95 protein-coding genes (2 of these 95 cut by a window edge) are annotated in these 115,343 nt (G+C 64.2%); 52 read left to right on the forward strand and 43 right to left on the reverse strand.

Annotated features, from left to right (window positions below):
• A protein-coding gene (locus tag E1H16_RS03050; protein WP_134322187.1) for a PadR family transcriptional regulator crosses the window boundary here: on the reverse strand, positions 1-408 show its 5' portion. It extends 195 nt beyond the left edge of the window; 408 of the gene's 603 nt are visible here — the first part of the coding sequence; the start codon lies at positions 406-408; its stop codon lies beyond the left edge, outside the window.
• 78 nt (positions 409-486) lie between these two features.
• Here E1H16_RS03050 and E1H16_RS03055 point away from each other — a divergent pair, with 78 nt between their 5' ends.
• Positions 487-930: an SgcJ/EcaC family oxidoreductase gene (locus tag E1H16_RS03055; protein WP_134322188.1), complete on the forward strand. Its 444-nt coding sequence runs from the start codon at positions 487-489 to the stop codon at positions 928-930.
• 236 nt (positions 931-1,166) lie between these two features.
• Here the strand turns inward: E1H16_RS03055 and E1H16_RS03060 are convergent, their stop codons facing one another.
• The 6 genes from E1H16_RS03060 to E1H16_RS03085 form a co-directional block, all read right to left on the reverse strand.
• Positions 1,167-1,874, reverse strand: coding sequence for a methyltransferase domain-containing protein (locus E1H16_RS03060; protein WP_134322189.1), 708 nt, complete (start codon positions 1,872-1,874; stop codon positions 1,167-1,169).
• A gap of 82 nt (positions 1,875-1,956) precedes the next feature.
• A complete protein-coding gene (locus E1H16_RS03065; protein ID WP_134322190.1) occupies positions 1,957-2,793 on the reverse strand; it encodes an SDR family NAD(P)-dependent oxidoreductase in 837 nt (278 codons plus the stop codon).
• 152 nt (positions 2,794-2,945) lie between these two features.
• Positions 2,946-4,406, reverse strand: coding sequence for a glutamate synthase subunit beta (locus E1H16_RS03070; protein ID WP_134322191.1), 1,461 nt, complete (start codon positions 4,404-4,406; stop codon positions 2,946-2,948).
• Positions 4,399-8,949, reverse strand: coding sequence for a glutamate synthase large subunit (gene gltB / locus E1H16_RS03075; protein ID WP_134322192.1), 4,551 nt, complete (start codon positions 8,947-8,949; stop codon positions 4,399-4,401). Before gltB ends, E1H16_RS03070 begins: the two co-directional genes overlap by 8 nt.
• 454 nt (positions 8,950-9,403) lie before the next feature.
• The gene (locus tag E1H16_RS03080; protein ID WP_134322193.1) at positions 9,404-10,600 is read right to left on the reverse strand and encodes an acetyl-CoA C-acetyltransferase; all 1,197 of its coding nucleotides are present in this window, start codon (positions 10,598-10,600) and stop codon (positions 9,404-9,406) included.
• A 54-nt stretch (positions 10,601-10,654) separates the two neighbouring features.
• Positions 10,655-12,091: an MFS transporter gene (locus tag E1H16_RS03085; RefSeq protein ID WP_134322194.1), complete on the reverse strand. Its 1,437-nt coding sequence runs from the start codon at positions 12,089-12,091 to the stop codon at positions 10,655-10,657.
• Between the two features lie 147 nt (positions 12,092-12,238).
• Between E1H16_RS03085 and E1H16_RS03090 the strand changes: the two genes are divergently transcribed.
• A complete protein-coding gene (locus E1H16_RS03090; RefSeq protein ID WP_134322195.1) occupies positions 12,239-13,147 on the forward strand; it encodes an alpha/beta hydrolase in 909 nt (302 codons plus the stop codon).
• Positions 13,148-13,467: 320 nt separating this feature from the next.
• Entirely contained in the window at positions 13,468-13,629 is a 162-nt protein-coding gene (locus E1H16_RS18335; protein ID WP_166741598.1) for a hypothetical protein, read from the forward strand.
• 186 nt (positions 13,630-13,815) lie between these two features.
• On the opposite strand, the gene E1H16_RS03100 is transcribed toward E1H16_RS18335, so the two are convergent.
• Complete coding sequence (locus E1H16_RS03100; protein WP_243837607.1) at positions 13,816-14,625, reverse strand: fumarylacetoacetate hydrolase family protein; 810 nt, start codon at positions 14,623-14,625, stop codon at positions 13,816-13,818.
• A 251-nt stretch (positions 14,626-14,876) separates the two neighbouring features.
• Between E1H16_RS03100 and E1H16_RS03105 the strand changes: the two genes are divergently transcribed.
• From E1H16_RS03105 to E1H16_RS03115, 3 genes are all read left to right on the forward strand, one after another.
• The gene (locus tag E1H16_RS03105; RefSeq protein ID WP_134322198.1) at positions 14,877-15,554 is read left to right on the forward strand and encodes a nitroreductase; all 678 of its coding nucleotides are present in this window, start codon (positions 14,877-14,879) and stop codon (positions 15,552-15,554) included.
• 200 nt (positions 15,555-15,754) lie between these two features.
• Positions 15,755-16,789 (forward strand): NAD(P)H-dependent flavin oxidoreductase, encoded by a 1,035-nt coding sequence (locus E1H16_RS03110; RefSeq protein ID WP_134322199.1) that lies wholly within the window; start codon positions 15,755-15,757, stop codon positions 16,787-16,789.
• Positions 16,786-17,994: a YhjD/YihY/BrkB family envelope integrity protein gene (locus tag E1H16_RS03115; protein ID WP_208378813.1), complete on the forward strand. Its 1,209-nt coding sequence runs from the start codon at positions 16,786-16,788 to the stop codon at positions 17,992-17,994. Before E1H16_RS03110 ends, E1H16_RS03115 begins: the two co-directional genes overlap by 4 nt.
• Positions 17,995-18,096: 102 nt before the next feature.
• Here E1H16_RS03115 and E1H16_RS03120 read toward each other — a convergent pair whose 3' ends face one another.
• The 7 genes from E1H16_RS03120 to E1H16_RS03150 form a co-directional block, all read right to left on the reverse strand.
• Positions 18,097-19,215: an Rv3169 family protein gene (locus tag E1H16_RS03120; protein WP_134322200.1), complete on the reverse strand. Its 1,119-nt coding sequence runs from the start codon at positions 19,213-19,215 to the stop codon at positions 18,097-18,099.
• 96 nt (positions 19,216-19,311) lie between these two features.
• Positions 19,312-20,421 carry a phosphotransferase gene (locus E1H16_RS03125; RefSeq protein ID WP_134322201.1) on the reverse strand — a complete coding sequence of 370 codons (1,110 nt, stop codon included), beginning with the start codon at positions 20,419-20,421 and terminating at the stop codon, positions 19,312-19,314.
• A 112-nt stretch (positions 20,422-20,533) separates the two neighbouring features.
• Positions 20,534-21,241, reverse strand: a complete 708-nt coding sequence (locus E1H16_RS03130; RefSeq protein WP_134322202.1) for an ABC transporter ATP-binding protein — start codon at positions 21,239-21,241, stop codon at positions 20,534-20,536.
• Positions 21,225-21,947: an ABC transporter ATP-binding protein gene (locus E1H16_RS03135; protein WP_134322372.1), complete on the reverse strand. Its 723-nt coding sequence runs from the start codon at positions 21,945-21,947 to the stop codon at positions 21,225-21,227. Before E1H16_RS03135 ends, E1H16_RS03130 begins: the two co-directional genes overlap by 17 nt.
• The gene (locus E1H16_RS03140; protein WP_134322203.1) at positions 21,937-23,034 is read right to left on the reverse strand and encodes a branched-chain amino acid ABC transporter permease; all 1,098 of its coding nucleotides are present in this window, start codon (positions 23,032-23,034) and stop codon (positions 21,937-21,939) included. The genes E1H16_RS03135 and E1H16_RS03140 overlap by 11 nt, the downstream gene beginning before the upstream one ends.
• Positions 23,031-23,912 (reverse strand): branched-chain amino acid ABC transporter permease, encoded by an 882-nt coding sequence (locus E1H16_RS03145; RefSeq protein ID WP_134322204.1) that lies wholly within the window; start codon positions 23,910-23,912, stop codon positions 23,031-23,033. Before E1H16_RS03145 ends, E1H16_RS03140 begins: the two co-directional genes overlap by 4 nt.
• Before the next feature lie 41 nt (positions 23,913-23,953).
• Positions 23,954-25,141: an ABC transporter substrate-binding protein gene (locus tag E1H16_RS03150; protein ID WP_134322205.1), complete on the reverse strand. Its 1,188-nt coding sequence runs from the start codon at positions 25,139-25,141 to the stop codon at positions 23,954-23,956.
• A gap of 235 nt (positions 25,142-25,376) precedes the next feature.
• On the opposite strand from E1H16_RS03150, the gene E1H16_RS03155 reads away from it, so the two are divergent.
• From E1H16_RS03155 to E1H16_RS03165, 3 genes are read left to right on the forward strand one after another with little or no spacing between them, the layout of a single operon-like run.
• Positions 25,377-26,987 (forward strand): AMP-binding protein, encoded by a 1,611-nt coding sequence (locus E1H16_RS03155; protein ID WP_134322206.1) that lies wholly within the window; start codon positions 25,377-25,379, stop codon positions 26,985-26,987.
• On the forward strand, positions 26,980-30,180 hold the full coding sequence (locus tag E1H16_RS03160) for a carboxyl transferase domain-containing protein (protein ID WP_134322207.1): 3,201 nt from the start codon (positions 26,980-26,982) through the stop codon (positions 30,178-30,180). Before E1H16_RS03155 ends, E1H16_RS03160 begins: the two co-directional genes overlap by 8 nt.
• Positions 30,174-30,731 carry a TetR/AcrR family transcriptional regulator gene (locus E1H16_RS03165; RefSeq protein ID WP_134322208.1) on the forward strand — a complete coding sequence of 186 codons (558 nt, stop codon included), beginning with the start codon at positions 30,174-30,176 and terminating at the stop codon, positions 30,729-30,731. Before E1H16_RS03160 ends, E1H16_RS03165 begins: the two co-directional genes overlap by 7 nt.
• Before the next feature lie 105 nt (positions 30,732-30,836).
• Here E1H16_RS03165 and E1H16_RS03170 read toward each other — a convergent pair whose 3' ends face one another.
• A complete protein-coding gene (locus E1H16_RS03170) occupies positions 30,837-31,448 on the reverse strand; it encodes a TetR/AcrR family transcriptional regulator (RefSeq protein ID WP_134322209.1) in 612 nt (203 codons plus the stop codon).
• A gap of 66 nt (positions 31,449-31,514) precedes the next feature.
• Between E1H16_RS03170 and E1H16_RS03175 the strand changes: the two genes are divergently transcribed.
• From E1H16_RS03175 to E1H16_RS03260, 18 genes are all read left to right on the forward strand, one after another.
• Complete coding sequence (locus tag E1H16_RS03175) at positions 31,515-33,122, forward strand: carboxyl transferase domain-containing protein (RefSeq protein WP_134322210.1); 1,608 nt, start codon at positions 31,515-31,517, stop codon at positions 33,120-33,122.
• 16 nt (positions 33,123-33,138) lie between these two features.
• Positions 33,139-35,160, forward strand: coding sequence for an ATP-binding protein (locus tag E1H16_RS03180; RefSeq protein ID WP_134322211.1), 2,022 nt, complete (start codon positions 33,139-33,141; stop codon positions 35,158-35,160).
• 64 nt (positions 35,161-35,224) lie between these two features.
• Entirely contained in the window at positions 35,225-36,373 is a 1,149-nt protein-coding gene (locus tag E1H16_RS03185) for an acyl-CoA dehydrogenase family protein (RefSeq protein ID WP_134322212.1), read from the forward strand.
• Between the two features lie 100 nt (positions 36,374-36,473).
• On the forward strand, positions 36,474-37,178 hold the full coding sequence (locus E1H16_RS03190) for a helix-turn-helix domain-containing protein (RefSeq protein ID WP_134322213.1): 705 nt from the start codon (positions 36,474-36,476) through the stop codon (positions 37,176-37,178).
• Positions 37,178-38,437: an MFS transporter gene (locus tag E1H16_RS03195; protein WP_166741599.1), complete on the forward strand. Its 1,260-nt coding sequence runs from the start codon at positions 37,178-37,180 to the stop codon at positions 38,435-38,437. The genes E1H16_RS03190 and E1H16_RS03195 overlap by 1 nt, the downstream gene beginning before the upstream one ends.
• 58 nt (positions 38,438-38,495) lie before the next feature.
• Positions 38,496-39,377 carry an AAA family ATPase gene (locus tag E1H16_RS03200; RefSeq protein WP_134322215.1) on the forward strand — a complete coding sequence of 294 codons (882 nt, stop codon included), beginning with the start codon at positions 38,496-38,498 and terminating at the stop codon, positions 39,375-39,377.
• A 3-nt stretch (positions 39,378-39,380) separates the two neighbouring features.
• Positions 39,381-40,544 carry a vWA domain-containing protein gene (locus E1H16_RS03205; RefSeq protein ID WP_243837609.1) on the forward strand — a complete coding sequence of 388 codons (1,164 nt, stop codon included), beginning with the start codon at positions 39,381-39,383 and terminating at the stop codon, positions 40,542-40,544.
• The gene (locus E1H16_RS03210; RefSeq protein WP_134322216.1) at positions 40,537-41,661 is read left to right on the forward strand and encodes an XdhC family protein; all 1,125 of its coding nucleotides are present in this window, start codon (positions 40,537-40,539) and stop codon (positions 41,659-41,661) included. The genes E1H16_RS03205 and E1H16_RS03210 overlap by 8 nt, the downstream gene beginning before the upstream one ends.
• Positions 41,662-41,742: 81 nt before the next feature.
• Positions 41,743-42,564, forward strand: a complete 822-nt coding sequence (locus tag E1H16_RS03215; protein WP_134322217.1) for a hydroxymethylpyrimidine/phosphomethylpyrimidine kinase — start codon at positions 41,743-41,745, stop codon at positions 42,562-42,564.
• A 110-nt stretch (positions 42,565-42,674) separates the two neighbouring features.
• Entirely contained in the window at positions 42,675-43,829 is a 1,155-nt protein-coding gene (locus tag E1H16_RS03220; RefSeq protein WP_243837611.1) for a carbohydrate kinase family protein, read from the forward strand.
• A gap of 169 nt (positions 43,830-43,998) precedes the next feature.
• Entirely contained in the window at positions 43,999-44,622 is a 624-nt protein-coding gene (locus tag E1H16_RS03225) for a superoxide dismutase (RefSeq protein WP_134322218.1), read from the forward strand.
• 149 nt (positions 44,623-44,771) lie between these two features.
• Positions 44,772-45,461: a hypothetical protein gene (locus E1H16_RS03230; RefSeq protein WP_134322219.1), complete on the forward strand. Its 690-nt coding sequence runs from the start codon at positions 44,772-44,774 to the stop codon at positions 45,459-45,461.
• A gap of 230 nt (positions 45,462-45,691) precedes the next feature.
• A complete protein-coding gene (locus E1H16_RS03235) occupies positions 45,692-46,354 on the forward strand; it encodes a hypothetical protein (RefSeq protein ID WP_134322220.1) in 663 nt (220 codons plus the stop codon).
• Positions 46,355-46,548: 194 nt separating this feature from the next.
• Complete coding sequence (locus E1H16_RS03240) at positions 46,549-47,031, forward strand: (2Fe-2S)-binding protein (RefSeq protein WP_134322221.1); 483 nt, start codon at positions 46,549-46,551, stop codon at positions 47,029-47,031.
• Positions 47,028-49,403 (forward strand): xanthine dehydrogenase family protein molybdopterin-binding subunit, encoded by a 2,376-nt coding sequence (locus E1H16_RS03245; RefSeq protein ID WP_134322222.1) that lies wholly within the window; start codon positions 47,028-47,030, stop codon positions 49,401-49,403. Before E1H16_RS03240 ends, E1H16_RS03245 begins: the two co-directional genes overlap by 4 nt.
• 30 nt (positions 49,404-49,433) lie before the next feature.
• Positions 49,434-50,288: an FAD binding domain-containing protein gene (locus E1H16_RS03250; RefSeq protein WP_134322223.1), complete on the forward strand. Its 855-nt coding sequence runs from the start codon at positions 49,434-49,436 to the stop codon at positions 50,286-50,288.
• Positions 50,289-50,521: 233 nt separating this feature from the next.
• Complete coding sequence (locus tag E1H16_RS03255) at positions 50,522-51,310, forward strand: SRPBCC family protein (RefSeq protein ID WP_134322224.1); 789 nt, start codon at positions 50,522-50,524, stop codon at positions 51,308-51,310.
• A gap of 489 nt (positions 51,311-51,799) precedes the next feature.
• Positions 51,800-52,384, forward strand: a complete 585-nt coding sequence (locus E1H16_RS03260) for a methylated-DNA--[protein]-cysteine S-methyltransferase (protein WP_134322225.1) — start codon at positions 51,800-51,802, stop codon at positions 52,382-52,384.
• Between the two features lie 175 nt (positions 52,385-52,559).
• Here E1H16_RS03260 and E1H16_RS03265 read toward each other — a convergent pair whose 3' ends face one another.
• Entirely contained in the window at positions 52,560-53,585 is a 1,026-nt protein-coding gene (locus tag E1H16_RS03265; protein ID WP_134322226.1) for a TIGR03617 family F420-dependent LLM class oxidoreductase, read from the reverse strand.
• 28 nt (positions 53,586-53,613) lie between these two features.
• Here E1H16_RS03265 and E1H16_RS03270 point away from each other — a divergent pair, with 28 nt between their 5' ends.
• Positions 53,614-54,360: an HpcH/HpaI aldolase family protein gene (locus E1H16_RS03270; protein ID WP_166741600.1), complete on the forward strand. Its 747-nt coding sequence runs from the start codon at positions 53,614-53,616 to the stop codon at positions 54,358-54,360.
• A gap of 312 nt (positions 54,361-54,672) precedes the next feature.
• Here E1H16_RS03270 and E1H16_RS03275 read toward each other — a convergent pair whose 3' ends face one another.
• On the reverse strand, positions 54,673-56,355 hold the full coding sequence (locus tag E1H16_RS03275; RefSeq protein WP_134322228.1) for a glutamine--tRNA ligase/YqeY domain fusion protein: 1,683 nt from the start codon (positions 56,353-56,355) through the stop codon (positions 54,673-54,675).
• A gap of 456 nt (positions 56,356-56,811) precedes the next feature.
• Between E1H16_RS03275 and E1H16_RS03280 the strand changes: the two genes are divergently transcribed.
• From E1H16_RS03280 to ilvD, 3 genes are all read left to right on the forward strand, one after another.
• Positions 56,812-58,701, forward strand: a complete 1,890-nt coding sequence (locus E1H16_RS03280; protein ID WP_134322229.1) for a BCCT family transporter — start codon at positions 56,812-56,814, stop codon at positions 58,699-58,701.
• A 192-nt stretch (positions 58,702-58,893) separates the two neighbouring features.
• Positions 58,894-60,354, forward strand: coding sequence for a glutamate--tRNA ligase (gene gltX / locus E1H16_RS03285; RefSeq protein WP_134322230.1), 1,461 nt, complete (start codon positions 58,894-58,896; stop codon positions 60,352-60,354).
• 212 nt (positions 60,355-60,566) lie between these two features.
• The gene (gene ilvD, locus E1H16_RS03290) at positions 60,567-62,417 is read left to right on the forward strand and encodes a dihydroxy-acid dehydratase (RefSeq protein ID WP_208378814.1); all 1,851 of its coding nucleotides are present in this window, start codon (positions 60,567-60,569) and stop codon (positions 62,415-62,417) included.
• 217 nt (positions 62,418-62,634) lie between these two features.
• On the opposite strand, the gene E1H16_RS03295 is transcribed toward ilvD, so the two are convergent.
• Positions 62,635-63,519 carry an SMP-30/gluconolactonase/LRE family protein gene (locus E1H16_RS03295; RefSeq protein WP_243837613.1) on the reverse strand — a complete coding sequence of 295 codons (885 nt, stop codon included), beginning with the start codon at positions 63,517-63,519 and terminating at the stop codon, positions 62,635-62,637.
• 100 nt (positions 63,520-63,619) lie between these two features.
• Positions 63,620-64,597: an LLM class flavin-dependent oxidoreductase gene (locus E1H16_RS03300; RefSeq protein WP_134322232.1), complete on the reverse strand. Its 978-nt coding sequence runs from the start codon at positions 64,595-64,597 to the stop codon at positions 63,620-63,622.
• A gap of 125 nt (positions 64,598-64,722) precedes the next feature.
• Here E1H16_RS03300 and E1H16_RS03305 point away from each other — a divergent pair, with 125 nt between their 5' ends.
• On the forward strand, positions 64,723-65,565 hold the full coding sequence (locus E1H16_RS03305) for an SGNH/GDSL hydrolase family protein (protein ID WP_134322233.1): 843 nt from the start codon (positions 64,723-64,725) through the stop codon (positions 65,563-65,565).
• A 7-nt stretch (positions 65,566-65,572) separates the two neighbouring features.
• Here E1H16_RS03305 and E1H16_RS03310 read toward each other — a convergent pair whose 3' ends face one another.
• The 10 genes from E1H16_RS03310 to E1H16_RS03355 form a co-directional block, all read right to left on the reverse strand.
• A complete protein-coding gene (locus E1H16_RS03310; RefSeq protein WP_208378815.1) occupies positions 65,573-66,667 on the reverse strand; it encodes an ABC transporter ATP-binding protein in 1,095 nt (364 codons plus the stop codon).
• Positions 66,667-67,656, reverse strand: coding sequence for an ABC transporter ATP-binding protein (locus tag E1H16_RS03315; RefSeq protein WP_134322234.1), 990 nt, complete (start codon positions 67,654-67,656; stop codon positions 66,667-66,669). The genes E1H16_RS03310 and E1H16_RS03315 overlap by 1 nt, the downstream gene beginning before the upstream one ends.
• Position 67,657: 1 nt before the next feature.
• On the reverse strand, positions 67,658-68,551 hold the full coding sequence (locus E1H16_RS03320) for an ABC transporter permease (RefSeq protein ID WP_166741601.1): 894 nt from the start codon (positions 68,549-68,551) through the stop codon (positions 67,658-67,660).
• Entirely contained in the window at positions 68,551-69,492 is a 942-nt protein-coding gene (locus E1H16_RS03325; protein ID WP_134322236.1) for an ABC transporter permease, read from the reverse strand. Before E1H16_RS03325 ends, E1H16_RS03320 begins: the two co-directional genes overlap by 1 nt.
• A gap of 3 nt (positions 69,493-69,495) precedes the next feature.
• A complete protein-coding gene (locus E1H16_RS03330; RefSeq protein ID WP_134322237.1) occupies positions 69,496-71,052 on the reverse strand; it encodes an ABC transporter substrate-binding protein in 1,557 nt (518 codons plus the stop codon).
• A gap of 154 nt (positions 71,053-71,206) precedes the next feature.
• Positions 71,207-71,863 (reverse strand): GntR family transcriptional regulator, encoded by a 657-nt coding sequence (locus E1H16_RS03335; RefSeq protein ID WP_134322238.1) that lies wholly within the window; start codon positions 71,861-71,863, stop codon positions 71,207-71,209.
• Positions 71,864-71,963: 100 nt separating this feature from the next.
• On the reverse strand, positions 71,964-72,602 hold the full coding sequence (locus E1H16_RS03340; RefSeq protein ID WP_134322239.1) for a carboxymuconolactone decarboxylase family protein: 639 nt from the start codon (positions 72,600-72,602) through the stop codon (positions 71,964-71,966).
• 52 nt (positions 72,603-72,654) lie between these two features.
• On the reverse strand, positions 72,655-73,542 hold the full coding sequence (locus E1H16_RS03345; RefSeq protein WP_134322240.1) for an isocitrate lyase/PEP mutase family protein: 888 nt from the start codon (positions 73,540-73,542) through the stop codon (positions 72,655-72,657).
• 69 nt (positions 73,543-73,611) lie between these two features.
• A complete protein-coding gene (locus tag E1H16_RS03350) occupies positions 73,612-74,130 on the reverse strand; it encodes a DoxX family membrane protein (protein ID WP_134322241.1) in 519 nt (172 codons plus the stop codon).
• A 3-nt stretch (positions 74,131-74,133) separates the two neighbouring features.
• The gene (locus E1H16_RS03355) at positions 74,134-75,717 is read right to left on the reverse strand and encodes an ABC transporter substrate-binding protein (RefSeq protein WP_134322242.1); all 1,584 of its coding nucleotides are present in this window, start codon (positions 75,715-75,717) and stop codon (positions 74,134-74,136) included.
• Positions 75,718-76,023: 306 nt separating this feature from the next.
• Here E1H16_RS03355 and E1H16_RS03360 point away from each other — a divergent pair, with 306 nt between their 5' ends.
• Entirely contained in the window at positions 76,024-76,578 is a 555-nt protein-coding gene (locus E1H16_RS03360) for a VOC family protein (RefSeq protein WP_243837614.1), read from the forward strand.
• 148 nt (positions 76,579-76,726) lie between these two features.
• Here the strand turns inward: E1H16_RS03360 and E1H16_RS03365 are convergent, their stop codons facing one another.
• Positions 76,727-77,902, reverse strand: a complete 1,176-nt coding sequence (locus tag E1H16_RS03365; protein ID WP_134322243.1) for an aminotransferase class I/II-fold pyridoxal phosphate-dependent enzyme — start codon at positions 77,900-77,902, stop codon at positions 76,727-76,729.
• A 154-nt stretch (positions 77,903-78,056) separates the two neighbouring features.
• On the opposite strand from E1H16_RS03365, the gene E1H16_RS03370 reads away from it, so the two are divergent.
• A complete protein-coding gene (locus tag E1H16_RS03370; protein WP_134322244.1) occupies positions 78,057-78,833 on the forward strand; it encodes an enoyl-CoA hydratase/isomerase family protein in 777 nt (258 codons plus the stop codon).
• A gap of 70 nt (positions 78,834-78,903) precedes the next feature.
• Here the strand turns inward: E1H16_RS03370 and E1H16_RS03375 are convergent, their stop codons facing one another.
• The 4 genes from E1H16_RS03375 to E1H16_RS03390 form a co-directional block, all read right to left on the reverse strand.
• Positions 78,904-79,692, reverse strand: coding sequence for an enoyl-CoA hydratase-related protein (locus E1H16_RS03375; RefSeq protein ID WP_134322245.1), 789 nt, complete (start codon positions 79,690-79,692; stop codon positions 78,904-78,906).
• 107 nt (positions 79,693-79,799) lie between these two features.
• Positions 79,800-80,144 carry an antitoxin gene (locus tag E1H16_RS03380; protein WP_134322246.1) on the reverse strand — a complete coding sequence of 115 codons (345 nt, stop codon included), beginning with the start codon at positions 80,142-80,144 and terminating at the stop codon, positions 79,800-79,802.
• A 150-nt stretch (positions 80,145-80,294) separates the two neighbouring features.
• Positions 80,295-81,176: a haloalkane dehalogenase gene (locus E1H16_RS03385; protein WP_134322247.1), complete on the reverse strand. Its 882-nt coding sequence runs from the start codon at positions 81,174-81,176 to the stop codon at positions 80,295-80,297.
• A gap of 58 nt (positions 81,177-81,234) precedes the next feature.
• Positions 81,235-81,969, reverse strand: coding sequence for a mycothiol-dependent nitroreductase Rv2466c family protein (locus E1H16_RS03390; RefSeq protein WP_134322248.1), 735 nt, complete (start codon positions 81,967-81,969; stop codon positions 81,235-81,237).
• 86 nt (positions 81,970-82,055) lie between these two features.
• Here E1H16_RS03390 and E1H16_RS03395 point away from each other — a divergent pair, with 86 nt between their 5' ends.
• On the forward strand, positions 82,056-82,523 hold the full coding sequence (locus E1H16_RS03395; protein WP_134322249.1) for a winged helix-turn-helix transcriptional regulator: 468 nt from the start codon (positions 82,056-82,058) through the stop codon (positions 82,521-82,523).
• Between the two features lie 132 nt (positions 82,524-82,655).
• Here E1H16_RS03395 and E1H16_RS03400 read toward each other — a convergent pair whose 3' ends face one another.
• Together E1H16_RS03400 and E1H16_RS03405 are read right to left on the reverse strand one after the other, a co-directional pair.
• On the reverse strand, positions 82,656-84,212 hold the full coding sequence (locus E1H16_RS03400) for an MFS transporter (protein WP_134322250.1): 1,557 nt from the start codon (positions 84,210-84,212) through the stop codon (positions 82,656-82,658).
• A 92-nt stretch (positions 84,213-84,304) separates the two neighbouring features.
• Positions 84,305-86,596 (reverse strand): MinD/ParA family ATP-binding protein, encoded by a 2,292-nt coding sequence (locus E1H16_RS03405; RefSeq protein WP_134322251.1) that lies wholly within the window; start codon positions 86,594-86,596, stop codon positions 84,305-84,307.
• A 355-nt stretch (positions 86,597-86,951) separates the two neighbouring features.
• On the opposite strand from E1H16_RS03405, the gene E1H16_RS03410 reads away from it, so the two are divergent.
• Genes E1H16_RS03410 through E1H16_RS03425 form a run of 4 tightly spaced genes read left to right on the forward strand, consistent with a single transcriptional unit; the run spans position 86,952 to position 94,447 of the window.
• Entirely contained in the window at positions 86,952-88,568 is a 1,617-nt protein-coding gene (locus tag E1H16_RS03410; protein WP_134322252.1) for an Hsp70 family protein, read from the forward strand.
• 22 nt (positions 88,569-88,590) lie between these two features.
• Positions 88,591-90,114 (forward strand): dynamin family protein, encoded by a 1,524-nt coding sequence (locus E1H16_RS03415; protein WP_134322253.1) that lies wholly within the window; start codon positions 88,591-88,593, stop codon positions 90,112-90,114.
• Positions 90,111-90,671, forward strand: a complete 561-nt coding sequence (gene grpE, locus E1H16_RS03420) for a nucleotide exchange factor GrpE (RefSeq protein WP_134322254.1) — start codon at positions 90,111-90,113, stop codon at positions 90,669-90,671. The genes E1H16_RS03415 and grpE overlap by 4 nt, the downstream gene beginning before the upstream one ends.
• Positions 90,668-94,447: a dynamin family protein gene (locus E1H16_RS03425; RefSeq protein ID WP_134322255.1), complete on the forward strand. Its 3,780-nt coding sequence runs from the start codon at positions 90,668-90,670 to the stop codon at positions 94,445-94,447. Before grpE ends, E1H16_RS03425 begins: the two co-directional genes overlap by 4 nt.
• A gap of 204 nt (positions 94,448-94,651) precedes the next feature.
• Here E1H16_RS03425 and E1H16_RS03430 read toward each other — a convergent pair whose 3' ends face one another.
• Positions 94,652-94,972, reverse strand: coding sequence for a hypothetical protein (locus E1H16_RS03430; protein ID WP_134322256.1), 321 nt, complete (start codon positions 94,970-94,972; stop codon positions 94,652-94,654).
• A 430-nt stretch (positions 94,973-95,402) separates the two neighbouring features.
• On the opposite strand from E1H16_RS03430, the gene E1H16_RS03435 reads away from it, so the two are divergent.
• Positions 95,403-97,232 (forward strand): phosphoenolpyruvate carboxykinase (GTP), encoded by a 1,830-nt coding sequence (locus E1H16_RS03435; RefSeq protein WP_134322257.1) that lies wholly within the window; start codon positions 95,403-95,405, stop codon positions 97,230-97,232.
• A 107-nt stretch (positions 97,233-97,339) separates the two neighbouring features.
• Here the strand turns inward: E1H16_RS03435 and E1H16_RS03440 are convergent, their stop codons facing one another.
• Positions 97,340-98,251, reverse strand: a complete 912-nt coding sequence (locus E1H16_RS03440; RefSeq protein WP_134322258.1) for a PAC2 family protein — start codon at positions 98,249-98,251, stop codon at positions 97,340-97,342.
• A gap of 226 nt (positions 98,252-98,477) precedes the next feature.
• On the opposite strand from E1H16_RS03440, the gene E1H16_RS03445 reads away from it, so the two are divergent.
• The 5 genes from E1H16_RS03445 (at position 98,478) to E1H16_RS03465 (ending at position 101,266) form a co-directional block, all read left to right on the forward strand.
• Entirely contained in the window at positions 98,478-98,831 is a 354-nt protein-coding gene (locus tag E1H16_RS03445; protein WP_134322259.1) for a PadR family transcriptional regulator, read from the forward strand.
• Between the two features lie 2 nt (positions 98,832-98,833).
• Positions 98,834-99,202: a DUF1048 domain-containing protein gene (locus tag E1H16_RS03450; RefSeq protein ID WP_134322260.1), complete on the forward strand. Its 369-nt coding sequence runs from the start codon at positions 98,834-98,836 to the stop codon at positions 99,200-99,202.
• Positions 99,199-100,035 (forward strand): ABC transporter ATP-binding protein, encoded by an 837-nt coding sequence (locus E1H16_RS03455; RefSeq protein ID WP_134322261.1) that lies wholly within the window; start codon positions 99,199-99,201, stop codon positions 100,033-100,035. The genes E1H16_RS03450 and E1H16_RS03455 overlap by 4 nt, the downstream gene beginning before the upstream one ends.
• On the forward strand, positions 100,032-100,796 hold the full coding sequence (locus tag E1H16_RS03460) for an ABC transporter permease (protein ID WP_134322262.1): 765 nt from the start codon (positions 100,032-100,034) through the stop codon (positions 100,794-100,796). The genes E1H16_RS03455 and E1H16_RS03460 overlap by 4 nt, the downstream gene beginning before the upstream one ends.
• A 77-nt stretch (positions 100,797-100,873) precedes the next feature.
• Complete coding sequence (locus E1H16_RS03465; RefSeq protein WP_279586352.1) at positions 100,874-101,266, forward strand: VOC family protein; 393 nt, start codon at positions 100,874-100,876, stop codon at positions 101,264-101,266.
• A gap of 139 nt (positions 101,267-101,405) precedes the next feature.
• On the opposite strand, the gene E1H16_RS03470 is transcribed toward E1H16_RS03465, so the two are convergent.
• The 3 genes from E1H16_RS03470 to E1H16_RS03480 form a co-directional block, all read right to left on the reverse strand.
• Entirely contained in the window at positions 101,406-101,705 is a 300-nt protein-coding gene (locus E1H16_RS03470) for a thiamine-binding protein (protein WP_134322263.1), read from the reverse strand.
• Positions 101,706-101,729: 24 nt separating this feature from the next.
• Positions 101,730-102,974, reverse strand: a complete 1,245-nt coding sequence (locus E1H16_RS03475; RefSeq protein ID WP_134322264.1) for an MFS transporter — start codon at positions 102,972-102,974, stop codon at positions 101,730-101,732.
• A gap of 455 nt (positions 102,975-103,429) precedes the next feature.
• The gene (locus E1H16_RS03480) at positions 103,430-103,801 is read right to left on the reverse strand and encodes a hypothetical protein (protein ID WP_134322265.1); all 372 of its coding nucleotides are present in this window, start codon (positions 103,799-103,801) and stop codon (positions 103,430-103,432) included.
• Positions 103,802-104,015: 214 nt separating this feature from the next.
• Between E1H16_RS03480 and E1H16_RS03485 the strand changes: the two genes are divergently transcribed.
• Complete coding sequence (locus E1H16_RS03485; RefSeq protein WP_134322266.1) at positions 104,016-104,477, forward strand: hypothetical protein; 462 nt, start codon at positions 104,016-104,018, stop codon at positions 104,475-104,477.
• Positions 104,478-104,479: 2 nt separating this feature from the next.
• Positions 104,480-105,457, forward strand: a complete 978-nt coding sequence (locus E1H16_RS03490) for an asparaginase (RefSeq protein ID WP_134322267.1) — start codon at positions 104,480-104,482, stop codon at positions 105,455-105,457.
• A 234-nt stretch (positions 105,458-105,691) separates the two neighbouring features.
• Here E1H16_RS03490 and E1H16_RS03495 read toward each other — a convergent pair whose 3' ends face one another.
• Positions 105,692-106,978, reverse strand: a complete 1,287-nt coding sequence (locus E1H16_RS03495; RefSeq protein WP_166741602.1) for an acetyl-CoA hydrolase/transferase family protein — start codon at positions 106,976-106,978, stop codon at positions 105,692-105,694.
• Positions 106,979-107,107: 129 nt separating this feature from the next.
• Here E1H16_RS03495 and E1H16_RS03500 point away from each other — a divergent pair, with 129 nt between their 5' ends.
• The 5 genes from E1H16_RS03500 to E1H16_RS03520 form a co-directional block, all read left to right on the forward strand.
• On the forward strand, positions 107,108-109,402 hold the full coding sequence (locus tag E1H16_RS03500; RefSeq protein WP_134322269.1) for a xanthine dehydrogenase family protein molybdopterin-binding subunit: 2,295 nt from the start codon (positions 107,108-107,110) through the stop codon (positions 109,400-109,402).
• Positions 109,403-109,653: 251 nt separating this feature from the next.
• A complete protein-coding gene (locus E1H16_RS03505; RefSeq protein WP_134322270.1) occupies positions 109,654-110,910 on the forward strand; it encodes an ABC transporter substrate-binding protein in 1,257 nt (418 codons plus the stop codon).
• A gap of 72 nt (positions 110,911-110,982) precedes the next feature.
• A complete protein-coding gene (locus E1H16_RS03510) occupies positions 110,983-111,735 on the forward strand; it encodes a siderophore-interacting protein (protein ID WP_134322271.1) in 753 nt (250 codons plus the stop codon).
• 228 nt (positions 111,736-111,963) lie between these two features.
• On the forward strand, positions 111,964-113,607 hold the full coding sequence (pgm, locus tag E1H16_RS03515) for a phosphoglucomutase (alpha-D-glucose-1,6-bisphosphate-dependent) (RefSeq protein WP_134322272.1): 1,644 nt from the start codon (positions 111,964-111,966) through the stop codon (positions 113,605-113,607).
• A gap of 56 nt (positions 113,608-113,663) precedes the next feature.
• Positions 113,664-115,343, forward strand: the 5' portion of a protein-coding gene (locus E1H16_RS03520) for an MMPL family transporter (protein ID WP_134322273.1). 564 nt of this gene lie beyond the right edge of the window; the window shows 1,680 of its 2,244 coding nt (coding positions 1-1,680); it begins with the start codon at positions 113,664-113,666; its stop codon lies beyond the right edge, outside the window.

The following is a 115,343-nucleotide window of genomic DNA, read 5'->3' on the forward strand; positions in this document are numbered from 1 at the left end:
TGCCGTCAGGCGCGCGCGAAGCGCCAGGAGCGTCTCATCGCGGGTCAGTACGCCGACGAAGGACAGAGCCGCGATCGTGACGGTGCGGTCGGGCTGCGGAGTCGACAGCAAGAGCGATACCCGGCGACGCACCTCGGATCGTCCGGCATCGGTGAGCGCGAAGACCGTGCGTTCGGGACGGCCGCCGGCCTGCTCCGAGCCAATCGGCTCAATCAGATGCGCGCTCTCGAGTCGCTGCACCGCGTGGTAGATGCTGCGCGGGATACCAGCCACGAACGTCTTACGTGTCTCGACGACGAACCGGTGAATGTCGTACGGGTGACGCGGCCCGACCGTCAGCAGGGCGAGAACCGTCAGCGCGGGGAGGTCGCGGTCGGCGCGGCTGAGCACGGGGAGCGATTCGATCATCGCGTCAAGTCTACGAGGTTGACAGACCTTTATGGCAAACTGCACTATAGATAGTGCAGTTTGCCATAAGGAGGCATCATGACCAATACCGCCCTATCCCCCGACATCGTCGATACGCTGGAGCGCATGCGCCGCGCGTGGGACGCCGGCGACGCAACGGCGTACGCCGAAGAGTTCACCGAGAACGCGACCTACGTCATCTACGCCGGGCTGATCAGCCACGGCCGCGCACAAATCCTCGCCGACCACATCCCCGTCTTCGAGCGTTGGCAGCGCGGTAGCCGCATGTCGATGAAGGTGCTCGACGTTCGCACGATCAACGACGACACCGCGGTCGTGCTCACCGAGGGAGGCGTCGGCAAGCGTGGTACATCCGCCGTACGGCACAACAAGGTCCAGACCTACGTCATGGTGCGCGAGGCGGGACAATGGCGCTGCGCGGCATTCCAGAACACGAAACGCAACCGCCTATTCGCCGCGATCAACGCCCGCATGACTCGACAGCACGCTGCGCAGCAGTAACGCCACGGCTGGACGACGCCTGTTGCAGTGCTCGCCCGCTTCGTCTACCGGTCAACCTAGCCAACGGCCGCACCTCCGCTAGATCTGCGTTTCAGGTGGCGAGGCTTGCGGCGGTAGTCGCTTGAGCCTGCGGTGCGCTTGAGGCGGTGGTCGGCCTTGGGGCGGCGGTGCGGTTTCAGGCGGCGAGGATTGAGACGGTAATCAGGGCGAAACGGCAAGCCGACTGCCGGTGACCGTCAGGAGATGTAGTGGTCGTGCCCCCGCGTGAACACGTCCAACACGAACTCCTCGTCGAAATGCGCCACCTGGTGCCGAAACCGGCGCGCCGCGAAGATGCCACGCAACTCTTCGTGGACGTCCTCCCCGGTCGACACCGCGCCGTCAGCACGTTCGCGCCAGTGGACCGCGACGATCTCAACTCGGTCAGCTGCGCGCTCGATCATCTCGGCAACGGCCGCCGCTCGCTCATCGCCCGACAGGTAATAGAGGAATTCGGACAACACGATCAAGTCGAACGGGCCGCGCGGCGCCGGTGATCGCTGACTGATCCGCAGAATATCGCCAGACGGCGTAATCGCCTGATAAGCCGGCTTCTGCTCCGACGACCTCCCAGTCTCACCGACCGCCGAGTCGAGCGACGACACCTCGTCGTACGGTAGGCGACGGGCGTCGAGCGTCATATTCGACGCGTCTGCGCACACATCGCGCGCAACCGCCACGGCGGCCTCGGACGCATCACACGCCACGACATCATCACACCTGTCGGCGAGCGCTCTCGCTAGATGTCCGGTGCCGCACGCGGGATCTAGGGCCCTTGTATATCGGCGTTCTGCGAGCGCCGCGAGCACGACGGCTACCTTTCGCTGCTCGTACCAACTCGACCCCACCGACCACGGGTCGGTTTCCTCGACGTACAGCCGGTCAAAGTCCGGAGACACAGTCACCCGAACATTCTCCCACTAACCACGCACAAGCGCGATTCCGCCCGGTTCGTAACGCCGCTGGACCCTCGATGCGGGTCGCAGCTCAGGACGAGATTTCCTTGTCGAAGACAAACACCGGGTTGCTTCGTTCCCCCGCGGTACGGCCGGCATCAACGGGCACGGTCACGCCCGTCGTCCACTTCGCGGCAGGGCTCAGCAGGAATACGACGGTCTCAGCTACGTCCCACGGCGTCCCTTCCGTCTGAAGCATCGAGCGCTGGCGTCGCGCCTCACGCATTTCAGTGGTCATGTTCTGCGAGGCGACCATCGCCGTGTACGCCATTCCGGGAGCTACGCAATTAACCCGGATTCCGTCCGCGCCATGCTGCGCTGCCATCGCGCGTGTCATGTTCACGATCGCGCCTTTAGTTACCGCATAGGCGATGTGCGCGTGTCCGCCCACCAGACCGGCCGCCGAACTCATGTTCACGATCGCGCCGCCACCTGCGGCGACCATCTTCGGGATGGCGTATCGCGAGGTGAGCAGCATCGAGGTGACGTTCACATCGAGCGTACGGCGCCACTTCTCGAGGTCGACGTTGACGACCGTTCCTTGCGGACCGCCGACGCCGACGTTGTTGAACAACATGTTCACCGCACCGTACTCGGCAACGGCGCGTTCGCTTATCTCACGGCAAAAGGCGTCATCGGTGACGTCGCCTACCAGCGGCAGGCATGACCCGCCGGACTCGTTGAGGTACGACGCAGTGTCCTCGACGCGAGACGCGTCGCGGTCGACGGCGACCACGTTCGCGCCGCGGCGAGCGAGCAATGTCGCGACCGCGCGCCCGTTGCCTACAACGTCCGCCGGGGCAGACCCAGCGCCCGTCACGGTCGCAGTCAGCCCGGTCAGGTCAGTGCTCATGGGAGGTTCAGTCATGCACCGACGCTACAACGCGGCCATAACCGCCACTGTCGGGTGATGCACCTTCTCCCAATTGCACTCACCGACTTGCCCGGCCAGCGACGTCTGCGCTCCGCACCGGCACCGCTTCGATGACGCCCGACAAAGGCGGCCACACTCCGCGCGGGTTAGACGACGAGCGGGCGGTCACCTGGGTTGATCGGCCGCGGCAACTGCGACGGCACGCCGGTCAAGAACTCGTCCACGCCCTTCGCAGCAGCCCGCCCTTCGGCAATGGCCCACACGATCAGCGACTGGCCACGACCGGCGTCACCGGCGACGAAGACACCCGGCACCGACGTCTGGTAGTCGTTCGCACGTACGACGTTGGTGCGTTCGTCCAACGGCACACCGAGCTGGTCCACGAGCCCTTCGCGCTCCGGACCGAGGAACCCCATCGCCAGCAGCACCATCTGCGCCGGAATTTCGCGCGCCGTACCAGGCACCTCTTCGAAGCGACCGTCGACCATCGCCACCTCGGCAACCTCGAGCGCCCGCACGTTGCCGTCGGCATCGCCGAGGATCCGCTTCGTAGACACGGCGTACAACCGCTCGCCGCCTTCTTCATGCGCCGAGGCGATCCGGAAGATTGTCGGGTACGTCGGCCACGGCTGCGAAGCCGGACGATCGTCACCCGGCTGCGGCATGATTTCGAGCGTCGTCACCGAGGCCGCACCCTGACGTAGCGCCGTACCGATGCAGTCCGCGCCGGTATCACCGCCGCCGATCACGATCACGTCCTTGCCGGTAGCCACGACCTGATCGGCGACCTCCTCGCCCAACGCGACTCGGTTGGCCTGCGGCAAGTAGTCCATCGCCTGGTACGTGCCGACGAATTCGCGTCCGTCGACCGGCAGGTCGCGACGCACCGTTGCGCCGGTCGCGAGTACGACGGCGTCGTACCTCGCGCGCAATTCGGCGCCGGTGATGTCCTTACCGACCGTGACGCCACAACGGAAACGGGTGCCTTCAGCCTTCATCTGGTCGATGCGGCGATCCAGCACGGCCTTTTCCATCTTGAACTCGGGGATGCCGTAGCGCAGCAGGCCGCCGGGCTTGTCGTCGCGCTCATACACCGCGACGGTGTGTCCCGCGCGCGTCAACTGCTGCGCGACCGCGAGCCCGGCCGGACCCGATCCGACGACGGCGACGGTCTTACCGGTGAGCCGCTCCGGCGGCATCGGCGTGACCAGGCCCTCAGCGAACGCGTTCTCGATCGTCTGCACTTCGATCTGCTTGATGGTGACCGCTGGCTGGTTGATCCCCAGCACACAAGCGGTTTCGCACGGTGCCGGGCACAACCGTCCGGTGAACTCAGGAAAGTTGTTCGTCGCGTGCAGCCGCTCGATACCGTCTGCGGTGTCACCTTTCCAGGCAAACGTGTTCCACTCCGGGATCAGGTTGCCCAGCGGGCATCCGGAGTGGCAGAACGGAATGCCGCAGTCCATGCACCGCGAGGCCTGCCGCTTGAGCTGGTCGCCGTCCTGCGCCTCGTAGACCTCTTTCCAGTCCATGATGCGCACGTCGACGGGCCGCCGCTGCGGCAACTCCCGCTCGCGGTGCTTCAGGAAACCCTGTGGGTCAGCCATTGAAAACCTCCATGATGCGGCTCCACACCTCGGCGCCGTCGAGATCGAGTCCCTGCTCCGCGGCGTCGGCGCGTACGTCGAGCACGCGCTGGTAGCCGCGCGGTAGCACGACCTTCATCCGCTTGATTCCGTTCGACCAGTCGTCTAGCAGCCCCTGTGCAACCGTCGATCCGGTCCATTTCACGTGATCGGTCAACAGTCGATGCACGATCTCGATATCCGACTCACGCAAGGAAAGTACGTCGACCAGTTCGGGATTCACGACCTGTTCGTCGAGGTCCAGGACGTAAGCGACACCGCCGGACATACCGGCACCGAGGTTACGTCCGGTTTCGCCGAGGACCATGGCGATACCGCCGGTCATGTACTCGCACGCGTGATCGCCGACGCCTTCTACAACCGCAGTCGCGCCTGAATTACGCACGCAGAAGCGCTCGCCAACCTTGCCACGCAGGAACAACTCTCCCGTCGTCGCGCCGTACCCGATCACGTTGCCGGCAATGACATTCTGTTCGGCGACAAGCGGCGCGCGCTCGTCCGGGCGGACGACGACCCGCCCGCCGGACAGGCCCTTGCCGACGTAGTCATTCGCGTCACCGCTCATCAGCAAGGTGACGCCGGCTGGCAGGAACGCGCCCAACGACTGCCCCGCGGACCCCGTCAGGGTGAACTGGATCGAGTTGTCCGGTAAACCTGCTGGATGCGCCTTCGTGACCTCGTGGCCCAGCATGGTGCCAACGGTGCGGTTCACATTGCGGATCTCGACCGTTTCGCGGACCTGCTCACCGTTATCGATCGCGGGGCGGGCCAGTGCGATCAACTGCTGGTCGAGGGCCTTGCCCAAGCCGTGGTCCTGCCCTGCCGAGTTGTACGGCGTACCGCCGGTCGGGTCCTCAACAGTGGCCAGGATCGGCGACAGGTCCATACCCGAAGCCTTCCAGTGCTCGATCGCACGATCGACCTTCAGCGACTCGGCGTGGCCGACCGCCTCCTGAATCGAGCGGAACCCGAGCGCCGCCAAGTGTTCGCGGACTTCCTCGGCGATGTATTCGAAGAAGGTCTCAACAAACTCTGGTTTGCCGCTATAGCGGGAACGCAGCTCCGGATTCTGGGTTGCGATGCCGACCGGGCAGGTGTCCTGGTGGCACACGCGCATCATCACGCAGCCGGACACGATCAGCGGGGCGGTCGCGAACCCGAACTCCTCAGCGCCGAGCAGTGCGGCGATCACGACGTCGCGACCGGTCTTCATCTGCCCGTCGGCCTGCACCACGATCCGGTCCCGCAAACCGTTCAGTCGCAGGGTCTGCTGGGTCTCCGCCAAACCGAGTTCCCACGGCGCACCCGCATGCTTGAGCGAGGTCAGCGGCGAAGCGCCGGTACCGCCGTCGTGGCCGGAAATCAGCACCACGTCCGCATGCGCCTTCGAGACACCCGCGGCGACAGTGCCGACACCGATCTCGGCGACCAGTTTCACGTGAATACGCGCCTGAGGGTTGGCGTTCTTCAGGTCGTGGATCAGCTGAGCGAGATCTTCGATCGAGTAGATGTCGTGGTGCGGGGGCGGCGAAATAAGCCCGACGCCAGGGGTGGAGTGCCGCGTCTTGGCGACCCACGGGTACACCTTCTGGCCCGGCAACTGTCCACCTTCGCCCGGCTTCGCCCCCTGCGCCATCTTGATCTGGATGTCGTCGGACTCGGTCAGGTAGTGGCTGGTGACGCCGAAGCGTCCCGACGCGACCTGCTTGATCGACGATCGGCGCGTGGGGTCCAGCAGTCGCTCGACGTCCTCGCCACCCTCTCCGGTGTTGGACTTACCACCGAGACGGTTCATCGCGATCGCGAGGGTCTCGTGCGCTTCCTGCGAAATGGATCCGTAGGACATCGCTCCGGTGGAGAACCGTTTCACGATCTCGCTGACCGGTTCCACTTCCTCGATCGGGATCGGCTGGCGGCCCGTCGAGGACGCATCGGAGAACTCGAACAGTCCGCGTAGGGTCATCAACTCCTCGGACTGGTCATCGACCAGTTTCGTGTACTGCTTGAAGATGTCGTAACGCTTCTGCCGGGTGGCGTGCTGCAACCGGAAGACAGTGTCCGGGTTGAACAGGTGCGGCGCGCCGTCGCGGCGCCACTGGTACTCGCCGCCGGTCCACAGCGGACGGTGCGGAATCTCCACGCCCTCCGGCGGATACGCCATCGCGTGCCGCTGCGCGACCTCGGCCGCGATCACATCGAGTCCGATTCCACCGAGCTGGCTGGTCGTCCCGGTGAAGTACTTGTCGACGAGGGCCTGGGACAAACCAACGGCCTCGAAGACCTGTGCGCCGCAGTACGACGGCACGGTCGAGATGCCCATCTTGGACATCACCTTCAGCACGCCCTTACCGAGCGCCTTGATCAGGTTCTTCACGGCGGTCTCGGGCGAGATGCCCTCGATCAAGCCGCGACGGACCATGTCCTCGACGGTCTCCATCGCCAGATACGGGTTGACACCCGCAGCGCCGTACCCGATCAGCAAGGCAACGTGGTGCACTTCGCGGACGTCGCCGGCCTCGACAATCAGGCCGACCTTCGTGCGGGTCTTTTCCCGAACGAGGTAGTGGTGCACTGCGGCAGTCAGCAGCAGCGACGGGATCGGCGCGTAGTCGCGTCCGGCGTCACGATCGGAGAGCACGATGAACCGGGCGCCGTGCTCGATGGCCTCTGAGATCTCACCGAAGATGACCTCGAGCCGGTCCGCAATTCCCTGACCGCCCTGCAGGTGGTCGTATAAGCCGCGGACGACGTGCGTGGCGTAGCCGGGCTGATCGCCTTCGGCGTTGATGTGCACGATCTTCGCGAGCTGATCGTTGTCGATCACCGGGAAGTCCACAGCGAGCTGGCGTGCATGCGTCGCCGAGACCGACAGCAGGTTGCGCTCTGGACCGATCGAATTGCCCAGGGAGGTGACGAGTTCTTCGCGAAGCGCGTCTAATGGCGGGTTGGTGACCTGAGCGAACAGTTGGTTGAAGTAATCGAACAGCAGGCGCGGACGCTCCGACAACACGGCGATCGGCGTATCGGTGCCCATCGAGCCGAGCGCCTCGCCGCCGGTCTTCGCCATCGGCGTCAGCAGGATCCGAGTCTCCTCGTGGGTGTACCCGAAGGTTTGCTGGCGGCGCGCGACCGAGGACGGTGTGTGCACGATGTGCTCGCGCTCAGGCAGGTCGTCGATGCGGACGATGCCGTCGTCCAGCCAGTCCTGGTACGGCTGCTGAGCGGCCAGGTTTGCCTTGATCTCGTCATCTTCGATGATCCGACCATGCTCGGTGTCGACCAGGAACATTCTGCCCGGCTGCAGGCGACCGGCGCGCACAACCGTTGACGGGTCGAGGTCGAGGACGCCGGACTCGGAGGCGAGGACGACGAGACCATCCTCGGTGACCGAGTAGCGGCCCGGACGCAGACCGTTGCGATCGAGTACGGCGCCAACCAGCGTGCCGTCGGTAAACGTGACACAGGCCGGTCCGTCCCACGGCTCCATCAGCATCGAGTGGAACTCGTAGAACGCGCGGCGCGCAGGATCCATCGTTTCGTGGTTTTCCCACGCCTCCGGGATCATCATCAGTACCGAATGCGGAAGCGAACGTCCGCCGAGGTGCAGCAACTCGAGGACCTCGTCGAAACTCGCCGAGTCCGAGGCGTCCTCCGAGCAGATCGGGAACAAGCGCTTCATATCGCCAGGGATAACGTCGGAGGTCAGCGCGGACTCGCGCGCGCGCATCCAATTGCGATTGCCCTTAACCGTGTTGATTTCACCGTTGTGCGCGATCATCCGGAACGGATGCGCCAGCGGCCACGAGGGGAAGGTGTTGGTGGAGAACCTGGAGTGCACCAGCGCCAGCTTCGTCGCCATCCGGGCGTCCGATAGGTCGCTGAAGAACGGCTCGAGCTGGCTGGTGGTGAGCATGCCCTTGTACACGATCGTGCGCGAGGACAGCGATGCGAAGTACGCGCCAGTCTCGTGCTCGGCACGCTTACGCAGACAGAAGGCGAGCCGGTCCAGGTTCACACCGGTCTGCTTGCCGTAGTTCGAGGAGACGAACAGCAGCGCGAAATGCGGCATGCAGTCGCGGGCGACCTGCCCGATGATGTCTGCGGCCACCGGAACGTCACGCCAGCCGAGCACCTTCAAGTGCTCCTCGGCCGCGATCTCTTCAATCTTCGCGATCGCTGTGGCGCGCTCGGTTTGGTCCTGCGGAAGGTAGGCCATACCGCCGGCGTACGAGTCGATCGCGGGTAGTTCGAAATCGACGACGCCGCGTAAGAACTCGTCGGGCATCTGCATCAAGATGCCGGCGCCGTCTCCAACCAACGGATCGGCGCCAGTGGCGCCGCGGTGGTCAAGGTTGCGCAATGCCGTCAGGGCGTGCTCGACTATGTCGTGCCCGGCGTGTCCGCGCATGGTTGCGACCATCGCGACACCACAGGCATCATGCTCATGGGCAGGGTTGTACAGCCCTTGAGCTACGGGGCGCGTGGAGAAACTGGCAAGCGACATGACAAGTCACCGTCCTGTTCTGCGATAGGAGTTATCGGAGTACAGCCTGGACGGCATCGGCCAGAGCGAAGACTAACTTTACCCGCTCGGCGCACCGGGTTTCAAACCAGTAGCGCGATCCCGGCAAAGATCACGCCGCCTATAACTCTTCCGCAACACAACCGTTTGATCGTTGCACCGACAACCAATCGGGTAGCTGCCGAACACGTCACACCCGCCGGTCATCGGTAGAACGCGCGGCGCCCGCCGGTCCTCGACGGAGAGGGACGACGAACGAGGCCCGAACGGGTGGAGACGGCGGGGACGGCCACGGGTCGTACGCCGCTCTGGGGCACGTGACCCACATGCCAGCGCCCACCATTGGCAGTCGCGTCCCACGCCATGCCCGCTCTGCGGCTACGTACATCTCGCCACCGCCGACAGATGTGGTCGGCGGTGGCGAGGAGATCAAGACCTACGCGCGCTCGAAGACGGCGGCCATACCCTGCCCCGAACCGACGCACATCGTCTCGAGGCCGTACTTGACATCGCGACGCTTCATCTCGTGCACCAGCGAGGTCATGATCCGTACGCCGGTCGCAGCGATGGGGTGCCCGAGCGAAATGCCGCCGCCGTTCACATTGAGCTTGTCTGCCTCGTTCCAACCCCAGCCCTTAGTAACCGCGAGGACCTGCGCAGCGAACGCCTCATTGAGCTCGACCAGGTCGATGTCGTCCCAGCTCAGACCGGTCTTTTCGAACAACTTCGCGACCGCCGGGACCGGTCCCCAACCCATTGTGCCGGGCTCACAACCGACGGCAGTCCAGCCGCGCAGGAACGCGATCGGCTCGAGGCCGAGTTCGTCCAACTTGTCCTCGGCGACGATCAGACAAGCCGCGGCGGCGTCGTTCTGCTGCGACGCATTGCCGGCGGTGACTACGCCGTCCTTGCGCAGCACGCGCAGCTTGCCGAGAGTCTCCATCGAAGTCCCGGGGCGCATACCCTCGTCCTTTGCGAACTGGATCGGATCACCCTTTCGCTGAGGCACCTCGACCGGCACAACCTCATCGTCGAACAGACCCTTGTCCCACGCATCGATCGCGCGCTGGTGGGAGCGCACGGAGTACTCGTCGGCTTCTTCGCGGGTGACGCCCTGCTGCGCGGCCAGGACATCGGCGGTTTCGATCATTCCGCTGATCTCGCCGTACCGCCACGTCGGCTGCGAACGTTCCCGACCGCGATCGAGACGGTCATGCAGCGTCATCCCGCCCGCGCGAGTGCCCCAGCGCGCGCCCGTGGTGTAGTGCTCGATGCGGCTCATCGACTCGGCGCCGCCGGCGATCACCACGTCCGCGGCGCCCGACTGGACCATCATCGATGCCGTAGCGATCGACATCAGCCCGCCCGCGCAACGGCGATCGAGCTGCATACCGGGCGTCTCGGTAGGCAGGCCCGCATGCATCGCGACCCAGCGACCCAGGCACGGCGTCTCTCCGTTCGGGTAGGACTGCGCGAAGACGACGTCCTCAATCAACTTCGGGTCGACGTCCGAACGCTTCATGACCTCCTTGACGACGGTCGCGGCCAGGTCTTCGACGGGTACGTCCTTCATCGAGCCACCGAAGGTGCCTACGGCGGTGCGGACGGGGTTCACTATGGCGGCTCTGCGCATGGGTATCTCCTTGTTCATTGCGTCTGCGATTGAGGGTACTTACCGACCGAACCGTCAGTTGGTGACGGCTTCTGCCACAGGAGTGGTGACGATCTCGCGCGGCTCCTTCGGAATGAACGCACCGAGGGTGTACGCCACGGCACAGGCGATGACCGCGAGCAGGAAGCACAACTGGAAGGGGTTGAGCGGGCCGTACGACGTCCCACCCACCACGAACGCCGAGGCCAGGATGCTGCCGTGTATGGCGGCCGCGAGCGAAGTACCCATCGACCGTGCGAGCGTGTTCACACTGTTCGCGGCGGCGGTTTGCGTTTGTGGCACGGCACTCATGATGAGGGTGGGGGCGGCGGCGTACGACAGGGCGACACCCGCCCCGACGAACATCGCGACGATGATCAGTTCCCACGCGGCGTTGACCATGAACACGCCGATCGCGAACCCGACACCGATCACCGCGATCCCCGACCTGAACGCAAACCGAGCTCCGCGTACCTTGATGAGCTTCGCCCCGGCTGGTGACAACACCATCATCAGGAAGCCCATCGGAGCGGCGCATAGGCCAGCCACGACCATCGAGGTCCCGAACCCGTAACCAGTGTCCTTCGGCGCCTGCAACAGTTCGGTGACCGCCATATTGCACGTATACATGGCGAACCCGACGAGGATTGATGCGAGATTGGTGTAGCGGACGGTCGGCTGCAGGGTGACCGGAATGTCGACCATAGGGTGCGGCGCGCGTCGTTCGACCTTCGAGAACATGAGGCCGAACAGCATCGCCACCACGAAGCACGCGTAGACGCGCCAGTTTCCCCAGCCCCAGTCAGCGGTTTTCGTCAACCCGAACAGCAGCGATATCAGCATTCCGGAGAACGTGATCGCACCGAGGATGTCGAACGATCCGCCGGAGCGCACGGCAGACTCGGGGATGAAGAGGACGACAGCGAGGCACGCGATCGCGCCGAACGCGGCGGAGCCCGCGAACAGCACGTGCCAGGACAGGTGCTGCGCGACGATAGCGGAGATCGGGAGTCCGATCGCGCCGCCGATGCCGAGGGTCGCGCTCATCAAGGCCACGGCCGAACCGAGCCGTTCTTTAGGCATGATGTCGCGCATCAGGCTGATTCCGAGCGATATCGAACCGAGCGACATTCCTTGCAGAGCGCGTCCGACGAGCATCGGAGCGAGGCTACTGGACAGCACACATACCAGCGATCCGATCACCATCATGGCCGTGGTGATCATCAGCATCCGGCGCTTGCCGATCATATCGCCAAGCCGTCCGGCAATCGGGGTGAACACCGCGCCAACCATCAGCGTCACCGTCAGCACCCACGTCGCACTCTCCCGGGATGCGCTCAAGATGCCCGGCAAATGCGGAAGTAGTGGTACGACGATCGTCTGCATGATCGAGACGGTCATACCGGTGAAGGCCAATATGGCGATCGCCAGCGAAGGGTTCGCGGCCGGTTCTTGTTCGTTCGTTGAGTTCATCGGATCCTGAGTCGCGGTGTCGTCGGGTTATCTGCCGACATTCGTTTCGTAGTGCTAACGATCGTACGCCTGCGCTTCAGCTAGGCGGAACCACCGGGTTCGCCGATGCCGGGTACGGTTCGATAGACGTCCCTAAGGAGGCCCGATATGCCCGTCGATCCCGAGGTCCAAACTGTGCTCGACGCCATCGACGCGGCCGGCAACCCACGGCTCTATATTCCGGGCGAAGAGGCGGCGGCTCGCAACTCCTATCGGGCCGCCGGGCTGGCCGCTCCCAACAGCCTGGAGGGTCTGGATGTCCGCAACATCGAGTTACCGCTCAGTGGCCGCACATTGCCGGCGCGCACCTACCAGTTAGGCGAGCCGAAGGCGACAGTGGTCTTTTTCCATGGCGGCGGCTGGGTGGTCGGCGACCTCGACACGCATGACCGGCTATGCGCGCGAATCGTGCGCGACACCGGCGCGATGGTCGTCTCGGTGGACTACCGACTCGCACCCGAGGATCCATTTCCCGCGCCGTACGAGGATTGCTGGGATGCGTTCGCCTATATCGAAGCGCGCCGAGGCGAGTTCGGTGGCCCCAAGATCGCTGTCGCCGGCGATTCAGCGGGCGGCAACCTCGCCGCGGCTGTCGCACACCAAGCGCGGGACGAAGGCGTCGCGCTGGATGCCGCGCTGCTGCTGTATCCCGCGCTGGACTGCGAGGGGCAGTATCTTTCCGCGCAACAGAACGCAAGCGGGTACCGATTGACGGCGGACGATATGAACGCCTTCATCGCAGCGTATGCCGACGGCGCCGACCGCACGGATCCACGGATGTCGCCGATGTACGGCCAACGCGAAGGGCTTTGCCCGACGGTTATCGGGGCCGCGGGCTATGACCCGCTACGGGACGAATCCACGGCGTACGCCGAGGTACTGGCAAAGTCGGGAGTGGACGTAACGCTGCGCCTCTACCCCACGCTGATCCACGGGTTCTTCGGCATGGCCGCGGTTTCGAAAGCGTGCGACCAGGCCGCCGCCGAACTCACCGCCGACCTCGCGCGCTACCTCTAACCTCCTCCCCGAGCTTTCATCTCAGATGTGAGTTCTTGTCTCCATACGGGACCAAAACCAACAACCGAGATGGGCTTGGTAGCCACAGCCGACCCGCACCCATTCAGTTCCCGCCAGCCGCGGCTCCAGGTGATTACCCAATTCATTGGGCTGACTCTCGAGCGATGCAGGGACAGGTTTGTATGCGTGCCGAATTCCCGCCAACCTCGCCACTGGGCGGAGCTTGCAGACGAATTCGGCGCGCGTGTCAGCGCAGCTCGCCGAAGCGCGGTTTAACCCAGGAGCGCCTCGGTCAGCTCGCGGGCATCAGTCGCAATCAGGTGCAGAACATCGAGCATTCGCGCAACAACACAAAGGACCTGCGTGGCCGACCTGGCGCTGGAAACCCGACGATGGATACGGTCTTCCAATTAGCGAATGCGCTGCAGGTCGACGTATCGTTTCTGATCTTCGGCAACGGCAACGGCGACATCGACGAGTAATCCCGATCGCCCGGCCATAAGCCGAGCGCGGCGCGCCATGGTCGCGGGCGCCTGTGACCACGACACCTCCGCTCCGCTCACACCTCGCCCCGGCCGATGACCGGGCGCGCGCTGCGGTCGGTGACCGGAGGGGTGACCACTGCGATAGATGAGCCGGAAGGCGCGAGCGGAGCAGAGGTGGTGCGACTACTCGGAGGCGGTGAAGACCTGGCGCATCTCACCTATGCCTTCGATGTGCGATTCGAGCACATCCCCCGCGCGCAGGAACTGCATCGGCTTGCGGCCTTGGCCGACGCCGGCAGGAGTGCCGGTAAAGATCAAATCGCCTGGGTACAACTCGACGATCTTCGACAGGTCCGCGATCGCCCGCGAAACGGGAAAGATCATATCCGCGGTCCGGCCGTCCTGCATCACCTCGCCGTTGACCTTCGAACCTAGCTTGATGTCGTCTTTGTTCGCGAACTCGTCGACGCTGACCACGACCGGGCCCATCGGGGCATAGTTGCGATACGACTTCGCGAGCGAGAACTGCCGGGTCCCGCGGCCTTGGTGACGACGCGCCGAAATGTCCTGTCCCATGGTCAATCCGGCAACGTGATCCCACGCTGCGGCCTCGGCGATATCGCGCCCACCCTTACCGATGACCGCAACGAGTTCGACCTCCCAGTCGATAAGGTCACCCTCGACCAGCGCTACTTCGGCGATCGGGCCGCAGAAGGACGACGACCATTTCGTGAAGACCTGGATCTCCTCGGGAATCGCCAAGCCCGTCTCCTCGGCGTGATCGCGGAAATTCAGCCCGAGCGCGAACGTCTGCTTCGGGAACGGCACGGGAGCCTGGAAATCTTCGGGTGCGAACTCGACAGCGTCTGCCGCATCGGCTCCTGTTGCCCACGCGGTGAACTCGTCCCAGCGGTCGTAGATCGCGCTCGGGTCAGCGCTGAACTTGCCCTCGCTCACCTGCTCGACGTCCACCCCGGTTGTCGCCGTCGTCATCAGCTGTAGTCGACCGCCCACGTTCGCAATCCGCATCTCGTCCCGTCCCGTTCATCCGTATTGAGTCGTGCCAGCACCCCGCATCGTCCTATCCCGCGGTCCAGTTTTGGGCGCGTGGTAGACAGATCAGGTGACTGGACGCACAGTCTAGAGACCACTACACGGGTTCAGTGACACCGCCAGCCGGACCAACTCGCGTCATGGTCAAGGTGAGCACTCGATGAGAACCACATGAAGGGGAGACGCACAGCGTGAAGTACGACGAGGTAGTGCACGGACGACGCAGCATCCGCGGCTACAAACCCATCCCGGTTCCACAGGACGTGATCCGCGAGGTCGTTGAGATGGCGATGCGCGCGCCATCCTCGATGAACACCCAACCGTGGCATCTGTATGTCATCACCGGCGAACCGCTGGATCGAATCCGCAAGGGCAATACCGAACGAAACCTGGCGGGCGTGCCGCACTCGCGGGAGTTCCGCACCCACGACAAGTACGAGGGTGAGCACCGCGATCGCCAGGTCGGTATCGCCAAGCAGTTGTTCGCCGCCATGGGGATCGCCCGAGAAGACAAAGACGGCCGACAGGACTGGGTCCTGCGTGGATTCCGTCAGTTCGACGCCCCGCTGTCGATCATCGTCACGTACGACCGCGAACTCGCCGGCAACGACATCGCGCCATTCGACTGTGGTGCGATCGCCAATGCGCTGGTCAACGCCGCCTGGTCGCGTGGTCTGGGGTGCGTCATCAACAGCCAGGGCATCATGCAGTCCCCAGTGGTACGCGAGCATGCCGGCATCGCTGACGACGAAGTCATTCAGATCTCCATCGCGATGGGCTACCCGGACGACGATTTCCCCGCTAACGCGGTCGTCTCCGAACGCAAATCTATCGACGACGCCGTCGTCTGGGTCGGATTCGACGACTAGCACCACATGACTGCTCATAACGCAGCCTGAGAGGCCGTTCATCGCGCTATACGAGATGAACGGCCTCCTGCTCTGCGTTTTGGGTGCGCTCGAGCGTCCACGTTGCCAAAGCCACGCAAGCACCCTTGATGAACACCGGCATAAATCGCGCCGCGGTTAAGATTTCAGGGTTCCCAACCGTTCCATGAGGGAGGCGACCCATGCACTTCGAGTTCAGCACGCTTCAGCACCCGATCGTTGGTGCACCGATGGCTGGAGCCTCCACTCCGGAACTCGCCGCGGCCATCAGCGAGGCCGGCGGGCTGGGCTTCATCGCCGCCGGCTACAAGTCCACCGACGCCATGCGCAGCGAAATCGAACGGACCCGTTCCCTCACCACCAAACCGTTTGGCATCAACCTCTTCACCCCGCAACGCCAGCGCTCGGCTGAGCTTGCCGACGATTTACAGCAATACGCCGAGGTGCTCGCCCCATTCGCCGCACGGGTCGGCGCCGAGGTCGGCGAACCGCGCTTCAACGACGATGAGTTCGAGCAGAAGATCGAGGCCCTGATCGCCGATCCAATCGCGATCGTCACCTTCACCTTCGGCGCGGTAGCAGCCGACAGCATCGCGCGGCTGCGTCGCGCCGGCTCAGCCGTCGGATTCACCGTGACCAATGCCAGCGAGGCGCGCAACGCCGAGCGCCTCGGCGCGGACTTCGTGATCGCGCAGGGCGCCAACGCCGGCGGGCACCGTGGGGTGTGGTCGGTCAGCGCCGAGCCCAACTCTAAGAACGCCGTCGACGTCGTACGACGGATCCGGCCGGTCACCGAACTGCCGATCGTCGGCGCCGGTGGCGTCGGCAGCGGGACGGACGTACGCGCGTTGTTGGAGGCCGGAGCTCAAGCCGTCGCTATCGGGACTCTGCTGGTCGCCGCAGACGAGAGCTCATCGCCGGAGGCGCACAAGGACGCGCTGACCGACGAACGTTACCCGGACGCCGCCGTGGCTCGGACATTCTCTGGGCGCTACGCTCGCGGTCTCGCGAATGAACTGATGCTGGCCGGCGAATCCGAGGCACCAGGCGCATATCCCGATGTGCATTACATGACCGCACCCATCCGCAAGGCCGCCGCACGGCGCGGCGATGCGTCACTACTCGCGTTGTGGGCCGGGTCCGGCCACCGCAACGCCGTCCGAAACCCCGCCGCGCAGATCTTCGCGAAACTCGTCGGCGAACTCGCCCAGACATGAACGTGACGGACCGAGGTTCTGACGACGTCCCTGATGAGGACGGCGTCACGCTTGGCCCAACAGCTGCAGCCCATCCGGACCGAGTCGCCGAACCCCAAGCCACCGACCCACGAGCCGCTGACCCTCGAGCCACTGGCCCCCGGGTCGCCCAGAGCCCCGCCGTGCAGGACGAATCTCCCAACAGCCCGGCGAGCGATGACGCCACCAGCGAGGGCATCGCAGCCCGGCGGCGTGACACCTGGACCCATGCTGTTCTCCCCAAGGTCAGTTCCGCCGATGACGGCAGGACCCGCTGGCACGATCCGGACCGCGGACCGGATCCCACCGCGACCGGACCCGTTACCCGCCGCTGGCGAAAAATCCTCGGGCGCACGATCTCCAAGGCTTGGGGCGACTCCCTGTTCGGGATGAGCGCGCAGGCAGCGTTCTGGTCGGCGCTGTCGACCGCACCGATGTTGCTGGCCTTGCTGGGTCTGTTAATCCCATTAGTCCGCGCGATCGACCCATCCTGGATACCGGCCGTCCGCGAGGAAATCTTCGCGCTCCTCAACAGCATCTTCACCGAGGAGGTCGCCGAGGGGCTTATCGGCAATGCGGTGGACACGATCCTTGACAGTCAGACGAGCGCGATCTCGATCGGACTTATATTGACGTTCTGGGCCGGCTCCTCGGCGATGGCGGCCTTCGTCGAATCCATCACGATCGCCTACAACCAGCACGAGGTGCGACATCCGGTCAAAGAGCGCATCTTCGCTCTCGGCCTGTACCTCGTCGCGCTCGTGTTCGGCATCGTCCTGCTACCGCTCTTGGCCATCGGACCCGACTATCTGGTCGGCTTCTTCCCTCAAGATGTCCAGGGCGACATTGACGTAGCGATCCAGGTGAGTTACTTCCCGGCCGTGGGCGTCCTGCTGATTCTGCTCCTCACGACCCTGTACAAGGTCGCGCCGAAACATCGGCATCCCTGGAAGCGCGGACTCGGCGGCGCCGTACTGGCCGCGATCGTGTTCATCGTCGCGTCGATAGGCCTACGCATCTACCTGCAGTACGTTTATTCGCACGGTCTGACCTACGGTGCGCTGGCGACGCCCATCGCCTACCTGCTGTTCTACTATTTCGCGGCGATCGCCATCATCATTGGCGCACAGTTCAACAATGCGCTGCTCGAGTACCACCCGCCGCGCAAGGTTTACGGCCGCACGTAGACCCAGGCCCCGGATCCCTCGCTCGGCATCGGGTTGCTTGATGTGCTCCGGGTTCACCGACGCTCCTGGCTCAGGATCGTCGGTGTCCACCGAGAAGATCGGCTATGGAACGGGCGGTTCGTTCAGCCCGGTAACCCCGGATGGTGCGTGTGGACCAAGCATGAACTGCTCGAACGCGCCAATGCCCACCTTGTCGCCCCAGGTGGCGCGCACGATCTGCTGTACGTGCAGATTAGGGATGTCGAGGTTGTCGAGCTGCTCAACGGCGTGCACCTCCCCATCTACGACGAGTTCGTCGCGCCACGCTCCGTGTTTGAAACGTGGGTGGCCATAGCCGGCGCCGCGCATCCGGAAGGTGAACAGCGGCTCGAGTTCGATGGCCTCCGCTGTTCCCGTTTCGGGGTGCGAGAAGCGAAGCGAGGCGTGCTGTGATCGCCGCAGCCCGGGGGCCCAGTCGATTTCGTGTCGCATGTCGCCGATGTGCCGGGCACCCGTCTCGGGACCGGTCACCGGATCATCCGCACCGATGACCGGCAGGATAGCCGCGGTCTTCGCCCACGGCTTGCCGTCGGCATCCTCATGCAGCATGTAGTGCAGGCAGACGTCGTCAAAGTTCAGCGGTGCCCAGAGGAAGAACAGTTGATGATCCGTCGGCTCGGGTGCCCGCGGAGCCGGTTCACCTACGGCTCGAATACCCCACGAGCGATCTTTGACGCCCCGTACGGTGTCGGCGGAGACCGCGATCTCACGGCCGTTGACCTCGATGGTGCCCTGCCACGACCCGAGCGATGTAGCACGGGTGACGTCCATCGCGAGCCGTACGCCGTTGTAGCGCGTGTGACGGGGTTCTTCACACGCAGCGGTGCGCGCGGTGAAGGTGAGGTCGGCTTTCAGAGATTGCTCCGGCGCATCAACAACGATGCGGTTGCGACGCAGCGGTTCAAGTATCTCGACGCGGATCGGTCCGACCTCGGTGCGACTGCGGTCCAGGGGCGCACGACCGGACGCGTACACGCTGCGCTGCTCACCATCGACCACGGTCGAGAACGCCGCATCGATGACACCGCGATTGGGGTAGAGACCCATCGCTACGGCGAAGAACATCTCCTCGTTGTAGCCGTTGAACCAGAACCGGTCGTAGAAGTCTGGATGTCCATCGCCGACCTGCGCCAGCGGCAATGCAGTCTGATGTAACGGGAAGTCGTCGTACGGCGTGAGCACGTGTCAAGCACCTTCTCTTCGTCGTCTGGGTGAACGTTCGTTACATCATGGCCGACACGCCACCAACGCGCTCACCCGGCACGCGCAGGAGTCGGCCTAGCCTCCGGCCAGTTCGACGGAACCTAGTTCGCGCGCGTGAGCTGCGTGCCGCTCGATCATCAGGGTGAACAGTGCGTCACCGCGCTCAGTCCGAATCGCCCGGATCGTCGCTGTCACCGCGACCACGAGGCCACTCAACGCTCCGAGCGCGTAGTCCTGACGCAACTGCGATTCGGTGTATCCGGTTACCCCGTAGCGATCTCGCAGGTAACCGAGGTACTCACCCAACAACTCGTCTTCGCTGCGTTGACGTTGATCGGCATCGGTTGCGCCGCCGATCAGATAGGCGATGTCATTGGGACCAGCACCCAACCCCAATGTCTGCCAGTCCACCACGATCATCGGCCGATCTGGGTTCTCCGGCGACAGCAGCAGATTGTCGGGACGGAAGTCGCCATGGGTGACCGTTGCCGGAGCCTCTGGCGTGCGGTGCACCCAGTCACCGATGACGGTGCCAAACCGTTCAACAGTGTCGATCGCGTCCGCACTGAGCCCATCGCCGAGCCGCGCGAATACCTCGGGGAGGTAGTCGCGGTAACTCTTGGCGGTGAAGTCAGCACCGTCCGGATTCCGGCCGGCGTAGAACGGGATCTTCGCCAGCTCCGGATCTCCCCATCGCGGGCCGTGGAATGCGGCAGCCTGCTCGATCGCGCGATGGATGTCGTCCATCGCGATGCCTTTGAGCTGGTCGCCGGCGCGGTATGCCGCGAGGTCCTCCATCAAGATGACGAAATTCAGCGATTCGCGATCGCTCGAGGCGTGAAAACAGGTCGGCCGTGCGACCTCGACGTACGGCGCGACGTCGTTGTAGAACGCGATCTCCGCGTCGTACATCCCGGTGTCGAACAACACCGCGGTGAGCTCCGGCTGCATACCCGGAATCTTGGCCACCACCGACGTCGGTTCACCGTTCGGCCGAGCCCATTCCAGCGTGAACCGCGCGCTACGGCCAAGTTGGCCGGTACCAATGAACTCCTCGAATCGGACCTCATCTAACTGCGCGTCGGCCGCGGCGACACCCGCCTGCACGAGCACGTCGCGCATCCAGGAGGGGTCCACTTCAGGTGTCTGTAGCGATACTCCCGGAGGGGGCATCGAGATCGTCATGTCGTCTCCCGCCAAGCTGACATCCGTATCAACTTATGTGACGGCCGACCATACGTAGCTCAGGTCACACCTGTCAACGTGTCGAGCAGCCGCTACTCAGCCAAATCCACCATTACACGCCGAGGTAGGCCTGGATAACGCGATCATCAGACAGCACCGCCTGCGGCTCGCCCTCGATGGTGAGTCTGCCGCCCTCCAGCACGACGACCCTGGTCGCACATCGGGACGGCACCAGCAGGTTTTGCTCCACGAGCAAAATCGTGGTCGTCGCCCCGATCCGAACGATCGTGTCCGCTACCTGCTCGATAACGATGGGGGCGAGTCCCTGCGACGGCTCATCGAGCATGAGCACCTGCGGCTCGGTCAGCAAAGCGCGTCCGATCGCCAGCATCTGTCGCTCTCCTCCGGAGAGGGTGCCAGCCATCTGGTTGCTGCGCTCCCCGAGCCGCGGAAACAGCTCGATGACCGAGTCCAGACGCTCCGCGAGCGTGCCCGAGCCACGGTTTACCGATCGTGCTCCGAGTTCAAGGTTCTCGCGGACCGACATCGACGGGAACGACTGCTGCCCTTCGGGCACCAGCGCCAGCCCCTTATGAACCCGCTCGTGGGCCGACAGACGCGTGATGTCGCGCCCGTCAAGTTCAACCTTTCCAGCCGATGGCCGAATCAGTCCGGCGAGCGTGCGCAGCAGCGTCGACTTACCGACGCCGTTCGCGCCCAGTACCGATACGACTTCGCCGGTGTCGACCTGCAGGTCGATTCCGTGTACGACCTCACGTTCGCCGTAGCCGGCGACCAGGCCCTCAACTCGTAGGCTCATGACTGCTCCCCAGGTAGGCTGCGCGAACGCGTTCGTTCGACTGGATCTCGGCGGGGCTTCCCTCAGCGATCAAACGTCCGCCTTCGAGCGCCACCACATGGTTGACGGTGCTCATCAGAAAGCGCATGTTGTGATCGACGAGCAGCACACTCGTGCCGTCGGCACTGATGTGCCTAATAAGTTGTCCGAGTTCGTCCAGGTCCGTTCCGGTCATCCCGGCCCCGGGCTCATCCAACAGCAAGACCGACGGCCCGGTGGACAATGCGATCGCCACGCCGAGGCGTCGCAACTGACCAAACGATAGGTTCCCCGCCTGTTCCTGAGCGAGGTGCGCCAAGCTCACCTTCTCCAGTACTTCGTGCGGATCGACCGCCCGCTTGGAATTGAGCCCGCCGGTCGCGACGTTCTCGATCACCGAGAACTCTCGAAACACCGTGGATCCCTGAAATGTTCGTGCAACGCCCAGTCGTGCTGCCCGGCTCAGGGTCCAACGATGAGCGCGGTCGTTGAACAGCACCCGGCCAGCAGTCGGCTGAATCATGCCACTGAGGACATTCACGATCGTTGTCTTGCCGGCCCCGTTGGGACCGATGAGACCGAGAATCTTCCCAGGCTCAACACTGATATCGACATCTTGAACAGCAGTCAGCCCACCGAACTGCACGGTGATCCCATCGGCGTGTAACCGTCCGCCCTCAGCCACCATCGGCAACCACCCCTGACGTCGTCGATCGCCGGCGGCTGGTCAGCCAGGTGCCGGCCGATTTGGCAAGTCCTACGATTCCGCCCGGCATAACAAGCATGACCACTAGCAGCAGCGCGCCGTACGCGAGCGCCGAGAGATCCTGTAGGTCTCTGAATATTTCTGGCATCCCGGTCACGATGACCGCACCGATGATCGGTCCGAGAACCGTACCGCTGCCACCGATCACCACCATCGCGAGCGGCCCGAACGATGCTGTCGCGAAGGTGAAGTTCTCCGGCAGGATGTACCCCATCCAGTGTCCGAAAATGACGCCCACCATCGCTACGAGCGCCGAGGCTACGACGAACGCCAGCCGCTTCTCCCGCGCTACCGAGATTCCCACGCTTGCGGCAAGTACCTCGTCCTCACGAATCGCGACCCAACTCGCACCGGTCTTCCTGCGTCGAGTCACGGACACCGCGACACACAGAGCCGCGAGCAGAATCGCTGCGAGAGCGAGGTACTCGGTGGGATCCTCGATACTGAACGGCTCAAGCATGAACGGCTTCGCCGCGCCGCCTAGTTCGATCGGCCCGGACGTCGACAAACCCGCGGTGCCACCGGTCACCGGAGTCCATACTCCCGCCACTTCGTACGCCACGAGAGCGAGGCCAGTGGTCAGCAACGCGAAATACAGGCCCTTCGCGCGGAAGATCACCGCACCCAGCAACCAGGTCAGGATCGCTGCAGCCGCACCCGCAACGAACAGCGACAGCCAACCGCTCCATCCCCACCTACCAGTACCCAGAACGCCTATATATGCCCCGACGGTGAAGAATGCGCCCTGCCCAAGAGCAAGCTGCCCAGCGAGCCCGAAGACGATGTTGAGCGTCGAAGCAACCAGCGCCCAAATCAACACCGCGGTGATCACATACTGCCCGTGGCTGTTGGCGGTACTCCCGATGAGGATCACGAGCGCGGTCGCGACGGCTGCGAACGCCAGTCGCCATCTCAGCCGGAACCCGAAATCGTCGCGCAGCCATGGCAGCCTAGGCCGCTCGATTCCCTTTTCTTCGGTGACATCCACCGAGTTCATCGTCGTCGTCATAACGTCACCTTCTGAGTGGAACGCTGTCGCACGGCACCTTCTGGCCTCAGCGTGAGGAACAGAACGAGTAGCGCGAAGACGACCGCGCCCTGGGCTGCGTGCGATACGTAACTGCCAGCGAGGACCTCAATCACCGCTAGCGCGAATCCGGCGATGACGACGGCGAGCATTCTGCCACCGCCGCCGATCATCACCACGATCATGAAACCGACCAGCGTTGGATGAAATCCCATCCGCGACTCCACCGCCACGCTCGGCGCGAGCAGCGCACCTGCGATTCCGGCGAGTCCCGCGCCGAACGCGAAGGTCAACGTGCCCAGGCGTTTCACGCTGATCCCCGTGAGTTCTGCAACCTCGCGGTTCTGGGCGAGGGCGCGCACCTGCTTGCCGTATCGGGTCCCGTAGACGATCCAGCCGACAATCGCAGATACGACCAGCACGATCAGGATGATGACGAGTCGGTAGTTAGTGATTCGCACCGGGCCGATCTCGATCATCCCGCTGATTGGAGCTGGAACGGCCAGTACGTCCTTCCCCCAGATCATCACCAGGATCTCCTGGATCACGATGGAAAGCGCCAGCGAGCCCACCAGCACCGTTACCAGGGTTCGGCGGCCCAGTCGACGAAATACGCCAATCTCCAATAGCGCGCCAACAGCGGCGACACCGAGTGCACTCAGCACGATCGACAGGAAGAAATCCATCTCCAAACCGACTACCAGCGTGTACTGAAAGAACGCGCCGAGTGCGTACATCTCACCGTGCGCGAAGTTCGGGATATGGAGCGCACTGAACACGAGAAAAAGTCCGAGTGCGACGAGTACATACGCTCCGCCCAAAACCAGCCCGTTTACGACCTGCTGCAGGAACAGCGACATCCGTTCACCTCGTCTCGCCAGCTCGGACTACGAAACACTGACTAGTCATCGGTAGGTACCCACCCCGTACCCATTTCCCAGACGGCGGTGTATGCCGGAACCTTGACTTTTCGGTCCTGGAACACCAGCCCACCGTCCTGCGGGGTGAACTGGTTGAGCGTCGTCGCGTTGAGATCCTCGGCGTTGATGCCCGACAGCGCATCCGACAACGACTCCTTGTCGAGGCCCTCCGTCGCTTCAAGCGCAGCCACAACGGTCATCATTGCGTCGTACGAGAAGGCGCTGTAGCCGCCGGCCATGTCGCCGAGCTCGTCTTGCAGTTCGATTGCGGTCTCGTTGCCCTGCGTGACAAATGGCCCGAGGTCGTACGCCGGCGCCACCCGCAGGACGTCGTTGAGCTGGTCCTCGCCGCCCATGATGTCCAACTGCTGATCGTTGGTCAGGGTCGCGCTCCACAGCAGCGTCGTGTCTCCGCCAATATCGCGCATCTGCTTGTTCAGCAGTGCCGCCTCAGTCGGATTCTGTCGCAACATGTAGAGATCCGCGTCCGCGTCGATAACTTCAGCTATCTGCGAGTTGAAGTCGGTATCACCAAGTTTCGCGCTCTGATCGGCGACGAGTTCGCGGCCGGAATCCTCGATGATCTGCACCAGCGGGTCATGCGATGCCATCAACGCGGTGTGGGTCTGATCCGTGATCATCGCGATCTTCTCGAACTCCGGATGCGCCTCGAGGAACACCTTCGTCTGTTCCAACATCTCCGGCTGCCCACCAGCAGTCTGGAAAACATTCGGGTTCGCCGTCGCGCCATCCACGGTCGCCGAATAGATTATCCACACGGCATCTGATTTGCCCATTTGCGGTTGTACCGCGCTGGTAGAGCCCGAGTTGAACGGGCCAAGAATGATCGAGTTTCCGTCATCCAGCGCCTGCCGCGTCACCGATACCGCGCCCTCGGCCTTGCCTTCGTCGTTGTAGACGTTGAGTTCGAGTTCACGCTTCTTGCCGTCTACTTCAACGCCACCGTCCTCGTTGATCTGGTCCACGACGTACTGGAACGTAGCGACGTTCGTCTCGCCGTACACCGCCGAGGGGCCGGTCATTGGTCCAATCGCGGCGATCTGAATCGGCCCGTCCCCGTCATCGCCGTCTCCGGAACAACCCGCGAGCGCGAGTGTCGCCACAGCCATTACCGCCATGAATCGCCGACGGCCACCAACTTTGAACATGTCTGTCCCCCAGAGTTTCTGGATTTTCGGGCTACGGAGGGAATCCCCGGCCCTGGGTTGCGATGACTATAGGACGCACCTTACAGTCGAGTAAAGGCACGGAATCAACTTTCTTTGACGATCCATTCACCGATCCGAGCCAGGCTGGTGGTGCTCGCACCGCTGGCCATCTTGGCGATCACGGATGGCCCTCCGAATCGTCAGACGCCACATATTCAACAGAAGTGAGGTTCCTATGACTGGGCTTCCCGCGTTCGAGAATCGAACGCTGAGCTTCGCCTTCGAGCGGGTGTTACACGAACGGCCCGAAGCGATTGCGTTCATCAATGGCGACCAGCAGCTCACGTTCGAACAGACGCACCAAAAGAGTCAGCAGGTCATCGGCGGGCTATCGAGCCTGGGCGTCGATCGTGGGCTACCGGTCGCGCTGCTGATGAACAATTCGATCGATATGCAGCACGCTCTGGCCGGAATCTGCCTCGGCGGCGGCATCCAGGTGCCGGTAAACACAGCGCACCGCGGCCAGTTCCTGACCCACGTGCTCAACGATTCCAGCGCAGACACACTCTTCGTCGAAGACGAGTATCTCGACCGCGTTGAGTTCGTCGCGGACGATCTTCCGCACTTACGCACACTGATCGTCCGCGGCGATATCCGAGCTGCCGACTCTCTCGCGGGACGTTTCCGCGTCGTCGGCTACGAGGAAATCCAGCAGTCCGATCCGACGGCGCCAGCAGCAAATCGCGCCGACGAACTGATGGCGTACATGTACACCTCCGGCACTACCGGTCCGTCGAAGGGCGTGGAAATCTGCCATGTGCACGCGTACACCTACGCCTCACGTGAGGACGCAGCCTGGCAGCCGACTCCGGACGATCGAGTGCTGGTCACCCTGCCCATGTTTCACTTGGCGGGCCAATGGGTGGGCTGCTACGGATCGATCATTCACCAGCATTCGTGCGTGATCGAACCAGGTTTTTCCGCGAGTCGCTTCTGGCCAACCGTCCGCGAGCACGGCATCACGTACACGACGCTGCTCGGAGCGATGGCCGAAATCCTGCAACAACAGCGACCGAGGTCCGACGACGCCGATAACCCGCTGACGTACGCGACCATGCATCCACTCGCCACCGATGTTCTTGGATTCGCCAAGCGGTTCGGCATCGAGATCGGAACGGGCTACGGGATGAGCGAGATCGGCGGCGTGATGTCCAATACCTGGGCCACGCTGGTTCCGGGGGAAGCCGGACTCGCCCGCGACGGCTATGACCTGAAGGTCATGCGCGAGGATCACACCGAGGCAGATGTCAACGAGGTCGGCGAACTATGGGTCCGGCCCGAGGACCCGCGAATGGTGCTCCGTGGCTACCACGGCTTGCCTGAGAAGACCGCCGAAACCGTGATCGACGGATGGGTGCATACCGGAGACGCGTTCAAGGTCGATGCCGATGGCCACTACTTCTTCATCGATCGTATGAAGGATGCACTCCGTCGCCGCGGCGAGAACATCTCGAGTTTTGAAGTGGAGAAGGCGATCAATGAGCATCCCGACGTGTATGAGAGTGCGGTCGTAGCGGTGCCGTCGGAGCTTTCTGAGGACGACATCAAGGCCGTCATCATCCCGCGCGAGGGCACACAGATTGACTTCCTCGAACTCACGGAGTTCCTCGCGGTACGCATGCCATATTTCATGGTCCCTCGGTACTTCGAGGTAGCCACAGACCTACCCCGCACACCTACCCAGAAGGTTCAGAAGCACGTGCTCCGAGGCGCCGGGACATCCGGTGACGTATGGGATCGGGAGGCTGCGGGTGTACGAGTCACTAAGGACGGACGAATTGCCTAAGTTACTAATTGCCAACCGCGGCGAGATTGCTATTCGGATCATCGACGCTGCGCAAGGTCTCGGCTACCAGACCGTGGCCATCGCGCCGGAGGATGATCAGTCTTCGCCACACGTCGCCCGCGCGGACGAGAGCGTGTTGTTGCCGGGCGCGGGACCGGCGGCATACCTGGACGTCGAGGCAGTGTGCGCCGCCGCGCGCACCAGCGGCGCGGACGCCGTACACCCCGGGTACGGCTTCTTGTCCGAGAACGCCGAATTTGCCCAGCGCCTCGCCACCGACGGTGTCACGTTCGTCGGGCCGTCCGTAGCAGCATTGACGGCGTTCGGCGATAAGGCGAAGGCGCGGGAGCTGGCGGTGCAGTGCAATGTGCCCCTGCTGCCTGCGACCGACGGACCCGTCAGCGCAGCGGAAGCTGCGCAATTCCTCTCCGGGCTCGGCGACGGGGCCGCGGTCATGCTCAAGGCTGTCTCGGGCGGTGGCGGACGCGGTATGGCACCGGTCTTCGATACCGCTGAGGTTCCGGCCGCGTTTGAGCGATGCTCGGGCGAGGCGGCGGCGTCCTTCGGTCATGGCGCGGTGTACGCCGAGCAGTTGCTCGCCGGCGCCCGGCACATCGAGATCCAAGTGCTCGGTGACGCCACCGGCGCCGCATGCGCCGTCGGCACCCGTGACTGTTCCATCCAGCGGCGCCGCCAGAAAGTCATCGAGATTGCGCCCGCGATATGGACCGACGATGATCTATTGGCCAAGATGCGCTCGGATGCCTGTCGCCTCGTCGCCGCAGTCCCGTACGCGGGTCTTGCCACCGTCGAGTTCCTCGTTAGTGGCGAGCGCTACTACTTCCTTGAGGTGAATCCTCGCCTACAGGTCGAACACACGGTGACCGAGGCGGTCACCGGCGTCGACCTGGTCGATGCCAGTTTGCGGATCGCCTCTGGGGACACGCTGACTAAGCTCGGCCTGCGCACCGCACCAGCCGAGACTGGTGTTGCGGTTCAGGCGCGGGTGAACGCCGAGACGCTCAGTGCCGACGGCACGCTAGTGCCCAGCGGGGGCGTGCTGAAGCAGTTTGGTCCGCCGACGGGCCCGCACGTGCGCGTGGATACGTATGCGCGGGTGGGCGCCGCGGTCAACCCTCGCTACGACACGTTGCTGGCCAAGGTGATCGTGACGGGCACCGACTTCGCTGTGGCCACCACGCGGCTCCGTCGCGCATTGGATGACCTCGTGGTAGATGGCCCCCGCACTAATCGGCAGCTGCTGCGCGCGATCACGGCCACAGATGACTTCCGCGACGGAGCCATGCACACCGCATATCTCGACGGGAACCTCGCCGAACTGCACGTCGAAGACGACGGGCCCGCCCCGACTGCGCCACCGGACGCGGCCGCCACCAGCGATCTGGGCGCGCCTGACGTACCGGACGACGCGTTCAGCGTTCCCCTCCAACTGAGCGGGACCGTCGTGTCGGTCTCCATCAACGAGGGCGACGTCGTCCACCCCGGTCAAGAACTACTCATCGTGGAAGCGATGAAGATGCAGCATGCCGTCATCGCCAAGGACGGCGGGCTGGTACACCGAATCAGCGCGGCTCCGGGGGAATTCCTGGAAGAAGGCAGTATCGTCGCGTGGCTGCGACCGGCCGAACTCGGTGAAACGAGCAGCCAGGTAGCCAAAGAACAGGACCTGGACGAGATCCGCGCCGACCTCGCCGAATCCATCGAGTTGCATCGCTACGGACTTGACGAGGCCCGAAGCGACGCCGTCGCACGTCGGCACGCGAAGGGACGACGTACTGCCCGGGAGAACATTGACGCACTCGTCGATGCCGGCACGTTCGTGGAGTACGGAGCGCTGGCGATCGCCGCGCAACGCGCCCGCCGCGATGAACAGGATCTGCGCGAGAACACCACGGGCGATGGCATCGTGCTCGGCACCGCTCAGGTCAACGGCACGCCCATCGCAGTGTTTGCCTACGACTACACCGTGCTCGCGGGCACCCAGGGCTATGCAAACCATCGCAAGATGGACCGCCTATTCCGGGTCGCGGAGAAGCTGCAACTGCCGATGGTGGTGTTCGCCGAAGGCGGCGGCGGCCGGCCCGGTGATACCGATAAACCCGCTGGCCCCGGGCTGATCAGCGACACGTTCCTACTTATCTCTGCGATGGCGGGCCGCGTGCCCATCGTCGGGGTCGTCGCCGGCTACAGCTTCGCGGGCAATGCCGCGCTCCTCGGCGCTTGCGATGTCATCATCGCCACCAAGGACAGCAGCATCGGTATGGGCGGGCCGGCGATGATCGAGGGCGGCGGGCTCGGGGTGCATCATCCTGCCGACGTCGGGCCAATGGACGTTCTCTACCCCAACGGTGTCGTCGACATCCTCGCTGAAGATGAACATGAGGCCGTCGAACGTTGCAAGTCGGTCCTCGGATTGCTCGCCAACCAGTCCAGCGAGGTCACGGGCGTCCCCGACCAGCGCTCACTGCGGCACATGGTTCCCGAGAACCGCCTACGCGCGTATGACATCCGCCCAATCATCGACACCCTCACCGATGAGGGAAGCCAGGTCGAACTGCGCGCAGGCTTCGGCCACGGCATTATCACCAGCATCGCTCGGATCGGTGGACAGGCCGTCGGCATCATGGCAAACAATCCGCTGCATCTAGGCGGGGCCATCGACGCGCCGGGCTCCGACAAAGCCGAGCGGTTCCTCACGATGTGCCAGGCGCGCGGGCTGCCGCTCATCAGCCTGTGCGATACGCCAGGGTTCATGGTCGGACCCGAATCCGAACGGGACGCCGCCGTACGCCGATTCGGCTCGATGTTCGTTGCCGGGGCGCGGCTGAGCACGCCACTGATCATGGTCGTGACTCGTAAGGGATACGGCCTCGGCGCGATGGCGATGGGCGGCGGTAACCTGCACAACCCGTTGCTGAACGTTTCGTGGCCCACCGGAGAGTTCGGTGGGATGGGCCTCGAGGGCGCTGTCCGGCTCGGTTACCGCAAGGAACTCGAGGCGATCGACGACCCGCAGGCCCGCCAGCAACGCTACGAGGAACTGCTACAAGCCATGTACGATGCGGGAAAGGCCGTACGAATGGCGGCGGCGTACGAAATTGACGACGTCATCGACCCGGCCGACACGCGCTCACTGATCCTGCAGACGCTGAAGGTGGCCAGCCATTGTTAGACCGGCGTCAGTCGATAGCCGAGGCGGCGAGCCATGTGTTCGCCGACCTCGGCTACGCCCAGGCGAGCATCACTGCGATCGCCAAGGCATCGGGGGTCACGCGGCCCACGGTCTACACGTATTTTGAATCCAAGTATGAGATCCTGCGGACCGTCGCCGAGCAGATGCGCGATGAACTTCTGCAGGCCCAGGAGAACGTCACCGATGATCCTGAGGAGATCCTGCGGACGACGACCCATGCCAATCTCACTCAGTGGTCGCGCAATTTCGGCGTTCTCACGGTGATCCAGCACGAGGCCCTGCACGATCCGGCCTTCGTGCGTCTGCTCGACAACATCAACTCCCGCGCCACCCGGCGGCATCGTCGGTTCATCGAGAAGTTGACCGCTGACGGTCGCGCAGAACCCATGTTGGCGCCACAGGAGATCGTGCAATTGCATCTCGGCGCCACGCAACGGATGGCAATGCTGGTGTGGCGTGACCCCAAGAAACTCGATGTACATGCCGACGCGCTTTACCGCTCGTTGAAGGTCCTCATCAATCTGAAGTAACAGCGCCACAGCGGGGTTGTCAGTGGAAGCGCGCAAACAATCGCGCTCCCCGCAGGCAACCCCGCTCTAGGCCAGCTGGGGTGGGCGGTCGACGACCCAAGAGATCTACGAGCGCAACGCCGCGAGGGTCATATGCACCAATACCGGCTTGACGGCTACCGGATCTCCGTGGCGGACGCTATGCGGGGTGGAGTTCAGCAATCCGATAGCGGCCTGTGCCTTCAATCGCGCGACGGACCGATCGGGCGTGCGTGCAGCCGCCTCGTCCAGCAACACCAGTTGGTCGACCCAAAGTTCCACGTAATCGCGCTGCGCACGGCGTACCGGGCCCGCGAATTCCTCCGGAAGAGTGGCGAGGTCGCGATTGTGCACCCGGATCCGGTCCGTTTCCTCGAGCGCGAAGTCGGCGTGGAAATCAACCAGCGCCTCCAGCGCCACGCCCGGCGATGCGGACGCTGCAACGCGAACGCGTCCGCCGTCGAGTAACCGCACGGACACGTCCTCGAGTACGGCGGTCAGGATCGCGACCTTGTTGGAAAAGTGCCGATAAAGCGCCGGCCCGCTGATCCCGACCTCGGATGCGATCTCCTCCAGCGACACGCCTCGGAAGCCCTTTCGAGCGAACAGCCGTGCCGCCTGACGCAGCAATAAATCGGTGCGTTCGGCCTTCTGACGTGAGCGAGGACCAGAAAGGTCGGTGGCGTTGGATATGGACACGCCACCAACAGTACGTTAGATTTTTGGGTTAGTGAATATTAACTAACCCAACTGACGGGAGTCGGCATGCGCTCCAGACTGTCGAGCAAACTCGATGCGAGCAGTGCGCAGTTCCAGGCCAACACCGCACACCAGCGCGACCTCAGTGCGCGACTACGCGCAACGATCGCCGCCGCGGACGGTGGACCTCAGTCCAGTAAAGACCGACATGTCTCCCGCGGCAAACTGCTCCCCCGCGACCGCGTCAACCACCTACTCGATCCCGGCTCACCGCTGTTGGAACTTTCGCCGCTTGCGGCCCACGGCATGTACGACGGTGACGCCCCCGGCGCTGGCATCATCACCGGAGTCGGTCGCGTCGAAGGGCGCGAGTGTGTGATCGTCGCCAACGACGCCACAGTCAAGGGCGGCACGTACTACCCCGTCACCGTCAAGAAACACCTGCGAGCACAAGAGGTCGCACTCGAGAACAAACTCCCCTGTATTTATCTTGTCGACTCCGGCGGCGCGTTCCTACCTAAGCAAGACGAGGTGTTCCCCGATCGCGAGCACTTCGGCCGGATCTTCTACAACCAGGCGACGATGTCGGCTGAAGGCATCCCACAACTCGCAGCCGTCATGGGGTCGTGCACTGCCGGTGGCGCGTACGTGCCGGCGATGGCCGACGAGGCCGTAATCGTGCGCAACCAAGGAACCATCTTCCTCGGCGGTCCCCCGCTGGTGAAGGCTGCGACCGGCGAAATCGTCAGCGCCGAGGACCTCGGCGGCGGCGACCTGCACTCCAAACGCTCCGGGGTCACCGATCACCTGGCCAACAACGATGAGCACGCACTGCAGATCCTCCGCTCGATCGTGTCCAATCTCGGATCGCGCTCCGCACGGCAGTGGGATCTTGCCGAACCTGAATCCCCGGCCGTCGACCCGACCACGTTGTACGGCGTAATACCGAACGATTCGCGCACGCCGTACGACGTCCGCGAGATTATTGCCCGCCTCGTGGACGGCTCCTACTTCGACGAGTTCAAGAAGGACTACGGCACGACCCTGGTCACCGGAACCGCACACATCCACGGCCATCCCGTCGGCATCATCGGCAATAACGGAATCTTGTTCAGCGAGTCCGCGCTCAAAGCCGCACACTTCATTCAGTTGTGTGATCGACGCCGGATTCCGCTGCTATTCCTGCAGAACATCACCGGATTCATGGTCGGGCGCGAGTACGAGGCCGGCGGCATCGCCAAGAACGGCGCGAAGATGGTCAACGCCGTGGCCACAGCGCGAGTCCCGAAACTCACCCTCATCGTCGGTGGCTCATTCGGCGCCGGAAACTACGGAATGTGCGGGCGGGCGTACTCCCCGCGGTTCTTATGGATGTGGCCAGGCGCCCAGATCTCCGTGATGGGCGGTGAACAGGCCGCGTCAGTGCTGTCGACCGTACGCCGAGACGGTATCGAGGCCAAGGGCGGCGAATGGTCCACGGACGACGAAGAGGCATTCAAGGCGCCGATCCGTCAGCAGTACGACGATCAGGGCAGCGCGTACTACTCGACCGCGCGCCTGTGGGACGACGGAATCATCGACCCACTCGACACTCGGATGACGCTCGGTCTCGCTCTCGGCGCGATCTCCCGCAGCCCGTTACCTGACCCCTCCTACGGCATCTTCCGGATGTAACGGAAAGCGAGACGATATGTTCAGCAAGGTTCTGATCGCCAACCGTGGCGAGATCGCCAGCCGCATCATCCGAACATTGCGCGATATGGGGATCGGCAGTGTTGCGGTGTATTCCGACGCCGACGCCGATGCCAAGCATGTCGGCGATGCCGACGAGTCCGTCCATCTCGGGCCCACGAATGCCCGCGAGTCCTACCTCGCCATCGACAAGGTAATCCAGGCCGCGAAGGACACCGGCGCCGACGCGATCCACCCCGGTTATGGATTCCTCGCCGAGAACGCTGACTTCGCCCAGGCGTGCATCGACGCGGGCATTACCTTCATCGGTCCCTCTCCCGCCGCAATCGAAACGATGGGCGACAAGGTCTCCGCCAAGAAGACCGTCGCGGCTGCCGGCGTTCCGGTCGTCCCCGGCCGAAGTGAGCCGGACATGAGCGACGACGACCTCTACGCGGCAGCGCTCGAGGTCGGATTTCCGGTGCTCATCAAGCCATCCGCCGGCGGCGGCGGTAAAGGTATGTACCTGGTCGAAGCCGAATCCGACCTGCGAGCCTCCATCGAGTCGGCCCGTCGCGAAGCAAAGAACTCGTTCGGCAATGACACGCTTTTCCTTGAGCGATACGTCAAGAACCCGCGTCACATCGAGGTCCAGGTGCTCGCCGATTCACACGGCGCCACGATCCATCTCGGCGAGCGAGAATGTTCGCTGCAGCGACGCCACCAAAAGATCATCGAGGAGGCACCCTCCGCGCTTCTCGATGAACAGACCCGCGCCAGAATCGGGAAATCCGCCGTCGACACCGCCGCCTCGGTGGGTTACAGCGGAGCCGGCACGGTCGAATTCATCGTGTCGGGCGACCGCCCCGACGAGTACTTCTTCATGGAGATGAATACGCGATTGCAGGTGGAGCACCCGGTCACCGAGATGGTGACCGGTATCGACCTCGTCGAGCGGCAGATTCTCGTCGCAGCGGGCGATGCGCTGCAGCTGACGCAGGACGACATCGAACTCGTCGGGCACGCGATCGAGGCGAGGGTGTACGCCGAGAATCCCGATCGCGACTTCCTGCCCACCGGCGGAACCGTGCTCGAACTCAACGAAAGCGACTGGTTCGAGGACCCCGACGCGGAAACCACCAGCAGCGTAAGGATCGATTCGGCACTGGTCGACGGACTAGAGGTCGCAACGACGTACGACCCCATGATCGCCAAGGTGATCGCCCACGGCGCCGATCGCGCCGAAGCTCTCGAACGACTCGATGACGCGCTCACGGACTACCAGCTGTTCGGGGTTGTCTCTAATGTGCAGTTTCTGCGCGCCTTGATCACCCACCCCAGGGTGTTATCCGGCGATCTGGACACTGGCTTGGTCGGCGAGCAGATCGAGTCCCTAGTGCGACGCGAACCCCCGATTGAGGTGTACGCCGCCCTCGCCGCAGACTTCATCGGTAGCAACCTTCCCAGCGATACCTCCGATCCGTTCTCGGATATACGAGGATGGCGCGCCGGGCGGGATCCTGTCCCGATGCGGTTCGCGATCCGCGGCTCTACCGGCGAACGGGTCACGATCGAAGCACTCGTGCGGCAGGAATGGCCGCTGCGCGCCCAGGTCACCGTCGCGGGCGACGGCGCGGAAGTCGATATCGACCTGGGCGGTGTCGGCGAGTTCCTGATCCGCCTGGACGACGGGATCGAATCGAGGGCCCGCGTGCTACCGACCGACTCCGAGACGTGGGTGTGGGTCGAAGACCACGGCACTTACGTCGCCACTCGGCTCGCTCCCGAGAACGAACTCGGTATCCATGGCGCCGCGGCGGACGGCGAAGTCCGCTCGCCCATGCCAGGCACCGTACTTGCCATACACACCAGCGAAGGCGCCGAAGTCGCCGAGGACGAGCCGCTCGCTGTCGTCGAGGCGATGAAGATGGAACATGTCCTCAGAGCCCCGATCGCCGGCACGGTCACCGAACTAGGTGTCGTCGAAGGCGGCTCAGTCGTCGTCGACGAACTCATCCTCCGCGTCGTACCCACCACCTGAGCCGCGTCGTACCCACCACCTGAGCCGCGACGAACCCACCGCCCGAGCAACTGGAGCAACACCCATGGATATGAGCCTCACCCCCGAGCAGGAAGAACTGCGCGCGACAGTCGCCCGGTTCACCCGCGAAGTGGTCGCGCCTGTCTCCGCCCACCACGACGAGACGAAAACGTTTCCGTACGAAGTCGTCCGGCAGATGGGTGAACTCGGTTTGTTCGGCCTGCCCTTCGATGAGAAGTACGGCGGGATGGGGGGCGATTACTTCACCCTCTGCCTGGCTCTGGAAGAACTCGCGAAAGTCGACCAATCGGTCGCGATCACGCTCGAAGCGGGCTGTTCGCTTGGCGCCATGCCGGTATACCTATTCGGCACCGAAGAGCAGAAGCAGGAATGGCTTCCGCGGTTGACCAGCGGGCAGATACTCGGTGGCTTCGGACTGACCGAGCCCGAGGCCGGGTCGGACGCCGGGGGCACGAAGACCACCGCGGTACTCGAGGACGGGCACTGGCGGATCAACGGCAGCAAACAGTTCATCACCAATTCCGGCACGGACATCACCGGGCTCGTGACGGTGACTGCCGTAACGGGCGTCCGCGAAGGCGGCGCCAAGGAGATCTCGGCGATCATGATCCCGACACCGACTGCGGGATTCACGGCTGAACCGGCGTACAACAAGGTTGGCTGGAACGCGTCTGACACCCATCCACTGAGCTTCGACGACGTGATTGTTCCCGAGGCGAACCTGCTCGGTGAACGCGGTCGCGGGTATGCCCAGTTCCTGCGGATCCTCGACGAGGGCAGGATCGCGATCGCCGCACTAGCCGTCGGCGCAGCCCAAGGTTGCCTCGACGAGAGCGTCAAGTACGCCAAGGAGCGCAAATCGATGGGACAGCCGATCGGCAAGTACCAGGCGATCGAGTTCAAACTCGCCCGGATGGAAGCTCGCGCCTGGACGGCTCGGCAGGCCTACTACGCGGCCGCAGCGAAAATGCTCAGCGGCCGGCCGTTCAAGAAAGAGGCCTCGATCGCCAAGATGGTGGCCTCCGAAGCGGCGATGGACAACGCCAGAGACGCCACCCAGATCCACGGCGGCTACGGCTTCATGAACGACTACGTGGTCTCCAGGCACTACCGCGATAGCAAGATCTTGGAGGTCGGCGAGGGCACGACTGAGGTGCAGCTGATGCTGATCGCTCGCCAACTGGGAATCTAGCCGCCAACCCCGAACTACCGCCGAGCCAACACCGTGAAAATGCTACTTACGTCAACGCCATCGATCGGGCAGAATTCGGATTCATGAAAAGAGCACGGCGATGAGTTACGCCAGGCCCACGGCCATCCTCGTCGATGATTCGTCGCTCACCAGGGCGTCACTGCCGGGCCTCATGCCGGAGTTGGACTTCGTCGGCTCCTTTTCGACAGCCGACGAATGTGTCGGCCGCGGCACCCGCGCCGATGTGACCATCATCGAGCTCGAACGCGCCGATAAATGCGTCAACGAAGTTCGACACGGCCTCGACGGCCTGCGCCGCGCAATCAGCGCGGGCCATCACGCATGCGTTTACACCCAGGAGGCTAGACCGTTCATTCACGCAGCGTGTCTGGCAGCAGGCGCGAAGGGCGTCGTATCCCGCGCCAAGCCGCTGGACGTCGCCGAGAAGGCGTTCCTGGAAGTAGCGCATGGCCACGCCTTCATCTCCCAGGGCCTAGTGATCGCTTTCGATCAACTGCCACGACGGCACCAGTTCGCGATGCTGACACCGCAGCAAAGCACCATCCTGAACGCTCGCGCACGGGGCCTGCCATTCCCGGCGATCGCTGGCATGCTGCATCTACCGGCGAGCCAGGTTCAATTCGAGTGGCGCCGGATCTGCTCGGCCATCAGCCACTTCCTGCAGCGAGGAGACCTCAGCGTCGCCACCGGCGTGCTCGGGTTACCCGCCGACGACCTCGCAGATCTCTGGCCCTGTCGCAATTCCGTCTCCTCTGACAGCGCGCGTATCGGCCAGCCCGCATAGTGCTCAAGTCGTACGCAGCACTGTTCCGCACTCCCGGTTCGATCAGGTTCAGTTCCGCCGGCTTCGTCGCCCGGATGCCCATCGCGCAGATGAGCATCGCCGCTGTCCTTCTTATCTCCACCGAAACCGGGAGTTACGCGCTCGCCGGGCAGGTAGCGGCGACTGCCGCGCTGGCCGGCGCCGTTGTCATGCCACAGACCGCGCGGTTGGTCGACCGCTACGGGCAGGCGCGGATCGTCCGGCCCATCATCACCATCGGTGCCACAGCGTGGCTCCTGCTCGCGAGCGCGGTCACCTTCGCGTGGCCGATGTGGACGTGGTTCGCTTTCGCCGCTCTGGGCGGCGCCATGGGGCCATCGGTCGGCGCGATGGTCCGAGCACGCTGGGTCCACGCGCTGGACGACAGCACGCTGCAGCATCGCGCGTTCAGTTGGGAGTCGTCCCTCGACGAGGTTATCTTCGTCATCGGACCACCATTGGCGACATTTCTCGCGACCGGTATTTCGACGTACGCCGCGATCGTCGTACCCGTCGCGTTATTGCTGGTCGGCGGCTGGCTGTTCACCGCCCAGCGCGCAACCGAACCACCGCCGTCCGGGCGCGACGCGGCCCGTTTCCCGTCGCGTCGCTTTCTCACCGGGACGTTCGTCTCGGTCGCGTTGGTGTATGTGTGCTGCGGTGTCGCGTTCGGCGCGATCGACGTGGTCGCCGTCGCGCTCGCCGAAGAGGCCGGCCATAAATCGGCCGCCGGGATCATCCTTGCCGCCTTCGCCGCCGGTAGCCTGCTGGCCGGTCTGACGTTCGGCGTCCTGACGTTCAAACGCTCGGTCGGCGCACAGTTCGTCACCTTCGCGTGCCTGTTCGCCGTGCTCGGCCCACTGATGCTGCTATCGGCGAATCTTCCGCTGGCGGGCATCCTGTTGTTCGTCGGCGGCGCCGCCATTGCGCCGCTGCTGATCTCCGGCATCACGCTTATTCAACGACTCGTCCCGCCGGCGGCGTTGACCGAGGCATTGACGTGGTCGACCACGTCCCTGGTTATCGGCATCACGATCGGCGCGAGCGGGGCGGGATCGATCGTCGATGCGCACGGCGCTCGGATGGGGTTCTGGCTGCCGGCCTCAGTGGCCGTCCTCGCCGGGCTGCTGGCCGTGATCTCGATTCCGCGGCTGCGTTTCACCGCCGTCACCCGAACCGCCGACGCCCTCGCCGTGGGACTCGTCGACGCCCCGGTCCCCGCGGCCTCGCACACCGAATAACCGGCGTGCTTAGACTGGGCGAGTTCGCCGAAATGCGCCGACGAGAAGGTAGCTGTGCATGGGAATGAAGCAGTACGACGCCCCGGCCGACCTAGCTGCGGCTCTGGATAAGACCGATTACATCGCCGATGACGGGCTCGCCACGGCCGCGTTTCTCGCCCTGCGGATGGGCCGTCCGCTCTTCCTCGAGGGCGATGCCGGCGTCGGCAAGACCGCTCTCGCCCAGGCGTTGGCTACGGTGCTGGACGCCACCCTGATCCGGCTGCAGTGCTACGAAGGAATCGACGCTTCCCAGGCGCTCTACGACTGGGATTTCGCACGCCAGATGCTGCACCTGCGCGCGGCCGAAGCCGACGAGAGCACCCAGCGCGAGGAGGTCGAGCAGGAGCTGTACGGACGCCGGTTCCTGATCGCCCGTCCGCTGCTTCAGGCACTGGAGACGACGCCGAGCGTGCTGCTGATCGACGAGTTGGATCGGGCGGACGACGAGTTCGAGGCGTTCCTCCTAGAGGTGCTCGCCGAGTCGTCGGTTACCATCCCCGAGCTCGGCACGATCAAGGCAACGACTCCGCCGCTGACCGTCATCACCTCCAACCGCACCCGCGAGGTGCACGATGCACTCAAACGCCGCTGCCTCTATCACTGGGTCTCACATCCCTCTTTCGATCGCGAGGTCGAAATCATCCGACGGCGCCTACCCGAGGTGAGTGAATCGCTCAGTCGCCAGGTCGCTCGCGCCGTAGGCACGCTGCGGCAAGCCGACCTGCTCAAGCCGCCCGGCGTCGCCGAAGCGATTGACTGGGCGCAGGCCCTGCACCTGCTCGGCGTACGTGAACTCTCCCCGGAGAACGCTGCGCGCTCGCTCGGCGCCGTGCTGAAGTATCGCGAGGACGCCGAGCGCGTGCTCGCCGGCGATCTCGACACATTGCTGGGCGGCTAAGTCATGACCGCGGGCTGGATGTTGCATTACACCGAGAAGGAGTCGAGTGTCGCCGCACGCGGTATCGACGAGATCTTGCTCGGTTTCGCCCGCATGTTGCAGGTCGCCGGCATCGACGTCACCCCCGACAGGACCCAGTCGATGATCGCCGCGGTCGGCGAACTCGACGTCTTGAACCAGGATGACGTCTATTGGGCCGGCCGGCTCACCCTCTGTAACAACCCCGACGACCTTGGCAAGTACGACGCCGGGTTCGCGGCGTACTTCGAGGGCAAGGAAGCGATTCCGCGCAATCCCGCGGACGCGCCGACACCACGCCCGATGACGATGCCGGTCGGATTGAACCAACCACAGGATGAGCAGGCCGAAGAACCCTCGGACGACGAGGATCCACTGCCCGGGCAGGCGTCCGCGCAGGAGGTGTTGCGGCACAAGGACCTCGCCGAACTGACCGATTCTGACCGGCGAGCGCTGCGGCGCATGTTCGAACTACTCGCCCCGGCCGCGGCAACCCGGCGCTCACGCCGTTACCGCGACTCGCACACCGGCATCACGGATGCGCACAAATCGATCCGCTCCGCGATGCGCACCGGCGGCGAGTTCACCCGCCTGGAACGTCGCGACCGTCGGGTGCGCCCGCGCAAGCTGGTGATCATCGGTGACATCAGTGGATCGATGGCCCCGTACACCGATCCCATTCTGCGCTTCGCGCATGCCGCCGTACGCCGTAACCCGACCTCGACAGAGGTGTTCACCCTCGGCACTCGGCTCACCCGAGTCACCCGTGAGTTGCGGTTGCGCGATCCGGACAAGGCGCTGCAGGCGGCCGGCGCGGCGATCCCCGATTGGAGCGGCGGTACTCAACTCGGTGAGATGCTGCGCGCATTCCTGGACCGCTGGGGACAACGCGGCGCGGCACGACGCGCGACCGTAGTTATCTTCTCCGATGGCTGGGAACGCGGCGACCCGGATCTACTCGGCGAGCAGATGCAACGGCTACATCGCCTGGCGCATACCGTCATTTGGGCGAACCCGCACAAGGGTCACGACGGCTACGAGCCATTGACCGGCGGAATAATCGCGGCCCTGCCGAGCATTGATCATTTTGTAGCGGGTCATAGTTTCGACTCGTATGCAGAACTAGCGAAGGTGATTGCCGATGCGTGAAATCCTGGACGACTTACTTCCCTGGTGGCAGGACGGCAAGACGGTCGGTATGGGGACGGTCGTGGCCACCTGGCGCTCCGCTCCGCGCCCGGCCGGCGCATCGATGGTCGTCGGTCCGGATGGCGAAGCCTTCGGCAGCGTGTCCGGCGGCTGCGTCGAGGGTGCGGTGTACGAAGAGGCGCAGTTGGTCACCGCCGGTGAGTCGACACCGTCGATGCATCGCTACGGGATCAGTGATGACGACGCGTTCACGGTCGGGCTGACGTGCGGCGGGATACTTGACGTTTTCGTGGAGCCCGTCAGCAAACAGACGTTCCCCGAATTGGCGGACGTTGCGCAGTCGATCAACGAGCACGAACCCGTCGCGGTCGTGACCTGCGTAGACGGTCCAGACGATCGTCGCGGTAAGCGCCTGGTCATCTGGAACGACCGTACGTCGGGAACTTTGGGACTACAGCGTCTGGACGACGCCGTCACCGATGACGCTCGCGGCATGCTGGCTGCCGGGCGCACCGGCACCATTCACTACGGGCATGACGGCGAGCGCCGCGGCGACGAACTGACGCTTTTCGTAGCCGCGTACGCGCCGCCGCGGCGGATGCTGGTTTTCGGCGCGATCGACTTCGCGGCGGCGGTGGCGAAGATCGGCGCGTTCCTCGGCCACAAGGTCACGGTGTGCGATGCACGCGAAGTGTTCGCGACCAAGAAGCGCTTCCCGGACGCACACGAAGTCGTCGTCGACTGGCCGCACCGGTACCTCGCCACCGAAGTCGAGGCCGGACGCGTCGACGAGCGCACGATCATTTGCGTGCTGACGCACGACCCGAAGTTCGACGTACCGCTGCTGGAGGTCGCGCTGCCGCTGGACGTCGCGTATATCGGCGCGATGGGCTCGCGCCGCACGCACGACGACCGGTTGGACCGGCTGCGCGAGGCAGGCGTGAGCGAGGAATTGATCGCGAAGTTGTCCTCACCGATCGGTCTGGACCTCGGGGCGCGTACGCCGGAGGAAACCGCGGTCTCCATCGCCGCGGAGATCATCGGGTTGCAGTGGGGCGGAGACGGTGGGCGCCTGGCGGAGAAGGAAGGGCGGATCCACGCCGATGTAGCGCGGTAACTCCTAGCACCCTCCCTGACCCGAGGTGCGCGGCCTGGACCCACCAGGCACCCACGGCGCATCGCCGACGATAATGGACGAATGGCTAAGATCCAGGAATCCGCTACTCGCCCTGCCATCGCATTGACCATCGCAGGGTCTGAGGCGACCGGTGGCGCGGGCGCGCAGGCCGATCTCAAGACGTTCCAGGCCCACGACGTGTTCGGCATGGTGGCCTTGACCTGCATCGTGAGTTTCGATCCGAAGAACGAGTGGGCGCACCGATTCGTGCCGGTCGATACGGAGGTGATCGCTGACCAACTCGAAGCTCAGTTCGCGGCGTACACCCCGGACGCGGTCAAGATCGGGATGCTCGGCACACCAACCACGATCGAGACCGTGGCGAACGCGCTCGCCGGTGCGTCGCTGCCGAACCTGGTGCTTGACCCGGTGCTCATCTGCAAGGGGCAGGAGCCGGGTGCCGCGCTAGACACTGATAACGCGTTGAAGGCGCAGATCTTGCCGCTAGCCACATTTGTCACACCGAACCACTTCGAGGCGATAGCGCTGTCGGGACGCGACTCAATCGAGTCCGTCGATGACTTGGTGGCCGCCGCGAAGGTGATCCACGAGAAGTCCGGTGCCGCCGTACTCGCCAAGGGCGGGGTGCGGCTCGCCGGACCGGATGCCATCGACGTGTTCTACGACGGTGCAACCCTCGAAATTCTCAGCGCGCCGAAGGTCGGCGAACACGCGGTTTCGGGCGCGGGATGCACCCTCGCGGCCGCCGTCACCGCGGAACTCGCGAAGGGCGCTACGCCGATTCAGGCCGCCAAGTCCGCGAAAGAAGCCGTCACTGCCGGCATCCACGCACGGGTCAGCTCTGCCGCACCATTCGACGCCGTCCGCCAGCTCAATCGATAGTCACCACGTTTGCCACACGGCCAGGGCCCTTACGCCTCGGGCTCATCTGCGGTGACGATCTGAAACTGACGCTCTACGCCTCGGGCGCTGAAAGCCGATAGCCTGGACGCATGCCGAATCTCCCCGAGAACGCCGCAATCCGGGATTTCGGCGCGTTGCAGGCCAAGGACGGCCTACAGGAACATCCCCGGCGTACGCCGCGGGTGATGATCGATGCGCTCTCCTCGGTACGCCGCCCCGGGGACCCGTTCGTGGATGTGTTTTGCGCAGGCGAGGTGTTTTTCGATCTGGTCTTCACCGGTCTCGACGAGATGCCGCCTCCGGGCACCGAAGGCTGGGCGCCGGGGATGGGTTCGAGTCCCGGTGGACTGGCGAATATGGCCGTCGCGATGCGTCGCCTCGGCCTGCGCACCTGGCTCGCTGCGGCGTTCGGTGACGATCTATACGGCGACTATTGCTGGGACACGCTCGCCGCCCAAGAGGACATCGACCTTTCGGCCTCACGACGATTCGACGGCTGGCATTCCCCAGTCACGGTCTCCTTGGCAGTCGGTCGCGACCGCGCGATGGTCACCCATGGCCACCCCTCCCCGCAGACCCTCGATCAGATCATCGGCTCGCCGCCACCGGCACGGGCGTGCTTCGCCGGGCTCACCCTCAACGAGCAGAAGTGGGTGACGCACGCGCGCGACTCGGGCGCGATGGTGTTCGCCGATCTCGGCTGGGACCTGAGCCAACAGTGGTCAGCACAGATGGTCGAGCGGCTTGGCGCCTGCGACGCGTTTCTGCCGAATGCTGATGAGGCGATGGCACTCAGCCGCACCGACGACCCGGTGGCCGCGGCGGCGCGTTTGGCCGAGCACGTCCCGGTCGTGGTGGTGACCCGCGGGCAGGACGGGGCTTACGCGATCGATCAGCGCACCGGCGAGAGTGCCGACGTGCCTGGGCTGAAGGTGGACGCGATCGATCCCACGGGAGCAGGGGACGTATTCGGCGCGGCGTTCGTCGTCGGCACCCTCGCTGACTGGGCCCTGCAGGACCGGTTGCGGTTCGCCAATCTGTGCGCGGCGCTGTCGGTGCAGCATTTCGGCGGATCGTTAGCCGCACCCGGGTGGGGCGAGATCACGGCGTGGGTGCACGAGAACTTGGATCGTAACGACAGCGGCGATCTCGCCGGCTACCGCTTCCTGGCCGACCTGGTGCCCGATGTCGCCCTCACCCCGGTCCGCCGCGCGGGGGCCACCCTCGGCCTGCGCCACCGATGAATACGCCCGACCGGCATCGACGCGCACTTACCGGAGATAACTCAGCAGCGCGAATCGCCACGTTTTGAGCCGAAAGCAAGGACCCGCCATCCCCTGTCGCACGAAGACCTGAATGGGACTAGCCTGGGCGTGGACTAAGCCTCTCGACTAGAAGGAGCATGTCAGAACCATGGCAAAGTACACCCTCCCAGACCTTTCGTACGACTACGGCGCCCTCGAGCCGCACATCAGCGGCGAGATCATGCAGCTGCACCACAGCAAGCATCACCAGAAGTACGTCGATGACGCGAACACGGCACTGGAGAAGCTTGCCGCCGCCCGCGACTCCGGCGACCTGGGCGCTATCCCGATGCTCGAGAAGAACCTCGCCTTCAACCTCGGTGGCCACACCAACCACTCGGTGTTCTGGCAGAACATGTCGCCCGATGGCGGTGGCCGTCCCGAGGGTGAGATCGCCGCGGCGATCGATCAGGACTTCGGCTCCTTCGAGAAGTTCCAGGCTCACTTCGAGGCCGTCGCGACCACCATCCAGGGCTCCGGCTGGGCGATCCTCGCGTGGGATTCGATCTGCGAGCAGTTAGTCATCGTGCAGCTCTTCGACCAGCAGGCCAACGCCCCGATCGGTCTGACTCCGATCCTGATGCTGGACATGTGGGAGCACGCCTTCTACCTGCAGTACAAGAACGTCAAGGCCGACTACGCCAAGGCATGGTGGAACGTCGTCAACTGGAGCGATGTCACCGCTCGCTTCGAGCGCGCACGCACCGCGACCAAGGGTCTGATCGTCGGCTAGTAACCGCATTCCATCGCGGCGTACTCCCACTGGGGGTACGCCGCGTTGTTATTTCGTCGCTAAGAATCGTGCCGCGTCAAGCACAGTGACGTGCCCGATTGCACCGTATTTGCCCGGTATTGCACGAGAATCTCTCATATCCTGGTCGCATGAACCTGACCTTTCGACGTACGTTTGCTGCCTCAGCCGCTTCCCTAATTGTCCTCGCTGCCGCCGCTTGCTCAGACGAAACCGACGGCGACGGCTCGCCGGGAGGCTCCTCGACCACGTCCGAGTCGACCGATTCCGGCGGCTCCTCGCCTGAGTCCGAGTCAAGCGAGTCCGAGTCGAGCGAGTCCGAGTCCAGCGAGTCGGAGTCGACCGATTCCGGCGGCTCCACGCCCGCCGGCTCGCAGACATCCTCCGATGGCGCCTTCACGTTCGAGTTCCCCGAGGGGTACGAGGACGGTACGGGCCAGGTCTCAGTTCCGTCCGCGGTCGCCGCGGCATACGACACCAGCGGCTCGGAGTTCCCCACGACGATCGTGGTCACCAAGGAATCGCTGAAGGGCTACAGCCTCGAGGAAATGGCAGACGCCGTCGTGGGACAACTGGAGTCCCAGTTCGACACCACCGCGACCGAGGCGAAGGATTTCCCGCTCTCGGACATCGACGGTGAGGACGCGATCGCCTACACCACCGATGCGTACGACCAGGGCGGACAGACGCTCGCGTCGGCCATCGTCCTCACCCAGCACGATGGCAACGCGTACGGATTCATCTTGAACACGCTCGACGGCCAGCAGGGCCCCGCGAGTGAGAAGTTCGTCCAATTGGTCGAAACGGTCGCCTGGGCCTAAACCCACAAGGCACCACTGAATCGCACGGTAGCGACGCTCGTCTGCAGCATCGACGAGCGTCGCTACCTTTTTGCCTGCCCCGCATCCACGCGGTGCCCGCCAACGCGGCGGGTAGGAAACTGCTCGAACTAGTCCCATCCGTCGCCTAGCCGTAACCGGGCTATGAAACCCTCGCACGGTATGCAGCGTCCATAACGACGAGCACGTAACCATCCGACCAAGGGGATTCGATGTCTTCTCATGCCCAGCGACCACGGATCCTGACCGGACCGATCATTGCGGCGTTAGTGGCATTGCTCGCCCTCGCCGTTGCCACGGTCATCGTGGTCCTCACCAGCGACTCGGATGCCAAGGACGCCGGTAACGACGGCACCGGAAACGAAGTCACCAATCCCTCCGGCGATCCGCCCCCTTCGGAAGATCCGGAGCCCGATGCGGAGTTGGTCTCTGCGACCGACGACTCGTTTACCTACACCATGCCCGAGGGCTGGGCGGACGGCGCAGAAGTCGTGAACGACGATGTGAGCGGCGTGGTGAAGTTGTACGACACGGATACCGCCAATGCGAGCATGCCCTCACACATCATCGTCGCCTCGGCCGAGGATGATGGCACCCCGTTGGAGAGCGCGGTCGATCAGATCCAGTCCCAGTTCGCCGACAACTTCAGCACCACGACCGAGGACTCGGTCATCGGCCTCACCGAGATCGACGGCGAGCAGACGATCGGCTGGCAAAGCGGTACGTATCAGGATGGCGGTGACGTCACCTCGACCCAGTTCGCGGTCATCCACAACGGCACCTATTACTTCTTCACCGTCAACGCCCTGCCCGAGAATGTGGATACCTCCCGAGAAGCTCTCAAGCACGTCATGGAGACGACAGTCTGGGCCTGATAGGGCACATCGCGGCGTCCCGGCACCTTGCCGGGACGCCGCTTCTCTTGGTCGGTCGCCGAGCCGTCCAACCTCCGAGGCGTACCAATAAGTAGACTGCGGTTTCCCGTGTGGCTCCGACCACATATGCTCAGCACAGACCGTTGTTGGGTCGCAGTACCAACACAAGTAAATCCTCGACACTAGGAGCGCAGATGGCCAGGATCAGCGTCACCGTAGACGGCGTAAAAAATGAGGACGACGTGGAGCCCCGTATGCTTCTCGTCCACTACATCCGCGAAGTACTCGGCAAGACCGGCACGGTTATCGGCTGCGATACGAGCAACTGCGGCGCCTGCACTGTCCACCTCGACGGCAAGGCGATCAAGAGCTGCACGATGCTCGCCGTCCAGGCCGATGGCCACGAGATCACCACGATCGAGGGCATCGCGGACGGCGATAACCTGCACCCGATGCAGCAGGCCTTCCACGAGAACCACGCCCTGCAGTGCGGCTACTGCACGCCGGGGATGATCATGTCGGCGATCGACTTCCTGAAGTCGAACCCGAACCCGAGCGATGCGGAGATCCGTGAGGGCATCGAGGGCAACCTCTGCCGTTGCACGGGCTACCAGAACATCGTTGCCGCCATTTCGGCTGCGTCGAAGCAGTCCTCGAGCGCGGGCGTGGCGCAATGACCGCCGTGGACGACCGCCCCGCCGAGATCGGCAATGCGCGGACCCGTCGCGAAGATAAGCACCTCGTCACCGGCCGCACCACCTGGGCTGACAATAAGAGCGCCACCGGCATGCTGCACCTATCTTTCGTGCGCAGCCCGATCGCGCACGCGAAGATCAACAGCATCGAGGTGGCTGCTGCCAAGGAGAAGCCCGGCATCATCGACGTCATCACCGGGCAGGACGTCGCCGAAATCCAGGGCGACCTGCCATGCGCGTGGCCGGTCACCCCCGACATGGTCAACCCTGGAGCGCCGTCTTTGGCGGTCACCCAGGTCAATCACGTAGGTGAGGCCGTAGCGGTCGTCGTGGCACGCACCAAGGCGCAGGCGATGGACGCGGCCGAGTTGGTCGAAGTCGACTACGAAGCGCTGCCGCCCGTGCTCGACATGGAGGAGGCGCTAAAGGACGGCGCGACCCTCGTGCATCCGAACACCGAGTCGAACAAGTCCTACACGTGGGCATTCGACTCGGCTGCCGCCGGCACCGGTGGCAACGTCGATCAGGCGATCACCGACGGCGAGGTCGTGCTCAAGCGGCGATTCATCCAACAGCGGCTCGCGCCGGCGTTCATGGAGCCGCGTTCCGTGGTCGCCGAGCCGACCGACGGCGGGGTGACGTTGACGTCTTCCACTCAGGTACCGCACATTCTGCGCCTGATGCTCGCGATGACTCTCGGAATTCCGGAACACAAGGTGCGAGTGATCGCACCGGACGTCGGCGGTGGTTTCGGCGGCAAGATTCCGGTCACTCCGGAGGAATTGATCACCGCCCTGGTGGCGATGCGTCTCGGCCGTGCGGTCAAGCACACCGAGAGCCGCTCGGAGTCATTGTTGGTCGCTCACCATGGGCGGGACCAAATCCAGGACGTCACCATTTCGGCGACGAAGGACGGGCAGATCACCGGCCTCGATATCGAATTGCACGCCGACATGGGCGCCTACCTGCGACTGGTCGGTCCTGGCGTGCCGATCCTCGGCGCGTTCATGTTCCCGGCGATCTACAAGATCCCGGCGTACCGGTTCACCTGTCACGGCGTCTTCACTACGAAGACCCCGACCGATGCGTACCGCGGCGCCGGCCGACCGGAGGCGACGTACGCAATCGAGCGGATCGTCGACGAATTGGCCGTCGAACTTGATCTGGATCCGATGGAGGTACGCCGTAGGAACTGGATCAAGCACGAGGAGTTCCCGTTCACCACGGTGTGTGGGCTCACCTACGACTCGGGTAACTACGAGGCGGCGACCGACCGCGCGCTCGAACTCTTCGGGTGGGACGCGGTAAAGGCCGAGCGCGACAAACGCCGCGCTGAGGGCGCAACCAAGCAGATCGGCCTAGGCATCTCGACGTTCACCGAGATGTGTGGCCTGGCGCCATCCCGAGTTCTCGGCTCGTTGGACTACGGCGCCGGCGGTTGGGAGTACAGCTCGATCCGGATGCTGCCCACCGGCAAGGTCGAAGTCATCACCGGCGCCTCCGCACACGGCCAGGGGCACGAGACCGCGTTCGCGCAGATCGTCTCCGACCAGTTGGGCGTGCCGTACGACGACATCGAGATCATCCACGGCGACACCGCGACATCGCACAAGGGCCTGGACACCTACGGCTCGCGCTCACTGGTCGTGGGTGGAATCGCGATCGTGAAGGCCGCTGATAAGGTGAAGGACAAGGCCAAGAAGTTGGCCGCGCACCTCCTCGAGGCTGCCGAGGACGACCTTGAGTTCGATGCCGGACAGTTCAAGGTGAAGGGCACCGATAAGGGCGTATCGATTCAGGAGATCGCCCTGGCCAACTTCGCCGGGCACGACTATCCGGAAGGTATGGAACTCGGCCTGGACAGCGATGCGACGTACGACCCGGAGAACTTCTCCTTCCCGCACGGCACGCATCTCGCAGCGGTCGAGATCGACACCGATACCGGCGATGCACGCCTGATCAAGTACGCGTGCGTCGACGACGTCGGCAACATCGTGAACCCGCTGATCGTCGACGGTCAAGTACACGGCGGTCTCGCCCAGGGCATCGCTCAGGCCCTGTACGAGGAGGTCATTTACGACGCCGATGGCAACCTCACCACTGGCACCTTCGTCGACTACACGCTGCCTTCTGCCGCCGACCTACCGGCGTTCTTGACCGACCAAACCGTCACCGCGGCAACCAGCAACCCGCTGGGGGTCAAGGGTGTCGGCGAGGCCGGCTGTATCGCGTCGACTCCCGCTGTGATGAACGCGGTCGTCGATGCGCTGCGGCAGTACGGCATCAATGACCTCCGCATGCCGGCCACCCCGGAACGGGTTTGGCGGGCGATCCACAACGGCTCCGCCGCGTAGCTCCCTAATCGAGAAAGAGAGAACCTTTCGATGATTCCCGCACAGTTCGAATACACGCGGCCGTCGACAATCGACGAAGCCGTACAGGCGCTCGCCAACGGCGGCGACGATCCCAAGGTCATCGCCGGTGGCCAGTCCTTCATCCCGGTGCTGCGGCTGCGCCTGGCGGCGCCGTCCACCGTGGTCGACATCGGCGCGATTGACGAGTTGCGTCAGGTTTCGGCCGAGGGCGACAAGGTCCGCATCGGATCGATGGTCACCCACGCCGAAGTCTTGGACAACCCGATTGTCGCCGAGCACCTGCCGCTGCTGCACCAGGTGACCGAGACCGTCGCCGACCGTCAGGTGCGCCATCGCGGGACGCTCGGTGGAGCGCTCGCGCACGCCGATCCCGCCGGTGACCTCGGCGCCGCGGCGGTCGCGCTGAATGCCGAGTTCGAGATCGCCGGCCCGAACGGGCGCCGTACGGTTGCTGCCTCAGAGTTCTTCGTCGACTATCTGACGACGACGATCGAGGAGAACGAGGTGCTCACCGCGGTTATCCTGCCGCGCTCGGGCGACCTGAAGAGCAACTACCAGAAGTTCAACCGGATGGCGCAGGGCTGGGCAACGGTCGGTTCGGCGGCTGCCGTGAAGGTCGAGGGCGGCAACATCACTGACGCCCGCGTCGGGTTGACCAACATGGGTTCGGTACCGATCCGTGCTGCTGGTGTTGAGGCGGCCCTCGTCGGTAAGCCCGCGAACGCGGAGACCATCGCGGCTGCCGCCGAGCATGCCGCGGAAGGTACGAGCCCGACCGACGATCTGTCGGCCAAGGCCGACTACCGAGAGCACCTGGCGCGGGTGCTGACCCGTCGCGCTTTATCCGCAGCGCTCGGCCTGTAAGAACCTGGCATCTGACGTCCGCCGTGCTCCGCCCGGAGCACGGCGGAGGTCGTTCGAGGCCCGCTCCTCGTCTACCGACACACGACGAGGCGTAGGGTTTCGGCACGAGAGTTTCGCCGTCAGCGGCAGTTCTGTCGCGCTCGACCCGTAGGGTCGGATGACGTAGCGTTCACCGCAATCGGCGCACCAACCGGTCGCCATAAGTTAGCCGCCCGCAACCTATGAGGAGTGACATGGAGCTCGAGCACTCATTCACCATTCCCGTCCCGGTCGAGAAGGCTTGGCCTGTTCTGCTGGACGTAGAACAGATCGCGCCCTGCATGCCCGGCGCGTCCGTCGATAACGTGGACGGCGACGACTTCACCGGCTCGGTGAAGGTCAAACTCGGCCCCATCAATCTGACGTACAAGGGTCAAGCCTCCTTCGTAGAGAAGGACGAAGCCAACCACCGTGCCGTCATCGACGCGCGTGGGCGTGACGCTCGCGGAAACGGGACCGCGGCGGCGAAGGTCACCGCGACCCTGAGCGGCCAGGGCGACTCAACCGAGGTCAAGGTTGTCACCGACCTGAACATCACCGGGAAGCCGGCACAGTTCGGCCGCGGCGTCATGGTGGACGTCGGCAACAAGTTGATCGGTCAGTTCGCTGACTGCCTCGCCAGCAAGCTCGCTGGCGATAGCGATTCGGAGCCCGCTGAGCCCGCCGCGGACGCTGCTGCTAGCGCAGCTGCGGACAAGGCCAGTGGGGAGGGCGCCACGACAACAGCTTCCGGCGACGAGGACAAGACCCCTACCGGTTCGGTCCCTGCGGTCTCCGCCGCGACCGCTGACGCCGACAAGGCGAAGGCAGCACAGGCGTCCGCGCCGAAGCCGGCCCCAGCCCGTGAAGCCGAGCCGATCGACCTCATCGAACTCGCGGGCGGGTCCGTTGCCAAGAAGGCTGCCCCGATCGCGATCGGTGGCATCGTGCTCTTCCTGCTGCTGTTCTTGCTGCGTGGTCGTGGCAAGAAGTCGGATTCGTAGAACTCAACGGCACGGAGCGTTCACGCCAGCACCGCGAACGCACCAGCGCGCTACTCAGTGGCGTCCGGATTCCCATCCGGACGCCACTGCTGTTTATGCCACCGCTGTTGAGACGCCACTGCTACCTACCTGCGAGTGCGGCGCCATCCACCGTAGGTCGCGGCTGGCCGTCGGCGCCGTACCCCGCACCCGCAGATCATCACTAATCGCGAACCGCGAGCCGTCAAGGCGCGCGGGCGCGAACCACCGCCGAGCCGGCGAGGTTTGTCCTCGACACGGCGATCGCGGCACCGTTGTGCGGTATAACCCCGAAATTCCGTAGTTTTACGGAGTTTTCTCATCGGAGGCATTGACGCGCAGGAGTGTCGATCAGCAGACTTAACCAGCACGGACGTACTCGCGCTTCAACCCAATTTCGTCGGACACGACCCTTCTGAAACGGTGGACACGCGGTTCGTCGCGTGCCTGCACACCGCCCCGAAGGACCCCATGACCGAGCGAGAATCTGCCCCACCCGGGGCACTGGCCGAAGAGTTGCACGTCAGCCTGCCGCCTACTCGCCTGGCCGCACATCACGACGCATTCAGTTATCGGATCATCGACAGTCCGCTGGGCGACCTCCTGGTGGCGCGGACCCCCACAGGTATCGCCCGGGTCGCGTTCGCTCGTGAGGGATTCTCTCGGGTGCTCGAATCGCTGACCGAACATTTACATCCGAGGCCAGTTCCGGCACGTAGCAGCCTGGACCGCGCTGCCCGCGCCATCGATGCGTACTTCGCCGGAACAGCGTCCACCATCTCGCTGCCGATTGACCTGCAACTCGTCACCGACTTTCAGCGCACGGTGATCGACCATCTGCCGTCGATCGGCTACGGCGCGACGGCGTCGTACGCGGCAGTCGCTGCGGGGGTTGGCCGACCCGGGGCGTCGAACGCGGTCGGGGTGGCGTGCCGAAGCAATCCGCTGCCGATCGTGATGCCATGCCACCGCGCGGTGCGTAGCGACGGCAGTCTCGGCGCATACGTCGGCGGCACGGAGGCCAAGCGCGTCCTGCTCGCACTTGAAGCCTCGTAGCGTCCGACGATTCGAAGACGCCGACATTCGGAGACGCCGACGAGTGTCCGTGCTGAAAACGCAGCGACAGCGGCTACTCGTCACGCATACATCGACAAGTCGCCGCTCAGGCTGCGTGATCAGCACCAACCCGATCAGCACCAACCGCCCCGTAGTCCCCTGCGGGACGCGGAACCTATGCCGAGGCGCGGATCTTGGCGACCTCGGCGACGACGACTTCAAGCAAGTCTCGGACCTCAACACCCGGGGTGTACGGCCCAACCCACGCAGCCAACCCGTCGTAATCGTCCAGGAGTCGCTGTGCGACTTCACGCGACGAGCCAATGATCGCCATCGCCTCAAGCTGCTCGTCGCCGATCAATTCGCCCATAGCGTCCCACTCGCCCTGCAGCGACAATCGGTGTAACTCGGTCTGCAGATCACCCCAGCCGTGCAATTCCAGCACCGGGCGGTACGCCGGGGTCGACCCGTAGAACGCCAACTTCTTGCGAATAGCGCTAATGATCTCCGGCGCCCGCTCGTCATCGTCGAGTACGCCGACCATCGGCACTGCCGAGATTTCAACGTCCTTCAATTCTCGGCCCCCCTTCTGCGCGCCAGCGGCAACACTCGGCACAGTGACCTGGCGGATGTACTCGGGAGTGGTGAACGAGTGCAGCAGGATGCCGTCGGAGACCTCCCCGGCAACCTCGGTCATCAACGGGCCAACTGCGGCGATCTTGATCTTCGGCGGCCCGTACTCGTGCGCGGCAGGCGTGAAGTTAGGCGTCATCAGCGTGTGGCGATAGAACTCACCGCGGTAATCGAGGCGACCACCGTCCTGCCAGCACGACCAGATCGCCCGCAGCGCGAGCAAGTACTCCCGCATCCGAGCGGCCGGCTTCGACCACGGCATCCCGAACCGCTTCTCGATGTGCGGTTTGATCTGCGAGCCAAGACCGAGGGTGAACCGTCCCTTCGAGACCTCAGCCAGGTCGTACGCCGTATTCGCGACCGTCATCGGCGAGCGCGCGAACGCGACTGCGATGTTGGTGGTCATCTCGATCCGCTCCGTGCCAAGCGCTGCCGGCACCAGCGGCAGGAACGGATCATGCCGCTCCTCAGCGATCGTCACTCCGTCGTATCCGGCATCCTCGGCGCTGCGCGCCCGGTCGGCTGCGGTGGCAATGTTCTCGCTCGCTAGCCCTGTCTGAATCTTCATGTATCGAATACTAGGTAAGAATGGGCAAATGACTAGCATTGCGAACGAATCAGGTACTGGCTCGCTGAAGGCGGGCATCTGGGGAACGCTCGGCGAGCCGCGGCTCGGGGCGCAGCTGGAGAACGTCGGATTTGACTGGGTGTGTCTCGACGGCCAGCACGGGCACTACGACGACCGCGCGGTCCGCGAGACGTTCGCGCTACGCAAGAAACACCAGGTCCCGGTGCTGGTGCGCACGCTGTGGAACGACCACGCCTTGATCGGTCGCGCGTTGGACGCCGGAGCCGACGGCGTCATCGTGCCGATGGTGCAGAACGCCGAACAGGCCGAGGCGGCCGTGGCCGCGGCGCATTACGCACCACGAGGCGGCCGTAGCCTCGGCCCCATGCAAGGCGCACCGTACGGCACTGCGCCCGGCTCCGGTCGCAAGCCGTTCGTCGCGGTGATGGTCGAATCACAGGTCGCACTCGATCAGGTCGATGCGATCGCCGCGACACCGGATCTGGACATGATCTTTGTCGGCCCGTTCGATCTGTCGATCGCACTCAGCCGCGATATCGAGGACATGATGGTGGACACGGCGGACGGCGCGCCGCTGCCGACGATCGCGGCGGCCTGTCAGCGGGCTGGGATTCACGCGGGGGCGTTCGCGGGCACTCCACAACGCGCGGCGCAGATGGTCGGGCACGGCTTTTCGTGGGTCGCGGTAACCAGCGATATCGGCGCGTTGGCGTTTGGCGGGTCCGCGGCGATCCAGCAGGCCACCGGCGCCTAGGTCGATCGCCGCCCCGTCTCGACCCCGGTCATCGATCGAACCGGCAACCCGCACTCGGTAATCGACCAACGAGGTATTCCCCCGGGCGTCGATGACGGCGGAGGCTCCCCCGTCATCGACCGGTGCGGCGACGAGGAACGAGGAGCCGCGCGGCGATGACGCAGGACTCACCGGAAAGCGACCACGCATCAACACACACCCCACGACGTCTCCACGCGCTCGGGCCTCCTTCGTCGTCACACCCTTGGTCGACGATCGGTCGGGGGGTGGACGCCGCGGTGGAGATGATGCGGGGCGCGATAGCGCAGCGGACTATTGCTTCGCGGCGCGTTTCTGGATCGCCGCCCACTCGTCGCGCAATCCGACCGTCCGGTGGAAGAGTCCGGGCTGGTCCGTGTCTGCGGCGAAGTAGCCGAGGCGCTCGAACTGCAGCACCTGCCCCGGCGACGCCTCAGCCACTGCGGCCTCCGCCAGCGCGTCGGTGAGGAGCTCGCGGGAGGCGGGATTCAGGTCATCCAACGGCTCACCGCTGGCCTCGCCGGGCACCGCTGCCGTAAACAGCCTGTCGTACAGCGCTGCCTGCACCGGCACCGACTGCGGCACCGATACCCAATGCATCGTCGACTTGACCTTGCGTCCGTCCGGCGCCGAGCCGCCCTTCGAGAGCGGGTCGTACGTCGCCCGCACTTCAACGACTTCGCCGTCGGAATCCTTCACGACCGACGTCGCCGTGATCAAATACGCACCCCGCAGCCGTACCTCCTTACCTGGTGACAGCCGGAAGAACTTCGGCGGCGGCACCTCAGCGAAGTCATCCCGCTCGATCACCAGGGTGCCGGTGAACGCGACGCGCCGGGTCCCGTCGTCGGGGTTCTCCGGGTTGTTCGCGACCTCGAAATACTCGACTTCCGGGTTCCCGTCGGCATCCGTCGGCCAGTTATCCAGTACCAGCCGCAGCGGCCGCAGCACGACCATCCGACGCTGCGCCGTGAGGTTCAGATCGCGGCGCACGAACGACTCCAGCAATTCGATCGCTTGCCGCGAATTAGTACGAGTCGTACCCGTCTCGACGCAGAACGCACGAATCGCACCGGCGGGGTAACCGCGGCGCCGCAGCCCACGCAGCGTCGGCATGCGCGGATCCGACCAACCCTCGACGACGCCGTCCTCGACGAGATTGCGCAGCCGTCGCTTCGAGGTGATCGTGTGCGTGACTTCCATCCGGGCGAACTCGGTCTGCTGCGGTTTGTCGCCCGGCAACGGCAACTGCTCCAGCAGCCAGTCGTACAGCGGACGGTGCGATTCAAACTCCATCGTGCACAGCGAATGCGTCACGCCCTCGATTGCGTCGCTCTGCCCGTGCGCCCAGTCGTACGTCGGATAGATCGACCAGGTGTCCGCAGTGCGATGGTGCGACGCACGCCTGATCCGGTACAGCACGGGATCGCGCAACCACATGTTCTCGGACTGCATATCAATCTTGGCGCGTAGGCACCGCGCGCCGTCCTCGAACTCACCGGCCCGCATCCGGCGCAGCAGATCCAGGCTTTCGGCGGCAGGCCGCGATCGGTACGGCGACTCGATACCCGGTTTGCCGTAGCCGCCGCGCTGCTCGGAGATCGTGTCGCCGTCCTGATCGTCGACGTACGCCTTGCCCTGCTCCACCAGGTACTCCGCCCAGGCATAGAGCTGCTCGAAGTAGTCGGAGGCGAACACCACCTTGCTCGGTTCGTAGCCCAGCCAACGCAGGTCCTCGAGGATCCCCTCGACGTACTCGGCCTCCTCGGTCTCCGGATTGGTGTCGTCCATCCGAAGGTTGCAGATCCCGCCGAACCGCTGCGCCGTACTGAAGTTGACCACGATCGATTTCGCGTGCCCGATATGCAGGTAGCCATTCGGCTCGGGCGGAAATCGAGTCTGAACCCGAGCGTCGAAAGTCCCCGCTTCGTTGTCGGCGCGGACGATCTCGCTGATGAAGTCGGTCGGTTCAGTCATGGCCGCAAGATTACCAACGCGCGGCCGCGCATCCGCGCCCACAGCGGGCCCGTCCCGATGCTGCAGCGCTCCGCCTCGCGCGCGGCCAGCCTGCGCGATTTGGGGCTGGCGCGTCCCGCCCAGTCAGAGCAGAACCCCGTTACTGATGTGTACTAACTGTTACTGTGACGCATACGTGATGGCACGATCGGTCTGACTCATGCGGACGGCTCACCACGGCCGGCGTACGACGAGATCGATGGGCCACGGGCGTTTGGAGTCACCGCCCACCAGGCGGTCGGCCGCAGTGTGCGGCGTGCGGATAACCCTCCGACGTCGTCGGTTTGCGCACCGAACACCGGACCATTGGTGCTACACCATCCGGTCCCTACCCGGCATCGAAAGCATGCGGCCACGGCGCACCACCGCCGGCCGCTTCTTCTGTTCACATGACCCATCGCCTACGAACGGATGAACATGAGCTCGCAGGACAATCCCCCTGCTGAACCAATCGACTCTGACCACTCGCCCGGGCTCGACGATTCTGAGTCGGAGGCCTCCCCGGTCGTCACCGACAGGTACGCCGGGCTACCGGAGTCGGTGCACCTGCCGCCCGCGATCCACCTCGGCGAGGACGACACCGACGAGGCGATCGTCGCGAAACTCCGCAGTCACGGCGTACGGCTCGGGAGGGGCCTGATTGCGCCGGCCGTGTTCTGGCCGGCGCTGCTGGTAATCCTCGCGATCGCCATCGTCGCGGTCGCTGCTCCGGATTTCATCGATTCGCTCTTCACCAGCATTAACGACTGGATCGTGGCGAACCTCGGCTGGTACTACATGCTGGTCGTCTCCGGATTCGTCGTGGTCGCGATCGCCATCGGACTCTCCCGGCTCGGAAAGATCCCGCTCGGGCGCGACGGTGAGCAACCCGAGTTCTCGGTGCTCACCTGGTTCGCGATGCTGTTCGCCGCGGGTATGGGCATCGGCCTGGTCTTCTATGGCGTCGGCGAACCGCTGACCTACGCGACCGTTGACCCCAAGCCGGGCTGGGATGGCAGCCAGTCTGAGATCTCAGCCCTCGCAATGGCGCAGACGTTCGTGCATTGGGGTCTGCACCCCTGGGCGATCTACGCCATCATCGGTCTCGCGCTGGGTTACGCGATCCACCGACGCGGCCGCCCCGTGTCGATCCGGTGGGCGTTGGAGCCACTGTTCGGTGAACGGGTCAAAGGTCGCCTCGGGGATCTCATTGACGTACTCGCTATTTTCGGCACCGTATTCGGTGTGGCCACCTCTCTGGGCCTCGGCGTCCAACAGATCTCTAGCGGTATGGCCCACCTCGGCATCGTCGACGCGGTCGACAACGTCCTGTTAGTTGTTCTGATCATCGTGATCACCCTGCTGGCGACCACGTCGGTGATCAGTGGCCTCGGCGCCGGCATCAAATGGCTCTCGAATATCAACCTGTCGTTCGCCGGAGTACTGCTCATCAGCATGCTCTTGCTCGGGCCAACGATTTTCCTCCTACAGAACTTCGTCGAGTCGATCGGCGTCTACCTGGCCAACCTGTTGCAGATGAGCTTCGACGTCGGCGCCTTCGAGCGCGGCGAAGGCGCCGCCGACTGGTTCTCCGGTTGGACCGTCTTCTACTGGGGCTGGTGGATCTCGTGGTCTCCGTTCGTCGGAGTCTTCATCGCGCGGATCTCCCGCGGCCGTACGGTGCGGCAGTTCATCGCCGGCGTATTGCTGGTACCGACCATCGTGGGCTTCCTATGGTTCTCGGTTCTCGGCGGTACCGGCATCTTCAACCAGATGTACGGCGGCGAGGACTACGTCACGCTGAACGCCGATGGCGAAGAGGTCATAGTGGCGGAGCAGGCGCTGTTCGACGTACTTGGCGGGCTACCGCTGGGACAGATCCTGTCGGTGCTGGCGATCGTCTTGGTGGCGATCTTCTTCATCACCTCCTCTGACTCGGCGTCGCTGGTGGTCGACATGCTGGCCTCCGGCGGTCACCCGAACCCGCCGATGTGGTCGCGGGTGCTGTGGGCGTTGCTGGAGGGCGCTATCGCTGCGGCATTGTTGCTGGCCGGCGGACTCGGCGCGCTGCAAGCCGCCGCCTTGGCCACTGCATTGCCATTCAGCGTGGTGTTGATACTGATGGCGTGGGCCAATATCAAGGCACTCAGAGTGGACGCGCAGATCTATGCACGAGATCAGCGTGATGAGCGGCTCGCCCGGGTGTCCAATCAGATCGCCGATGCGCTGCCCAAACATCCCGGATTCGAATCGTATGTGGACGATCGGATCGATTACCGCATCTCGCGTAGCCGTGGGTTGCTTCGGCGCAACACCCCGCAGAAGTAACTGCATGCCACGAGTGGTGCGTCGCCATAACGGCGGCGCGCCACTCGTCGTTTCGGCGGGAACGCTTCTCGTTGTTCCACCACGCGGTTTCTCGGGTTTCGACGCCTCGTCCCGGTCGGACGCCGATGCTGTGGCGTGGCCGGGTCCGCACGGCGATGGGTGCGATGCGAGGGCCGGTAGGCTGGCGGCATCATGACATCACCTGCTCGCCTCCGCGTCGCACCCTCGCCTACCGGTGACCCGCACGTCGGTACCGCTTACATGTCCCTGTTCAATCTCGCGTTCGCCCGCAAAACCGGCGGGCAGTTCGTGCTGCGGATCGAGGACACCGACCGCGCGCGGTACGTCGCGGACTCCGAGCAGCAGATCTTCGACACGCTTCGCTGGCTCGAACTGCCGTGGGACGAAGGACCGGATGTCGGTGGCCCATACGCGCCGTACCGTCAGTCCGAGCGCCTGGACACGTACCGGCCGTACGTCGAGCAGCTGCTCGAGTCGGGTCAGGCCTACTACTGCTGGTGCTCATCGGACCGGCTGAAGGAATTGCGCGAGCAGCAGCAGAAAGACAAGGTATCGCAGACCGGATACGACCGGCTGTGCCTGGGCAAGACCCGCGAAGAACGCGCCGCAATGCCCGGCTTCACCGAGAATCCCGTCGTGCGCATGCTCATCCCCGACGACGCGCCGCTGGACTTCGCGGACATCATCCGCGGCAAGGTATCGGCTCCGCGCCCCGACGATCAGGTGATTCTGAAAGCCGACGGGTTTCCGACGTACCACCTCGCCGTCGTCGTCGACGATCACCTGATGGGGATCACGCATGTCGTCCGCGGCGAGGAGTGGATCTCCTCGACTCCCAAACACGTGCTGCTGTACCGGATGCTCGGCTTGCCCACGCCAGCCTTCGCACACATGCCGCTGCTGCGGAACACGGACAAGTCGAAGATCTCCAAGCGGAAGAATCCGGCGGCGCGCCTGACCTGGTTCCGCGAGCAGGGTTACCTACCCGAAGCGCTGCGTAACTTCCTGCAGCTGCTGGCGTATCCGCCGGTCGAGGGCGAGACCGAGGTCGCGACCTTCGACGAATTCGTCGCCGGCTTCGACTGGACGAAGGTCAACACCGTTGGACCGATCTTCGACCTGAAGAAGTTGGACTGGCTCAACGGGCACTACATTCGGTCGCTGTCGGATGCCGAGTTGGCTGATCGGATCGTCGAGCATTACGCATACACCGGCGAATGGACCCCCACGACCGACGAGGTCGAGTTGCTGCGCCGGGCCACACCGCTGATTTCCGAGCGGCTGGTGCTGCTGTCGGAGGCGCTCGACAAACTGCAGTTTCTCTTTACGCCGGACGCCGGCATCGAGATTGCCGAGGACGCCGGCAAGGCGCTCAACGACGACTCACCTCGGGTGCTCGACGCAGCCATCGACGCACTGGCCGAGTTGGCCGATTGGTCGACGGCGACGATCGAGACCGCCCTGCGCGCGGCCGTAGTCGACGGGCTCGGCATCAAACCGAAGTTTGCGTTCGGTCCGCTGCGCGTGGGCATCACCGGCTCGCGGGTGTCACCACCGCTGTTCGAGTCGATGGAACTGCTGGGTCGCGAATCATCACTAAGGCGCCTGCGCAACTTCCGCGACACGCTGTAGTCCAGCGAGCGGGACGGGGAGCCCCGGTAGCGGGGCTGGCTACCTCTGGCGGGTGCCGCCGACCTGCCGAACATCGTCGGCGCGCCCGGTACCGGTCGGCGGCAGATGGACGCCTCGCGTGAGGCTCCCCGGCCTGCGCGCACCTACACCGCGTGCGGCGTTCCGCGGTGCGGCGTAGCGTGGGAGGGTAACCAACTTCCAGGAGCAGCATCATGCCTGAGCTACGCTCTCGTACCTCGACCCACGGTCGCCAAATGGCCGGTGCCCGCGCGCTGTGGCGCGCCACCGGTATGGGCGACGATGATTTCGGCAAGCCGATCATCGCGATTGCCAACTCGTACACGCAGTTCGTGCCCGGACACGTCCACCTCAAGGACATGGGCGACCTGGTCGCCGGCGCGATTCGCGAGGCCGGCGGCGTATCGAAGGAATTCAACACGATCGCGGTAGACGACGGTATCGCGATGGGCCACGCAGGCATGCTCTACTCGCTGCCCAGTCGTGAACTCATCGCCGATTCGGTTGAGTACATGGCTAACGCCCACACCGCGGACGCCCTCGTTTGCATCAGCAACTGCGACAAGATCACCCCCGGTATGTTGATGGCCGCGTTGCGGCTAAACATCCCGGCGATCTTCGTCTCGGGCGGACCGATGGAGGCCGGCAAGGCCGTCATCGTGAACGGCGTCGCCAGCACCCCGACAAACCTGATCACCGCGATCAACGCCTCCGCTGCCGAGGACGTCACCGATGACGGCCTGAGCGCGGTCGAGCGTTCGGCCTGTCCGACGTGCGGGTCGTGCTCCGGCATGTTCACCGCGAATTCGATGAACTGCCTGACCGAGGCGCTCGGGCTTTCGTTGCCGGGTAACGGTTCCACGCTAGCGACCCACGCCGCCCGCAAGGACCTGTTCCTGAACGCCGGCACGACGATCGTCGATATGTGCAAGCGGTATTACGACAATGACGATGAATCGGTGCTGCCGCGCAACATCGCTAACGAAAAGGCGTTCTACAACGCGATGGCGCTCGACGTCGCGATGGGCGGCTCCACCAACACCGTGCTGCACATCCTGGCTGCGGCGCTCGAAGGTGAGATCGACTTCCAACTCCCAGCGATCGACAAGTTGTCACGCTCGGTTCCGTGCCTGTCGAAGGTTGCGCCGAATCACCCGAGTTACCACATGGAAGACGTGCACCGAGCGGGCGGAATCCCTGCCCTGCTCGGCGAGTTGAACCGCGCCGGTCTGCTGAACACCGACGTGCACTCGGTGCACTCACCCGACCTGCAGGGCTGGCTGGACGACTGGGATGTGCGCGGCGGCAAGGCCACCGACACCGCGCTGGAGTTGTTCCACGCGGCACCGGGCGGCGTACGCACCACCGAGGCGTTCTCGACTCAGAACCGCTGGGACTCGCTGGACACCGATGCGGCCGAAGGGTGCATCCGGGATCTGGAGCACGCTTACACCGTCGACGGCGGCCTCGCCGTCCTCTACGGCAACCTGGCAGAGGAAGGCGCGGTCATCAAGACCGCCGGTATCGACGAAGAACTGTTCCACTTCGTTGGTACCGCTCTGGTGGTGGAGTCACAAGAGGCTGCCGTCGAGGCGATCCTGAGCAAGCGCGTACAGGCCGGACACGTCGTCGTTGTGCGCTACGAAGGGCCGTCCGGCGGTCCGGGTATGCAGGAAATGCTGCACCCGACCTCGTTCATCAAGGGCCTGGGGCTCGGCAAGGTCTGCGCGCTGATCACCGACGGCCGGTTCTCCGGCGGATCGTCGGGAATCTCGGTAGGGCACCTCTCCCCCGAGGCCGCGGCTGGCGGAACGATCGGCCTGGTCGAGGACGGCGACGAGATCGAGATCGACGTCCACGAGCGGCTGATCCGCGTCAACGTCAGCGATGCGGTACTGGCCGAGCGTCGCGCGAAGATGGAGGCGTCGGAACGTCCGTGGCAGCCGGTTGATCGTGACCGCGTGGTGAGCAAGGCACTGCAGGCGTATGCGGCGATGGCCACCTCGGCGTCCACCGGCGCGGTCCGCCAGGTTCCCACCGCGTAACCGTGTGAGCGACTGCGGCGCGTCCCCCACGTTGGGGACGCGCCGCAGTTGCGTCCTTACGTTCTCGCTCGTGCTCATTACCCAGCCCGCCCAGGTCGTTCCGCAGCACATATCGGCTTCATAACGCGCTTGTAGCGAGACGGCGTGTGGATATACCCGACGCCTCTGCCATCAGAGCCTGTCTTGAACCGGATCTGCGGGTATCGGCGGGCGATGACTATGGTCGGCCAGCGTGCGGCACGTCCACACGAGTCGACAGCAGGACGGCCGCCTTCTCGGCCGCACGCTTGTGCGCATTCGAGTCCGGGGCACCACAGGCATACAGAGTGCGGCCGTCCGCACCGCCGAGCATGCAAGCGAACAGCCCACCGCCGCCCCAAGCGATCTCCTGTAGAACTTCTCCGCCCTCGGCGACCCGCACCAGGCGCGACCCGGCCGCGTCGGCAAACCACACCGCTCCATCGGCGTCCAAACACCCACCGTCCGGGGCAGCCTTACGCACCCGCTGCAAGTGCGCAAGATCGCTCGTGGTGGGCGCGTCGCCGAACACCGCGAAGTCCTGGCGTGCTCCGAGCATGCCATCCGGCAGAATTTCGAACTTCGAAATGCGGTTGCCGTAACTCTCGTTCACGATGAGCGTGCTGCCATCGGGAGTGATCATCGACCCGTTCGGAAAGTGCATCTCCTCGGCACCGGTTTGCGCCGAGGAGTCTGGGTGCACCACGATCACGGAGGCGGTGCGGTAATCCTCGCGTTCGAACAGGTTGAACCCGAAGTGACCAACATACGCGCGTCCCTCGGCGTCCACGACCATGTCGTTGAGGAATCCCGATGCCAGCGACGACAGGTCCGCGTGCACACTGACCTGCTGATCCCGAACCCGCAGCAGCTTCTTCTCGGTCATCGACACCAGCAGCATCGATCCGTCCGGCGCCCACCCCATACCCGAAGGCCGGTCGTCGAGCTTGACGACCTCCTCGATGGCACCGTCGTCCGCGACCGTGATGACCCTGCCGGTGTAGAAGTCCGACACGAACAGTTTTCCGTCGTGCCAGCGTGGGCCTTCCAGGAAGGTGAATCCGTCCGCTACCTGTTCGAGCATGTGTGCCCCCATCATCGTCGATACGTTTCTTCGTTGACCGTACGGCGATGCCGCCTAGCCGCCAAGCGAACTCGGGCCTAGCGATGAACCCGCGACGGCACTAGCCGACGGCCGCGATGAAACGTTCGAGTTCACCAGCGATATCGGTACCGGCAGGTTGAAACACGACCTCGGTTGCCCCACGTTCCTCGAGTTCGGCGATCCGTTCACGTAACTCGCTCGCGGTTCCGGTCAGGGTCAGCCGTTTGATCTCGCTGAACGACTCTTCGTACGCCTTGCGATCGTGCTCGTTCATATTGACCAGGTGCCCCTCGTGCACCGCGAGGTGGCGTTGGTCAGCAGGTAATGCCTCGATGCTCTGCAGCCATTGGGCGCCGCCCGGTTGGTCGCGGACGGCGTCCGCGCCGCCTGCCTCGTACAGGCTGTGCAGCCGGACCGCGGTACCGTGCGCGGCGGCCTCAGCGACGCGCCGCGAGGAGAGATCCTCGCCTTCCTCCAGCACAGTCCCGTACAGCAGCAACGCCTGCCAGCCCGTCACATGCGGGTTCGGCGTCCGCGCAGCAAACGTTCCGTCACCAACCGCCATCGCCACCTTCGCGCCCACAGGTCCTCCGGCACCGATCAGGATCGGCACGTCGATCGGCCGCGCAGCCCCGAACCCGTCACCGTGCAGCATCTTGATCGGGGCGCCTTCCCATTCGACAGTCTCGCCTGCGAGCAGTCCCCGAAGCGCCCGGACGTAGTTCTCGACCTCCTTGAATCGCAGCGGCTTTTGACCCAAGGCTCGACGACCGGTGAACCCGGCCCCGACGCCGACGTACACCCGACCGGGCGCCATCTCATGCAGCATCGCAATCGCGGCGGCATTGGTCATCGGGTGCCGCAGGCTGGGCACCAGAACGCCCGGGCCAAGTCCGATCCGCGATGTCCGTTCGGCAGCGAGCGCGAGCATCGCCCACACGTCGGGGTACAGCGGCGGCGAGTCGTAAGCCCACGCCCGCAGGTATCCCAATTCCTCCGCGATCCGGGCATGTTCGGGTGTATTCATACTGGTGGCGAGGGCGCAGGAAATCTCCATGCACCGTGCCTACCACCTGCGGTGCGGTGAGCGCGAGGCTCGCTGACATATTTGTCAGCGCGACCGCTCGCTGACATAGTTGGTCGGCGCGGCCATCGCCAGCTGGCGGTCGTAAACTCGCCGGTATGACTTACCGGCGATATGTCGCGATTGGGGACTCCACCACCGAAGGCCTTGAAGACGCCTACCCACCCCACGCCGACTTGTACGCCGACAACGGCCATACGCTCTCACCGAGCCACCCCAGCGAGCGCGGCTCGTACCGGGGCTGGGCGGACCGGCTCGCGGTTCACCTCGCACAGGCCCAGGACGCGCCACTGGACTACGCGAACCTCGCCATCCGCGGGAACAAACTCGCCGATGTCCGCACGCAACTCCCGGTCGCTCTAGAGATGCAGCCCGACGTGATGTCGATCGTCGCCGGCGTCAACGACGCTTCCGGGTTCTCCTGGAACAAACACGCCGCGCGCGGCCACGTCGCCTACCTGTTCCGAAAGGCGCGCGAATCCGGTGCGGACGTCGTTACCTTCACCATGCCCGACCCCTCAGCGGTGAACTGGTTAGTTCGCCCACTGCGTCGCAATGTCTTCGAACTCAACGACATCACCCGCACGGAAGCCAAACGTTACGGCGTTCGCGTGCTCGACCTGCCCCGTTACGACGTCAGCGTTGACGCTCGGTTGTGGCACGCCGACCGGCTGCACGCGACCAGCCAGGGGCACGCCATCATCGCTCGCGGCCTGGCATTCGCCCTCAGCGTCCCCGGTTTTGACGAGTCCTTCAGCGAGAATCTGCCGTCGTCCGCTCCGGTGGGCATACGCCAGCGTCTTCGGGAGGACCGCACCTGGCTTCGCGAGTTCCTGCTGCCGCATGCGAAACGCCATCGTCAGGGAATCTCGATGGGCGACGGACGAACACCCAAGCGCCCCATTCCGCTGCCGGTCGGCCCGGAAATGATCGCCGACTAGCGACGCATTACTGCACGCCGACGGTGCGATCCCATTCGGTATCACGCAGGTCGATCACCGGTGCACCCGCCAACTTCGGGCCCTCGGTGTGCAAATGGCATTCCGAGTAACCACCGCCCGCGATCGCGTACCGGTCGGGTTTGACCTCCCGGCAGATCTCCATCGCGAACGGACAGCGGGTGGCGAACGCGCACCCCACCGGCGGCGACCACGGGTCTGGCGGCTCACCGTGGACCATGTCCTGGCGCCCTCCGCCGGAGGTGACCGCGGCCCGAGGATTCGGCACCGCGGACACCAGTACCGCGGTGTACGGATGGCGGGATTCGTGAATGACTTGGTCCTGCCCGCCGAGTTCTACGATTCGCCCCAGGTACATCACCGCGATTCGGTCGCTCACCTTGCGCACCACGGCAAGGTCGTGACCGATAAAGAGGTACGCCGAGCTCAGCTCTTGTTTGAGTCGCTGCAGCAAGCGGAGGATCTGGCCTCGGGTCGACACATCGAGCGCGCTCACGGCTTCATCCAGAATCAGCACGCTCGGATCGGTGATCAGCGCCCGCGCGATGGCGACGCGTTGACGCTGCCCGCCGGAGAATTCGTGAGGGTACTTCTCGAGCGCATCGTCGTTCAGACCGACGAGGCCGAGCATTTCCCGGACCCGACTCGGCCATTGGTCCGCGGGCTGGATGCCGTGCACCTTCAGTGGCTCCTCCAACAGTTGCCGCACGGTCATCGAGGGATTGAGCGAGGAGTACGGATCCTGGTACACCATCTGCATGGCCTTGCGTTCGGCACGAAGTGCCGTTCCGGAGAGTTCGGTCCACTCGGTTCCGGCAACCTTGATCGATCCACTTTCCAGCGGAATCAGCCGTTCGATCGCTTGAGCGACTGTCGATTTCCCAGATCCCGACTCTCCCACGAGCCCCAGGACTTCCCCAGGAAAGATGGAGAACGACACCTCGGTCGCTGCGTGCAACGTCTGCTTCTCACGCCCCAGCAGTCCCCGCGTGCGCGAGTAGGTGACGGTCAGGTCCGTGACCTCGAGCGCCGGCCGCTGATCAATGCCCACCGTCTCTGCGTCTTGCGCTGCCGCGTTCTCCACTACAGTCCCTCCAACTGAAGTTCAGACGCCCGACGGCATCGCACGTCTCGACCGTGCACCTTCGCTAGCTCAATGCCCTCACTTGTTCGACATGCTTCTTCGACGTACGAACAGCGTTCGGCGAATCGACAACCGTGGATCTCGGTCTTGATCGACGGCACTTGTCCGGGGATGGTGGCGACAGTCTGCGAGTCGTCATCCAGGCTGATGATCGATCCCAGCAACCCGCTGGTGTACGGATGCAGCGGCTCGTGGAAGACCTTGGGCGTCTTATCGAGTTCGACGATCTCCCCCGCGTACATCACCGCTGTCCGATCGGCAATTTCAGCGATTACCCCTAAGTCATGGGTAATGAGTAGGACACTCATGTGCGATTCGCCTTGTAGTTCTTTGATCAGGTCGAGTATGAGGGCCTGGACCGTCACATCCAATGCGGTCGTCGGTTCGTCCGCGATGAGTAGTTCGGGCGAGCAGGCCAGCGCCATCGCGATCATCGCCCGCTGCCGCATTCCACCCGAGAAATGATGCGGGTACTGCTCCACGTTTCGACGCGCATTCGGGATGCCGACACGATCAATCATCTCGATCGCGCGATCCCAGGCTTGTTTGCGATTGCGATCGGTGTGCACGCGAACCACTTCGGCGATCTGCTCGCCGATGGTGTACGCCGGGTTCAGGCTCGACATCGGCTCTTGAAAGATCATTCCGACTCGATCCCCGCGAACTCGGTCGAGTTCACGGGGCTTCATGCCAAGTAACTCTGTACCGCCCAGCCGTACACTTCCCTGTACTCGGGACGTGTGCGCCGGCAGTAGCCCGAGCAGCGACATCGAGGTGACGCTCTTACCGGAGCCGGATTCGCCCACCAAACCGAAGACTTCGTTACGGGCAACCGAGAACGATACGTCGCGGACAGCGCGATTCCACCCTGTATTGAGGAGGAACTCGACGTTCAGTGAGTCGACCTCGAGTAGCGCTTCACCCGTCATATCAGGACCTCCGCTCTCGGCCGATCGAGTCGCGGATCCCGTCACCGACGAGGTTGAACGCGAGGACGGCGATGGCGATCAGCGAACCCGACACGATAACGGCGACCGGAATCTGCGATACGTACGGTACGGCTCGACCCAGCAGCGACCCCAGGCTCGCATCGGGCGGTTGAACGCCCAGCCCCAGGAAGCTCAACGATGCCTCGACCAGCAGCGCGGTACCCATCGCGAGCGAAATCTGCACGACGATCGGCGACAACGCGTTCGGCACCAGGTGCCGCATCACGATGCGAGTCTTGCTGCACCCCAGCGTTTCCGCCGCACGGATGTAGGTCTCGGGCTTGATGCTGGCAGCTGAGGCACGAGCGACACGGAACAAGCGCGGGGCATAGACGATTCCGATCGCCAACATCGCGTTCGTCAGACCCGGGCCGCGAATGCCGACGATGACCACGGCGAGCAGCAAGCCAGGGAATGTCATGAGCGCATCGGCAATCCGGGACAGTACGGCGTCCCACTTTCCACCGAGATATCCAGCAATGATGCCCAACGGTGCGCCCAGCACCACGCTGAGCGCAGTGGCCTGCGCAGCAGCGAGCAACGAGGTCCGCATCCCGTACAGCACGCGGCTGAACATGTCGCGGCCAAGATCGTCGGTGCCGAGCCAATGCGCACCGCTCGGACCTTGCAGCGCATCTTGCAGACTGTTTTGCGCCGGAGGATAGGGCGCGATGACCGGCGCAAGAAGCGCGAGTAGCACCATCACCACAAGCACGCACAGGGATGCGAACGCCAGCCGCTGCCGCACGAATCGATGTATTGTCCGGAACCGCTCCGAGTGCTTCTTGGCGCCCGAGTTCGGCGCCGCCACATTGACAGTAGGTTCGGTACTCATCAGGTTCTCACCTTCGGACTCAACCATCCGTACGACAGGTCAACCAGCAGATTCACGATCAGCACTACGAACGCGGAGAAGATCCCAATCCCCAGCACAACGGGGATATCGCGCTCCAGGATGGACTTGATGATCTGCGACCCGAGTCCGTTCAGATTGAACACCGTCTCGACCACCACGGTGCTGCCCAGCAGGCGGGATATCTGCACGCCCATCACAGTTACCACGGGCATCGACGCGTTGCGGAAACCGTGCTTGAACACTACCGATCGTCGCCCGACACCTTTCGCCGTTGCCGTTCGGATGTAGTCCAACTCCAGGACGTCACCCAGTGACGCTCGAATGTGTCTGGTTAACTCTGCGGCCACTCCCGTCCCCAGCGTGATGGCAGGTAGGACAAGGTGTTGATACCAACCAACCGGATCCGCGGTGAACTCTACGTAGCCGGTCGCGGGGAACATCGGGATAGATACGGCCAGCCCCAGCACCAGCAGTAGACCGAGGAAGAAGTCCGGAATCGCGATGCCCAAGGATGAGGCGACCACGGCGAACCGGTCGGTCAGTCTGCCGCGACGGGTCGCCGCGATGATTCCCAGCGGAACCGAGATCACAATGGCGAATACCAACGACAGCAAGATCAGGCTCGCCGTCACCGGCAAGCGATCCATGATGATGTCCATGACGTCGCGACCTTGGACGAACGACCGCCCAAAGTCTCCCTGCAGCACGTTCCCCGCCCACAAGAAGTACTGGGCGTAGAGGGGCTTATTGAGGCCCAACCGTTCGCGCGCTTCAGCAACAGTTGCCTCGTCGGCGTCCGGTCCGGCCGCCGCCCGCGCCGGATCGCCCGACGTCATGTGCAGCATGAGGAACGTGATCGTCATGACGATGACGAGCGTGATGACAGCCGATAACAGACGGCGTCCGATATAGGGCAGCATGACCTAGGAGGGGCTGCAGCCTTCGCCCACGGTCACGTCTCGCAAATCCGGTGCGCCCGACCCGAGGTACGGATTCACGTTCAACACGCAGCCCGGCTCGGCGGCATAGATGTTTGCCCGGGTGATGACCGGCAGCGTCGCCACCAACTCGGTGGTGAGCGCGCTCGCCTCCTGCACGGCAGTTGTGCGCGCCTCTGCGTCGCTGTCCGCGATCCCCTGAATCTCGACGATCTTGTCCGCCAGATCTGGGGAGATCACGCCGGCCGGTGCGTACGAGGCGTTCTCGCCGACCAACACTTCAAGCGTCTGGAGCGGATCTGCTCGACCGCCCCAACGGGCCATCATCACGTCACCGACCTCGCCGCTGGTGTAGAGCCCGATCTGGCTGACATCCACTGTCTCGAATTCGACCGTGATTCCGACATCCGCAAGTTGCGCCTGGATCGCCTCAGCTAATTGCAAGTACTCCGGCGTATTGAGCAGCAGCCAACTGAGCGTCACTTCCGGCGTGCCTGCCTCGGCAAGGAGTTCCTTTGCCTTGTCCGGATCATGCGGGTAATCAACGGCGTCCGGAGACGAATACGGAGAATCTCCGGGGAAGACCTGAACGACTGGTTCCGCCGTACCGAAGGAAAGCGCTTCGGCCAGTCCTTCACGATCGAGTGCATAACTGACTGCCTGACGAACCTTCAGATCCTTCAGCGGACCGCTGGTGTTCAGGTACATGACCCATTCGCTGCTGGTGGGATTCACGGTCACCTCGAGCCCGGAGTTCTCGGCTTCGGTGACCTGCCGCGGTGAGACCAGCGCCAGGTTCGCCTCGCCGGACCTCAAGGAATTCAGTCGCGTTTGGTCGTCCGCGACGTACCGCGCGGTGAACTTGGCCGGCCGATCACCCGGGCCGTCCCAGAAGTCATCGAAACGCGACATCACGGTCTCGTCGTTCGGCTCATAGGAGTCGACCATGTACGGGCCAGCCCCGACGGGGTCCAGATCAACACCTGTCGAGCCATCGATCGCATCCGGGCTGATCATCATTCCCAACTGCGTGGCGAGGCGAAACGCGAGTCCCGAGTCTGGCTCCTTGAGGGTGATAAGGACGGTCATCTCGTCCTGCGCCTCGACCTTCGCGATATTCTCCGCGCCGTCCTTGACCGCGATACCGGGCGCGGGGTGGTTCTGGCTGCGTTCAATGTTCTTGACGACGGCGTCGGCGTTGAACTCGGCCCCATCGTGAAAGGTCACGCCATCGCGGAGTGTCAACTCGAACTCGGTCAGTTCGTCGTTAACGAATCCCCACTCGGTGGCGAGTCCCGGTTCCAGTTCACCCTCCGGGGTCATCGTCAGCAGACGCTCGTAGATCGCATATAGGCCGGTTTGGGCGAAGCTGCTGTCATTCTGTGAGCCCGCAGGATCGAGATCGAGATTTCCTGATGCATCCAGGTACACCAGCTCACCATTCGGGTCGACCGGCGCGGCTTCGGCTGCGTCGTCTGAAGTCCCTCCCCCACAGGCCGTCAACAACATCACCAGTGCCACAGCGGAGATCCTCAGTCGCATTCCGGCCAGCCTCACTTCAACTCGTCGCGATCACGTGTGTCGTCAAAATAGTTGCGTTGAAGGTACACGTTCTGTGATCTGAGTCAACGTGCTTGACAATCGCCGAGATAACGATCGAATCTCGGACCCGGGTCGACGGCTCGCCAGACGACGGCTACTTTTCGGTGACGGCGAGGTTCTCCAGGAGAGCATCGCGACCCTGCATGATGTGCTCAGCCATCAGGTTTCCGGCCCGTCGGCCTTCGCCATTCGCGATGGCCTCGGTAATCATGTAATGGAACTGGGCGGACCGGCGTCGCTCGTCAATCTGGTAGCGGCGAAAGGCCGTGAAGACCAACGGCGCGTCGACAGCTTGATTCAGCAATTGCGCGAGTCTCGGATGCCTCGCCGCTTCCACGATCCGCCCGTGCAACTGCTTATTCGCCGCGTTGACCTGCCGGATTGATTCGGTAGTGGAGTCGCTGTGTTCGACAACCCGCTCGAACTCCACAGCGTCCGATCGCAGTAGTTCGAGTTGATCCGGCTCGATACGTTCAGCCGCTAACTCGCTCGCGTATGCCTCCAACCGACACCGCATCTCGTAATAGTCGAGGATCTCCTCTTCGGAGACAGGCCGCACGATCGCCCCGCGGTTGGCCTCGCTGATCACGAGTCCTTCGGCCTGTAGTCGGCGCAGCGCCTCACGGATCGGCGTACGCGAGAGGTTCAGATCAGCAGCGAGCCGCTGCTCAATGAGCCGGTCGGATGGTGCGAGGCGCCCCTCGACGATCGCGTCACGGATCCGGTCGTATGCATCGCGGGCCTGGTTCATTCACGTCCTCAATACGCCTCGGGCGAGACGTGACTGCGCTGGTAGTCGTACCGGATCAACAATAGCCAACAGTTACGCGCCCACTACAGCCCGAACGACGTTACGACGTGGCCGCACCGATATCGGTCGCGTCATGACCTTCAGGCGCAGCAACCTCGACGATCGGCTCCTCCCGATCGTCGAACTCGAGACGCAAGGCCCGCGCAATGACTGCGTGCATGTCATACATGGCAGTGATATAGGTGAACTCGAGGATCTCTTTGTCGCTGAGGAACGTCTTCAGTGCCGCAAACACGCCGTCCGCCACCCGGCCGCCGTCGGCTACCAGCGCGTCGGTGTAGGCCAGCACCGCCCGCTCCTGGTCACTGAACTCGTCCGAGGTTTGCCACGCGGGAATAGCTGCGATCTTCGACTCCGACATTCCCAGCTTGCGGCATGACTTACAGTGCTGCGAGAAGACGAACTGACTGCCACGCAGCCACCCCGCCCGCGTCTGGCCCAGCTCGCGCAGCACCGGAGAGAGGGTGCGCTCGGGGTTCGCGTACAGGCGAAAACCGTGAACCGCATGCTCGAGTACATCGGGCGCGAGTGCGAACACGGTCCACCAGTCACCGGACGTACCTGTCGCCGTTCCAGGCGTATCGACCGGATCGACTCCCTCACCAAAAAGCTGGTCGTACATGCGCTGAACGATCGGCGCGTCCGACTCATTACGACGAACCTGCTGCAAGCGTGGCATTTCGTTCCTCTTCCCTCATCTCAGCCGTGCCGGTCGGCACAACCGTTGCCCATTACTGCTGAAACTCAGCCTCCAGATCACGGATTCGACCGAGACCCAGCAGATCCGTAACTCCATCGAATGTCTCCATCTGCGGCAGTGATGCATTCGTTGACCCCGTACCCCGCAGGGAATCGAGCATGGCGCGCATCGCGTACGCGGCAGTCAGCATCGTGCTGATCGGGAATATCACTACGTTGTAGCCGAGATCGCGCACGAGCTCCATACTCAGCACCTCGGTCTTACCGCCCTCGACCCAGTTGAACACCAATGGATATCCGCGTAGTCGCGTGGCCACGAGTTCAATATCTGCCTGCGTCTTGGGTGCCTCCACAAACAGGACGTCGGCCCCGGCGTCCGCGAATGCCTTCGCGCGGTCGATCGCGTCATCCACGCCGTTGACCGCGATCGCGTCAGTGCGCGCGATTATCAGCAAGTCCGGGTCGGTACGCGCGGCGACCGCGGCCCGGATTTTCGCGACCGCGTCATCGCGAGCGATAACCTCTTTTCCAGCCATATGCCCGCAACGCTTCGGGTAGACCTGATCTTCGAGCTGCACACCGGCGACGCCCGCCTGCTCATAGTCCTTTACGGTGCGCACGACGTTGATCTCGTTACCGAAGCCAGTGTCAGCATCGGCGATTACCGGCTGCGAGGTCGACTGGCAGACCCGGCGAACCGTGTCGACCATCTCGGTACCGGTGACGAGGCCGACGTCGGGTCGGCCCAGCAGACCCGCCGCTACACCGAATCCGGACACGTAGCAGCCATCGAAACCAGCGACTTCGATCAATCGCGCGCTCAGTGCGTCGTACGCACCGGGCAGGATGACCGTGCCCTCTTGCACTCGTTTGCGGAAGTCGGCCCGGCTAGGTGGGCGACGGTCAAGGAAATCAGACATTCAAGGTCTCCAGGTAGAGCTATTCGAATCATTGTGATGAACGTAGCCGCCAGCGAGGATTTATCGCGCCTAGGGACCCGCCTCACTCGAACCAAGTCGCATCATCAGCGGCTTGGCCGCTACGAATCCCAGCCCGGCGACGATCCCAACCGCCGCCGCGCTCCAGCGCACCCACTCCGCCGGATAGATATCCATCGCATGATCAAGTGCGAATCGCCCCGGACCGATGAGCGCCAGCGCTACTGCCGCGGCCGCGAGCGCGCCCGGCAACTCATACCCGCCCTTTGATCCCCACACCCCATTCGGCCAGTGCACGGATGCCGCGACTATGAGCGTGCCGGCCAATGCCGCGGCCGCAAGCGGAGTGAACAAACCCAGCACCAACAGCACGCCGCCGCCGAGTTCGGCCGCTATCGCTATCGTCACGGTCATCCGGCCGGGCCGGAACCCGAGCCGGTCGAATAGCGCGGCCATCGACGCAAACCCGTCACCGCCGAACGCCCCCGTTGCCTTCTGCATCGCGTGGCAGATCAGCAGCACGCCAACGACGAGACGTAGGAGAAACAGGCCGGTATCGACTGCCGTCATCGCCTATCCCGAGATCGCGACGCCGCGCTGGGTCGGCGCGTCGAAGGCGGGCTGTTCGACGTTCGAGACGTTCGTCGAGTACGCCGATCCCAGGTGCAGCAGGCAAATCGGGATGATCTGGCTCTGCTGATCGAGCAGGCTCTGCGCCACCTCGGCATAGAGTTCCTTGCGTTCGTCCGGATCGACTGGACTCGCCGCCTCCATGGCTAGGTCAACCGTTTCCTGCGAAGCGGCCTGCCCGATGTTGTACGGGTGGCCCGGCGCGAAGTACGCCATCGCACCGTTCGGGTCAGGAGTTCCGACGTACGGCAATGTCGCTAGTTCCACCGTCTGATCGACAGAGAAGTTCTGGCTCAACTCGGCCGAGGGCACCGGCTTCACGCTGGCCTTGATACCGACCTCCGCCAGTTGTGCCTGCACAACTTCGGAGAGTTGAGTGAACATCGTGATGTTGGGGGTCATCAACTGCAGTTCGATCTCTCCTTCTACCCCACCCTCGGAGAGCAGTTCTTTGGCCTTCTCGGCATCGTGCGGATAGATGTCCAGTCCATCGCCGACCTCGTCGCTGTAGCCGACAGACGTCGAGGGGAACGGCTGGATGCTGGGCGTGCAGTGTCCTTCGAAGAGGCCCTGGGCGATCTCTTCCCGGTCAAGCGCGTACTGGATCGCCAGTCGCGCGCTCTCCTCGTCGAACGGTGCTTTTTCTGCGTTCACGGCGATGTAGAGGAAGTTGTTCGCCTCACTGGATACGACGTTGAACTCGTCCTCGATGGCCTGATCGATCTGTCCCGGCTGTAGGTAGATCCCGTCGAGCTCACCACTCTTCAATGCGTTGTAGCGGGTCTGGTCGTCGATCATTACCCGGTAAGTCATGGTGGCGACGTTCTGCACGGCGGGATCCCAATAGTCATCGGTCTTCTCGAACTCGGCCGTATCGCCCGGCGTGAAGTCAGTCAGCGTGTATGCGCCGATTCCCACTGGTTCTTGGTCAAGCTTTCCCGCCTTGGCTGCGGTAGGCGAAACCATGATTCCGGATCGGACACCTAGAGCCGTCATGTACGAACCCAAACCATAGGAAACGTCGATCTTGATCGTCGTCTTGTCGATGACCTCAGCCGAGGAGAACGCCGAGGACTCGGCTGCCAGCAGGCTGCCTTCGGCGGCGTTGCGCTCCAGGTTGAACTTCACGGCTTCGGCGTCGAACGGCGTGCCGTCGGTGAAGGTCAGTCCGTCCTGCAGGGTGAGCGTCACGGAGGAGTTGTCTTCGGCGACCTCCCATTCGGTCGCGAGCATCGGTTGCAGCTGCCCCGTCCGGTCCAGGTCGAGGAGCCGGTCGTAGACAGGGCGATAGATCGGCAGGTCCCCGCCGCTGAGGCTCTTCGTAGGGTCCCAACTCGCCGGGAACGCGATCGTGGCCCACCGAAAGTTTCCGGCCGGATCAACGTCGTCCGCTAGCTCGATGGACGTCGGTATGTCGCTTGTTGCCGGGCCTGAGGACTTCGTGTTCGACTCCGGTGCGTCGCCGCACGCTGCAACCAGCAGGGTGAGACAGACGCCGGCGATTCCGACGTGGATCTTCGACTTCATAGCGGTCCAATCTGGGTGTTACGACGATCGCCGACGCGGGTGCTGGTCAACGAGAGAGGTAGGCCGGACCCATTGGGGAGGATGAACACCCGCGGCTCCGATACTCGAAAGCGTAGATCATTTTGTACACAATCGACAACATTGGTGGTCATATTTGCCAGAATCTGGGCCCCTCAGGCGTCAGTATGTACACAACATGTTGCGGGCGCGCCAGTGATGTGTAACAGTTGATCCATTGGAGCCCGCCGCGATGAGTGGCGCCACGACTCCACACATGAACCCATCCGCCGCCTTTTGGAGGCCACCGTGTCTGAGAAGAAAACCCCACCGTTCGCAGTGTCCGGCATCAACCACCTCGCACTCGTCTGCTCCAACATGGAGAAGACCGTCGAGTTCTACGAAGATGTACTCGGCTTCCCGCTGATTAAGACCGTCGAGCTCCCCGGCGGCGCCGGCCAGCACTTCTTCTTCGACATCGGCGGCGGTAACCACCTGGCCTTCTTCTGGTTCCCCGACGCTCCAGCCCCGGCGCCCGGTATTGCCGCCGCTGCTGGAATGCCCGGTGGCGGGGACCTCACCAGCGCGGTTGGTTCGATGAACCACGTCGCCTTCACCATTCCGCTGGACAAGTTCGACGAGTACCGCGAGAAACTCATCGCGGCCGGCGTGAACACCGGCGTCATCCTCAACCATGACGACAGCGAGTCGACAGTGGCTCAGGAAATGCATCCGGGCGTATTCGTCCGTTCGCTGTACTTCCAGGATCCTGACGGCATCCTGCTCGAGTTCGCTTGCTACACGCGCGAACTGACCGACGACGACGTCAAGCACGCTCCGGCGAACCAGACTGCTGGCGCCTAGCCCGCATCGAGCGCGAGAGGGGCTGTTCCTGCCGCCGACAGGAACAGACCCTCTTCGCATATACCTGAAAAGTACGCAGTTACTGGGGTGCGAGAGAACCGCGTCGACGCACCGGCGATAGGCGCACGCCTGAGCGAGCGCGAATCGGCTAGCCGAGTTTGGGCAGCGCGCGCCTCAGTCCGCGCATCCCCTGGCGGATACGCGCCTCATTCTCAATCAAGGCAAATCGAACGTGTCCTTCGCCGCCCGGGCCGAACCCGACCCCGGGCGACACGGCGACGTGCGCCTCCTTGACCAGCATGGACGCGAACTCGACCGACCCCATCTCCTTATATTGCTCGGGAATCGGCGCCCATAAGAACATCGTGCCCCGCGGCGCTTCGACCTCCCAACCGATGTCGTTCAAACCCTTCACCAGTGCATCGCGCCGAGACTGGTACACCGGCTGCACTTCCCTCGGATAGTCCGGCTGTTCCTGCAACGTCACGGTGGCCGCGATCTGGATCGGCTGGAAGGTGCCGTAGTCCAAGTACGACTTCAGTTTCGCCAACGCCCCGACAACATCTTTGTTACCCGCGAGGAACGCCATTCGCCAGCCGGCCATCGAGAACGACTTGGTCATCGAATACAGTTCGACGGCGCATTCCTTGGCGCCGTCAGCCTGCAGGATCGATGGCGGGTTCCAGCCGTCAAAGCCCAGGTCGGCGTACGCATTGTCGTGTACGACGATGATGTCGCGTTCGCGAGCAAAATCGACGACTCGCTGGAAGAACTCGAGTTCTACCGTCGCCGTCGTCGGGTTGTGCGGGAATGACAGCACGATCACCCGCGGCTTCGGCCACGAGTACTCGTAGGACTCAACGATATTTCCAAACAGGTCCTCATTCGTGCCCATCGCGATCTCACGAACCGAGGCTCCGGCGAACAACGGGCCCCAAATATGAATCGGGTAGGACGGCGCAGGTACGAGCGCCGCATCCCCAGGCTCGAGCAACACCCACATCAGGTGGCTGAAACCCTCCTTCGCCCCGATCGTCGAAATGACCTCGGTCTCGGGATCCAGGTCGACGTTGAAGCGCCGCTTGTAGAGATCGGCGAACCCCTTGCGCAGGTTCGGCAGACCCCGCGAACTGGAGTAGCGGTGGTTGCGAGAGTTGTGCGCGGCCTCGGCCAGCTTCTCCACAGCGATCTCTGGAGAGGGCAGGTCAGGGTTTCCGAAGCCGAGGTCGATGATGTCGATCCCGGCTCGACGCGCTTCTACCTTGAGTGAGTCAATGATGGTGAAGACGTACGGCGGCATGCCGGTGATGCGACGAAAATCCATTAGGCGATTCTACGGCGCGGACCATCGCCGCTTTTCGGGGGCACCATACATTAGTTTTCGTGTTTCGACCCGCCCACCCACAGCACAACGGCCATCGCACCGATAGCGTTTAGCCGCCGCCAATCCAGATCCACACGAGAGCGAGACCGACACAGTGAGCGAGACCGAGCTGATCGGCTACGACATCATCGACCGCGTCGCGGTGCTACGGATGCAGAAAGCGCCGGTCAACGCACTCGACGATCGGATGCTCGACGCGCTGCACGACGCGTATCGGCGCGCGGATGCCGATCCTGGCGTTGGGGCGATCATCCTCACCAGCGGCGTGGAGAAGGTGTTCTGCGGCGGGATGGACCTCAAGTGGGCCTGGAGCGCCGACGTGCTCGAGATGCGGGCTTTCATCCGCAAGCTCTATATCGGCACCATGGACGTCCAATATCACCTGTCCAAACCGACCATCGCGGCCGTGAATGCGCCGGCCCGCGGGGCGGGGATCACGCTTTCGATCACGTGCGACATGGTGGTCGCCGCGCAGGAGGCCACCCTCGGTTATCCGGAGATCAACGTCGGTTTCATCGCCGCGATCCACAACGCGCATCTGCCGCAGATCATCGGTCGCGCCAAGGCATTCGAACTGCTCGTCGGAGGGGAGCCCATCAGTGCCGCCGAAGCCGAACGGATGGGCCTGATCAACCACGCCGTACCCGGCGATCGTTTGTTGGAGAAGGCACTCGAACTCGGGCGGCTGATGGCCGGGAAGTCACCACAGTTGATGAACCTGGCGCGTAGCGCGTTCGTTCGACAGAACGACCTCGACTACCGCCGCTCGGTGGAAAACCAGATTGAGGCCCTGTGTACGACGTTCGCCAGCGCCGACAGTAAGGAGGCGATTGCTGCATTCGTCGAGAAGCGCGCACCCCACTGGGCGTAACCCGAGTCCGTTCAGAGCACCGGCGACCAGCCGCTGATCGCGTTACTGGCCGCCGGCCGAACACCCGAGATTAGGCCGAGAGGCCGGTGAACTTCGGTGCCCGCCGCTCATTGAACGCGGCCACCCCTTCGGTGATCTCACCTGTCGCGATCGCTTCGTTCATCAGCGTGTTCGACTCCTCGAACGATGCCGCGAAGTCCTTATCGAAGTGGTCATAGACCTGCTTCTTCATCACCGCGATCGCCCGTGGCGACACGCTGTCAGCGAGTTGCTGTGCGTACGCGACCGCCTCGTCGACGACTTTGCCCGGCGCCGAAATGAAGTTCACCAGCCCCATCTCGTACGCGCGGTCGCTGGTGATGACCCGCGAGGACATCAACAGGTCCAGCGCGTGGCTGGTCCCCACGATCCGCGGTAGCAACCACGACACGCCGTGCTCGGCGATCAGGCCCAACTTGGCGAACGCTGTCGTCATTTTCACGCCCGGCTCCGCGAAGCGGACGTCGCCCATCGTCGACTGCACCAAACCCATGCCGGCCGCTGCACCGTTGATCGCGACGATCAGCGGCTTCGGAAACGACAACGGGTAGGTAATCGGTCGCTCGGCGTTGACGTTGGTCTCACCGGCCTCGCCAACCTCTTCGAGGTGTCCCATATCGGCACCGGCGCAGAAGCCCTTGCCCGCGCCGGTCAGGACGACGGCGCGGATCTCTGGGTCGGCAGCGGCCGCATCGAGCGCCCCGAAGTATTGCGCGCCCATCGGGCCGCTCCAGCTGTTCAACCTCTCCGGGTTGTTCAGCGTGATGACGAGCACCGACCCGCGCCGTTCGGTGAGGACCTTCTGTTGATCGTCCGACATGCAATTACCTTTCAAGGCGACGTTTTAGGTTGCCCCATTCATATCGGTCACGAGCAACGATGGCTAGTACACCGGGCGAGGTGCTTCGTTCGCGACGTGCCAGGAGGCTACGCTGGCGTGCCTCGACCGTCGCGCGAACCGTCACCGTTGTCGGATTCACGGTCGACCTGCCAACCTCCGTCTGGCCCCGCGCTTGGCCCGTCCGCGCGAGGGCCATCAGCGCTGCCCGCCGCGGAACCTGTACCTGCCGCGCCGGGCTGGGGGCCGCGATCGCGCTCATTGCCGGTGAATGAGTCCACCTTGTTCAGTACGCCGTCCACCTTGTCGGCGTACTTGCCCTTGGTCTGCTTGTTCACGAACGAGCCGGCCTTGTCGGCAACCTTCGAAATTTTGTCGGGATTCTTCTCGGCAAACTGCTGCGCCTTGCGCAGAATCTGGTCGAACTTGCCCATTTCCGTCACCTCCGATAGATGTGGTCATCACACCAGCGTGCAACGCCGCGAGAAGGTTCCGAGCCACTCACCGAAACTTCACGACCGGCACCCACAACGCTCACATCGCACCGAGCGCCGCAGGCGCTGATTGGCCGAATGTCGCTGCGCTCAGGAAATGGAGTTATACCACTGCGACAGCGCCTGACCGATCTCATCGGGCGAGTCCTCTTGAATGAAGTGGTCGCCTGAGACCGTAACCTCGCGCTGGTTTGGCCACGCGCGGGCGAACTCGCGTTGCGCGCCGGTGAGGATCGAGCCGGGGTCGGCGTTGACAAACAGTTTCGGGATGGAGCTGCCCGAGAGCCACGAACTGTAATCGTTGACAATTTGGCAGACGTCGTCCGGCTGTCCCTCGATGGGAATCTGCCTCGGCCACGTCAACGTGGGACGCCGACCCTCTCCGGGCTCAGCGAACGGCGCTCGATAGATGGCCATTTCCTCCTCGGTCAGCGTCCGCAGGATCGACGATGGCAGCACGCGCTCAACGAAGATGTTCTTCTCGAGGATGAGCTTCTCCCCGGCTTCGGATCGGAACCCCTGAAAGATGCCGCGTGCGGCTTCTGGCCATTCATCCCAGGTCACCTCACGAACAATCGCCTCCATATAAGCGATGCCGAGTACGCACTCGCGGTTGCGGTTAGCCCAGTCGAACCCGAGCGCCGAGCCCCAGTCATGGACGACGAGCGTCACCCGCTCGGTGACGCCGAGCTGTCGAAGCAGCGCGTCGAGATAGCGCCGGTGCTCGACGAAACGGTAACTGTCGGGCCCCGAGTCGGCGAGTTTGTCCGAGTCGCCCATGCCGATCAAGTCCGGCGCGATGCATCGAGCGCTCGACTGCACGTGTGGAATCACGTTGCGCCACAGGTAGGACGACGTCGGATTGCCGTGCAGGAACACGATGGGATCACCCGTTCCGACGTCGACATAGGCCATCCGGCGACCTAGAACGTCGGTGTATCGCTTTTCTAGCGGCTGTGCGGATAGCGGCATTTCGATTCCAATCCACGCGACATGCGGCGGTGTGGTCAGTGAGTTGGCCAGTCTCCGGTCAGCCGCGTTGGTCTTTGGTCCGGCGGCTGCCGCCGTGCCAATCTTCGGTAGGTCCGATTTCTGAGGCGGATACGCCAAGTGCGGGCAACTGAGGCCGCTCGCGCAAACTACGTTTCAGTTCGGCGAAACCCGGATAGCGTGCGAGTCCAACCACGTGATCCCACAGTTGCGCGGCGTCTGTTTCTTCGGGTAGTCGACTGATCACCGGTCCGAAGAAGGCGACTCCGTGCGGCGGGTCGACATGAATGATCGGGGTGCCCACGTCCTTACCGGCCGCGGCGAGAGCTTCGTCCGTCTCCACCTGAATCAGCGGATCGAGCGAGTCGTCATCGATCGCGGCGGCGTACGTCGTCGATAGCCCGGCCGCGCGCAACGCGTCCTCGGCGAAGGCAACCGTGCCGCGCTCATCGCCGCCGTCTGCGCTCTGCGACAACGGAGCCAATTCGAAGATCTTGGTGCCGAGGGCGTCATAGAGTGCGCCGACGGCGGCGTTGCCTTCGCTCGTACGGACCTGACGGCACACGCGCAGTAGCCGAAGTCCCGCGGTGTGTCCGTCTTCGTACCCACGCGGAAAGTGAGCGTCGTAGTCGACGTCAGCATTGACCTGGCGAAGAGAGATAAATCGCCATTCGGTGCGGTAGTCCCGCTGTCGCATTACCTGACGCACCCATTTGCTGGTCATCCAGGCGAACGGGCAGACGGGATCGAAGTAGAAGCGGAGGTCGGACGTCATAGTTGTGTCCTGTCAGTCGCTGACTTGCAGAGTGCAACGTAGCAACCTGCGTAGCGTTGCGCAAGTCAGCGTCGTATCGTGAGGCGATGAGTAAGGAGCTGGGAAAGTCCTCGGACTGTTCGGTCGCTCGCGCGTTGACCGTGCTCAATGATCCGTGGACGGTGTTGATTGTTCGCGAAGCGCTCATCGCCAAGTCAACGCGCTTCGGACAGTTTCGTGACGCTCTAGGAATCGCCCCCAACATCTTGACCAAACGGCTGCGACACGTCGTTGCTGAGGGACTGATGGAGCGGCGTACTTACCAGGCGCCGGGAGCGCGGACCCGCGACGAGTACGTATTGACCGAGTCGGGCCGGGCACTGAGCATCGTCATCGCATCGCTCGCCGATTGGGGGCGACAGTACCTGGCGCGCCCGGGCAGTCATTCGCCGCTGTTCGTCGACGCACAGACCGGAGTCTCCGCGCGGCTACTGTTCGCCGATGCCGAGGGAATCGCGCACCACCCCGCTGAACTGATCGCCGAGCGCGCCCCGGATGCCGACCTCGCGCGTTAGCGCATCACGGCCGGCATCCGCCAGTACACGGACGTGGCAACGCTGGCCTCGGCGACGGTCATCCGTTACCCCACTTCCACGTTGTCCGGCGGCCGCGTGAGTATGGCGGGGAAGTGGGCCCAGTGGGAGCGCCTACGCCCTGCCGGCGGGTCGGTCTGCTGGCGCCTCGTCCGAGCCGTCGTGGCGCTGGGCGAGCTCCGCCCGCTCGGCAGCCGTCTGGGGCGCGTCGAACTCGGCGCCCGGGTCCTCGACTTCGGTAAACGCCTCTTCGTCGCTGAGGTCGGCGCGGTGCCTGGGGAGCGCGAAGGCGACAAGGGTCCCGGCGATGGCCGCGAACATTGACGCGGCGAAGATGAGCCGGAACGCGTGGTCGGTCGGCACATCAGCGCCATCCACCTCGATCACCTCCGCGGCCAGAATCATCGCAACTACCGCGGATGAGCACGACGTCCCGACACTGCGCAGCAACGCGTTCAGACCATTCGCGGACGCCGTTTCGGTGACGGGCACGGCGCGCATAATCAGCGTCGGCAGGGCGGCGTACGCCAACGCGACACCCGAACTGCTCAGGCAGATCGCGATCAGTAACAACACCAGCGAGCGACCTGTGAACACCATCAGCAGGTACCCCACGGCGATCAGCATTCCGCCGGTGATCAGCGTGACCTTCGCACCACGACGGTGCGAGATGATCGCCGAGACCGGCGCTAGCGCGACCATCAGCACACCGGACGGCAGCAGAAACAACCCCGCCTGCGCAGGGGACATCCCAAAGCCGGCGCCGGGGCTTTCGGGCAGCGTGAGCATCTGCATTGCGCCGAGCATTTGCCCGAACATGCTGAACCCGATCAGCACGGTGGCAATGTTCGTCAGCATGACCGGACGCCGAGACATGGTGCGCAAATCGACCAAGGGGTCTGTTCGACGCAACTCGAACGGGATCCAGCCGACGAGAATCACCGCGGATGCAATGAACAGCCCGATGGTCACGCTGCTGCCCCAGCCCCATGTCGAGCCCTTCGAAATCGCCAACAGCAACGCGAGCATGGCGGCCGACAACAGCAGCGAGCCAACGTAATCAACCCGCCCGGGCGAGCGAACCGTGGACTCCTCCACCACAAACAGGATCAGCACTAGCAGGATGACACCCACGACCGCGCTGAGCACGAACACCATGTTCAGCCCGAGGTTGCTGTAAACGAATCCGCCCAACGGCGGTCCGATTGCGCCGCCGATCCCCATTGTCGCGCTCATCATGCCGACGGCTGCGCCAATGCGTTCTTTGGGTAGCAGGTCGCGCATCACGCTGATGCCCACTGGCACGATCGCGAAACTCAGGCCTTGTAGGCCACGGCCGAGCAACACCATGAACAACGATCCGCCGATGGCACCCACGATCGACCCGATCGTGACGAAGGCGAGGCTCAGTACCAGCATCTTGCGCTTGCCGAACATGTCGGCCAGCCGCGAAATGATCGGCATGCTCACCGCGCTGGTCAACAGCGTCACCGTGACTACCCAGGACGCGTTCTCCGGAGTCGTATCCAGCGTGTGGTGCAGATCCGCCAGCGCGGGGACGAGCGAGGTCTGCTGCAGCGAGATCGCTAGACCGCAGAAACTCAGGACGGCGATGATGGTGCGGACGTTCTGAGTACGTCGAACAGCCGGTCGCGCGAATGACGAAAGCACAAATCACCGAATCATGGATCGCGTAAAGAACTTATCCTAGCGAACGAATTCGTCTGCGCCGAATTCACGCAGTGGGCTGCACGACAACTAGGCTAGCGAGCGCCTTGGAAGCCATCGGCGACGGTGGCCGCGAGCTCGACAAACGCGTGCTCGGTCTCCGGCTTGAGTCGCGAGGTGTCGATCCGTCCACCCACGACCAGGTGTGGGTCGAACGGGATCTCAACAACCGCGCGACACCGCGACTCGAAATGCCGCCGCAGTACCGCCATGTCAACGGTGTTCGATTTCTCCCGGACCGATGCGATGACGGCGACGGACTGCGAGACCAGGTGGCCGTAGCCGTGGGCCACGAGCCAGTCCAGGGTCTTCGATGCACGCGAGGAACCGTCGACGCTCGGCGCACCCACGACCACCAGCGAGTTGGCCTGCTCCAGGGTGCCTTTCATCGCCGAATGCAGCATGCCGGTGCCGGAGTCGGTCAGTACGACGTTGTAATACCGCGAAAGCAGGTCCGTGACTTCGGTGTACTGCCGCTCGTCGAACGCCTCGCTGATCTCGGCGTCCTGGTCGGAGGCGAGCACTTGCAACCGCCCAGCCAGCGACATGTAGCGGGAAATATCGGTAAAGGACGAGATCTCGTCCAGGTGATCGAGCATGGTGCGCACGGATACGTCGGTGACGCCGGTGAGCCGTTCAGCCAGGGTGCCCGCATCGGGATTGGCATCGAGCGCAACTACCCGATCGCCGCGGTACTGCGCGAGCGTGAGTCCCAGGCACGACGTCGTCGTCGTCTTGCCGATGCCACCCTTGAGGCTGACGACCGCGATCTTGTGGCACCCATGGATGGGCGTGCGGACACGGTCGAGTAGGGCGTTGCGCTCGGTCTCCTCCTTAGAGGCGCCGAGGTTGATCCCGCCGAATGACGCCTTGTACAGCACTCGGCGCCACCCGCCAGCGGGGGCGGGCTTGCTCTCGCGAACGAGCGCGGCATGGTTGAAGTCGATCGGCATGATCGAGTTCGGCGCCTGCGGCCCTTGCAGATGGGCTGGTATTGCGGCGACATTCACCTCCGCCGGGACGGCGAAGGCGCCAGACTGCGGAGCCTGCGCTGCGGCGTATGGACTCGACTGCACAGCGGGTCCACCCTGTTGCGCAGCAGGCCCACCTGGTTGCGCGGCCGCGCGCGGATCAGCACCTGCCGTCGGGACAGCAGGCGGCACTGCGGGACCGGGCTCGGGCGGTACGGCGTTCCCGGGTGGCGTCCACTGGCTCCAGGTCTGCGGCTGCGGGGGCGTGGCAGCTTCGTACGCCGCTGGCCCCTCCGCCGATTGTTCCCACGCTGGCTGTCGGGGCCCCGACCGTCCCGGTGCAGGCTGTTCCTGCGGCTGCGGATCGTGGCCCTGCTGTTGCTGAGCGGGCTGTTCCCACCCCGATTGTTGTTCCGGCGCCGACCGCCCCTGTGGTTGCTCGTGTGCCGGAGCAGGCGACATCGGACCGTCCGCGGTCGACCTCACATCGCCGTCCGCGCCCGGCGTCACGTCACCGTCAGTCGGTCGCGGCGATTCGCTACTGGCGGCGCCATCGTGCGCCGGCGGCTCTGACTCATCCTCCGGCACGGCGTGCCGACCGAGTGGGCCTTGCTCCTGCTCGAGACCTGCGGGCGATGAGACGTGGCGCTCCAGGTCCTGCCGCGCCTCGGTTGCCACCGGCTGTGACGTACGCACGTTCTGTGGCCATGCTGCGACCGCACTGTCGGCGTTCTGCGAATCCGACTGCTGTTCGCCGACCTGAGCGTGGCTGTCGGGCTCAGGCAATTCGTTCGCGTGTGGCAGCCGCGGGATCTCGTACGGCGCTCCCGGCCCGTAATGTGCGCGCTGCACGTACGGCACGGCGCCGGGCTGCTGAGACTGCGAACGCCCATCAGGCGAAGCGCCGGGTTGCTGAGCCGACGGTTGGGAGTCAGGCGTTCCGCCCGGCAGCGGACCGGTCTGCACGTGTGACTGCCGCTCCTGCGGGCCACCGGATTCCGATGAGGAGGCGAACTGCGGCGGTGCGGCATCCGAGACGGCGCGCGGCATCGGCGCCGGGTCACGACGCGGCGGCACCTGCTGATGCGCCCAACCGCTAGAGGTGTTGCTGGGCGCGACGTTCGGCATCGGCGCTGGCGGCGGTGGCACTTTCGGCGTCCACGGGTCTGGAATGTCGTGCTGATTCACCTGCGGCGGAAGCCAATTGCGCACGGGGGCCGGTTGCTCGGGCACTCCGGGCTCGGGCGAATCCAGCCACGGATCGGGCGGTAATTGACGCGACGTGCCTGATTCGGCGCCAGGGCTCGTCGCGTCCTGCGGCCGATTCGAATCTGACGTGCTCGGCTGTTCACTCACCAAGAGTTTGAGTCCTCCCGCGGTATGCGCCCTGCGCTGATGCCACCGATATGCATCCGACTACCCTAGTCATCGAAGGTTGGCCAACGGTGCATAGTTCAAACTTCTTTCAGGCAACTGTCTCCGACGGTTCATCGACATGCACTGGATCACACGTACGGCACTCCCCGGCCCGTCGGGGATCCACGAGCCGCACCATTACGTCGGAGCCCCTGGAAGTTCAGTGACAGCAGGGGCCTACATGGCAGTATGGGCGTGGGTGCGATGTGCGCGCCCGATGCTGACGACGAAGACTTAACAACCTCCGCACGCGACACCCAGCGGTCAACGGCGCGGCGGAGTGCAAGGGGTGAGAATGCGCGTTCTAGCGGTCGACTTTGGTACGTCGAACACCGTCGCCGCGGTGTCCGTCGACGGCGCCGCGCCTCGCCTGCTCACGATCGACGGAAGCCCGCTGGTCCCGTCGTCCATCTATCTAGCCGAGGACGGCACGATCGCGGTCGGTCGCGACGCTGACCGGCAGGCCCGAATCGACCCAAGCAGGTACGAGCCCAATCCGAAACGACGCATCGATGACGGCGACATGCTGTTGGGTGAGGACGTCATCCCGGTCCGTCAGGCCATCGGGGCGGTACTCGGCCGTGTGCTGCAAGAGTTCGAGCGGCAGTTCGACGGCGCCCGGCCGGACGTCGTACGCCTCACCCATCCGGCACGATGGCGTAAGTCCCGACGCGATGTGCTGGTCGCGGCGTGCCGCGAGGCCGGCCTGAACGACGAACCAATTCTCATTCCGGAGCCGGTCGGCGCCGCCACCCATTTCGTCACCCAGGGCGGGCACAACATGGCCCCCGGTCAGGCGCTGGCGGTCTACGACCTCGGCGGCGGCACCTTCGACGTAGCCATCGTGCAGAAGACGCAGAACGGTTTCGAGGTCATCGCCGAGGCCGGGCTTCCGGATCTAGGCGGACTGGATTTCGACCACGCGATCCTCGAGCACGTCGGCAAGACGCAGCAGTCCACCGACCCCGACGAGTGGGCTCGGCTCAACCGTCCCTCCGACACGGCCAGCCGCCGCGCACAACGCGCGCTCGCTGTCGATATCAAGGAAGGCAAAGAAGCACTATCGCGGCATCCACATACGGACATCGCGTTTCCGCCGCCATTCCAGGACGTGCACGTCACCCGCAGCGAGTTCGAGGAACTGATTCGGCCCAACCTGGCGCGATCGGTCGAGTTGCTGTCGACGACGATCAGCGAAGCCAACCTAACGCCCGACAAACTGTCGGGCGTGTACCTCGTCGGCGGGTCCTCCCGGGTACCGCTGGTGGCCCGGCTGATCCAAGAGGGACTCGGTGTCACCCCGGCAACACTTGATCAGCCTGAGGCGACGGTCGCCAGCGGCGCGCTGTACCTAAACGTTGGAGCGCAGCCGGGTGCCAAGCCAGCGGCCGGTAACCCGACTTCGTCCATCCCGCCATTGACCGGCCCGCAGTCACGTCCCTCCGGAAACGGACCGCTGCCCGGACGCGCCCCGCTCGATGCGACCCGCAGGGTCAGCCCGAATGACCTGCCACAGATCCGCACCGTGCGACCGCAGGGGCCGCCCGGCAACGTTCGACGCATTACAGGGCCTCCCATGCCCGGCCAGCAGGCGGGACCGCGCCCGAACGTCGGAGCTGTGGGCCCGCGGCCAGCGACCGGCCAACGGCCGGCGAACCCCGCTCCGATGAGCGCACCGCAGCCGCGTCCCAACACCGGTTCAATCAGGCCCACCACCGGGCCACAGCGACCAGCAACGGGCCCGGTACCGCGCCCGAACACCGTCGCGACCAGCGCGCCGAACTCGCCCCCACGCCCGACGAACCCCGCACCGCGCCCGCCGCAGAACGCCACAAATTGGCAACCGGTGATTTGGATCGCGATCGGCGTAGCCACCGTCATTCTGCTCATCATCCTGTTCACGAACCTCTAGCGATACCGAAAGGAGCCCGCCGATGACCTCTCCCGCGCCGCGCCGCATGTCTTCGCTGGTCATCGGTATGGCCGAATCACTGCTATCCCGGGTTCCTCCGGCCACTGCCAACGAGATCAGCGCGATCACCAATCGCCTTCGCGGTCCACTCCAACTCGCGGTCGCCGGCCGGATCAAATCAGGTAAATCGACGGTCGTCAATGGGATGATCGGGCGGCGGGTATCAGCCACCGACGTACGCGAATGCACGCGAATGGTCACCCGATTCCAGTACGGCACCGTCGACCGCGTCGAGGTTCGAAAGAACGACGGCACCGTCATCACGCTGCCCTACGACGGCGACGGCGTGATCCCCGCCGACCTCGGCTGCGACCCCGAGGAGGTCGCCGTAGTCGATGCATATCTGACGTATGACGCGCTGCGCGACGTGACCATCATCGACACCCCCGGCCTCGCGTCACTACACGATCAAAGCGTGGGCCGCACCCAGGCGATGCTGGGCAGCGAGGAGCCCGACGAGCATGGTGCCGTCGACGAACGTTCGCAGCAAGCGATCGCGTCGGCAGAGGCAGTCTTGTACGTCATCACCCAGTCGATCCGGGCCGACGACGCGGACGCGCTCAGCGCCTTCCGCCGCACCTCCAGCGGGCAGACCAGCAGCCCGATCAACGCACTGGCGATCCTGAACAAGGCCGACATGGTGCAGGCAGATGACCCGATGGCTGCAGCGGCAGAACTGGCTCGCGATCACAGCTACACGCTGCGGCATACCGTCTCCCAGGTGCTCCCGCTAGCGGGATTGATGGCGGAGTCCGCGCGCACCGGAAACTTCACCGAGGCTGATGCGCAGGTGTTGCGCGACATTGCCGGACTGGACGAGTCCACTCGACAGGTTCTGTTCATGTCGACAGATTTCTTCGTACGCCCCGAGATCCCCGTCGATGTAGCCGGACGCGAGCGCGTGCTCACCCTGCTCGACTTGTATGGCGCCCGCACCGCCGTCGATGCAATCCTGGCCGACCCGCAGATCACCACTGGCCGAATTCGGGAACTGCTCGAACAGGACAGCGGATTTCCCGCACTGAACAAGGTGATCCTGGGCGTGTTCAGCGTGCGCGCCGACGACATCAAGTCGGCTGTCGCGCTCGCCGCTCTCGAACAACTCGCACACGATTCGCCGCCGCCGGTACGCGACACGATGGCCGATGAGCTCGAGGAGTTGTACCAGCACCCCGAGGCGCAGCAATTGCGCCTGCTCGAGGCGGCGACGCTGGTGTCCACCGGGAAGGTGGACTTACCGGACGAGATGTTCGACGAAGTGCGGATGCTCGTGACCGGAACCGCGCCCGACCAGATGCTCGGCGCACCCGGGGCGACGGCAAATGAACTGGTACAGCACGCGCTAGCCGCGGCCGGGCGATGGCGCGAGTTCGCAACCTTCGGATCTAACCCCGCTCAATCTCGAATCGCTCATACGATCCATCGTTCGTACTTCATGCTCTGGCAGCATCTACGAACCCTCACCGCAGGAGGGACCACTTCATGACCGACAACCAGACACCACCGCAGCAGGACGTCGAGGATGTGCTGGAACTCGCCCTGCGAGAGCGCGCCGTGGAAAGCGACGACGACTACGACGACCAAGCCGAAGCGGATTCAACCGCCGACGCACCAGCCGACTCCGATCCCGAGGCCGCCGCGGCCGACTCGAACGAGGACGGCGAGGACTACGTGCTGTACTCCGAGGTGCGTCCGCACCTGGAGGCGCTGGTCCAGTTGCAGTCCGAACGCGAACAGCTCCTTGACGAGCGCGACAAGATGATCGGGCTATTGCTGTACGCCCGCGACCGAGTCGCATCCGCCGCGGTCGCTTCCCGGATGGACGACAACCTGGCACAACTCGGTATCGAGCTCATCGTTCCGGCTGTCGGCGACCGGTTCGACGCGCAGCAGCACGAGGCCTCGGCGACCGTGTTCACCGAGGACTCCGCACTGCACGGCACGATCGCCGAGATCGAACTTGCCGGATACCGCGACGGCGAACGTCTGGTACGGCACCCGATCGTCACGGTATTTACAACCGATCGCCCGACGTCGACATGACCGCACCCAAACAGGGCTCGGGCAAACGAATCACGCTGTCTCAGCTCGCGCGGCAGACCGCTGATCGCGGTCTGGCGGTACTCGAAGAGCACGACCCGGAAGTCGCGGGGCGACTGTCGCGCATGCGTGGTCGGCGCCCCGACAAACCCACGGTCGTGGTGGTTGGTGAAGCAAAACGCGGCAAGTCGAGTCTGACGAATGCGCTGATCAACGTTCCGGGACTCTCCCCCGTCGACTCACGCATCGCCACGAGCACGTACATCATGTTTCGGCGCGGGCCGAAGACTGCGGCGCGTGCACTGTTGCCGGGAGCGCAAGAACCCGTAGAAGTGCCGCTAGATCAGATGCGCGACTGGGCAACCGACCTCGGCAATCGCGGCGAATACGCGCCACCGCGGCTGATCGAGGTTGAGTGCGACTCGCCCTTACTGGGCAATCTGAATCTCGTCGACACACCCGGCGTCGGCGGGCTGGACGCTACGCACGCCGAGATCGCGCTGCGCGCCGTCGGCCGAGCGACAGCCCTGCTGTTCGTCTGCGACGCGTCCGCACCGTTCACCAAACCCGAACTAGAGTTCCTCGATAAGGCATCGAAGAATATCGATCTTGTTATCTTCGCGGTAACCAAGACCGATGCCTACCGCGGCTGGCGGCAAATCGTCGAGGACAACCGGGCCTTGCTGCGCGAACACGCACCTCGGTTCGCGGACAGCGTGATGATGCCAGTCTCATCGAAGCTATTCGAACAAGCCGCGCTGATGGGGACCAGCGACCTGGGCACCGCCCTGCGCGAGGAATCCCAAATCACCCAGTTGCAGGCGGCCCTGCAGGAGCAGGTCGCGATCAAGGCGTCGGCGTTGCACGAAGCCAATCTGCTGCGCACCATGCGCTCGCAACTCGACGGACTGATGACCAGCCTCGAGGACAGCCGCCGCGCCTGTCAGCCGGATGTGGAGTACGCCAATCGGCTCAAGGAGAACCGCGACCGCCTCATGGCCGCCCGCAAGGCGGACTCGCGCGCCTGGCAGCTGCGCTTGCGTTCGCTGTTGTCGCGGGCACGACTCGACACGATGGCCGACATTCAGTCCGAGAACCGCAAGTTCTTGGCGTTCTGGCGACGGCAGATCGAGGAAATGGACAAGGCCCGACTGAAGGCCATCGGCCCGCAACTCGATATGGCGTTGCGCGCATCGTCGATGCAGATCTTCGACCGCCAACAGGCCCGCATGCAAGGCGTCTCGCGCACCGTGCTGCAGTCGATGTTCGCGCAGAACGAACTGGCCGAGGTGTACGCCGCCCTGCAGCGCCCCCGTCAGGTCGCTAGTACCAGCGGCCCCTCGCGACGCCAGTCCAGCGCCGACGAGAAGGTGCTCACCAACATCAGCATGATGTCGGGCATCTCAATCACCAGCATCACCGGCAGCGGGCTGACCGCCGCGACCGGCGCGGCGATAATCGCGTGGCCGATCGCCGTCGCCGTGGGTGTCAGCGTCGCAGGCTGGATCGTGTGGGCGCGACGTACGGCGTCCGACCGAAACCAACTGAAGATCTGGCTGAACGAGACGCTCGGCGAGACCCGGGCCCGCCTCGAAGCCGACGCATCGGCGTACTTCATCGAGGCCGAGCACGAGTTGACACTGGCCCTGGACCGCGCATTGGTACGTCGGATTGAGACGCTCGACGGTCACATCAAGCAGATCGACCAATCGCTGAAGGTGGACCGCGGCGAACGCGAGCGCCGCGCTGCGGCGATCACGAAACAAATCAACACCGTGCGCGAAGTCGCCGGCACAATCGAGCAACTACTGCCGAGGCTGCGCAATGCCGTCGTACAGCGACGCCAGAAGCCACAGCAGGAAGGCTCGGAAGCACCGGGGACACCGGCGGCAGACGCGCAGAGCCAGGAAGGGAGCGCTCAGCCCGCTCCAGGTGGCGCCGACGCTCAGCCCCAGCCCGCCACAAGCAACGCAGCACCGCCCCAACCTGATCAAGGCGATGGCACACCGGCGCAGCCGGATCAAGCGCAGGCCCCGCAGACCGCCGCCGCGCAGCCCGTACAGACGCAGGCGCAGCCCGCGCAGGCGACCGGCCTACCGCCAGGGCAGAGTGCCGCGGCGGATCCGGCCAGCGCTAGTCCAGCAGGCTCGGGACCGCAGCCTCCGGCGGCCCAGGCCCCTGCCGCGGCTCCCGCGGACACCACACTGCCAGTCACGCCGCGAATGTGGCGGACTCTGGACGAAGGCTCGGCATCCGGCAATGCCACGGATGTCAGCCAGAATTCCGCCGCCGACCAGAATTCCGTAGCGCGGAATGAGGCCGAACCTAAAACCCAGCGCGACCTAACCTCGAGTCTCACGCCTGCCGCATCAGGATCACACGACGAGAACACAGGGAATCAGCCCGCGGCGAAGCCAGCCACGCCCCGAGCCCCGCAATCGGTCGCCGCTATGGCCAGGGCGGCGTCCGCAAGACTCGCGCAACGTCGAGCCGCCGAAAGCGGGGCCGCATCCGCACCGGCACCACCTGCGACGCAGACCTCCACACCACAGGCACAGGCACAGGGATCGTCTACGACCCAGGTACCCGAACAGGCGCCGTCCGAGTCGTCAACGCCGACGGCCGAGGGTGCGCAACCGATGTACGCCGGGGCGCAACCACCCGCCGACGCCGCGGAACCCGACCGGACCGCGAAACCTGCACAACCAGGACCCGACGCGGAGTACCCCGGCGCCACAGACGCCAGCTATCCGCAGCCACCCAGTCAGGGCGATGACCGCCAGGCGTCACCGCTAATTGGACCCGATGCCAGCTACCCGACATCACCGGCACCCGAGGCCGATGCCGGTTATCCGCCACCCTCACCTCAGCCCGACGTCAATTACACGACACAAGGGCCACCAGCGCCGGTCTCGAACTACCCCGCACCCGCGCCTGGCGCCGAGTACGCCGGCACACCACAAGCCGGGTATCGCCAGCCACCCGCTCAGGGCGCCGGCCATCAGCAGCCACAGCCCTCCGGCCCCGGTTCGAACTACCCCACTGCGCCATCTCCTGGATCCGACGCCAACTACCCGTCACCACAACACCCGGGACGACCCGACGCTCACTACTCGGCCTCACAGCCACCGGGACGACCCGACGCCAACTACCCGGCCTCACAGCCACCGGCGACTACTTCGAGTCACCTAGAGCCCCAGCCACCCGGCCCCGGTTCGCACTACCCTGCATCGCCACCGACCGGTCCGATGGCGAGCCAACCCCCACAACCCCCCGCTACGAGTGCCGGCTATCCGAACGCGCAGCCGCCGCATGCACCGCAACCGCCGGGCGCCAACGCCGGTCATGCAGCCGCGCAGCAGCCGACGACCGGAGCATTCGCGGCACCCGCAGCGCCCCCGCAGGTCACCTACTCTCCACTGCCTCCCGACGACGAGCCGGACACGCACAGCACTGCCACACCGGCCGACGGCGGATTTCCTCCGCCGTCCCCCGACACGGCCGCACCCGTCGGAGCGTTCCCACCGCCTGCGCCGTACGCACACTCGGCCGGAGCGCCGGCAGCACCACAGCACCCACAGCACCCACAGCACCCACAGCACCCACAGCACCCACAGCACGGTCCTACCCACGCCGGTCAGCAGTGGCCGCCTACCGGACCAGCAACTCAAGGTCCGGGAGCGGCGGCTCAGACTCAGGACGGGACCGAGCAGCGGACGCCCGGCTCAGCCGGTCAGTTCGGCGCGCCGCCGCACAACCCGAATGAGCACAACACCTAGCGGGCACCTGGATCCTTAGCGCGACAGGAGCCTCGAGCGGCGTGAACTCCGGAAACGTCTCGGGGAGAGTCGACCGCGAGGTTGTGATGCCGATGCGCTGCATCGTCGACCGCGCGATAGTCCACCGGGATTCCCGGTGGAGACGCCGTCGACGATGAACTGCACGCGCACGCCGCGCTAGTCAGGAAGTTATTCGTCCGGGAGTTAGAAGTCCGGCGTCGGGTTACGCCGCGCGGAATCCTCCAGCATGTTGAACCCCAGCCACCCAGCCGAGGCCAGCAGTGCAGCGATCAACACGACGGGCCCGAGGGCGCCATCCATATACAGCGCGGTGAGCGCGAGCGGCAAGTTGAGCAAGACCGAAAGCCAGGGCGCCGACAGACTGCCCATCAACCCGATCGTGGTCATCGCGATGGCCATCAGAGCCACCGCAAACGGAATCCAGAACAGGTGCTGGGCGCTGGGAATGTACGAATCCGAACTCGCCGTGATCGCCAACCATGCGTAGACCACAGCGATAGTCACCTGCGTGATTCCTATGACATACAGCGCACGCTGAGTGCTCGAACCGTGGCGGTCACTGCCGGGCAATGAGGGCCAGCGCACATGAGGGACACCGAAACGGCGGGAAATGGGACGCGTGGAGACCATAGTGACCTTCTTGCCGGGGAAGAGCAGGACCTGTCGGGGAATTCCATCGTAAGCATCTGACCCAATAACCACAATCGCCCCATTAGCCCCATTAATCACAATTGCAACACGAACAACACGTCGCGCGCGCATGCGTGACCCCGCGCACTGATCTATGACAAGGCCCCTAACTGCGCAGTACGATCCCTCCACCGCACCCCGCCTGTTGTGAGCACTCTCGCCCCACCTAGAGGATGCCTGCGCAACGCGCAAGACATATCGTGTAACAACCAGGCGACACCCCGAGACCGAGGAGCACAAAGACGTGACTTCGCAGGACAATCTGACCGTTGAGGACGCCCCGACTAAGCACAAGGAGCTCCTTGCTTGGGTCGCCGAGGTCGCCGCGATGACGCAGCCGGACGCCATCCGCTGGGTCGACGGATCTGACATGGAGTGGAAGCAGATCACCGATCAGCTCGTCGAGGCTGGCACGATCGTGCGTCTGAACGAGGAGAAGCGCCCGAACTCGTTCTGGGCCATGTCCGACCCGACGGACGTCGCTCGCGTCGAAGACCGCACCTACATCTGTTCCGAGAACGAGGTAGACGCCGGCCCGACGAACAACTGGATGGATCCGGCCGAGATGAAAGGGATCCTCAAGGGTCTCTACGCCGGCTCGATGAAGGGTCGCACGATGTACGTCGTGCCGTTCTGCATGGGCCCGATCGACGCCGACGACCCGAAGTTCGGCATCGAGATCACCGACTCCGAGTACGTCGTCCTGTCGATGCGCATTATGTGCCGCACCGGACAGAACGTGCTCGACGCACTCGGCGACGAGCGCCCGTTCGTCAAGGCTCTACACTCGGTGGGTGCTCCGCTGGCCGAGGGCCAGGCCGACGTGCCGTGGCCCTGCAGCGACACCAAGTACATCACCCACTTCCCGGAGACCCGCGAGATCTGGTCCTACGGTTCGGGCTACGGCGGCAACGCCCTCCTCGGCAAGAAGTGCTTCTCGCTGCGCATCGGTTCGGTGCTGGGCCGCGATGAGGGCTGGATGGCCGAGCACATGCTCATCCTGAAGCTGACCTCCCCCGAGGGCAAGACCCACTACATCACCGGCGCATTCCCCTCGGCCTGCGGTAAGACCAACCTCGCGATGCTGGAGCCGACCGTTCCCGGCTGGAAGGTCGAGACCCTCGGCGACGACATCGCCTGGCTGCGCTTCGGCTCGGACGGTCGCCTGTACGCCGTGAACCCCGAGTTCGGCTTCTTCGGTGTCGCCCCGGGTACCTCGTACGAGACCAACCCGAACGCGATGCGCACGATGGAGAAGGGCAACTCGATCTTCACGAACGTCGCGCGTACCGACGACGGCGACGTGTGGTGGGAGGGGATGACCAAGGACGCCCCCGAGCACCTCATCGACTGGCACGGCAACGACTGGACTCCCGCTTCGGGCGCGGTTAGCTCGCACCCCAACAGCCGTTTCTGCACCCCGATCGATCAGTGCCCGGTTCTCGCGCCGGAGTACCACAACGAGCCGAACGGCGTGCCGATCTCTGCGATCATCTTCGGCGGCCGCCGCAAGACCACGATCCCGTTGGTGACCGAGTCCCGCGACTGGCAGCACGGCGTATTCATGGGTGCGACGACCTCCTCGGAGACCACCGCCGCCGCGACCGGCGCCGTGGGCGTCGTCCGCCGCGACCCGATGGCGATGCTGCCGTTCATCGGCTATAACGCCGGCGACTACATCAACCACTGGATCGAGATGGGCAAGAAGTCTGACGCATCGAAGATGCCGAAGGTCTTCTACGTCAACTGGTTCCGCCGCGACGACGACAACTCGTTCCTGTGGCCGGGATTCGGCGAGAACAGCCGCGTGCTGAAGTGGATCGTCGAGCGCATCGAAGGCACCGCGGAGGCCGTGGACACCCCGATCGGACGTGTGCCGGCCGAAGGTTCGCTCGACATCGACGGCCTGGACATCTCGGCCGAGCAGCTGGCCAAGGCGTCGGCCGTCAAGGTCGATGAATGGAAGGCCGAGATCCCGCTGATCGAGGAATGGTTCGCCAAACTGGGTGAGCGCTTGCCCTCGACCATGCACGACGAGTTGAGCACGCTCAAGGGCAACCTCGACAACGCCTAACGCTTCACCTGTGGTGGTTTAGCCCCGACCATCGGGGCTAAACCACCACAGCACGACGAAAGGTCCGCCACCCGATTTCGGGCGGCGGACCTTTCGTCGTACGAGGGTTAATTTTCGCCCTGACCCCGCAGGAACGCTTCCAACTCAGCGCCGATCTCGTCGGCGGTCGGCAACTCGGAGTCATCGGCAGCCAGCAGGCTGGGACGCTCCAGCGACCCCATATAGGCGTCGTACTGCTGCTCCAGCGCCGCGACTACAGGCTTGATCTCGGCCTTGTCGCGCAACTGCTCCTCGATAGCCACCCGGGCAGCTTCGGCGGAGGCATCCAGCTTCGCGCGGCGCAGCCGCAGCCCGGTCACCGCGACCACGCGATCGAGGGCTGCCGCAGCCGTCATCGGCAGTTCCATCTGCGCCAGGTAGTGCGGTACGTGCACGGCGAAGCCAACCGCGTCGTGCCCGCCCTCGCGCAGGCGTAACTCCAGCAGTCCATCGAAGCTAGCCGGTACGGCGACCTTCCCGAATGGACTCGGCGTGCCACCTATCAAAGAGTTGTCCGTGGCATGAGTCAATACGCCGATCGGGCGAGTATGCGGCACACCCATCGGGATGCCATGCATCGTAGTGATCGTGAGCGTGACGCCCAGTTCCTTCACCACGCCGAGCACCGCTGCCGCGACGCGCTCCCACTGATAATCGGGTTCGACCCCGCGTAGCAACAGAAACGCCGTGCCATCGACATCGGTCACCCGGTGCAGTTCGATACTCGGAGCGTCGTACGAGGCGTAGTGATCGGTATCGAAAACCATCGTGGGACGTCGTCCGCGGTAATCGACGACCTGGTCGACGTCGAAACTGGCGACCAGTTGGCTCTCGTGGTGTTCGAGGATGTAATCGGCCACCTGTTGCTGGGTGTGGCCGGCATCGACGAATCCGTCGAGGGCAACCAGCATGGTCGACGCCGACACTTCGTCGGCGTCGATGCCTTCGGCGTACGAGTAAATACCGTCAGGATTCAGCATTATCGAATACCTCAGCTATGTGTGCTCAAGAGTTGTCTGTTCTCAACTACTTGGTCGTGCGCGACTCCCCCGGACGGCGGGGGCATCTGGACGAGTCAACGTGCTGGGACCGTTTGCTATTCCCGTGTGAGCGAAGCAATCACGCCGCTCCGGTAATCACTGTTGCTAAGTACTGCTACTTAGCGTTACTTTATAGTGGTAGTCAACGACGCTAGGTAGGTAACCCGTGGCAAGCCAGATGACCGAGATGCTCAAAGGAACACTCGACGGGATCGTCCTCGCGCTGCTTGCCGACCGGCCCGCCTACGGATACGAAATCACGAGCTGGCTGCGCGATCGGGGCTTCACCGATATCGCCGAGGGGACCGTGTACGCACTCCTCGTGCGCATCGAACGGCGGGCGTTGGTCGACGTGGAGAAGGTGCCGTCAGAGAAGGGCCCGCCTCGCAAGGTCTACACCCTCAACCCGACTGGCCGAGCCCACCTGGACGAGTTCTGGCGCACCTGGAGCTTCCTCGCCGAAGTCATCGAGCAGCTCCGAACCCCCGGCGCCCGCGCGCCCCGTCAGACAGGAGAATAACCATGGTCGCGAAATGGATCGAGACGCTCACCGGACCACTTGAGCAGAAGAAGCAGTACCGAGAGGCGAAAGCCCGAATCCAGGCTCTACCCTCGCCATACCGCCAGACGGCCGACGCTCTCAACCGCTACTTGACGCTGTACGCGGCCGTCACCGACGGCGCCACACTGGTACAGATGCACTCGGATCTCGCCGACCTCCTCGAACGCGCGGCGGCGGACAACACCCCGGTTGGTGACGTGGTCGGCGACGACCCGGTCGACTTCGCCGAAACGTTCGCCTTGGCGTATGGCGGCAAGCAATGGATCGACAAGGAGCGCCAGCGCCTTATCCGTGCGATCGAGGACGCGAAGCGAGACGAACCGCAATGAGCACCGCGATCTCGACCAAGCCCGCGATTCACGTTCGCGGATTACGCAAGTCGTTCGGCGACGTCGAGGTGCTGCGCGACCTTGACCTCGACATCCCCCAGGGCTCCGTCCTCGCGCTATTGGGCTCAAACGGTGCCGGAAAGACGACGCTGATCCGGATCCTGTCGACGCTGATTCCTGCGGACAGTGGTACCACGACGGTGTGCGGGCATGATCTCGATGCGGCGCCGAGCGATGTGCGCGCCGCGATCAGTCTCACGGGACAGTTCGCCGCGGTGGACGAGGTACTCAGTGGCCGCGAGAACCTGCTGTTGATGGCTAAGTTGCGCCACCTTCAGAACCCCGCCGAGGCCACCGACGCACTCTTGGAGCGTTTTGCGCTAGCCGAGGTGGGTTCGCGCAGGGCCGGCAGATACTCCGGCGGCATGCGGCGTCGACTGGACATCGCGATGAGCCTGGTCGGCGACCCACCGATCGTGTTTCTGGACGAACCCACGACTGGCCTGGATCCACAGGCGCGTCTTGAGGTGTGGCGGACGATCCGAGCCCTGGTCGATGCCGGGACGACGATCCTGCTCACCACTCAGTACCTCGATGAGGCCGAGTACCTCGCCGACCGGATCGCGATTCTGCATGAGGGCACCATCATCCGCACCGGAACCCTGGCCGAACTCAAGAGCCTGCTGCCGACCGCCGAAATCGAGTACGTCGAAAAGCAACCCAGCCTCGAGGACGTATTCCTCTCACTCATCGAGGAACCGCGCCTGTCGCCTGAACCAGATTCGCTGCCGTCGGGGGCGACGCCCGAGGCCGACTCGGGAGGTTCATCATGACTGCGCACGCTCTGGCTGACACGCGAACACTGACCGCACGGTCGCTACGGCACGTGTTGCGCAGCCCTGACACGATCGTCACCACCGCGGTGACGCCCGTCGCGCTACTGCTGCTGTTCGTTTATGTGCTCGGCGGCGCGATCAACACCGGCAACGATGGCCCGTACATCAACTACCTACTGCCCGGCGTCCTGCTAATCACCATCGCGTCGGGCGTCGCATATACGGCATACCGGCTGTTCCTGGATCTACGCGGCGGACTGGTGCAGCGGTTCGGCTCGATGCCAATCGCGCGCTCAGCCATCCTGTGGGCACACGCGCTGACCTCCGTCGTGGCCACGATGGGCTCGGTCGTGCTGGTTGTCGCGATCGCCTTCCTGATGGGCTTTCGGACTTCTGCCACGGTCGGCGGGTGGCTGCTGGTCACCGCACTGCTGACGCTATTCGCACTGGCGTTGACCTGGCTCGCCGTGCTGGCTGGCTTATCGGCGAAGTCGGTCGACGGCGCGAGCGCGTTCAGTTATCCACTGATTTTTCTGCCGTTCATCAGTTCCGCGTTCGTACCAACCGACAGCATGCCCGGACCGGTTGCGTGGTTCGCCGAACATCAACCGGTCACGGCGATCGTGAACTCATTACGGGCGACATTTGCCGGCACCACGCCCGGTGCTGACCTGTGGCTCGCGCTCGGGTGGCTGCTCGCGATCCTCGCCGTGGCGTATATCGGGGCGGGCTCGTCGTACCGCCGGACTTTCCGTTAGTGCGGCGCGACGCCTCCTGACGCCTCGAAGCCGCACTCCCCCAGAGGGCACCCACCGGCCACACCTAAGGACTGCTCATGGGCATCCGCATCAACGTGACGAGCGTGCTCGTCGACGACCAGGCCAAAGCACTCGCCTTCTATACCGAGCAGCTCGGATTCGTCCCGAAAACCGACGTACCGGTGGGCGAGTTTCGCTGGTTGACCGTCGTCGGTCCCAACGAACCGGACGGGACGGAATTGCTGCTCGAACCCGACCAGCACCCGGCCGCGAAGGCGTTCAAGGAAGCACTCGTCGCCGACGGCATCCCCGCGACCTCGTTCGCGGTCGACGACGTGGCGCAAGTACACGCCACACTTTCCGCCCGCGGCATTCGCTTTACTCAGCAGCCAACCACGATGGGGCCGGTCGTCACGGTCGTCCTGGACGACACGTGCGGCAACCTCATCCAGCTCACCAGCCCTGCGTGAGCGCTTTAGTCGGTTGAGCGGACGCCCCTACACCGCGACGACTGGTCCGGGCGCTGCCCGTGAGCTGGCTAAGAACGCACAACGGAAGGCGTACGGTCCGCTCCGTGGGTCCGACGACAAGCCGGCGGCACCCGGGACCTCAGCGCTCGAGGGCTTTGTTGATCCGCTCCACTTTCGCGGTGAGTTGGTTGCTGAATCCGGGGCGGATATCGGCTTTCAGCACGAGTCCAACTCGCGGGGAGGACGCCGCGACCACGTCGACGGCCTTCTTCACAACAGCCATGACCTCGTCCCACTCACCCTCGATATTCGTGAACATCGAGTTCGTCTCGCACGGCAACCCGCTGTCGCGTACGACACGAACTGCCTCGGCAACGGCCTCGGTAACCGAGCCGTCGTCCGAGGTGGACGTCGGTGAAATCGAGAACGCGACGATCATGCTGACTCCTTATGAATAAGCGATTTAGGCGTCGAGGTCCGGGTAGCCATAGGAACCGTCCGGGACGACCTGGCGGCCACGCACCTGCAGTTTGCGATTACCCGCCCACACAACCAGGCCGGCGACGGCGACCGCAACGGTGCCCACACCGAATGCCAGGTTCGGCGAGTACTCATCGGTCACGACGCCGGACAACGACGTACCGACCGCGACACCCAGCGCGAGCATCGTGCCGAGCCAGGTGAATCCCTCGTTGGTCTGCTCACGCGGCACAATCTCCTCGCAGATCGTGAACATCGTGATCAGCGAGGGCGACACCGCGATACCGCAGACGGCGACGAACAGCGTCATCAGCCAGATATTCGAGATGATCAGGGTCGGCAACGTCGCGAGCGTAAGCGCACCGAGCAACAGCACCAGGCGGCGGTTCAGCGGAGCGAGCCAATCGATCGTGCCCCATACCAGCCCCGAGAGCATCGATCCGATCGCCAGCGCCGCAATCAGCACACCGGCCATGGACCCGCTGCCCTGTTCGCGAGCGAACGCGGTCAGCACGAGTTCGAAGGTGCCGAGCACCGTGCCCATCGCCAGCGCGACTACGCACAGAATCATCAGACCCGGAATCTTGATCGGCGAACCGGTGCTGCGCAACTGATCCAGATCGCGCCCCGGTGGGGGTTCGGTCCGGGTCTGGGTGGCGAAGAGCAAACTGCCGCAGACGGCGAATGCTGCGGCGACGACCATACCGGTGGTCGCATGACCGCTGGTGGACAGAACCGTGACGAGCACGGGTCCGAGAATGAACACCAGCTCGTCGAGGACGGATTCCATCGCCAGGGCGGTCGGCAGCCGGCTCGATCCCTCCAGCATGTATGCCCAGCGGGCGCGCAGCATGGAGCCGACAGGAGGTATGAATCCACCCGCTATCGCTGCCGTGGCATACAGCATCCAGGCGGGCGCGTGATTCTGAACTGCGACGATGAATAGTCCGGCACCCGCGCCGAACATGATCACGACCGGGACCAGGACACGGCGTTGGCCATACCGGTCAGCGAGACGGCCCAGGATCGGGCCGAGGATCGCGGTGGCGACAGCGCCGACGGCCGCCACCGTACCGCCCAGCCCGTACGACGACCCCGGGTACTCGCCAACAATGAGGAACACCGACCCGAGGCCGACCATCGATAACGGGAGTCGTCCGATGAATCCGAAGAGTTCCATCAGAGCGGTATTCGGGGTGCGCAGAACCTCGCGATAAGGCCCTAACACGCGATCACCACACCGGACACGCTATCGGATCGAATACGAGCATGCGCGCTGACTGGCCAAACAACGCCAGGACCATAACGAACGCCTCGCACCGCGACATCCACCTGGATATGCGTCGATCCGGGCCGCCCGCGAACTAACCGTGCGCGGTTCGTACGACCCGGCGCCGCGCACCGGTCAGCACCACGCCGCGCCCGAGGATCACCCGAACCCACGCGGGCACCGATCACCAGCGAACTTCGTCGATGAAGTGACTCGGCTCGACGCCTTGTCTGCGCACCGACCAGGTACCTTGGAGACACTCATGCGTCCGCCCAGACCCCGGAGGCCAGCCCGATGACGACACCGCAAAACCCAGGTGGCTCCGACCCGGCGGCGACGCCACCGGCGCGACCTCGGCGCGGTAGGCATTGGGCTCCTGGGCAGGACGACGACGACGATCCACACCCCTCGGATTACCAGAGCGCAGAGTCATCCACCGACGCATCGGCGGATACGACACCGAAACCCACCGAGACCGCCCCCGACGCCACTGAGGCGGAGCACGCGCAGACACCCGCGCCCGAAGAGGCCATCGCCGATGAATCCGCTGGATCCGGCTCAACGGACCCGGCAGCGTCATCACCAGATTCAGCCGGCTCCGACTCGAGCGATACCGCCACGTCCGATACGGATTCGAGCGATACAGATTCGAGCAGTACAGCTTCGAGCGACGCCGAGTCGGGAAATACCGAGTCGAAGGCCGTGGAGAGGTCGAACTCCGACTCCACGGCTCCGGACGCAACGGCGCCCGAGACCACATCGGCAAGCATCCCCTCGGCAGACACAACGCCGCCAGGCACCGCGAGGGCGGATGCTACCGAGGCAGAAACTACGCCGGTCGAGGGCTTCGCTCCGCCAGTCGCGGGGGCCTTTGAACCGCCTGCCGCGGGCACTCTCGACTCACGTGGTACGGCAGCCGCAACGGACGCCGCCGAATCGCGGAGCGGTCCACGGCACGCAGCGTCCGGATCTCGTTTTCGCCTGCAACCGTGGATGTTGGTGATCGCCGCGGTCGTGGTGATCCTGCTCGTCGTCTGGCTCGTCATCGGCCTCACCTCCGGAAGCGGGGACGACAACGACGCGCCTTCTGACTCGTCGACAACCTCCGCGGCCCCAACATCAAGCGAAGAAGCTGCACCCTCTTCGGTCGAGGCCGTCGCTCTCCCGCAGGTGCTGTGCATGGGTCAGTCGTACGCGATGCTGGAGCCCGACCTGACTACTGACGAAATGCTCGCTGACCCCGCGGCGCTGGAAGAGAAGTATCCGGGCAGCATCCTGTCGACGATCCCCGCCGGTTGCATCGCGGATTCCACGGAACGCGATCAGGTCGTGCTCGCGCTCGGTCCATTCCCCAGCCTCGCCGAAGCGTGTGCCGCGGGTACCGAGGCCGAAGTGAAGTTCACGGCGTACGAAGGTAGCGCCGACACCGGCTTGACGGCCGCGGCCTGCCCGGGGGCATAAGGATGCAGAGCGCTGCCCCCACGCCACGGGTGCACGTCATCTCCCTCGGCGGCACGATCGCCTCGAGTGCCAGCGACGGGTCACCTGTCGCGCCCGAGATCACCGGGGCACAGCTCGTGGCGGCAGTCCCCCAGTTGCGGGCCGTCGCCGAGGTGACGACCGAACAACTGGCCCAAGTGGGATCGCCCAGCCTTGATATCGACACCGTTCGCCAGGTCGCCATCCGCGGCGCGGCCGCGGTCGCGGACGGTGCGCGGGGCGTCGTCATCACGCAGGGCACCGACACGCTCGAGGAGACCGCGTACCTGCTGTCGTTACTGAACGACACTGGCAGACCGTTCGTCGCGACCGGCGCGATGCGTAATCCGACGATGGCCGGCGCCGACGGCCCGGCCAATCTCCTCGCTGCGGTGAGTGCTGCCGCGAGCGATGAACTCGTCGACGTACGGGCTCTGCTGGCCTTCAACGATGAACTGCATGACCCGCTGTGGGTACGCAAATCGCACACAGCCAGTACGGCGACATTCACCTCTGCCCCTCAGGCCGGACCGATGGGGTGGCTGCACGAAGGCGAGATCCGGCTCGGATATCGCCCGGCAACACCGCCGTGGACCGGTTCGCCCTCGCTCGAAATTCCCCCGGTCGCGCTCGTATCCGCCGGGCTCGGTGAGGACCTGCGCCTCGTCGAACCACTGCCCGACCTCGGGTACGCCGGCGTCGTCATCGCAGGCACCGGCGGCGGTCACGTGCATCAGGACGCCGTTGATCGAGTGACCGCACTCGCTCAGCGGGTGCCGGTGGTGATTGCCTCACGTACCGGCTCGGGGCAGTTACTGCGGCGCACGTACGGATTCCGCGGTGGGGAGGTAGACCTGCTCTCGCGAGGTCTGCTCAGCGCCGGAGGTCTATCAGCGCCCAAAGCGCGGCTGCTGCTGGGGCTCATGCTGGCGCACGACGCCGTCGCTGACTGGCCCTACTAGCCGCGCAGACGACCCTCGTCGCGGCGCCCATCAGCACGTTGGGGCGCCGCTGGATCTGCGGCCGGGTGGCCGCCGGCGTGTCGGCCACCGAACCCGCCACACCCGGCGTCGAGACCCGCCGTACGTGACACCGTCTTCATACCGAGGTGACCGACAGTTTGAGCTGGCACTCTCGCAGGCACGCTGAACGCAGTCTCAGCACAGCTCACGCTGCGTTTTCAGCGCTGCGCGCGACTATCGGATCGCGTCAGAGAGCGTCGCTCGGTGCTCCGGGTGCGCGATCGCGATCAGTCGACCAGGACGTTCATCCAGCGGTACACCGCGCAGATCAGCGACGCCGTACTCAGTGACAAACAGATCGGCGTCCGCACGTGGCGTCGTCACCACACCATCGGCCAGACGCGGCACAATCCGCGATAGCGCACCCTTTGCCGCGGACGACGGGAAGGCGATGATTGACCGTCCCCGCGCCGAGGTCATCGCGGCGCGGACGAAGTCCAACTGGCCACCGACGCCGCCGGCGTACTTCCCATTCATCGTCTCCGCGTTCACCTGCCCGTACAGGTCGACCTCGATCGCCGAGTTGATCGCCCAGAAATCATCGAAGGCGACCAATGAGCGCGGGCCATGCGTGTGATCAATCGACCGGACGGCAAGTTGTTCGTTGTCGTCGGCCCAATCCGCGAGACGCTTCGAACCGAACACCAGCCCGGTGACCGAGACCCCGGGGTCGATCTCCTTGCGCGCGTTCGTGATGACCCCGGATTCGATCAACTCCAGCACCGAATCAGTCATCATCCCCGAGTGATAGCCGAGGTCCTTCTTGCCGGCGAGCGCATACGCGGTCGCATCGGGGACGGCGCCGATCCCGAGTTGAATCGTCGCGCCGTCCGGCACTCGATCGGCGATCAGCGAAGCAATTGTCTGAGCGTCTGGGCTCTGCTTGGCCGCCGGCCACTCCATCACCGGGCTGTCGCTGCGCACGAAGAAGTCCAGATCGCTCAGCGCCACCTTCGTATCGCCGTGACTGAAGGGCACGTTCGGGTTGATCTCGCCGACCACGACCCGAGCACGGCGTATCGCCTCCTGCAGCATGTCGCCGACCAACCCCGTTGAGCACACCCCACCGCGAGGCTCGGACAACTGCACCAGGACCACGTCCAACTCGACGATGCCCTGACGAATGAGCTGCGGAACGCTGCCGAGTCGGATCGGCATCACGTCGACCGCGCCGACCTTGGTCAGCCGCGCCGTCTCCCCTAACCCGCCGAACCCGAAGAACCGGAAAGTGTCGGTCTGCTCCGCATTGAGCGTGTCTCCGCGAGTTACCCCCAAGAAGAGATTGAGCCGCTCGCCGTCACCGACGATTTCTCTACGTTGCGCGACGAGAGCCCGGGTCAACGTGATCGGCTCGGCGGTACCCTGCCCCCAGACCAATGTGTCACCGGGGCGGATGATCTTCGCCAGGTCCAGCGAGTCGGTAGTGAGTTCAGTCGGTTCGGCAGTTCGGTCGCGCAGCACCAGATTCCTCCACAATTGTCACCGGGTTCTCTCCGGCTCGGGCATGAGCGTAACTAATGTGGAGTCGGGCATCGGTGCGTAGCGCCTCGGCACGGCGTCACCACGCCACTGAAGGGAAAGGACGGCGACGTGAGCATTCTCGGCACCCGCGTACTACGCACGGAGGACCCGCGATTTCTCACCGGTCGCTCGATCTACACCGCGGACCTCACTGATCCGCGTCTGAACGGCGCCGCACACGCCTACTTCGTACGCTCGAGCATCGCGCACGGCGTCGTTGAGCAGATCTCCACGGCCACAGCGCGACAGGCCCCCGGTGTCCTCGCCGTCTACACCGCCCGCGACCTGCCGATGCTGCCGGTTCCACCGGGGCTGCGCCCGCTCGAGCCCCAGATGCACCGTGCTCCGCTGGCCACCGATCGAGTCCGGTTCGTCGGCGAACCTATCGCGCTGGTGATCGCGCGCACGGAGGCCGAGGCGCTGGACGCCGCCGAACTGATCGAGATCGATATCGAACCGCTGGACGTGGTCGTCGACGCACACGACGCCCAGCGCGACGAAGTGCTGCTGTTTCCCAGTGCCGGCACCAACGTCACCATTTCCCACGGCCAGCAGGAAGCCGACCCGAGACTGTTTGACGACTGCGAGGTGGTGGTTGAACAGGACATCGTGAACCAGCGCATCGCGGTCGTGCCGATGGAGGGTCGCGCCGGCGCCTGCGTGTGGGACGGCGACGGCCGGCTGACGATGTGGCTGTCGAACCAGGGAGCGCAAGCATCGCAGGCAGAACTCGCGATGATGCTGGGCATCGACACCGCTCAAGTGCACGTCATCACCCCCGACGTCGGGGGCGGATTCGGCGCGAAAGTGCGTTGCGAACCCGAGCACGCGGTCATTGCGGCGGCCGCGCGACTGCTGGATCGAGCAGTGCTGTGGGTCGAACACCGCAGCGAAAACATGCTTGCGATGCACGGACGCGCCCAACATCAGCGGGTACGGATCGGCGGCTCACGAGACGGCACCATCTCGGCGTACTCGCTCGCTCTGCTTCAGGATGCAGGCGCGTATCCGCGGATCGGCGCAATGTTGCCGAACAACACCCTGCGGATGGCTCAAGGGTGTTACGACATCCCGCGCGTCGAAACGAGTTCGACCTCGGTCGTCACCAACACCGTCCCGGTGGTCGCCTACCGTGGCGCGGGACGCCCAGAGGCGGCCGCCGCGATCGAGCGGGCTGTCGACCTGTTCGCCGCGGAGATCGAGATGGATCCCGCCGAGGTGCGCCGCCGCAACTTCGTCGACACTTTCCCGTTCCAGACCCACAGCGACGTCGTCTACGACTCCGGCGACTACCCCGGAGCGCTGGCGAAGGTATTAGCAGCGGCCGGTTACGACACTCTGCGCGCCGAACAGCGCACCCGCCGCGAACGCGGAGATGTCGTCCAACTCGGCCTAGGCTTGGCCACCTACGTGGAGATCACGATGGGTGCAGGCACGGAGAATGCGACCGTTGAGCTGCACCCCGACGGCACCGTCACGGTCCTGACCGGAACCTCTCCGCATGGTCAAGGCCACGCGACGTCCTGGGCGATGATCGTCAGTGACCAACTCGGTGTCCCGATGGAGGCGATCACCGTGCTGCACGGTGACACCGATCTGATTCCGGTAGGCGGCGGCACCGGTGGATCGCGGTCTCTACAACTCGGCGGTGTTGCCGTCCAGCACGCGACCTACGACCTGGTCGAGGAAATCAAGAAGCGCGCGGCGGACGTTCTGGAAGCTAACCCGAACGACATTGAGATCGACAAGCAGAGCCAATCGGTAGTCGTGCGCGGCGCGCCGTCTACCGCGATCCCGTTAGGCGCGTTGGCAGAGACCGAGGACCTGTCGGCCTACCACGTGTACAAGGGCGAATCACCCACTTACCCATTCGGCGCGCAGCTCGCAGTGGTCGAGGTCGATACAGAGACCGGCTTCGCTCGGCTGCGGGACATCTTCACCTGCGACGATGCCGGGAAGATACTGAACCCGATGCTGTTTGACGGACAACGGCATGGCGGTATCGCTCAGGGAGCGTCGCAGGCGTTGTACGAAGAGTTCGTGTACGACGAATATGGCAATCCGATGACCGCCACCCTGGTCGACTACGCCTTCCCCACCGCCGCCGACCTGCCGGAATATTCGCTGAGCACCCAGGAAACGCCGACACCGCACAACACTCTGGGCGCCAAAGGAATCGGTGAAGCAGGCACGATTGGCGCGACTCCGGCAGTGCATAACGCGGTGATCGATGCCCTCGCACCATACGGGGTACGGCATCTCGATATGCCACTCAGTCCGCAACGCGTGTGGCAAGCCATCGATGAGGCCACCGTCGCACCGAGTACCCGCAGAACCTGGATCAACGAGTACACGGTCGACTAGCAGCCCCGCGGTAAGCGACGCGCTAGCTCGCGGTTAAGATCTGCTGAACCTGATTGGCCGCGAGCCCCACTGAGGAGTATCCCGAGAATGCACCGCTGGAAGCGCGATGTCGGCAGCATGCTGACCAAGCGTCGGTGCATTGATCTTTGCCGCGTGTCAGCCTGCCGCTGTCGCGCGATCTAGACCCCTCGAGCAGTTACTCAGCGCCGCAGCGCGCGCCCTTTCGCATCTTCAAGGACTCTTAGCTACCCATGTCACGCCGCGCCTTCGTATTCACCACGCTTGCAATCACCGCCACCACAGCACTTTCGGCCTGCTCAACCAAGTCCGAAGGTTCCTCCCCCGCCGACAGCAACGGCGTCGCCGCCGACGTCGGCGTTACCGACGACACCATCACCCTGGGCGTTCTGACCGACCTGTCCGGGACCTTTAAAGATGTCGGAATCGCCATGACAGCAGGCAATCAGGCCTGGGTCGATGAGATCAACGCATCAGGGGGAATATGCGGGCGCACGATCGAGATCGATATCAAAGATCACGGATACAAACCCGAGAACGCGATCTCCCTTTACGAACAACAGAAGGGCAGTTCGCTAGGACTGCTGCAACTGCACGGATCGCCGACCCTAGCCGCACTGAAGGAACGCATCACCACGGACGAGGTGCTCTCGGTGACCGGCTCTTGGTCCTCGGCCAACCTCGACTCGCCGTCGGTACTGACGGTCGGCCAAACTTACGACGTCGAGATCATCAACGGGCTGGCGTGGTTCACTGAGCAGGGCTTCATCAAGGATGGCGACACGATCGCGCATATCTATGCGGACTCCGAGTACGGCCAGAACGGCCTGCTCGGGTCACAGTTCTACGCCGAGCAGCACGGGCTGAATTTGATCGAGGTTCCCGTTTCCGCCAGTGACACCGATATGGCGGCGACCGTCACCAAACTGAAGAGTCAAGGGGTCACGGCGATCGCCCTGACAACCAGCCCGGCCGCCGCGGCAGGCGTCGGCATCCAGACCAAAGCACAGGGCCTCGACGTACCACTGCTCGGCAGCAATCCCAGTTTCAGCACGACCTTCTTGAGTGACGATCAAACCTACGCGGCGCTGGATCGCTATTATGTCGCGAGTTCCGGCGATTCATTGGGCTCGGAGAATCCCGCCGCAGCGGAGTTGCTGCAGCAGGTACAAGACTCGACTGAGGACGCACCGAACGACGCGGCAGTCATGGGCTACACATTCGGGCTCGCATGGCAGGCGATCCTCGAGACAGCGTGCGACTCCGGCGACCTCACCCGGAGCGGGATTCTTGCCGCGAAACAGCAAGTCTCTGCGATAGATACCAACGGCTTGACCGGCACGCTGGACTTCTCGGTTCCGGGGGCTCCGTCCTCCCGCACGGGCTTCTTGGCGCAACTCGATGTTGACGCCGTCAGCGGGACAACCGTCGTCGCAGAACTGTACGAGTCACCGGAAGCCGGCGAGTACGCCGCACCATTCGAGGAGTAGGCGTCTATCGCTTCGCACCTGCGGCGGTGAGGGCGGACCCATACCGGCGCACCGGTTTGGGAGAATAGGTTCATGGATCGCACCAACGAGACCTACTTTGCCGACGTCGTAAGCAATGAGTTGCTCACCCCGCACATGCGGCGCATCGTGTTCGCGGTGGACGGCTGGACGTCATCGGGTATCGCCGATGAGTGGGTCCGACTATTCTTCCCCAGCCCGGGTGGCGAGGATGCTGCGCTCCCGGTGAGCCAAGGTAAAGGATGGTCATTCCCGGACGGCGTGCCACGAGAGGGACGTTGGTACTCGGTTCGCGCTATTGACGGCGCCCGCCTCACAATCGACATCGTGGTCCACGAGTCGGGCGTCGCGGCGGCCTGGGCGGCGACAGCCGAACCGGGTAGCCGAATCGCGATCACCGGCCCAGATGGGCGCTATGGAGCCGATGTAGCGGTGGACTGGGAGTTGATCGCGGCCGACATGACCGGCCTACCCGCAGCGCTTCGCATCCTTGCCGAATTGCCCGCGGGACGCCGCGCGATCGCCGTGCTCGAGGTCCAGGACGCCGCGGATGAACAGCCGGTGAATTCCGCCGCTGACGTCGAGGTCCGGTGGCTACATAATCCGCAACACGGACACGCACCGAGTCTGCTCCCCGCGGCAATTCGCGACCTGCGTTGGCTCGACGGTTCCCCGTACGTCTGGATGAGCGCCGAAGCCGCTGCAACGCGGGACATCCGCTCGTTCGCGCGCCGCGACAAAAAGGTGCCCAACGGCTGCGCACACGTAGTCGGCTACTGGAGCATGCGGCGCAATACCGCGCGCTGACATCGCGACCCCAGGACAGTCCCCACCCTTCGTCACGCATATATCGGCGATGCCCACCCCAAGCACGCCCACGCCGGCATTCCATCGCCAACATCCGGTCGATCGACCAAGGTGCCCCGGCGAGTCGCGCGAGCCCGCATGCGGCACGCCACACGAAGGGCAAAAGTTGCCAGAGGCCACCGATAACGGCAAGGATGAAGGCCCGAGCGGCAGAAAGAGGCAACTGAGATGGCGAACCACCCGCGGGCGGGTCAGCGTGCGACGAAGGACGACCTCGTCGACATCGAGGAATTGTTCGCGGCGTACTACCAACGGCAGCCCGATATCGCCGACCCCACCCAGAAAGTCTCCTTCGGCACTAGCGGACACCGCGGCTCGTCGCTGAAGACGTCATTCAACGACGCACACATAGCCGCAACATCGCAGGCGATCGTGGAATACCGACAGAAGGAAGGTATTACCGGCCCACTATTCGTCGGCCGCGACACGCACGCGTTATCTGGTCCGGCGAAACAAACTGCGTTGGAAGTCTTCGCCGCGAACAACGTCCGCGTCGTCGTCGACGCGCGCGGCGGGTACACGCCGACGCCAGCGATATCGCACGCGATCTTGACCTATAACAACTCCGGCCGATCGGATCGGGCTGACGGTATCTGCGTCACCCCTTCGCACAACCCTCCTACCGACGGCGGTTTCAAATACAACCCCCCGCACGGCGGTCCCGCTGGGGCCGACGTCACCAGCCGCATCCAGGACCGCGCGAACGAACTGATCGCGACCGGGCTCGGCGGCGTGAAGCGAATCGGCATTGAGGAGGCGCGGTCCGCACCGACCACCGGTGTCCATGATTACCTGGATGCGTACGTATCTGACCTCAGTTCGATCATCGATATGGACGCGATCCGCGAAGCTGGTATCCGGATCGGAGCCGACCCGCTCGGCGGCGCATCAGTCCACTACTGGGCCGAGATCGCCAAACGTTATGACCTCGACCTGACGGTCGTCAACGACTCAGTCGACCCACAGTGGGGATTCATGACACTTGACTGGGACGGCAAGATCCGGATGGACTGCTCCTCGCCGTATGCGATGGCCTCGCTGGTCGCGAACAAAGACAAGTTCGATATATCCACCGGCAACGATGCGGACGCCGACCGGCACGGTATCGTGACTCCGGACGGCGGGTTGATGAACCCGAATCACTATCTGGCCGTCGCGATCGAGTACCTGTTCACCTGCCGGGCGAACTGGTCGCCGTCCGCTGCCATCGGGAAGACACTGGTGTCCTCCTCAATGATCGATCGGGTGGCCAACGCACTGGGCAGGCAACTCATCGAGGTCCCGGTTGGGTTCAAGTGGTTCGTCAACGGGCTCGCCGACGGCTCCATCGGATTCGGCGGCGAAGAGTCCGCCGGAGCGTCGTTCCTACGACGCAATGGGAAAGTCTGGACGACGGACAAGGACGGGATCATTCTCGCGCTACTCGCCGCGGAGATCCTTGCGGTCACTGAGAAGTCGCCGTCGCAATTGTACGAGGCGCTGACCGAGCAGTACGGCACGCCGGCCTATAGCAGGATCGATGCGCCGGCAACGCCGGAGCAAAAGACGAAGCTCGGCAAACTGAACGCGGCCGCCGTGACGGCCACGACGCTGGCCGGCGAGGAAATTCTGTCGAAAACGACCGAGGCTCCTGGGAACAAGTCACCACTCGGCGGGCTGAAGGTCTCGACCGAAACGGGCTGGTTCGCGGCGCGCCCCTCGGGCACCGAGGACGTCTACAAGGTGTATGCCGAGTCGTTCAAGGGCGAACCCTCGCTGGCGAAGATCCAGGCCGAAGCACAGCAGGTCGTGCACGACGCTATCGGCGAGTAACGCCGGTCCTGTCCGAGGACCCACCCGTCCCGCCATCGCCCTGGCACAATTGGCGCATGACATCGGCACCCAGACCATCTCCCGAGCCGACCTCCGCGAGGCGGAGATCCCGGGTTCGTGTTGGTCCGGCGCTGATCGTCGCACTCGTCATCGCGGCCTGGCTGTCGATCGCTGGCCTCGGTGGCGCCTCATTGGGCAGCCTTGGACAGGTCACCTCCAACGACGAATCTTCGTGGCTGCCGGAGTCGGCGGAATCCGTGCTCGCGAACGCGAAACTCGCTGAACTTGACGACACCGGGGCGCTACCGGCGCTCGTCGTACTTCTCGGCGATTCCGTGGGACCGGACCTCCCGAATGAGGGCGGTACTCAGCCCGGAGGGTCAACCAGTCCCGGCTCGGACCCATCGGGAGGACCCGAGTCGCCATATGCCAGCTACGGCGCCGATGTCGCCGCCGAGGTTTATATCGACGACGTCCCGCTGAACGACCTGTTGGCTGTCGGCCAGTCGGTCACCGCCGTGCCTGCTAATGACGGTTCCGGCATCTTGCTCATCGTGCCGCTGGACGCGAAGCAGATGGGTGAAACGCTCGACGATGGCGAATCCCAACTGGCCATGACCGTCGATCAACTGCGTGAGTCGCTTACGCAGGTCACGGGCGCCGAACAAATCTTCATCACCGGTCCGGCCGGATTCGCGAACGACATCAGCGCGGCATTTGCGGGAATCGACGGCGTCCTGCTACTAGTCACCCTCAGCGTCGTACTGATCATCCTGCTGCTGGTCTACCGATCCGTGGTGCTTCCGCTGATCGTGCTATTCACTTCTGTCAGCGGACTTGCCCTGGCTGGGTTCGTGGTCTATCGCTTGGCGAAGGCCGACGTCCTCGTCGTGAGCGGGCAGACCCAGGGCATTCTGTTCATCCTCGTGGTCGGCGCGGCCACCGACTACGGACTGCTGCTCGTCGCCCGTTATCGCGAGGAACTCGAACGACACGAGCGTCCGCTCGATGCGATGAAGGTGGCCTGGCGGGCGTGCCTCGAACCGATCGCGGCATCCGCCGGCACTGTCATCGCGGCGCTGCTGTGTCTGACGCTGTCCGATCTCAACTCCAATCAAGGACTCGGACCGGTTGGCGCAATCGGCATCGTCGCTGCTTTGGTAGCCGCGCTCACGCTATTGCCCGCACTTCTCCTCCTCGGCCGCGGCGTATTTTGGCCACGGATCCCCCGATTCGGACACGACCCCGTCGAGAAACAGGGGTTGTGGGCGCGGATCTCGCACCTCGTCGAGGCCAGACCACGTCAGATCTGGCTCACGGTCGCCGCGATTCTGATCGCCTTCTGCTTCGCCGTACCGACATTCAAAGCCAATGGCACCAGCGAGGCCGAGGTCTTTATGACCGAGGTTGACGCGGTCACCGGACAAGAGATCCTCGACGAACGTTTCGATGCGGCAGCAGCCGATCCGATCCAGATCCTCGTCCCAGCGATCGACGCTGGCTCTGTGGCCGACGCCGTTGAAAATGTCGAGGGCGTCGAGGGTGTATCCGTCGGATCCCAGGAAACCTCGGACGGTTACGTCGAGGTGAGAGTCATCGCTGAGGACGCCGGTCACACCGCAGACCTCGTCACCGAGATTAGGCCGATCGTGCACGCGACCAACTCTGATGCGATGGTCGGCGGCCGGGCCGCAGTGGACGTCGATACCCGCGAGACGGCTCAGCGAGACCTCACT

Origin of the sequence: Cumulibacter soli, assembly GCF_004382795.1 — a bacterium.
Lineage (GTDB): Bacteria > Actinomycetota > Actinomycetes > Mycobacteriales > Antricoccaceae > Cumulibacter > Cumulibacter soli.

Excerpts from the sequence above, each read along its gene's own strand:
- E1H16_RS03055 (WP_134322188.1), top strand. The coding sequence starts at position 487 with ATGACCAATACCGCCCTATCCCCCGACATCGTCGATACGCTGGAGCGC.
- E1H16_RS03065 (WP_134322190.1), bottom strand. The coding sequence starts at position 2,793 with ATGACTGAACCTCCCATGAGCACTGACCTGACCGGGCTGACTGCGACC.
- E1H16_RS03070 (WP_134322191.1), bottom strand. The coding sequence starts at position 4,406 with ATGGCTGACCCACAGGGTTTCCTGAAGCACCGCGAGCGGGAGTTGCCG.
- gltB (WP_134322192.1), bottom strand. The coding sequence starts at position 8,949 with ATGTCGCTTGCCAGTTTCTCCACGCGCCCCGTAGCTCAAGGGCTGTAC.
- E1H16_RS03080 (WP_134322193.1), bottom strand. The coding sequence starts at position 10,600 with ATGCGCAGAGCCGCCATAGTGAACCCCGTCCGCACCGCCGTAGGCACC.
- E1H16_RS03085 (WP_134322194.1), bottom strand. The coding sequence starts at position 12,091 with ATGAACTCAACGAACGAACAAGAACCGGCCGCGAACCCTTCGCTGGCG.
- E1H16_RS03090 (WP_134322195.1), top strand. The coding sequence starts at position 12,239 with ATGCCCGTCGATCCCGAGGTCCAAACTGTGCTCGACGCCATCGACGCG.
- E1H16_RS03100 (WP_243837607.1), bottom strand. The coding sequence starts at position 14,625 with ATGACGACGGCGACAACCGGGGTGGACGTCGAGCAGGTGAGCGAGGGC.
- E1H16_RS03110 (WP_134322199.1), top strand. The coding sequence starts at position 15,755 with ATGCACTTCGAGTTCAGCACGCTTCAGCACCCGATCGTTGGTGCACCG.
- E1H16_RS03115 (WP_208378813.1), top strand. The coding sequence starts at position 16,786 with ATGAACGTGACGGACCGAGGTTCTGACGACGTCCCTGATGAGGACGGC.
- E1H16_RS03125 (WP_134322201.1), bottom strand. The coding sequence starts at position 20,421 with ATGACGATCTCGATGCCCCCTCCGGGAGTATCGCTACAGACACCTGAA.
- E1H16_RS03130 (WP_134322202.1), bottom strand. The coding sequence starts at position 21,241 with ATGAGCCTACGAGTTGAGGGCCTGGTCGCCGGCTACGGCGAACGTGAG.
- E1H16_RS03135 (WP_134322372.1), bottom strand. The coding sequence starts at position 21,947 with ATGGTGGCTGAGGGCGGACGGTTACACGCCGATGGGATCACCGTGCAG.
- E1H16_RS03140 (WP_134322203.1), bottom strand. The coding sequence starts at position 23,034 with ATGACGACGACGATGAACTCGGTGGATGTCACCGAAGAAAAGGGAATC.
- E1H16_RS03145 (WP_134322204.1), bottom strand. The coding sequence starts at position 23,912 with ATGTCGCTGTTCCTGCAGCAGGTCGTAAACGGGCTGGTTTTGGGCGGA.
- E1H16_RS03150 (WP_134322205.1), bottom strand. The coding sequence starts at position 25,141 with ATGTTCAAAGTTGGTGGCCGTCGGCGATTCATGGCGGTAATGGCTGTG.
- E1H16_RS03155 (WP_134322206.1), top strand. The coding sequence starts at position 25,377 with ATGACTGGGCTTCCCGCGTTCGAGAATCGAACGCTGAGCTTCGCCTTC.
- E1H16_RS03175 (WP_134322210.1), top strand. The coding sequence starts at position 31,515 with ATGCGCTCCAGACTGTCGAGCAAACTCGATGCGAGCAGTGCGCAGTTC.
- E1H16_RS03180 (WP_134322211.1), top strand. The coding sequence starts at position 33,139 with ATGTTCAGCAAGGTTCTGATCGCCAACCGTGGCGAGATCGCCAGCCGC.
- E1H16_RS03185 (WP_134322212.1), top strand. The coding sequence starts at position 35,225 with ATGGATATGAGCCTCACCCCCGAGCAGGAAGAACTGCGCGCGACAGTC.
- E1H16_RS03190 (WP_134322213.1), top strand. The coding sequence starts at position 36,474 with ATGAGTTACGCCAGGCCCACGGCCATCCTCGTCGATGATTCGTCGCTC.
- E1H16_RS03200 (WP_134322215.1), top strand. The coding sequence starts at position 38,496 with ATGGGAATGAAGCAGTACGACGCCCCGGCCGACCTAGCTGCGGCTCTG.
- E1H16_RS03205 (WP_243837609.1), top strand. The coding sequence starts at position 39,381 with ATGACCGCGGGCTGGATGTTGCATTACACCGAGAAGGAGTCGAGTGTC.
- E1H16_RS03210 (WP_134322216.1), top strand. The coding sequence starts at position 40,537 with ATGCGTGAAATCCTGGACGACTTACTTCCCTGGTGGCAGGACGGCAAG.
- E1H16_RS03215 (WP_134322217.1), top strand. The coding sequence starts at position 41,743 with ATGGCTAAGATCCAGGAATCCGCTACTCGCCCTGCCATCGCATTGACC.
- E1H16_RS03220 (WP_243837611.1), top strand. The coding sequence starts at position 42,675 with ATGCCGAATCTCCCCGAGAACGCCGCAATCCGGGATTTCGGCGCGTTG.
- E1H16_RS03225 (WP_134322218.1), top strand. The coding sequence starts at position 43,999 with ATGGCAAAGTACACCCTCCCAGACCTTTCGTACGACTACGGCGCCCTC.
- E1H16_RS03230 (WP_134322219.1), top strand. The coding sequence starts at position 44,772 with ATGAACCTGACCTTTCGACGTACGTTTGCTGCCTCAGCCGCTTCCCTA.
- E1H16_RS03235 (WP_134322220.1), top strand. The coding sequence starts at position 45,692 with ATGTCTTCTCATGCCCAGCGACCACGGATCCTGACCGGACCGATCATT.
- E1H16_RS03240 (WP_134322221.1), top strand. The coding sequence starts at position 46,549 with ATGGCCAGGATCAGCGTCACCGTAGACGGCGTAAAAAATGAGGACGAC.
- E1H16_RS03245 (WP_134322222.1), top strand. The coding sequence starts at position 47,028 with ATGACCGCCGTGGACGACCGCCCCGCCGAGATCGGCAATGCGCGGACC.
- E1H16_RS03250 (WP_134322223.1), top strand. The coding sequence starts at position 49,434 with ATGATTCCCGCACAGTTCGAATACACGCGGCCGTCGACAATCGACGAA.
- E1H16_RS03255 (WP_134322224.1), top strand. The coding sequence starts at position 50,522 with ATGGAGCTCGAGCACTCATTCACCATTCCCGTCCCGGTCGAGAAGGCT.
- E1H16_RS03260 (WP_134322225.1), top strand. The coding sequence starts at position 51,800 with ATGACCGAGCGAGAATCTGCCCCACCCGGGGCACTGGCCGAAGAGTTG.
- E1H16_RS03265 (WP_134322226.1), bottom strand. The coding sequence starts at position 53,585 with ATGAAGATTCAGACAGGGCTAGCGAGCGAGAACATTGCCACCGCAGCC.
- E1H16_RS03270 (WP_166741600.1), top strand. The coding sequence starts at position 53,614 with ATGACTAGCATTGCGAACGAATCAGGTACTGGCTCGCTGAAGGCGGGC.
- E1H16_RS03275 (WP_134322228.1), bottom strand. The coding sequence starts at position 56,355 with ATGACTGAACCGACCGACTTCATCAGCGAGATCGTCCGCGCCGACAAC.
- E1H16_RS03280 (WP_134322229.1), top strand. The coding sequence starts at position 56,812 with ATGAGCTCGCAGGACAATCCCCCTGCTGAACCAATCGACTCTGACCAC.
- gltX (WP_134322230.1), top strand. The coding sequence starts at position 58,894 with ATGACATCACCTGCTCGCCTCCGCGTCGCACCCTCGCCTACCGGTGAC.
- ilvD (WP_208378814.1), top strand. The coding sequence starts at position 60,567 with ATGCCTGAGCTACGCTCTCGTACCTCGACCCACGGTCGCCAAATGGCC.
- E1H16_RS03295 (WP_243837613.1), bottom strand. The coding sequence starts at position 63,519 with ATGCTCGAACAGGTAGCGGACGGATTCACCTTCCTGGAAGGCCCACGC.
- E1H16_RS03300 (WP_134322232.1), bottom strand. The coding sequence starts at position 64,597 with ATGGAGATTTCCTGCGCCCTCGCCACCAGTATGAATACACCCGAACAT.
- E1H16_RS03305 (WP_134322233.1), top strand. The coding sequence starts at position 64,723 with ATGACTTACCGGCGATATGTCGCGATTGGGGACTCCACCACCGAAGGC.
- E1H16_RS03315 (WP_134322234.1), bottom strand. The coding sequence starts at position 67,656 with ATGACGGGTGAAGCGCTACTCGAGGTCGACTCACTGAACGTCGAGTTC.
- E1H16_RS03320 (WP_166741601.1), bottom strand. The coding sequence starts at position 68,551 with ATGAGTACCGAACCTACTGTCAATGTGGCGGCGCCGAACTCGGGCGCC.
- E1H16_RS03325 (WP_134322236.1), bottom strand. The coding sequence starts at position 69,492 with ATGCTGCCCTATATCGGACGCCGTCTGTTATCGGCTGTCATCACGCTC.
- E1H16_RS03330 (WP_134322237.1), bottom strand. The coding sequence starts at position 71,052 with ATGCGACTGAGGATCTCCGCTGTGGCACTGGTGATGTTGTTGACGGCC.
- E1H16_RS03335 (WP_134322238.1), bottom strand. The coding sequence starts at position 71,863 with ATGAACCAGGCCCGCGATGCATACGACCGGATCCGTGACGCGATCGTC.
- E1H16_RS03340 (WP_134322239.1), bottom strand. The coding sequence starts at position 72,602 with ATGCCACGCTTGCAGCAGGTTCGTCGTAATGAGTCGGACGCGCCGATC.
- E1H16_RS03345 (WP_134322240.1), bottom strand. The coding sequence starts at position 73,542 with ATGTCTGATTTCCTTGACCGTCGCCCACCTAGCCGGGCCGACTTCCGC.
- E1H16_RS03350 (WP_134322241.1), bottom strand. The coding sequence starts at position 74,130 with ATGACGGCAGTCGATACCGGCCTGTTTCTCCTACGTCTCGTCGTTGGC.
- E1H16_RS03355 (WP_134322242.1), bottom strand. The coding sequence starts at position 75,717 with ATGAAGTCGAAGATCCACGTCGGAATCGCCGGCGTCTGTCTCACCCTG.
- E1H16_RS03365 (WP_134322243.1), bottom strand. The coding sequence starts at position 77,902 with ATGGATTTTCGTCGCATCACCGGCATGCCGCCGTACGTCTTCACCATC.
- E1H16_RS03375 (WP_134322245.1), bottom strand. The coding sequence starts at position 79,692 with ATGTCGGACGATCAACAGAAGGTCCTCACCGAACGGCGCGGGTCGGTG.
- E1H16_RS03380 (WP_134322246.1), bottom strand. The coding sequence starts at position 80,144 with ATGGGCAAGTTCGACCAGATTCTGCGCAAGGCGCAGCAGTTTGCCGAG.
- E1H16_RS03385 (WP_134322247.1), bottom strand. The coding sequence starts at position 81,176 with ATGCCGCTATCCGCACAGCCGCTAGAAAAGCGATACACCGACGTTCTA.
- E1H16_RS03390 (WP_134322248.1), bottom strand. The coding sequence starts at position 81,969 with ATGACGTCCGACCTCCGCTTCTACTTCGATCCCGTCTGCCCGTTCGCC.
- E1H16_RS03395 (WP_134322249.1), top strand. The coding sequence starts at position 82,056 with ATGAGTAAGGAGCTGGGAAAGTCCTCGGACTGTTCGGTCGCTCGCGCG.
- E1H16_RS03410 (WP_134322252.1), top strand. The coding sequence starts at position 86,952 with ATGCGCGTTCTAGCGGTCGACTTTGGTACGTCGAACACCGTCGCCGCG.
- E1H16_RS03415 (WP_134322253.1), top strand. The coding sequence starts at position 88,591 with ATGACCTCTCCCGCGCCGCGCCGCATGTCTTCGCTGGTCATCGGTATG.
- grpE (WP_134322254.1), top strand. The coding sequence starts at position 90,111 with ATGACCGACAACCAGACACCACCGCAGCAGGACGTCGAGGATGTGCTG.
- E1H16_RS03425 (WP_134322255.1), top strand. The coding sequence starts at position 90,668 with ATGACCGCACCCAAACAGGGCTCGGGCAAACGAATCACGCTGTCTCAG.
- E1H16_RS03440 (WP_134322258.1), bottom strand. The coding sequence starts at position 98,251 with ATGCTGAATCCTGACGGTATTTACTCGTACGCCGAAGGCATCGACGCC.
- E1H16_RS03450 (WP_134322260.1), top strand. The coding sequence starts at position 98,834 with ATGGTCGCGAAATGGATCGAGACGCTCACCGGACCACTTGAGCAGAAG.
- E1H16_RS03455 (WP_134322261.1), top strand. The coding sequence starts at position 99,199 with ATGAGCACCGCGATCTCGACCAAGCCCGCGATTCACGTTCGCGGATTA.
- E1H16_RS03460 (WP_134322262.1), top strand. The coding sequence starts at position 100,032 with ATGACTGCGCACGCTCTGGCTGACACGCGAACACTGACCGCACGGTCG.
- E1H16_RS03465 (WP_279586352.1), top strand. The coding sequence starts at position 100,874 with ATGGGCATCCGCATCAACGTGACGAGCGTGCTCGTCGACGACCAGGCC.
- E1H16_RS03470 (WP_134322263.1), bottom strand. The coding sequence starts at position 101,705 with ATGATCGTCGCGTTCTCGATTTCACCGACGTCCACCTCGGACGACGGC.
- E1H16_RS03490 (WP_134322267.1), top strand. The coding sequence starts at position 104,480 with ATGCAGAGCGCTGCCCCCACGCCACGGGTGCACGTCATCTCCCTCGGC.
- E1H16_RS03505 (WP_134322270.1), top strand. The coding sequence starts at position 109,654 with ATGTCACGCCGCGCCTTCGTATTCACCACGCTTGCAATCACCGCCACC.
- E1H16_RS03510 (WP_134322271.1), top strand. The coding sequence starts at position 110,983 with ATGGATCGCACCAACGAGACCTACTTTGCCGACGTCGTAAGCAATGAG.
- pgm (WP_134322272.1), top strand. The coding sequence starts at position 111,964 with ATGGCGAACCACCCGCGGGCGGGTCAGCGTGCGACGAAGGACGACCTC.